At 43.9% G+C, this 115,343-nt stretch carries 103 protein-coding genes and 1 pseudogene (1 of these 104 only partly in view); 73 read left to right on the top strand and 31 right to left on the bottom strand.

Annotated features, from left to right (window positions below; all coding sequences use genetic code 11):
• The first annotated feature begins 158 nt into the window (after positions 1 to 158).
• The 9 genes from BMX05_RS00720 (at position 159) to sthA (ending at position 8,905) form a co-directional block, all read left to right on the top strand.
• Entirely contained in the window at positions 159 to 1,511 is a 1,353-nt protein-coding gene (locus tag BMX05_RS00720; RefSeq protein WP_093307862.1) for a Na(+)-translocating NADH-quinone reductase subunit A, read from the top strand.
• A 3-nt stretch (positions 1,512 to 1,514) separates the two neighbouring features.
• On the top strand, positions 1,515 to 2,717 hold the full coding sequence (locus BMX05_RS00715; protein ID WP_093307860.1) for an NADH:ubiquinone reductase (Na(+)-transporting) subunit B: 1,203 nt from the start codon (positions 1,515 to 1,517) through the stop codon (positions 2,715 to 2,717).
• The gene (locus tag BMX05_RS00710) at positions 2,710 to 3,489 is read left to right on the top strand and encodes a Na(+)-translocating NADH-quinone reductase subunit C (RefSeq protein ID WP_093307858.1); all 780 of its coding nucleotides are present in this window, start codon (positions 2,710 to 2,712) and stop codon (positions 3,487 to 3,489) included. Before BMX05_RS00715 ends, BMX05_RS00710 begins: the two co-directional genes overlap by 8 nt.
• Positions 3,490 to 3,491: 2 nt before the next feature.
• Positions 3,492 to 4,160 carry an NADH:ubiquinone reductase (Na(+)-transporting) subunit D gene (locus BMX05_RS00705; RefSeq protein ID WP_093307856.1) on the top strand — a complete coding sequence of 223 codons (669 nt, stop codon included), beginning with the start codon at positions 3,492 to 3,494 and terminating at the stop codon, positions 4,158 to 4,160.
• Positions 4,161 to 4,163: 3 nt separating this feature from the next.
• Positions 4,164 to 4,784 (top strand): NADH:ubiquinone reductase (Na(+)-transporting) subunit E, encoded by a 621-nt coding sequence (gene nqrE, locus BMX05_RS00700; RefSeq protein WP_093307854.1) that lies wholly within the window; start codon positions 4,164 to 4,166, stop codon positions 4,782 to 4,784.
• Between the two features lie 27 nt (positions 4,785 to 4,811).
• Positions 4,812 to 6,038, top strand: coding sequence for an NADH:ubiquinone reductase (Na(+)-transporting) subunit F (nqrF, locus tag BMX05_RS00695; RefSeq protein WP_093307852.1), 1,227 nt, complete (start codon positions 4,812 to 4,814; stop codon positions 6,036 to 6,038).
• 19 nt (positions 6,039 to 6,057) lie between these two features.
• Positions 6,058 to 7,134 (top strand): FAD:protein FMN transferase, encoded by a 1,077-nt coding sequence (locus BMX05_RS00690; protein ID WP_093307850.1) that lies wholly within the window; start codon positions 6,058 to 6,060, stop codon positions 7,132 to 7,134.
• Positions 7,135 to 7,146: 12 nt separating this feature from the next.
• Complete coding sequence (gene nqrM / locus BMX05_RS00685; RefSeq protein WP_093307848.1) at positions 7,147 to 7,380, top strand: (Na+)-NQR maturation NqrM; 234 nt, start codon at positions 7,147 to 7,149, stop codon at positions 7,378 to 7,380.
• A gap of 130 nt (positions 7,381 to 7,510) precedes the next feature.
• The gene (gene sthA / locus BMX05_RS00680) at positions 7,511 to 8,905 is read left to right on the top strand and encodes a Si-specific NAD(P)(+) transhydrogenase (RefSeq protein ID WP_093307846.1); all 1,395 of its coding nucleotides are present in this window, start codon (positions 7,511 to 7,513) and stop codon (positions 8,903 to 8,905) included.
• Positions 8,906 to 8,977: 72 nt separating this feature from the next.
• On the opposite strand, the gene apbC is transcribed toward sthA, so the two are convergent.
• Positions 8,978 to 9,787, bottom strand: coding sequence for an iron-sulfur cluster carrier protein ApbC (apbC, locus tag BMX05_RS00675; RefSeq protein ID WP_093307844.1), 810 nt, complete (start codon positions 9,785 to 9,787; stop codon positions 8,978 to 8,980).
• Between the two features lie 167 nt (positions 9,788 to 9,954).
• On the opposite strand from apbC, the gene metG reads away from it, so the two are divergent.
• From metG to BMX05_RS00625, 10 genes are all read left to right on the top strand, one after another.
• Positions 9,955 to 12,000: a methionine--tRNA ligase gene (metG, locus tag BMX05_RS00670; RefSeq protein WP_093307842.1), complete on the top strand. Its 2,046-nt coding sequence runs from the start codon at positions 9,955 to 9,957 to the stop codon at positions 11,998 to 12,000.
• A gap of 289 nt (positions 12,001 to 12,289) precedes the next feature.
• Positions 12,290 to 12,871 (top strand): electron transport complex subunit RsxA, encoded by a 582-nt coding sequence (gene rsxA, locus BMX05_RS00665; protein ID WP_093307840.1) that lies wholly within the window; start codon positions 12,290 to 12,292, stop codon positions 12,869 to 12,871.
• Between the two features lie 23 nt (positions 12,872 to 12,894).
• Positions 12,895 to 13,503 (top strand): electron transport complex subunit RsxB, encoded by a 609-nt coding sequence (gene rsxB / locus BMX05_RS00660; protein WP_093307838.1) that lies wholly within the window; start codon positions 12,895 to 12,897, stop codon positions 13,501 to 13,503.
• Positions 13,503 to 16,115 (top strand): electron transport complex subunit RsxC, encoded by a 2,613-nt coding sequence (gene rsxC, locus BMX05_RS00655; RefSeq protein ID WP_093307836.1) that lies wholly within the window; start codon positions 13,503 to 13,505, stop codon positions 16,113 to 16,115. Before rsxB ends, rsxC begins: the two co-directional genes overlap by 1 nt.
• A complete protein-coding gene (locus tag BMX05_RS00650; protein WP_093307833.1) occupies positions 16,115 to 17,146 on the top strand; it encodes an RnfABCDGE type electron transport complex subunit D in 1,032 nt (343 codons plus the stop codon). Before rsxC ends, BMX05_RS00650 begins: the two co-directional genes overlap by 1 nt.
• A gap of 14 nt (positions 17,147 to 17,160) precedes the next feature.
• The gene (gene rsxG, locus BMX05_RS00645) at positions 17,161 to 17,826 is read left to right on the top strand and encodes an electron transport complex subunit RsxG (protein WP_093307831.1); all 666 of its coding nucleotides are present in this window, start codon (positions 17,161 to 17,163) and stop codon (positions 17,824 to 17,826) included.
• Positions 17,823 to 18,512 carry an electron transport complex subunit E gene (locus tag BMX05_RS00640; RefSeq protein ID WP_093307829.1) on the top strand — a complete coding sequence of 230 codons (690 nt, stop codon included), beginning with the start codon at positions 17,823 to 17,825 and terminating at the stop codon, positions 18,510 to 18,512. The genes rsxG and BMX05_RS00640 overlap by 4 nt, the downstream gene beginning before the upstream one ends.
• Before the next feature lie 101 nt (positions 18,513 to 18,613).
• Positions 18,614 to 19,267, top strand: a complete 654-nt coding sequence (gene nth / locus BMX05_RS00635) for an endonuclease III (protein WP_093307827.1) — start codon at positions 18,614 to 18,616, stop codon at positions 19,265 to 19,267.
• 9 nt (positions 19,268 to 19,276) lie between these two features.
• Complete coding sequence (gene rluA, locus BMX05_RS00630; protein WP_093307825.1) at positions 19,277 to 20,011, top strand: bifunctional tRNA pseudouridine(32) synthase/23S rRNA pseudouridine(746) synthase RluA; 735 nt, start codon at positions 19,277 to 19,279, stop codon at positions 20,009 to 20,011.
• Positions 20,008 to 21,939 carry a diguanylate cyclase domain-containing protein gene (locus BMX05_RS00625; RefSeq protein ID WP_177166729.1) on the top strand — a complete coding sequence of 644 codons (1,932 nt, stop codon included), beginning with the start codon at positions 20,008 to 20,010 and terminating at the stop codon, positions 21,937 to 21,939. Before rluA ends, BMX05_RS00625 begins: the two co-directional genes overlap by 4 nt.
• On the opposite strand, the gene BMX05_RS00620 is transcribed toward BMX05_RS00625, so the two are convergent.
• Together BMX05_RS00620 and acnB are read right to left on the bottom strand one after the other, a co-directional pair.
• Positions 21,936 to 22,547 (bottom strand): TetR/AcrR family transcriptional regulator, encoded by a 612-nt coding sequence (locus BMX05_RS00620; protein ID WP_093307821.1) that lies wholly within the window; start codon positions 22,545 to 22,547, stop codon positions 21,936 to 21,938. The genes BMX05_RS00625 and BMX05_RS00620 overlap by 4 nt on opposite strands.
• 210 nt (positions 22,548 to 22,757) lie before the next feature.
• Positions 22,758 to 25,355, bottom strand: a complete 2,598-nt coding sequence (gene acnB / locus BMX05_RS00615; protein WP_093307819.1) for a bifunctional aconitate hydratase 2/2-methylisocitrate dehydratase — start codon at positions 25,353 to 25,355, stop codon at positions 22,758 to 22,760.
• 251 nt (positions 25,356 to 25,606) lie between these two features.
• Between acnB and BMX05_RS00610 the strand changes: the two genes are divergently transcribed.
• The 5 genes from BMX05_RS00610 to dnaQ all read left to right on the top strand — a co-directional run bounded on the left by BMX05_RS00610 (position 25,607) and on the right by dnaQ (position 29,626).
• Complete coding sequence (locus tag BMX05_RS00610; RefSeq protein WP_093307817.1) at positions 25,607 to 26,080, top strand: DUF1289 domain-containing protein; 474 nt, start codon at positions 25,607 to 25,609, stop codon at positions 26,078 to 26,080.
• 334 nt (positions 26,081 to 26,414) lie between these two features.
• Positions 26,415 to 27,308 carry a MerR family DNA-binding transcriptional regulator gene (locus BMX05_RS00605; protein ID WP_093307815.1) on the top strand — a complete coding sequence of 298 codons (894 nt, stop codon included), beginning with the start codon at positions 26,415 to 26,417 and terminating at the stop codon, positions 27,306 to 27,308.
• 295 nt (positions 27,309 to 27,603) lie between these two features.
• Positions 27,604 to 28,422, top strand: a complete 819-nt coding sequence (locus tag BMX05_RS00600; protein WP_093307813.1) for an alpha/beta fold hydrolase — start codon at positions 27,604 to 27,606, stop codon at positions 28,420 to 28,422.
• Positions 28,409 to 28,864 carry a ribonuclease HI gene (gene rnhA, locus BMX05_RS00595; protein WP_093307811.1) on the top strand — a complete coding sequence of 152 codons (456 nt, stop codon included), beginning with the start codon at positions 28,409 to 28,411 and terminating at the stop codon, positions 28,862 to 28,864. The genes BMX05_RS00600 and rnhA overlap by 14 nt, the downstream gene beginning before the upstream one ends.
• 3 nt (positions 28,865 to 28,867) lie before the next feature.
• Positions 28,868 to 29,626: a DNA polymerase III subunit epsilon gene (gene dnaQ / locus BMX05_RS00590; RefSeq protein ID WP_093307809.1), complete on the top strand. Its 759-nt coding sequence runs from the start codon at positions 28,868 to 28,870 to the stop codon at positions 29,624 to 29,626.
• Here dnaQ and BMX05_RS00585 read toward each other — a convergent pair.
• Both BMX05_RS00585 and BMX05_RS00580 read right to left on the bottom strand, forming a co-directional pair.
• On the bottom strand, positions 29,623 to 31,395 hold the full coding sequence (locus BMX05_RS00585) for an SLC13 family permease (protein ID WP_093307807.1): 1,773 nt from the start codon (positions 31,393 to 31,395) through the stop codon (positions 29,623 to 29,625). The genes dnaQ and BMX05_RS00585 overlap by 4 nt on opposite strands.
• A gap of 158 nt (positions 31,396 to 31,553) precedes the next feature.
• Complete coding sequence (locus BMX05_RS00580) at positions 31,554 to 32,183, bottom strand: metallophosphoesterase family protein (protein WP_093307805.1); 630 nt, start codon at positions 32,181 to 32,183, stop codon at positions 31,554 to 31,556.
• 494 nt (positions 32,184 to 32,677) lie between these two features.
• Between BMX05_RS00580 and hda the strand changes: the two genes are divergently transcribed.
• The 3 genes from hda to BMX05_RS00565 all read left to right on the top strand — a co-directional run bounded on the left by hda (position 32,678) and on the right by BMX05_RS00565 (position 35,641).
• On the top strand, positions 32,678 to 33,400 hold the full coding sequence (gene hda / locus BMX05_RS00575; RefSeq protein ID WP_093308343.1) for a DnaA regulatory inactivator Hda: 723 nt from the start codon (positions 32,678 to 32,680) through the stop codon (positions 33,398 to 33,400).
• Between the two features lie 165 nt (positions 33,401 to 33,565).
• Positions 33,566 to 34,474: a sensor domain-containing diguanylate cyclase gene (locus BMX05_RS00570; protein WP_177166728.1), complete on the top strand. Its 909-nt coding sequence runs from the start codon at positions 33,566 to 33,568 to the stop codon at positions 34,472 to 34,474.
• A 96-nt stretch (positions 34,475 to 34,570) separates the two neighbouring features.
• Positions 34,571 to 35,641 (top strand): ABC transporter ATP-binding protein, encoded by a 1,071-nt coding sequence (locus tag BMX05_RS00565; RefSeq protein WP_093307800.1) that lies wholly within the window; start codon positions 34,571 to 34,573, stop codon positions 35,639 to 35,641.
• Positions 35,642 to 35,681: 40 nt separating this feature from the next.
• Here BMX05_RS00565 and rnt read toward each other — a convergent pair whose 3' ends face one another.
• Positions 35,682 to 36,338, bottom strand: a complete 657-nt coding sequence (gene rnt, locus BMX05_RS00560; RefSeq protein WP_093307797.1) for a ribonuclease T — start codon at positions 36,336 to 36,338, stop codon at positions 35,682 to 35,684.
• Between the two features lie 224 nt (positions 36,339 to 36,562).
• Between rnt and BMX05_RS00555 the strand changes: the two genes are divergently transcribed.
• The 13 genes from BMX05_RS00555 to BMX05_RS00495 all read left to right on the top strand — a co-directional run bounded on the left by BMX05_RS00555 (position 36,563) and on the right by BMX05_RS00495 (position 48,172).
• The gene (locus tag BMX05_RS00555; protein ID WP_245710355.1) at positions 36,563 to 37,237 is read left to right on the top strand and encodes a trimeric intracellular cation channel family protein; all 675 of its coding nucleotides are present in this window, start codon (positions 36,563 to 36,565) and stop codon (positions 37,235 to 37,237) included.
• Positions 37,234 to 37,836, top strand: coding sequence for a Holliday junction branch migration protein RuvA (gene ruvA / locus BMX05_RS00550; protein WP_093307795.1), 603 nt, complete (start codon positions 37,234 to 37,236; stop codon positions 37,834 to 37,836). The genes BMX05_RS00555 and ruvA overlap by 4 nt, the downstream gene beginning before the upstream one ends.
• Before the next feature lie 31 nt (positions 37,837 to 37,867).
• Positions 37,868 to 38,887 (top strand): Holliday junction branch migration DNA helicase RuvB, encoded by a 1,020-nt coding sequence (gene ruvB, locus BMX05_RS00545; protein ID WP_093307793.1) that lies wholly within the window; start codon positions 37,868 to 37,870, stop codon positions 38,885 to 38,887.
• 11 nt (positions 38,888 to 38,898) lie between these two features.
• On the top strand, positions 38,899 to 39,405 hold the full coding sequence (locus BMX05_RS00540; RefSeq protein WP_093307790.1) for a YbgC/FadM family acyl-CoA thioesterase: 507 nt from the start codon (positions 38,899 to 38,901) through the stop codon (positions 39,403 to 39,405).
• A complete protein-coding gene (gene tolQ / locus BMX05_RS00535; protein ID WP_218138954.1) occupies positions 39,398 to 40,069 on the top strand; it encodes a protein TolQ in 672 nt (223 codons plus the stop codon). The genes BMX05_RS00540 and tolQ overlap by 8 nt, the downstream gene beginning before the upstream one ends.
• Before the next feature lie 27 nt (positions 40,070 to 40,096).
• On the top strand, positions 40,097 to 40,537 hold the full coding sequence (gene tolR / locus BMX05_RS00530; RefSeq protein WP_093307786.1) for a protein TolR: 441 nt from the start codon (positions 40,097 to 40,099) through the stop codon (positions 40,535 to 40,537).
• 11 nt (positions 40,538 to 40,548) lie between these two features.
• On the top strand, positions 40,549 to 41,532 hold the full coding sequence (tolA, locus tag BMX05_RS00525) for a cell envelope integrity protein TolA (protein WP_093307784.1): 984 nt from the start codon (positions 40,549 to 40,551) through the stop codon (positions 41,530 to 41,532).
• Positions 41,533 to 41,534: 2 nt separating this feature from the next.
• Positions 41,535 to 42,833 (top strand): Tol-Pal system beta propeller repeat protein TolB, encoded by a 1,299-nt coding sequence (tolB, locus tag BMX05_RS00520; protein ID WP_093308341.1) that lies wholly within the window; start codon positions 41,535 to 41,537, stop codon positions 42,831 to 42,833.
• 29 nt (positions 42,834 to 42,862) lie between these two features.
• The gene (pal, locus tag BMX05_RS00515) at positions 42,863 to 43,474 is read left to right on the top strand and encodes a peptidoglycan-associated lipoprotein Pal (protein WP_093308340.1); all 612 of its coding nucleotides are present in this window, start codon (positions 42,863 to 42,865) and stop codon (positions 43,472 to 43,474) included.
• 59 nt (positions 43,475 to 43,533) lie between these two features.
• Positions 43,534 to 44,400 carry a tol-pal system protein YbgF gene (gene ybgF / locus BMX05_RS00510; RefSeq protein WP_177166727.1) on the top strand — a complete coding sequence of 289 codons (867 nt, stop codon included), beginning with the start codon at positions 43,534 to 43,536 and terminating at the stop codon, positions 44,398 to 44,400.
• A 31-nt stretch (positions 44,401 to 44,431) separates the two neighbouring features.
• Positions 44,432 to 45,184, top strand: coding sequence for a YciK family oxidoreductase (locus tag BMX05_RS00505; protein ID WP_093307780.1), 753 nt, complete (start codon positions 44,432 to 44,434; stop codon positions 45,182 to 45,184).
• 408 nt (positions 45,185 to 45,592) lie between these two features.
• Positions 45,593 to 47,206 carry a methyl-accepting chemotaxis protein gene (locus BMX05_RS00500; protein ID WP_177166726.1) on the top strand — a complete coding sequence of 538 codons (1,614 nt, stop codon included), beginning with the start codon at positions 45,593 to 45,595 and terminating at the stop codon, positions 47,204 to 47,206.
• Positions 47,207 to 47,218: 12 nt separating this feature from the next.
• Positions 47,219 to 48,172, top strand: coding sequence for an ATP-binding protein (locus BMX05_RS00495; RefSeq protein ID WP_093307775.1), 954 nt, complete (start codon positions 47,219 to 47,221; stop codon positions 48,170 to 48,172).
• Here the strand turns inward: BMX05_RS00495 and bioA are convergent.
• Positions 48,169 to 49,431: an adenosylmethionine--8-amino-7-oxononanoate transaminase gene (gene bioA / locus BMX05_RS00490; protein ID WP_093307773.1), complete on the bottom strand. Its 1,263-nt coding sequence runs from the start codon at positions 49,429 to 49,431 to the stop codon at positions 48,169 to 48,171. The genes BMX05_RS00495 and bioA overlap by 4 nt on opposite strands.
• Before the next feature lie 171 nt (positions 49,432 to 49,602).
• Between bioA and fadB the strand changes: the two genes are divergently transcribed.
• From fadB to BMX05_RS12335, 3 genes are all read left to right on the top strand, one after another.
• Complete coding sequence (fadB, locus tag BMX05_RS00485; RefSeq protein WP_093307771.1) at positions 49,603 to 51,750, top strand: fatty acid oxidation complex subunit alpha FadB; 2,148 nt, start codon at positions 49,603 to 49,605, stop codon at positions 51,748 to 51,750.
• A gap of 26 nt (positions 51,751 to 51,776) precedes the next feature.
• The gene (fadA, locus tag BMX05_RS00480; RefSeq protein ID WP_093307769.1) at positions 51,777 to 52,952 is read left to right on the top strand and encodes an acetyl-CoA C-acyltransferase FadA; all 1,176 of its coding nucleotides are present in this window, start codon (positions 51,777 to 51,779) and stop codon (positions 52,950 to 52,952) included.
• A 152-nt stretch (positions 52,953 to 53,104) separates the two neighbouring features.
• Complete coding sequence (locus BMX05_RS12335) at positions 53,105 to 53,590, top strand: hypothetical protein (RefSeq protein ID WP_143051920.1); 486 nt, start codon at positions 53,105 to 53,107, stop codon at positions 53,588 to 53,590.
• Here BMX05_RS12335 and dinG read toward each other — a convergent pair.
• The 3 genes and pseudogenes from dinG to BMX05_RS00465 form a co-directional block, all read right to left on the bottom strand.
• Complete coding sequence (gene dinG, locus BMX05_RS00475) at positions 53,561 to 55,672, bottom strand: ATP-dependent DNA helicase DinG (RefSeq protein ID WP_093307767.1); 2,112 nt, start codon at positions 55,670 to 55,672, stop codon at positions 53,561 to 53,563. The two genes, BMX05_RS12335 and dinG, sit on opposite strands and share 30 nt — an antisense overlap.
• 597 nt (positions 55,673 to 56,269) lie before the next feature.
• Positions 56,270 to 57,592, bottom strand: a pseudogene (locus BMX05_RS00470) (DEAD/DEAH box helicase); the annotation flags it as partial.
• 58 nt (positions 57,593 to 57,650) lie between these two features.
• A complete protein-coding gene (locus BMX05_RS00465; RefSeq protein WP_177166724.1) occupies positions 57,651 to 59,165 on the bottom strand; it encodes an FMN-binding glutamate synthase family protein in 1,515 nt (504 codons plus the stop codon).
• Between the two features lie 170 nt (positions 59,166 to 59,335).
• On the opposite strand from BMX05_RS00465, the gene mfd reads away from it, so the two are divergent.
• Together mfd and BMX05_RS00455 are read left to right on the top strand one after the other, a co-directional pair.
• Positions 59,336 to 62,857, top strand: a complete 3,522-nt coding sequence (mfd, locus tag BMX05_RS00460) for a transcription-repair coupling factor (RefSeq protein WP_245710353.1) — start codon at positions 59,336 to 59,338, stop codon at positions 62,855 to 62,857.
• Between the two features lie 53 nt (positions 62,858 to 62,910).
• A complete protein-coding gene (locus BMX05_RS00455; protein ID WP_093307765.1) occupies positions 62,911 to 63,597 on the top strand; it encodes a CsiV family protein in 687 nt (228 codons plus the stop codon).
• 9 nt (positions 63,598 to 63,606) lie between these two features.
• Here the strand turns inward: BMX05_RS00455 and BMX05_RS00450 are convergent, their stop codons facing one another.
• Positions 63,607 to 64,332 carry a UDP-2,3-diacylglucosamine diphosphatase gene (locus BMX05_RS00450; RefSeq protein WP_218138953.1) on the bottom strand — a complete coding sequence of 242 codons (726 nt, stop codon included), beginning with the start codon at positions 64,330 to 64,332 and terminating at the stop codon, positions 63,607 to 63,609.
• Positions 64,333 to 64,394: 62 nt separating this feature from the next.
• Positions 64,395 to 64,898 (bottom strand): peptidylprolyl isomerase, encoded by a 504-nt coding sequence (locus BMX05_RS00445; protein ID WP_093308336.1) that lies wholly within the window; start codon positions 64,896 to 64,898, stop codon positions 64,395 to 64,397.
• Positions 64,899 to 65,163: 265 nt separating this feature from the next.
• Here BMX05_RS00445 and BMX05_RS00440 point away from each other — a divergent pair, with 265 nt between their 5' ends.
• The 10 genes from BMX05_RS00440 to ygfZ all read left to right on the top strand — a co-directional run bounded on the left by BMX05_RS00440 (position 65,164) and on the right by ygfZ (position 76,555).
• Positions 65,164 to 66,846: a glutamine--tRNA ligase/YqeY domain fusion protein gene (locus tag BMX05_RS00440; protein ID WP_093308335.1), complete on the top strand. Its 1,683-nt coding sequence runs from the start codon at positions 65,164 to 65,166 to the stop codon at positions 66,844 to 66,846.
• Positions 66,847 to 66,861: 15 nt separating this feature from the next.
• On the top strand, positions 66,862 to 68,250 hold the full coding sequence (cysS, locus tag BMX05_RS00435) for a cysteine--tRNA ligase (RefSeq protein ID WP_177166749.1): 1,389 nt from the start codon (positions 66,862 to 66,864) through the stop codon (positions 68,248 to 68,250).
• 212 nt (positions 68,251 to 68,462) lie between these two features.
• Positions 68,463 to 70,265 carry a translation elongation factor 4 gene (gene lepA / locus BMX05_RS00430; protein WP_093307761.1) on the top strand — a complete coding sequence of 601 codons (1,803 nt, stop codon included), beginning with the start codon at positions 68,463 to 68,465 and terminating at the stop codon, positions 70,263 to 70,265.
• A gap of 174 nt (positions 70,266 to 70,439) precedes the next feature.
• Complete coding sequence (gene lepB, locus BMX05_RS00425; RefSeq protein ID WP_093307758.1) at positions 70,440 to 71,321, top strand: signal peptidase I; 882 nt, start codon at positions 70,440 to 70,442, stop codon at positions 71,319 to 71,321.
• A gap of 67 nt (positions 71,322 to 71,388) precedes the next feature.
• The gene (rnc, locus tag BMX05_RS00420) at positions 71,389 to 72,066 is read left to right on the top strand and encodes a ribonuclease III (RefSeq protein ID WP_093307756.1); all 678 of its coding nucleotides are present in this window, start codon (positions 71,389 to 71,391) and stop codon (positions 72,064 to 72,066) included.
• A gap of 20 nt (positions 72,067 to 72,086) precedes the next feature.
• A complete protein-coding gene (gene era / locus BMX05_RS00415; RefSeq protein ID WP_093307754.1) occupies positions 72,087 to 72,989 on the top strand; it encodes a GTPase Era in 903 nt (300 codons plus the stop codon).
• Positions 72,989 to 73,684, top strand: coding sequence for a DNA repair protein RecO (gene recO / locus BMX05_RS00410; RefSeq protein WP_093307752.1), 696 nt, complete (start codon positions 72,989 to 72,991; stop codon positions 73,682 to 73,684). The genes era and recO overlap by 1 nt, the downstream gene beginning before the upstream one ends.
• 20 nt (positions 73,685 to 73,704) lie before the next feature.
• Positions 73,705 to 74,445 carry a pyridoxine 5'-phosphate synthase gene (gene pdxJ, locus BMX05_RS00405; RefSeq protein ID WP_093307749.1) on the top strand — a complete coding sequence of 247 codons (741 nt, stop codon included), beginning with the start codon at positions 73,705 to 73,707 and terminating at the stop codon, positions 74,443 to 74,445.
• A 9-nt stretch (positions 74,446 to 74,454) separates the two neighbouring features.
• Complete coding sequence (locus tag BMX05_RS00400; RefSeq protein WP_093307747.1) at positions 74,455 to 75,696, top strand: AmpG family muropeptide MFS transporter; 1,242 nt, start codon at positions 74,455 to 74,457, stop codon at positions 75,694 to 75,696.
• Positions 75,686 to 76,555: a CAF17-like 4Fe-4S cluster assembly/insertion protein YgfZ gene (gene ygfZ, locus BMX05_RS00395; RefSeq protein ID WP_093307744.1), complete on the top strand. Its 870-nt coding sequence runs from the start codon at positions 75,686 to 75,688 to the stop codon at positions 76,553 to 76,555. Before BMX05_RS00400 ends, ygfZ begins: the two co-directional genes overlap by 11 nt.
• Before the next feature lie 7 nt (positions 76,556 to 76,562).
• Here the strand turns inward: ygfZ and BMX05_RS00390 are convergent, their stop codons facing one another.
• The 10 genes from BMX05_RS00390 to gph all read right to left on the bottom strand — a co-directional run bounded on the left by BMX05_RS00390 (position 76,563) and on the right by gph (position 85,104).
• Positions 76,563 to 78,152, bottom strand: a complete 1,590-nt coding sequence (locus BMX05_RS00390) for a methyl-accepting chemotaxis protein (RefSeq protein ID WP_093307742.1) — start codon at positions 78,150 to 78,152, stop codon at positions 76,563 to 76,565.
• Between the two features lie 264 nt (positions 78,153 to 78,416).
• On the bottom strand, positions 78,417 to 79,490 hold the full coding sequence (locus BMX05_RS00385; RefSeq protein ID WP_093307740.1) for a 3-deoxy-7-phosphoheptulonate synthase: 1,074 nt from the start codon (positions 79,488 to 79,490) through the stop codon (positions 78,417 to 78,419).
• Between the two features lie 110 nt (positions 79,491 to 79,600).
• Positions 79,601 to 79,963 (bottom strand): TusE/DsrC/DsvC family sulfur relay protein, encoded by a 363-nt coding sequence (locus BMX05_RS00380; protein WP_093307738.1) that lies wholly within the window; start codon positions 79,961 to 79,963, stop codon positions 79,601 to 79,603.
• A gap of 4 nt (positions 79,964 to 79,967) precedes the next feature.
• The gene (tusB, locus tag BMX05_RS00375) at positions 79,968 to 80,270 is read right to left on the bottom strand and encodes a sulfurtransferase complex subunit TusB (RefSeq protein WP_093307736.1); all 303 of its coding nucleotides are present in this window, start codon (positions 80,268 to 80,270) and stop codon (positions 79,968 to 79,970) included.
• Between the two features lie 22 nt (positions 80,271 to 80,292).
• Positions 80,293 to 80,649, bottom strand: a complete 357-nt coding sequence (locus BMX05_RS00370; RefSeq protein WP_093307734.1) for a DsrE family protein — start codon at positions 80,647 to 80,649, stop codon at positions 80,293 to 80,295.
• A 6-nt stretch (positions 80,650 to 80,655) separates the two neighbouring features.
• A complete protein-coding gene (gene tusD, locus BMX05_RS00365; protein WP_093308334.1) occupies positions 80,656 to 81,066 on the bottom strand; it encodes a sulfurtransferase complex subunit TusD in 411 nt (136 codons plus the stop codon).
• 71 nt (positions 81,067 to 81,137) lie between these two features.
• Complete coding sequence (locus BMX05_RS00360; RefSeq protein WP_093307732.1) at positions 81,138 to 81,839, bottom strand: Bax inhibitor-1/YccA family protein; 702 nt, start codon at positions 81,837 to 81,839, stop codon at positions 81,138 to 81,140.
• A 75-nt stretch (positions 81,840 to 81,914) separates the two neighbouring features.
• Positions 81,915 to 82,691, bottom strand: a complete 777-nt coding sequence (locus BMX05_RS00355; RefSeq protein ID WP_093307730.1) for a sulfite exporter TauE/SafE family protein — start codon at positions 82,689 to 82,691, stop codon at positions 81,915 to 81,917.
• Positions 82,692 to 82,755: 64 nt separating this feature from the next.
• Positions 82,756 to 84,282, bottom strand: a complete 1,527-nt coding sequence (gene trpE, locus BMX05_RS00350) for an anthranilate synthase component I (RefSeq protein WP_093307728.1) — start codon at positions 84,280 to 84,282, stop codon at positions 82,756 to 82,758.
• A gap of 60 nt (positions 84,283 to 84,342) precedes the next feature.
• A complete protein-coding gene (gene gph / locus BMX05_RS00345; RefSeq protein ID WP_093307726.1) occupies positions 84,343 to 85,104 on the bottom strand; it encodes a phosphoglycolate phosphatase in 762 nt (253 codons plus the stop codon).
• A 126-nt stretch (positions 85,105 to 85,230) separates the two neighbouring features.
• Between gph and BMX05_RS00340 the strand changes: the two genes are divergently transcribed.
• Complete coding sequence (locus BMX05_RS00340; RefSeq protein WP_093307723.1) at positions 85,231 to 87,144, top strand: hypothetical protein; 1,914 nt, start codon at positions 85,231 to 85,233, stop codon at positions 87,142 to 87,144.
• Here the strand turns inward: BMX05_RS00340 and BMX05_RS00335 are convergent.
• The 3 genes from BMX05_RS00335 to BMX05_RS00325 are packed head-to-tail and all read right to left on the bottom strand — an operon-like array spanning position 87,141 to position 89,657.
• On the bottom strand, positions 87,141 to 87,947 hold the full coding sequence (locus tag BMX05_RS00335; protein WP_093307721.1) for a TIM barrel protein: 807 nt from the start codon (positions 87,945 to 87,947) through the stop codon (positions 87,141 to 87,143). The genes BMX05_RS00340 and BMX05_RS00335 overlap by 4 nt on opposite strands.
• A gap of 17 nt (positions 87,948 to 87,964) precedes the next feature.
• Positions 87,965 to 88,888, bottom strand: coding sequence for an NAD(P)-dependent oxidoreductase (locus BMX05_RS00330; protein WP_281246208.1), 924 nt, complete (start codon positions 88,886 to 88,888; stop codon positions 87,965 to 87,967).
• Positions 88,866 to 89,657, bottom strand: a complete 792-nt coding sequence (locus BMX05_RS00325) for an RMD1 family protein (protein ID WP_093307717.1) — start codon at positions 89,655 to 89,657, stop codon at positions 88,866 to 88,868. Before BMX05_RS00325 ends, BMX05_RS00330 begins: the two co-directional genes overlap by 23 nt.
• 348 nt (positions 89,658 to 90,005) lie before the next feature.
• Here BMX05_RS00325 and potA point away from each other — a divergent pair, with 348 nt between their 5' ends.
• From potA to BMX05_RS00280, 9 genes are all read left to right on the top strand, one after another.
• Positions 90,006 to 91,163, top strand: a complete 1,158-nt coding sequence (potA, locus tag BMX05_RS00320) for a spermidine/putrescine ABC transporter ATP-binding protein PotA (protein ID WP_093307715.1) — start codon at positions 90,006 to 90,008, stop codon at positions 91,161 to 91,163.
• A complete protein-coding gene (gene potB / locus BMX05_RS00315; protein ID WP_093307713.1) occupies positions 91,164 to 92,033 on the top strand; it encodes a spermidine/putrescine ABC transporter permease PotB in 870 nt (289 codons plus the stop codon).
• Positions 92,033 to 92,803, top strand: coding sequence for a spermidine/putrescine ABC transporter permease PotC (gene potC / locus BMX05_RS00310; protein ID WP_093307710.1), 771 nt, complete (start codon positions 92,033 to 92,035; stop codon positions 92,801 to 92,803). Before potB ends, potC begins: the two co-directional genes overlap by 1 nt.
• Positions 92,803 to 93,849 (top strand): extracellular solute-binding protein, encoded by a 1,047-nt coding sequence (locus tag BMX05_RS00305; RefSeq protein ID WP_093307708.1) that lies wholly within the window; start codon positions 92,803 to 92,805, stop codon positions 93,847 to 93,849. Before potC ends, BMX05_RS00305 begins: the two co-directional genes overlap by 1 nt.
• 65 nt (positions 93,850 to 93,914) lie before the next feature.
• Positions 93,915 to 94,538, top strand: a complete 624-nt coding sequence (gene smrA, locus BMX05_RS00300; RefSeq protein ID WP_177166723.1) for a DNA endonuclease SmrA — start codon at positions 93,915 to 93,917, stop codon at positions 94,536 to 94,538.
• Positions 94,539 to 94,586: 48 nt separating this feature from the next.
• On the top strand, positions 94,587 to 94,958 hold the full coding sequence (locus BMX05_RS00295; protein ID WP_143051918.1) for a hypothetical protein: 372 nt from the start codon (positions 94,587 to 94,589) through the stop codon (positions 94,956 to 94,958).
• Positions 94,959 to 95,121: 163 nt separating this feature from the next.
• On the top strand, positions 95,122 to 97,998 hold the full coding sequence (locus BMX05_RS00290) for a putative bifunctional diguanylate cyclase/phosphodiesterase (protein ID WP_177166722.1): 2,877 nt from the start codon (positions 95,122 to 95,124) through the stop codon (positions 97,996 to 97,998).
• Between the two features lie 57 nt (positions 97,999 to 98,055).
• On the top strand, positions 98,056 to 99,246 hold the full coding sequence (locus tag BMX05_RS00285) for an HD-GYP domain-containing protein (RefSeq protein ID WP_093307698.1): 1,191 nt from the start codon (positions 98,056 to 98,058) through the stop codon (positions 99,244 to 99,246).
• A 22-nt stretch (positions 99,247 to 99,268) separates the two neighbouring features.
• Positions 99,269 to 99,757, top strand: a complete 489-nt coding sequence (locus tag BMX05_RS00280) for a cytochrome c (protein ID WP_093307696.1) — start codon at positions 99,269 to 99,271, stop codon at positions 99,755 to 99,757.
• Between the two features lie 2 nt (positions 99,758 to 99,759).
• Here the strand turns inward: BMX05_RS00280 and BMX05_RS00275 are convergent, their stop codons facing one another.
• Both BMX05_RS00275 and BMX05_RS00270 read right to left on the bottom strand, forming a co-directional pair.
• Positions 99,760 to 100,923 (bottom strand): cation diffusion facilitator family transporter, encoded by a 1,164-nt coding sequence (locus BMX05_RS00275; protein ID WP_093307694.1) that lies wholly within the window; start codon positions 100,921 to 100,923, stop codon positions 99,760 to 99,762.
• 62 nt (positions 100,924 to 100,985) lie between these two features.
• Positions 100,986 to 101,294, bottom strand: coding sequence for a hypothetical protein (locus tag BMX05_RS00270; protein ID WP_093307692.1), 309 nt, complete (start codon positions 101,292 to 101,294; stop codon positions 100,986 to 100,988).
• 200 nt (positions 101,295 to 101,494) lie between these two features.
• Between BMX05_RS00270 and BMX05_RS00265 the strand changes: the two genes are divergently transcribed.
• Positions 101,495 to 102,127 carry a 7-cyano-7-deazaguanine/7-aminomethyl-7-deazaguanine transporter gene (locus tag BMX05_RS00265; RefSeq protein ID WP_143051927.1) on the top strand — a complete coding sequence of 211 codons (633 nt, stop codon included), beginning with the start codon at positions 101,495 to 101,497 and terminating at the stop codon, positions 102,125 to 102,127.
• Between the two features lie 211 nt (positions 102,128 to 102,338).
• Positions 102,339 to 104,387 carry a methyl-accepting chemotaxis protein gene (locus BMX05_RS00260; protein ID WP_093307687.1) on the top strand — a complete coding sequence of 683 codons (2,049 nt, stop codon included), beginning with the start codon at positions 102,339 to 102,341 and terminating at the stop codon, positions 104,385 to 104,387.
• Between the two features lie 48 nt (positions 104,388 to 104,435).
• On the opposite strand, the gene BMX05_RS00255 is transcribed toward BMX05_RS00260, so the two are convergent.
• Positions 104,436 to 105,653, bottom strand: coding sequence for an argininosuccinate synthase (locus BMX05_RS00255; protein WP_093307683.1), 1,218 nt, complete (start codon positions 105,651 to 105,653; stop codon positions 104,436 to 104,438).
• Between the two features lie 137 nt (positions 105,654 to 105,790).
• Between BMX05_RS00255 and BMX05_RS00250 the strand changes: the two genes are divergently transcribed.
• The 3 genes from BMX05_RS00250 (at position 105,791) to BMX05_RS12825 (ending at position 109,037) form a co-directional block, all read left to right on the top strand.
• Entirely contained in the window at positions 105,791 to 106,552 is a 762-nt protein-coding gene (locus BMX05_RS00250; RefSeq protein WP_093307680.1) for a DUF599 domain-containing protein, read from the top strand.
• 404 nt (positions 106,553 to 106,956) lie between these two features.
• Complete coding sequence (locus tag BMX05_RS00245) at positions 106,957 to 107,484, top strand: PAS domain-containing protein (protein WP_245710351.1); 528 nt, start codon at positions 106,957 to 106,959, stop codon at positions 107,482 to 107,484.
• Positions 107,485 to 107,594: 110 nt separating this feature from the next.
• Positions 107,595 to 109,037 (top strand): methyl-accepting chemotaxis protein, encoded by a 1,443-nt coding sequence (locus BMX05_RS12825; RefSeq protein ID WP_093307677.1) that lies wholly within the window; start codon positions 107,595 to 107,597, stop codon positions 109,035 to 109,037.
• Between the two features lie 18 nt (positions 109,038 to 109,055).
• Here BMX05_RS12825 and BMX05_RS00235 read toward each other — a convergent pair whose 3' ends face one another.
• The gene (locus BMX05_RS00235) at positions 109,056 to 111,824 is read right to left on the bottom strand and encodes a diguanylate cyclase (RefSeq protein WP_177166721.1); all 2,769 of its coding nucleotides are present in this window, start codon (positions 111,822 to 111,824) and stop codon (positions 109,056 to 109,058) included.
• 387 nt (positions 111,825 to 112,211) lie between these two features.
• On the opposite strand from BMX05_RS00235, the gene BMX05_RS00230 reads away from it, so the two are divergent.
• Entirely contained in the window at positions 112,212 to 112,955 is a 744-nt protein-coding gene (locus tag BMX05_RS00230) for a sporulation protein (protein ID WP_093307671.1), read from the top strand.
• 18 nt (positions 112,956 to 112,973) lie between these two features.
• Here the strand turns inward: BMX05_RS00230 and BMX05_RS00225 are convergent, their stop codons facing one another.
• Positions 112,974 to 113,213, bottom strand: a complete 240-nt coding sequence (locus BMX05_RS00225; protein ID WP_093307668.1) for a hypothetical protein — start codon at positions 113,211 to 113,213, stop codon at positions 112,974 to 112,976.
• A gap of 91 nt (positions 113,214 to 113,304) precedes the next feature.
• Here BMX05_RS00225 and BMX05_RS00220 point away from each other — a divergent pair, with 91 nt between their 5' ends.
• Positions 113,305 to 113,949: an MBL fold metallo-hydrolase gene (locus tag BMX05_RS00220; RefSeq protein WP_093308332.1), complete on the top strand. Its 645-nt coding sequence runs from the start codon at positions 113,305 to 113,307 to the stop codon at positions 113,947 to 113,949.
• A gap of 43 nt (positions 113,950 to 113,992) precedes the next feature.
• Positions 113,993 to 114,703: an orotidine-5'-phosphate decarboxylase gene (gene pyrF / locus BMX05_RS00215; protein WP_245710349.1), complete on the top strand. Its 711-nt coding sequence runs from the start codon at positions 113,993 to 113,995 to the stop codon at positions 114,701 to 114,703.
• 63 nt (positions 114,704 to 114,766) lie between these two features.
• On the opposite strand, the gene BMX05_RS00210 is transcribed toward pyrF, so the two are convergent.
• Positions 114,767 to 115,343: the 3' portion of a chemotaxis protein CheV gene (locus tag BMX05_RS00210; RefSeq protein ID WP_093307663.1), read on the bottom strand. The gene runs 371 nt beyond the window's last position; only the last 577 of its 948 coding nucleotides appear in the window; the start codon falls outside the window, past its right edge; its stop codon occupies positions 114,767 to 114,769.

Raw genomic sequence — 115,343 nt, 5'->3', positions numbered from 1 at the left:
AGCCTGTATATTCATTCAGCTTTAACACTTATTTTGGCTTAATGTCTGAGTTTGGTTGATTAGTTAAGACTAATTTAATCTGAGCTTCGCTTAAGGTCAAACTAAGTTTACTTTGTAACTTAAACTTTAATAATAACCTTGGTGATTGGGCGAGACGTATGATAAGCATCAAACGAGGTCTCGACCTACCCATCACAGGTGCGCCTGAGCAGAGCATTGATGATGCACCTCGGGCAAGCCATGTCGCCATTGTCGGCCCTGACTATGTAGGGATGAAACCTACAATGGAAGTGCAAGTTGGCGACAAAGTGAAATTGGGTCAGGTCATCTTTACCGATAAAAAAACCCCAGGGGTCAAATATACCGCACCTGCTTCAGGTGAGGTGGTGGCCATTAATCGGGGAGCACGCCGCGTATTACAATCTGTGGTCATTCGTGTAGATGAGCAGGAAGAAGCTATCAGCTTTACCGCTTATGAAGCACACCAGATTGTTGAACTGACAGACGCGCAAGTACGAGAAAACTTGATCGAATCTGGTTTATGGACTGCTTTACGCACACGTCCTTTCAGCCGTGTCCCAGCGCCTGATGCTAAACCACATTCTATCTTTGTCACTGCAATGGATACGCATCCGCTTGCCGCTGATCCAGCTGTGATCATTGCTGAAAATGCAGGCGATTTTGAAGCCGGCGTCCAAGTACTTAAGCACTTGACGCAAGGTAAGGTATTCGTTTGTAAAAAAGCGGGGGCTGATATTCCTTCTTGGAATTCTGGCCAGCTAGTGACAGAAGAATTTGAAGGACCGCACCCTGCAGGCCTAGCCGGCACACATATCCACTTTCTTGATCCTGTCAGCCTTGAGAAGCAAGTGTGGACGATAGGATATCAAGATGTGATCGCGGTGGGTCAGTTATTCCTGACAGGACAACTGAATACCCAACGCATTGTTGCCTTGGGTGGTCCCCTAGTGACTAAACCTCGCCTTTTGCGTACTCGCTTAGGTGCTTGCCTACAAGAGTTAACCTCAGGTGAGTTACAAGAAGGTGTCAAAGCGCGCATTATTTCCGGTTCCGTCTTTGGTGGCACACACGCACATGATGCTTTAGCTTATCTTGGTCGTTATCACCAGCAAGTGAGCGTATTGGAAGAAGGTGATAAGCGTGAATTTATTGGTTGGTTGTCGCTTGGTAAAGAGCGCCACTCTGTGATGGGAATTTATGTTTCCAGTTGGCAGGGATTACCAGAAAAATATGCGCCTAACACCTCAACAAATGGCTCCGAGCGTGCCATGGTACCGGTAGGTAATTACGAAAAAATCATGCCATTGGATATTTTGCCAACGCAATTGCTGCGTTCTTTAATTGTTGGTGATATCGAAATGGCGATGAAACTAGGTTGTCTAGAACTGGACGAAGAAGATCTTGCCCTATGTACTTATGTTTGCCCTGGCAAATATGAGTATGGCCCTATTCTTCGCGACAATCTGACGCTGATCGAGAAAGAGGGTTAATCGATGGAAGGTATCAGAAAGTTTCTAGACGGTTTAGAGCCTCATTTTCATAAAGGGGGTAAATATGAGAAATGGTATGCTTTGTATGAAGCGGTAGACACCATTTTTTATTCGCCACCAAGTGTGACTAAAACCACTGCGCATATTCGTGATGGCGTTGATTTAAAACGTATCATGATCACAGTGTGGTTGTGTACCTTCCCTGCCATGTTCTTTGGTATGTGGAATGCGGGTTATCAAGCCAACATGGCGATTGCCAATGGTTATGGTGCTCTGGATGCATGGCAAACAGGTTTTGCTAGTGTATTTGCTAGCAATGATCCTAGTAGTTTATGGGATAACTTGGTTTTAGGTGCGGCTTATTTCTTACCGATTTATCTGACAACTTTCATTGTAGGTGGCTTCTGGGAAGTCCTATTTGCAATGAAGCGTGGTCATGAAGTAAATGAAGGTTTCTTCGTCACTTCCATTCTGTTTGCTTTGACTTTGCCACCTACGATTCCGCTTTGGCAGGTTGCTTTAGGTATTACCTTTGGTGTCGTCATCGGTAAAGAAGTTTTCGGTGGAACCGGCAAAAACTTCCTTAACCCTGCATTGACTGGCCGTGCCTTCTTATATTTTGCATACCCAGCAGAAATTTCTGGTGATGCCGTTTGGGTTGCTGCCGACGGCTTTACTGGTGCAACGGCTTTATCTGTTGCTGCGCAAAATGGGATGGATGTTGTCCGTGAGCAATTTAGCTGGTGGGATGCCTTTATTGGCGCGGTTCCTGGTTCTGTTGGTGAAGTTTCTACCTTTGCCATCCTTTTAGGCGGGGCAGGTTTATTAGCCACACGAGTTGCTTCCTGGCGTATTGTCAGTGGTGTCTTTTTGGGTATGGTGGCAACGTCTATGTTGTTTAACATCATAGGCTCCGACACCAACCCCATGTTTGCTATGCCTTGGTATTGGCACTTAGTGATCGGTGGTTTTGCTTTCGGTATGGTCTTTATGGCAACAGATCCTGTCTCTGCTTCCATGACCAATCAAGGCAAATGGGTATTTGGTATTCTGATCGGTTTTATGACTGTGATGATCCGTGTGGTTAACCCTGCTTTCCCTGAAGGGATTATGCTGGCGATCCTGTTTGCCAACTTGTTCGCGCCTATGATTGATCACTTTGTGGTGCAGGCCAACATCAAACGGAGAATGCTGCGTAATGTCTAGCCAAAACGATTCCGTCAAGCAGACGATTAAAGTCGCGCTGCTACTGTGTGTTATCTGTTCTGTCGTGGTCTCAGGTGCTGCGGTCATTTTTAAACCGATGCAGCTAGCGAATAAAGACCTTGACCGTAAATCCAACATTCTTGCTGCTGCAGGTTTACTAGAAGAAGGTAAAAGCGTTGAGGAGCTATTTAAGCAAATCACCGTGAAAGCCATTGATCTAGAGACTGGTGAATATACAGACGCAGTCAACGTAGAAACTTACGATCCTAGTAAGGCTGCACGTGATCCTCAAATGTCTAGTGTGCTAGACGGTGCTGAGGATATTGCAAGTATTAAGCGTCGTGAGCGTTATGCACTCGTTTATCTTGTAGAAAAACAAGGTGAAGTTGAGAAAATTATCCTGCCTGTTCGTGGTTATGGTCTTTGGTCGACCTTGTATGGTTTCCTTGCTTTGGAAGCAGATGCCAATACGATTGCAGGTTTAGGTTTTTATCAGCATGCAGAAACGCCAGGGTTAGGGGGTGAAGTAGACAACCCGAATTGGAAAGCCTTGTGGCCTGGTAAGAAGGTCTATCAGGGTGAATCCGAAGCCCCAGCCATCGAGCTTGTGAAAGGTAATGTTACCGAGAGCACGCCAAATGCCGAATATAAGGTAGATTCTCTCTCGGGTGCTACTTTGACAAGCCGTGGTGTGACTAACCTATTGCAGTACTGGTTAGGTCAAGAAGGTTTTGGTCCTTTCTTGGCTAAATTCCGGTCTCAAGGAGCTTAATCATGGCAACAGAAACACCTAAAAGTGTGATGATCGCGCCAATTTTTGCAAACAACCCTATTGCGCTACAAATCTTGGGGATCTGTTCTGCATTGGCAGTGACCACCAACCTTAACACCGCTTTGGTGATGGGGATTGCGGTAATCTTTGTAACTGCTTTTTCGAACTTATTTGTATCCCTAATTCGCCACCATATTCCATCTAGCATACGTATCATCGTACAGATGACAATTATTGCTTCCTTGGTTATTGTGGTTGATCAGGTACTTAAAGCCTTTGCTTATGAAACCAGCAAACAGCTTTCTGTATTTGTGGGTTTGATCATTACTAACTGTATCGTTATGGGTCGTGCAGAAGCTTATGCCATGCAAAATGATCCAAAAATGAGCTTTATCGACGGGATTGGTAACGGTTTAGGTTACACCGTTGTATTGTTGGCCGTTGGTGCCATCCGTGAGCTCTTTGGTACAGGTAGCCTCTTTGGAATCACGATTTTAGAACCTATTAAAGACGGCGGCTGGTATGCAACCAACGGTATGATGCTGTTACCACCTTCGGCCTTCTTTATTATTGGTTTGTTGATTTGGGCACTACGTGAGTGGAAGCCAGATCAGAAAGAAGCACCAGAATTTAAAATCACTGCCAACACTAAAGCAAAGGAGGCAATGTAAGCCATGTTTGAGCATTTCCTCTCTTTATTTGTCAAAGCTGTGTTTGTAGAAAACATGGCCTTGGCCTTCTTCCTTGGGATGTGTACCTTTTTGGCCGTCTCGAAGAAGATGGAAGCGGCTTTAGGTTTGGGGATTGCGGTTGTTGTGGTGCAGGTTGTGACTGTGCCTGTCAATAACCTAATTTTTAACCTCTTATTACGTGAAGGCGCCTTAAGCTGGACTGGGATTGATGGTGCAGAAAACATCGACCTGTCTTTCTTAGGCTACCTCAGTTATATCGGTGTTATTGCAGCCTTGGTACAAATTATGGAGATGTTCCTCGATAAATACGTACCTGCACTTTACAACGCTCTAGGCGTGTTCCTTCCTCTCATTACCGTAAACTGTGCCATTTTAGGGGCTTCCCTTTTTATGGTAGAGCGTGATTACACCTTTGGTGAATCCGTAGTTTATGGTGCAGGTGCAGGGGTTGGTTGGGCGCTAGCGATTATGGCGCTTGCTGGGATTCGTGAAAAACTCAAGTACAGCGATGTACCTGCAGGTTTACAGGGTCTTGGTATCACCTTTATTACTGTAGGTTTGATGTCACTCGGCTTTATGTCCTTCTCAGGCGTACAGCTGTAATTCAGCCATTAACTCAAGGTTAAGAACATGACACAAGTGATTATCCTCGGTGTGCTCATGTTCACCGTAGTGGTGATATCTCTCGTTTTGGTGATCTTGGCAGCGCGTAAGCGTTTGGTAAGCACCGGCGATGTCACCATAGAAATTAACGGTGATCCAGAGCATACAATTACAACAGCGGCAGGTGGGAAACTACTGCAAACTTTGGCAGCGAATGGCATCTTCTTGTCGTCTGCCTGTGGTGGTGGTGGTTCTTGCGCGCAATGTAAATGTAAAGTGATTGATGGCGGTGGCTCCATTTTGCCCACAGAAGCGTCTCATTTTACTATGCGCGAGCAAAAAGAAGGCTGGCGTCTATCTTGTCAGGTGCCTGTTAAACAGGATATGAAAGTCGAAGTAGACGAAGAAGTCTTCGGGGTGAAAAAATGGGAATGTACTGTTGAGTCCAATCCTAACGTAGCCACCTTTATTAAAGAGTTGACTTTGCGTTTACCTGAAGGCGAAAACGTTGACTTCCGTGCAGGCGGCTATGTGCAGCTAGAAGCACCTGCACACGAAGTGCATTACAAAGACTTTGATATCGATAAAGAGTATCACGGCGACTGGGATAAATTTAATCTGTGGCAGTATGTTTCTAAGGTTGAAGAACCCGTAATCCGTGCGTATTCAATGGCAAACTACCCAGAAGAGCGTGGTTTGGTGAAGTTCAACATTCGTGTTGCCTCACCACCACCAGGTACGGATTTGCCACCTGGGCAAATGTCTTCTTATGTCTTTAGCTTGAAACCTGGCGATACCATCACTGTGTACGGTCCTTTTGGTGAGTTCTTTGCTAAAGAAACCGAAGCAGAAATGGTCTTTGTTGGTGGCGGTGCAGGTATGGCACCTATGCGCTCGCACATCTTTGATCAACTTAAGCGTTTGAAATCTAAGCGTAAGATCTCTTTCTGGTACGGGGCACGTTCTTTACGTGAAGCCTTCTATGTAGAAGAGTTTGATCAACTGCAAGCAGAGAATGAAAACTTTAAGTGGCATCTGGCATTGTCTGATCCTTTACCTGAGGACAATTGGCAGGGCCCTACAGGGTTTATTCATAATGTCTTGTATGAAGATTACCTCAAAGATCACCCAGCGCCTGAAGATTGTGAGTTCTACATGTGTGGGCCTCCCATGATGAATGCGGCTGTGATTAAAATGCTGACCGATCTAGGGGTAGAGCCAGAAAACATTCTGCTCGATGATTTCGGCGGCTGATTGATACAAGGAAATAAAAATGTTCAGCGTTCTTGCTATAAGGCGCTGGCAAAAGCTGGGGCTGATCCTGTTAGGGTCAGCCTTCTTTGTTATTGCTAGCAGCCTTTTGTCTGGGTGTAGTTCGGCACCTGAACCTCAAACCTATCAAATCAAAGGGCCTATTATGGGGACTGAATATCATGTCACCCTCGTATTGGCCCCAGAACAAGCCGCTTTAGTGGATAAACTAGCGCAAGGGGTTTTAACCCGCTTACAAGAAGTTGACCGCCTGATGTCAACTTATAAGGAAGACTCTGAGCTTTCACGCTTTAATCGTACTGCTATTAATGTTGAAATGCCATTGAGTGCACCGACACAGGAAGTCATGCAGCTTGCACAAGTGGTACATCAGCAAAGTGCAGGTGCTTTTGATCCCAGTATTGCACCCTTGGTTGATCTTTGGGGGTTTGGTCCGCAAACGCCTTTAGACCAAGTGCCACCACAACCTGAAATTGATCAGGCTTTGGCACAAGTTGGTTTAAATGCGGTGATTTTAAATGCACAAAAGTCTAGTTTACGTAAAACAGCACCAAGGCATTTGGATTTTTCTGCCATTGCTAAAGGTTATGCGGTTGATCGGGTGGCAGACTACCTTAAGGCGCAAGGTGTCAGCAATTTTTTGGCTGAAGTTGGGGGAGAAGTGGTTGCTGCTGGACGTAAAGCAGATGCTTCTTTGTGGCGTATTGCAATTGAAAAGCCGCAACTTGCAGGTCGCAGCGTGCAAAAAGTGTTAATGTTGGCAAATCTCGCAGTGGCGACTTCAGGCGATTATCGTAATTATTTTGAAGTTGATGGGCAGCGTTATTCACATACACTCGACCCGAGAACTGGGTATCCTATTCGACATAATCTAGCTTCAGTCACTGTTGTGCACCCCAGTTGTGCCTTAGCAGATGCGTATGCCACTGCCTTGATGGTGATGGGAGAGCAAGCGGGGATGGCATTAGCGGAAAAACTCAACTTAAGTGTCTATATGCTGGTCAAAACTCCAGAGGGTTTCCAAGCATATCAATCGCCTGCATTTGTGCAGGTTTTTGGCGAATCAGCTTTACAATAACAAGGGGGCTGTATGCAATTGATGTTATTGACCTTAGTCGTTTTATTGGCAATCGTACTGATGATGTCTGTAGGTGTTCTGATGGGGCGTAAACCCATTGCAGGCTCCTGCGGAGGGATGAGTGCGATAGGATTAGAGACAGAATGTGATATTTGCGGGGGCAATAAAGAAATTTGTGAAACTGAGCAGCAAAAGCGGCAAACGGTTTCTACCGATTTAGGCTATGATGCGAGTTCACAACGCTGAAACTAAAGCGGTATTGTTCTCTGAGGTTAGGGGGGCTAGAGTGAAAACCTCAAAGACCCTCTAATCTCAAATCATACTTGAGCCATTTATTTGGGTCATAATAATAAGCTGATGGGAGCATGATGGCACTATGGCTGTGTATAACTATGACGTAGTAGTGATAGGTACGGGTCCTGCAGGTGAAGGCGCAGCGATGAATGCAATCAAACACGGCAAGCGCGTTGCGGTCGTGGAAAGCGAAGCTGCAGTAGGTGGCAATTGTACACATAAAGGAACGATCCCCTCAAAAGCCTTGCGTCATGCAGTAAAGCAAATTATCCAATTTAATACCAACCGCATGTTCCGTGATATTGGCGAGCCGCGTTGGTTTTCTTTTCCTAAAGTATTAGAACGTTCTAAGCGTGTGATTGAGCGCCAAGTGCAGTTGCGTACCAATTTTTATGCGCGTAATCGTGCCGATGTCTTCTTTGGCAAAGCACGTTTTCTTGATCCTCATACCTTAAGTGTGCGTGATCAGCATGATGGTGTCGAAGAATTAAGAGCGCAAAAAATTGTGATTGCGACGGGCTCAAGTCCTTACTTGCCTGCTGATATTAATTTTCGCCATCCGCGGATCTACAATAGTGATTCCATTTTAAAACTTGGTCATACCCCTCGTACTTTAGTGATTTATGGTGCGGGTGTGATTGGGTGTGAATATGCCTCTATTTTTAGCGGCCTTGGGGTAAAAGTCGATCTAATTGATACCCGTGAGCGCTTGCTGTCCTTCCTTGATGATGAGATTAGCGATGCTCTGTCTTATCACTTGCGTAACAATGGCGTACTCATTCGTCATGATGAAGAATATGAGTGTGTAGAAGGTGGTGATCAGTGCGTTATCTTACATCTGAAATCAGGTAAGAAAATTCGCGCAGATGCTTTCCTCTGGTGTAATGGGCGCACAGGCAACACAGAAGGTCTTGGGCTGGAAAAGATTGGTTTAGAAGCCAACTCACGTGGACAGCTGAAAGTTGACGACCATTACCGCACGCAGGTGCCTCATATTTACGCGGTAGGTGATGTGATCGGTTGGCCAAGTTTAGCCTCGGCGGCTTATGATCAAGGCCGTGCGGCGGCTGCGGATTTGCTAGATGATGCAGATTTCCACTTTGTCAATGAAGTACCTACAGGTATTTATACGATTCCAGAGATTAGCTCTGTTGGTAAAACAGAACGTGAGCTGACGGAGGCAAAAATCCCTTATGAAGTCGGGCAGGCCTTCTTTAAGCATACCGCACGTGCGCAAATCACAGGTGAGACTGTGGGCATGTTAAAGCTCTTATTCCATCGTGAAAATTTACAGTTGTTGGGGATTCACTGTTTTGGTGACCAAGCGTCAGAAATTGTGCATATCGGCCAAGCAGTGATGGCTCAAAGTGGTGAAGCAAATACCATTAAGTATTTTGTGAATAATACCTTTAATTACCCAACCATGGCAGAAGCGTATCGGGTGGCAGCAATGAATGGTTTAAATCGTTTATTCTAAGATAGAGTATGCAAATGGATAAGGTTCCCACGTAATCGAGCACGTGGGAATTTTTTTGCCTTGCTCAAGCTTCTAATCGTCGCTAAATTGAATTTGAACCTTAGTTGCCGCTTGCGTTTTCTGTGTAAGCTCTGCAACGATTTGAGCTGCCATATGGTGAAAAGTATCTGCAGCCAAACCCTCAGGTTCTGCTAATACACTTGGACAGCCTTGATCTGCTTGTAAACGAATTGACATTGCTAAAGGTAACTGGCCAAGTAAAGGTGCTTGATAAGTCTCAGCAACCTGCTCGCCGCCCCCACTACCAAAAATGGCTTCGGTATGGCCACATTGCGAACAAGTATGCAAACTCATGTTTTCGATAATCCCTAGTACAGGGACTTTAACTTTACGAAACATTTCAATGCCTTTGCGTGCATCTAATAAAGCAAGATCCTGTGGTGTGGTGACAATCACAGCGCCACTCACAGGGACGCGCTGTGCCAGCGTGAGTTGAATATCCCCTGTGCCTGGTGGCATATCAATCAGCAAATAATCCAAATCTTGCCATGCCGTTTGGGTCAAAAGTTGTTGAAAAGCACCACTGACCATAGGGCCACGCCAGACCATAGGTGTGTGTTCATCGACTAAAAAAGCCATCGACATCAGTTGAATGCCTAAAGCTTCGATGGGTTGGAAATGTTTCTGGTCTGGGCTTTGTACCCGCGCATCACCTACACCAAAAAGCAAAGCTTGGCTGGGACCATAAATGTCCGCATCTAATACACCCACTTTAGCGCCGCTTGCGGCTAAAGCGAGTGCGAGATTGGCTGTTACTGTGGATTTACCAACACCACCTTTACCGGAAGCAACGGCAATAATATGTTTTACACCCTTGATCATACAGTGCTCCTTAATCGTCAAGGAATCTATTTCTTAGTATTTTACTTGGTTTTTGTCAGTGGGCAAGCGCGAAAAGTTTTGGCTTAGCTACCAAGGATGCAAAGCTGTATCGAAATCGCTATAGTTGTGCACCAGTTAATCAGTCTGTATTCGCTTGATAAGATGGAATAAATTTTATGTCAACACGACAAATTTTAGTCACTAGCGCCCTGCCCTATGCCAATGGTCCCATTCACTTAGGGCATTTACTAGAATATATCCAAACAGATATTTGGGTGCGCTTTCAAAAAAGCCGTGGCCATACTTGTACTTATGTGTGTGCAGATGATGCGCATGGCACTGCGATTATGTTGCGTGCAGAGCAAGAAGGCATTAGTCCACAAGCCTTGATTGATCGAGTGCGAGCAGAACACCATAGTGATTTTAAGGATTTTAACATTCACTTTGACAATTATTACTCCACGCATTCAGAGGAAAACCGCCACTTTTCCGAATTAATTTATACGCGTTTACGTGATGCTGGGCATATTGCCACCCGAGATATTGAGCAAATGTTTGATCCAGAAAAACAGCTATTTCTGGCCGATCGTTTTATTAAAGGGACATGTCCCAAATGTGGTGCAGAAGATCAATATGGCGATAACTGTGAAAAGTGCTCCGCAACTTATACACCAGCAGAATTAATTGATCCTAAATCAGCCATCTCTGGCGCAACACCCGTTTTAAAAACCTCAACGCATTATTTTTTCAAACTGCCTAATTTCAGCCAAATGTTGCAAGAGTGGACGCAATCTGGGCGCGTGCAGGAACAAATTGCCAACAAGCTTAACGAATGGTTTGCGGCAGGCTTGCAAGAATGGGATATTTCTCGCGATGCACCTTATTTTGGTTTCGAAATTCCTGATGCACCAGGGAAATATTTTTATGTTTGGTTGGATGCGCCTATTGGCTATTTGGCGAGTTTTAAGAACCTGTGTACACAACGTCCTGAGTTAGACTTTGATGCTTATTGGCAGCCTGATTCGCAAGCGGAGGTGTATCACTTTATCGGTAAAGATATTGTCTATTTCCATGCGCTTTTTTGGCCCGCCATGCTACAAGGTGCAGGTTTTCGTACGCCAACCAGTATTAACTGTCACGGTTTTGTGACCGTCAATGGCGGCAAAATGTCTAAGTCTCGTGGCACTTTTATTAAAGCACGCACGTATTTAGAGCATTTAAATCCTGAGTATCTCAGATATTATTTTGCCGCAAAATTGACACCAAGTATTGATGACCTTGACCTCAATCTGGACGATTTTAGTCAACGGGTAAATTCAGACTTGGTAGGTAAAGTCGTCAATATTGCTAGTCGATGTGCCGGCTTTATTAAAAAACAAGGCGGACACCTGAGCACACAAGTACAGGATGCACAACAAGTCGCACGTTTTGTGCAGGCAGGCGAGGAAATTGCTGCACATTATGAAGCACGTGAATTTGGGCGTGCGATGCGTAAAATTATGGAATTAGCTGACGAAGCCAATACTTGGATTAATGATGCGGCACCTTGGGTATTAGCAAAACAAGCGGATCAGCAAGCCCAAGTACAAGCCGTTTGTACCCAGGGGATTCAACTATTCCGTATTCTTATGGTGTATTTAGCGCCTGTTTTACCGCAGACAGCTGAACAAGCACGCGAGTTTTTGAATCTGCCTTCCTTAGCTTGGGACACGCGTGATCAAGGATTAGAGGGTACTTGTATTAATACCTTTAAGCCGTTAATGCAACGCGTAGAGAAGATCCAAATTGATGCTATGTTAGCAGCAAGTGCAGAAGATGCAGCGGCAGAGCAGGCTTTAAAAGAAGGGAGCCCACAAAAATCTAGCGTATTGGATGCAGATCCGATTGCGCCACAAATTAGTTTTGATGACTTTATTAAAGTTGATTTGCGAGTGGCTAGGATTGTTAAAGCAGAAGCTGTCAAAGGTGCCGCTAAATTATTGCAATTGACTTTGGATTTAGGTGGAGAAACCCGTACGGTTTTTTCAGGGATTAAAAGTGCCTACCAGCCGGAAGCCTTAGAAGGGCGTCTGACGGTGATGGTGGCTAATTTAGCTCCTCGCAAAATGCGTTTTGGTGTTTCTGAAGGGATGGTGCTGGCTGCGGGTGATGATGATGGCATTTATTTGCTGGATGTCGATTCGGGTGCGCAACCAGGCCAACGTATTACCTAAATGAGTTTGATGCTAAAAAGCAAGACTGCGACACTGCGACTGAATGTCGCAGTCTTAAAGATTTATCAGGCTTTACTGATGTAATAAAATGGATGAATTGAACCAAAAATTTCGGGCTTTACCCGCTTCCTAAGAATAAAAAGCTATAAAAGAATAGCATTCTCTTTCTTGTCAGGAATATGGCCGATCTTCTAAGATGCCTAACTCCTAAAAATGCACCATCTTGGTCAAGTTTTCTGCTCCCTTGTGAGCAGGTGTCTACTAGTCTGTACTCCGGATCGCAGAACCCATGAGCGAATATATTTTAATTCTGGTGAGTACCATCTTAGTGAACAATTTTGTTCTCGTGCAGTTTCTTGGTTTATGCCCGTTTATGGGGGTATCAAACAAATTGGAATCTGCGATGGGCATGTCTTTAGCAACCACATTTGTGCTCACACTCTCGTCCATGTGTAGCTATTTGACCTATGAATGGATCTTGCAGCCTTTAGGTTTGGAATATCTAAAGACGCTCACCTTTATTATGGTGATTGCCGTTGTAGTGCAATTTACCGAAATGGTCGTGCACAAAACCAGCCCCTTGTTATATCGAGTATTGGGTATCTTTTTACCCCTGATTACTACCAATTGTGCTGTGCTTGGGGTCGCACTTTTATCTTTGAATAAAAACTCTAGTTTTATGCAAGCGAGCCTGTATGGTTTTGGTGCGGCATTAGGATTTTCTTTAGTATTGATATTATTTGCAGCACTAAGAGAGCGTATTAAGGTTGCGGACGTGCCTGTGCCTTTCCAAGGTGCGGCGATAGCGATGGTCACTGCTAGTTTAATGTCACTTGCATTTTTAGGGTTTAGCGGCTTAGTGCAGCTTTAATCGGCTTAATAGGTGAATTGATCATGCTAGCCTTTGTGAGCGAGTATCCCTTACTAACAGCAGTAGGGGCTTTATTAATGTTAGCCCTAGTCTTTGGTGCCTTGCTTGGCTATGCAGAGGTGCGTTTCAAAGTCGAAGGGGACCCAATTGTTGAGCAAATCGATGCTTTATTGCCACAAACACAATGTGGTCAGTGTGGTTTTCCAGGATGTCGCCCCTATGCACAAGCGATTGCCGATGGTGAAGCCATTAATCGTTGCCCTCCTGGTGGTGCTGCAACAGTACAAGCCTTGGCAGATTTACTAGGCCGCGAAGCTTTACCTTTGGAAGGTGGCGAAGCTGAACCCGTCAAGAAAGTCGCTTATATTCGCGAACAAGAATGCATTGGTTGCACAAAATGTATCCAAGCCTGCCCTGTAGATGCCATCTTGGGAGCCGCTAGGCAAATGCATACAGTGATTGCTGACGAGTGTACTGGTTGTGATTTGTGTGTCGCGCCCTGTCCTGTGGATTGCATTGATATGCTCCCTGTACAACCTCAGCTTAAAAGCTGGCATTGGCCTAAACCTTCTGGTCCCAATGCAGCTTTTGCAGATCGTATTATTGCTACAGATGCACAAAAGGTAGCCTAATGGCCAAGATTTGGGATTTTCATGGCGGTATTCATCCCGCTGAGCATAAAGACTTATCTTTACAAGTACCCTTGCGCCAGGCTCCTTTGCCTGCGTATGTGGTTTTGCCTTTGCAACAGCATATCGGCGCTCCTGCACGGCCTTTAGTTCGGGTGGGTGATAAGGTGCGTACAGGACAAAAAATTGCTGACCGGCAAGCTGGAATCAGTGCCTGTGTGCATGCATCTATTTCTGGAACTGTGGTTGCGATAGAGGAACGTCCCATTGCGCATCCATCACAAATGCAAGACATGTGTATTGTGATTGAAAGTGATGGTCAAGATACTTGGGTTGAACGTGCCCCTTTAATAAACTGGCAAAGTGCGAATGCGGAAACCCTGCTGGCACATATCAAAGGCAATGGTATTGTTGGTTTGGGCGGTGCTGGTTTTCCAACCCTGAGCAAAATTCAAAGTGGACGCGCCCATCAACTCGATACCCTGATTATCAATGCAGCAGAATGTGAGCCTTATATTACTGCAGATGATACAGGTATACGTCACTACCCACAGGAATTAGTGACGGGTATTCGTATTTTGCAACGTATTTTGCAGCCACAGCAAACCCTGATTGGTATCGAAGATAACAAACCAGATGCAATAGAACGCCTGCGCGAAGCAACCATTGGTACCAATATTGAAATACGTGTTGTGCCAACCAAGTACCCCTCAGGAGGTGAAAAACAACTGACTTATCTGTTAACTGGGCGTGAGGTACCGAGTGGTGGATTACCTGCAGATGTGGGGGTTTTGTGCCAGAACGTGGGTACTTTAATTGCGGTTGCACGTGCATTAGTGCAAGGTGAGCCTTTAGTACGGCGCATTGTGACTTTAACTGGACATGCGCTTGCCGCGCCTGCCAATCTTGAAGTGCGTTTGGGGACCCCTATTGATGCTCTGTTGCGTGTGGCACAGCTCGATCCACAAAAATTAGCCCGTCTTATTTTGGGTGGCCCTATGATGGGCTTTAGTCTGCCAAATGCCCAAGTACCTATCACCAAAACGAGTAATTGCGTGATTGCAGGGACATTACAAGAATTTCCTAGTGCTGCGCCAGAAATGCCCTGTATTCGTTGTGGTATGTGTGAACAGGCGTGTCCTGCTTCCTTGTTGCCACAACAGCTGTATTGGTTTAGTAAAGCGAAAGAATTTGATAAGGCACGTCTTTACAATCTATTCGATTGTATTGAATGTGGTGCTTGTGCTTATGTATGCCCAAGTCAAATTCCCTTAGTACAATATTATCGTTTTGCTAAAGGAGAGATTCGCAAAGAAGAAAGCGAAGCCTTGAAGGCAGAGCGTGCACGTCAACGTTTTGAATTTAAACAAGAACGTCAAGCACGTGAGCAGGCAGAAAAAGCAGCACGTCGCCAAGGCAAAACGGCGTCTGCTGTGCAAATGGAACCTAGTGTTCAAAAGGCTGCTGCACCAGCATCAACAGAAACTCTTGATCTTAAGAAGCTTAAAATTCAACTCGCTGCAAAAAGTGTTGCGGCTAAAAAAGCACAACAGGCTTTGACGCAAGCACAGGAAGCGGGCGCTTCTGCAGAGGAGCTTGCTGAATTAACAAAAACGTTCCAAAACGCGCAACAAGAACAAGCCCAGGCGCAATCTGCGATAGCGCAAGCAACCGAGACACCTACTGCGACACAGAGCCCATCACCAGATGTTGCAGAGCTGAAAAAATTGAAAATTCAACTCGCTGCAAAAAGTGTTGCGGCTAAAAAAGCACAACAAGCTTTGACGCAAGCACAGGAAGCAGGTGCTTCTGCAGAGGAGCTTGCTGAATTAACAAAAACATTCCAAAACGCGCAACAAGAACAAGCCCAGGCGCAATCTGCGATAGCGCAAGCAACCGAGACACCTACTTCGACACAGAGCCAATCACCAGATGTTGCAGAGCTGAAAAAGTTGAAAATTCAACTCGCTGCAAAAAGTGTTGCGGCTAAAAAAGCACAACAAGCTTTGACGCAAGCACAGGAAGCAGGTGCTTCCGCAGAGGAGCTCGCTGAGTTAACGCAAGTATTGCAAGAAGCACAGCAAGCGCAAAGCCAAGCACAAGCAGCACTAGAGCAACAGCAAGTACCAAAAACACAGCACATCCAAGCACCACCAAAAGCAGCAGATGCACACTTGAAGCAGCTGAGTGTGCAAATTGCCGTAAAAAAAGTGGCTTTTAGAAAAGCTGAACAAGCTTGGCAGCAAGCACACAGTTCGCAACAAGGTGATTTGGATGTGTTAGAAGCGCATATGCTTAATGCGCAAGAAGCTTTGCACAAAGCACAGGCTGAACTAGCTACATATCAAGCACAGCAATCAAGTGCAAGTAATAAGCAAGTCACGCAAGATGGTGACCAACATTTATTAAAAAAGCGAAAAATCGCTGTGTCAGTTGCTCAAGCTGCGGTCCGAAGTGCACAAAAGCGTTTAGATAATCTTAGTGAAATTAAAGATACCCCAAGTGAGCAGTTAGCAGCTCAGCAAGCGCGTCTTGCCAGTGCACAAGCACAATTAGCACAAGCACAAGATGCTTTAGCACAAGCAGCAAGCACTCGTACACAGGAGATCTCCTAATGTCTTTACTGGCGCCTTCTTCTCCACATGCACATCGCCCCTTATCCACATCGCATGTGATGGCACAGGTGAGTCTGGCAACCTTGCCTGCCTTAGGTGTACTGACTTGGTTATTTGGTTGGGGAAGTTTAATTAACGTCATGCTTGCTGTGACCACCGCTATTTTTGCAGAAGCTTTAATCCTAAAGTTACGCAAGCGTCCTTGGCGCATATTGATGGATAATAGTGCATTACTTACAGGACTTTTGCTGGGGTTATCTATTACGCCTTTAGCACCTTGGTGGTTGCCTGTGTTAGGTGCAGCGGTTGCTGTGGTTGTAGCTAAGCAAGTCTATGGGGGGCTTGGACAAAATCCTTTTAATCCAGCAATGGTAGCTTATGCCCTCTTGCTGGTGTCCTTCCCTTTGCCTATGAGCTTATGGCCACAGCCGCTCAGTTTGCAAGCTGAGCCTTGGACCTTTTGGGAGCATCTGACACATACTTTTACTGGTTCTTTACATGCTATTGATGGCTATACAGGGGCGACCTTGCTGGATGCTTTCAAGCATAAAGGGGCTTTGACTGCAGAAGAGTTTTGGCTGCAAACTCCTGTTGCACAAGCAGTACTTAACGCGACGACAGGTGTTAGCTTGGCTTATTTGTTAGGCGGCGTGTATTTATTATGGCGTGGTATTATCAGTTGGCATACACCGGTTGCGGTCTTAGCAAGCTTATTAATTTTGGCCGCTTTTTTTTATGGTGCAGATCCGAGTCAATATGCTAGCCCAAGTATGCATTTATTGGTTGGTGCAGGGATTTTTTCAGCCTTCTTTATTGCAACAGATCCTGTGACTTCGGCAACGAGCCACAAAGGTAAACTGGTCTATGGTGCAGGAATCGGCATCTTAGTGTATGTAATTCGTACTTGGGGTAATTATCCGGATGCTTTTGCCTTTGCCGTTTTGTTGATGAACTTTGCAGTACCTTTTATTGATTATTACACGCGCCCGCGTACCTATGGGCATGCACGCGCGCAACGCGGCATTAAGTAATTTAAGGGGGTCGCATGTCATCTACTGAAACACCAAACGCACAAACCCTAAAGGAATATATTGGCAAAAATGCACTGGGTTTAGGTATTTTTGCTGCCATAACTGTTGGTTTAATTGCGATGACTTACTTAGGTACAGGTGAACGCATAGCAGCAAATCAAGCGCAAGCCCAAGCGCAAGCTTTGTATCAGTTAGCGCCAGAAACAAGTTATCATATTCAGTTAGAAGCACGCTTGGCGCTGATTCCTGCCGCTTTGCAAGGTGTCATCTTAGAAAACCCTTGGTTTGCACGTGCACGGGATAAGCAACATCAGGATCTGCTTTTGTTGCCCATGATTAGCAAGGAAGGCTATAGCGGTGATATTCGCCTTTTAATGGCTGTGGATCGCCAAGGCGTGATTCAAGGTGTGCGTGTTTTGGGCCACAAGGAAACTCCAGGACTTGGGGATAAAATTGAACTGAAAAAATCTTCTTGGCTGCTGGATTTTGTTGGGCGTAGCTTGTTAGCAACTCCAATTTGGGCAGTGCGTAAAGATGGTGGCGAATTTGATCAGTTTACAGGTGCTACGATTACGCCGCGCGCGGTTGTTAAGGCCTTGTATCAAAGTTTGGATTATTTACAAAAGCACCCGCAAATTTGGCCACCGATAAATGCTATCCCTGAGGAGGCTAACCAGTGAAAAGTTTACAGGAAATTAGTCTTGATGGTGTATGGCACAATAACCCAGCGTTAGTACAGCTTTTGGGACTATGTCCCTTGCTGGCAGTGACTTCAAGTGTTGTTAATGCACTTGGCTTGGGGTTGGCGACTTTGCTCGTGCTGGTTGGCTCCAACTGTGCGGTCTCTTTACTAAGAGACTATGTACCTGCAGCTGTGCGCTTGCCTACCTTCGTGATTATTATTGCCTCCTTTGTGACTTGTGCTGAATTATTAATGCAGGCATTCACTTATGAGCTATACACTATTTTAGGGATTTTTATCCCACTGATTGTGACCAATTGTTCCATTCTGGGGCGTGCAGATGCTTTTGCAAGTAAACACCCTTTGCTGCCCTCTTTTGTGGATGGTTTTATGATGGGGTTAGGGTTTTTGCTCGTATTGTTGATTTTAGGGGCAATGCGCGAACTGTTAGGCCAAGGTACCTTATTTGATAATATGCAACTATTATTTGGTGCAGAGGCTGCAAGTTGGAAATGGGTCCTTATTGAGGATTACAGCTTTTTGTTTATGATTTTGCCACCAGGTGCTTTTTTTGGTATGGGAATTTTGATTGCATTAAAGAACCTTGTTGACGCAGAAATAAAACGTCGCCAAATACCCGTGCAAGCACCGATTGCTGATCGACGTGTGCGCGTAACGGGCTAGCACCAAGTCTTTGATCTTTGTGCACATTAGTTTTCGCCAAAACCTTCAGACTGTGATTAAATATTTAATCACAGTCTTTTTCATATTAAATAGCGAAGATGATGAATCCTGTTAAATGTCAGCAAATATTTACGCGCTTGCGTGAACACACACCTCAGCCAACGACGGAACTCGTGTGGCAATCTCCGTTTGAGCTCCTTATCGCTGTGATCTTATCAGCGCAGGCGACTGATGTCAGCGTGAATAAAGCCACGCAAAAATTATTTAGACATGCAAATACCCCCCAAGCCTTGCTTGACTTAGGAGAAGAAAATCTAAAAACCTATATACGTACGATAGGACTTTATAATACTAAGGCGAAAAATATTATAAAAACCTGTGGCATCCTTAAAGACCAGTATGCAAGCCAAGTACCACAAACACGTGCTGAACTAGAAGCCTTACCTGGTGTGGGTCGTAAGACAGCTAATGTGATTTTAAATACCGCCTTTGGACAGCCAACGATTGCCGTTGATACTCATATTTTTAGAGTCTCTAATCGCACTGGATTAGCGCCTGGTAAAACCGTCTTGGCTGTAGAAAAAGCTTTACTTGCGGTGGTGCCTGATGAATTTAAAATAGATGCACATCATTGGTTAATTCTGCACGGACGTTACACTTGTATTGCGCGTAAACCTAAATGTGCACATTGTTGCCTTCATGACCTTTGTGAATGGCCGCAAAAAAATAATTTGATGTTAGGCTCACCAAAATAGAAGAAATTTATGTTATCAGCACCGCCACCTTTAACTGATTATTTTCCTGCTCAAGACCCTTGGTTAGAACTCCTTTATCAAGACAAAGATATTCTGGTTGTTAATAAACCCAGTGGTCTACTTTCGGTTCCGGGGCGGGATCCTGCACATGCAGATAGTATTTTAAATCGAGTAAGACGTAATCATCCCTTAGTACAAAGTGTACACAGGTTAGATCGATTGACTTCTGGTGTGATGATCCTAGCTTTAAGGCGAAAAGCAGAACGTCATTTAAAACAACAGTTTGCTACACGGCAAACACAAAAAATTTATGTTGCACGTGTTTGGGGGCAGGTTAAAGAAACACAAGGATGTATTGATTTGCCGCTTATTTGTGATTGGCCTCGTCGACCCTTGCAGAAGGTGTGTCAGCAAACGGGAAAATCAGCACAGACTTATTATCAAGTATTAGCACAAGATGAAAATACTTCTTGGGTGCTATTAAAACCGATTACGGGGCGTTCACATCAATTAAGAGTCCACATGCTTGCTCTAGGACATCCCATTTTAGGCGATGTTTTCTATGCACCGGAAAAAGTACAAAAGGCTGCACCACGCTTACTCTTACATGCCTATCATCTACAAATACAACATCCATATTCACAGCAAATATGCCAGTTTCAAGCACCTTGCGATTTTTTAGCCGATGATGCGTTGGTAAATCTTTCAGAAAACTCATGGGCAAGCTTGGTGGAGGCTGGATGAAAATATCAAGGCGCTGGCTTGTTCAAATAGCCTATCTAAGCTTGTTTCTAATACTTAGTATTAGCCTATTGTACTGGAATACTCGGTCTCATATTCAGGCACAAGAACAAAAGCTGCGCCATAACTTAATGATGCAAGCAAGCCAACTCATTTATGATGAAGTCGCTCTTTATATACAGGATTTTGCTAGTCTAGCCATAGGCCTTAATCAAATAGTTGGTTTTGAATCTAGTGTGGAAAATAAGCCAGCAATCCAAAATCTATTTCAGCAAGAGATGACACTAGATCATTTAGCATATGATCAAATACGTTGGTTGAATATGCAAGGACATGAGGTTGTCAGGATGAATGCACATCCTGAATATCCACAAGGTGAACTTGTTAAAGATAAAAATTTACAAGACAAATCCAAGCGTTATTATTTTATGTTAACAGCACGTTTGCCAGCGCATCAACTGCTTGTTTCTGAGGTGGATTTAAATATTGAACATGGGAAGGTAGAAATTCCTTATAAGCCTGTTATCAGAATTTCGAAGGTAATTGAAACAAGCAGCAAAAAAAAATTAGGCGTCCTGATTGTCAATTATCGTGCTGAAAAGTTGCTGAAAAAACTGGCATCGCTTGATGCACTATACAAAAATATTCAATTAGAATGGTTAAACCAAGGTTACTTTTGGGTTTATCATTCAAATCCTGAATATCAGTGGGGCGATACTTTACAAGAGCATCATTTTAAACGTCTAAGCCTGATTTCTCCACAAATAAAAGCTCAGCTTCCTGATATACAAGAACCACGACGTTTTTTACAAGCTCCAGAACCTATAGATATTTGGTACCTCAGCTTAAAGATGCCAGTGCAAGGATATCAAGTTTTAGCACCTGAATGGTATTTATTAGCGCGTTCTCTGCACCCTTTAACTGATCAAATATTCCAAAGCATGAAGATGTCTCTTAGTATTTTACTACTTGGCTACTTAGCTTTCATTGGTTTGGCAGGTTATCAGCAAATATACACTAGGCGTTATAAAAGTAAGAAAGTCCTTCCTTTAAGTAAAAATTTGCCTGTATTAAATGAGATTTTTCAACAAGCCAGCTATGGGGTCTGGTTAGAGGTTGAGCGTGCAACCAAGGAGTTGACTGTTTTAGGTGCGCGTGAGCTGGTCATTTCTGTGAATAAATTAGCTAATCAACATCCTAGTATGGAGGATTTAGTCCCTGAGTTGACAACTTATTTAGCATCTTGTTTGCAAGCTGAGCTGAATCTTGCTCAAGCACAGACCCAGTATCTGGGTATTGATACCCATTGGCTGCTGATAAAAACCTATGGTGATGCTGATTATGTATATATGTTTTTACAGGAACAAGTACAGCCAGATGAAAATAGCTTACCTTGGGCACAGGCTTTAGGATTACAAGATGATTTAACAAAATGTATGAATAGCCAAGCTTTATTTGTACAAGGGATGCGTATTTTAGCTGAGGCTGAGCATCAAGCAGGTGCTGTCTATTTGGCACATATAGAGATAGACGAACTTAATCTAACGATGCCTGAGGAGCACAGACGCCAAAATATACAGTGTTTTGCATACCACCTGCAACAGATGGGTCAGCGCCTACCTTGCAAATATTTATTAGTGCGCTATCAAGGTGCCAGTTTTGGATTGCTGATGCTAGCAAATCGGCAAACAGAACTAGCCGCTTGGCTTGAGGATGTTCGTACTAGTTGGCGTGAAAAAGCCTTTACCTATTTAAATGCGCATCCTATACAAACAACTTGTAGTTTAGGTGTTGCGCATCGCTATATTAAACATGCACAGATCTATGAAATTAGTTTACTGCTCAAAACTGCAGAATCAGCACTTGCAGAAGCTAAAATGCAAGGGGGAGATGCTTGGTGTATTCATGAGGTGATTACGGATCCAAATTAAATTGCATAACCTTTGAGAAATAAATCAACACAAGTGTTCAAATAAGCTTCGTGTTGCTGTGGGCTTAATAATGGATGGATGTGTAAGGCAGCACGGTACCTTTGTTCACCATGACATAGCATGAGAAATTGAGTTGCTGCATAGCGTGTGTTGGGAATATGTAATAAGCCGCGTTGGTGAAATTCATCTAAACAACGCGCAAGCCTTTCAATCATAGCATTAGGGCCGAGTTCAAAAAAACGTTGTGCTATTTGTGGGTAAGTATCAACTTGAGCAAGACAAGTACGGTAAACCGCCAAAGCTTCTGGACTTGTAATCAGTGCACTAAACGCTTGTGCTATTCTCAATAAAGTTGTACGTGGTGCTTCATCTTCAACGAAAAACTCTGCACTTAAGGCATGTTGGTCACACTTTTGATGCAAGGCCGCACCAAAAAGTACATCTTTGGAGCCAAAGTGGCTATAGATGGTTTGTTTGGAGACTTTCGCTTCTTGGGCGATTTGTTCCATGCTGGTTGCTTCAAAACCCTGTTCAGTAAAAAGACGCATAGCAGCTTGTAAAATTTGTCGATGTTTTTCTTCGCTACGGTGTTTGCTTAATGGTTGCATTGCGTATCTCAAACCTTGCTGAATTAAGAAGAGGGTAAAATAGACTCTAGAGTCTAACCTTAAACGCCAAGATAGCAAGCTTTATATCTACTCAGGTCTATACAGGCTCAATCTTGGTAGAGAGTATTAAAAGAAGTACGAAAAAAAGCCCCCGCATGAAAAACGGGGGCTATTTCTTAGGCTAGTTGCCTAGCCGTTTGGAATCAGTGCTTAGGCTTCAACAGTTGGAATTACTGTAGAGGCTTTTTTCACGTAGACATCCATTTGATCAAAGTTGAGGTAGCGATAAATTTCGCCAGCCATACTATCGATCTTTTCAGCGTAACCTAGATACTCTTCTACCGTAGGCAGTTTGCCTTCCAAAGCAGCAACAGATGCCAGTTCAGCAGAGGCGAGGTAAACATTCGCACCTGTACCTAAACGGTTCGGGAAGTTACGTGTAGAAGTAGATACAACCGTTGACTTATCAGCAACGCGTGCTTGGTTACCCATACAGAGCGAACAACCCGGCATTTCCATGCGAGCACCGGCACGACCAAAGACGTTATAGAAACCTTCTTCAGTCAGTTGGGCTGCGTCCATTTTGGTCGGTGGTGCAATCCACATACGTGTAGGAATAGCCTTGCCAGAAGCTTCTAGCAATTTGCCTGCAGCACGGAAGTGGCCGATGTTGGTCATACAAGAACCAATGAAGACTTCATCAATCTTGTCGCCAGCTACTTCAGAAAGTAAGCGTGCATCATCTGGGTCGTTAGGCGCACACAAGATAGGCTCTTTGATCTCAGAAAGATCAATTTCGATCACTGTATGGTATTCTGCGTCAGCATCTGCACGCATCAGGCTTGGGTTGGCCAACCACTCTTCCATCGCTTTGATACGGCGTTCGATGGTGCGTACATCACCATAACCTTCAGCAATCATCCACTTAAGCATGACGATGTTGGAACGCAGGTACTCAGCAACTGAATCTTCTGACAGGGTGATGGTACAACCAGCTGCGGAACGCTCTGCAGACGCATCAGAAAGTTCGAATGCTTGCTCAACAGTGAGCTCATCCAGACCTTCGATCTCTAAAATACGGCCAGAGAAAACGTTTTTCTTACCAGCTTTAGCAACGGTCAGGTGACCTTGCTTGATTGCGTAGTAAGGGATCGCATGTACGAGATCACGTAAAGTAATCCCTGGGTTGCGCTTACCTTTGAAACGTACAAGTACGGACTCAGGCATATCCAAAGGCATGACGCCGGTCGCAGCTGCGAAAGCAACCAAACCTGAGCCAGCAGGGAAAGAGATACCTAGCGGGAAGCGGGTGTGCGAGTCACCACCTGTACCTACGGTATCAGGTAACAACATGCGGTTCAGCCAAGAGTGGATAACACCATCGCCAGGACGCAAAGAAACACCACCACGATTCATAATGAAATCTGGAAGCGTATGGTGTGTGTTCACATCAACAGGCTTAGGATAAGCAGCTGTGTGACAGAAAGACTGCATGGTTAAGTCAGCAGAGAAGCCCAAGCAGGCTAAGTCTTTTAACTCATCACGGGTCATCGGACCTGTAGTGTCTTGTGAACCTACAGTCGTCATTTTAGGTTCGCAGTAAGTACCAGGGCGAATACCGGCAGCACCACAAGCTTTACCTACCATTTTCTGAGCTAGGGTATAACCTTTGCCCGTATCAACAGGTTGCTCAGGCTTACGGAATAGATCAGAAGGACCCATTCCAAGGGCTTCACGTGCCTTTTCAGTCAAGCCACGACCGATAATCAGAGGAATACGGCCACCAGCACGGACTTCATCTAGCAATACTTGGGTTTTTAATTCAAAGGTACTGATGACCTCGTCAGTCCCTTGCTTGCATACTTTCCCTTGATATGGATAAACGTCGATGACGTCACCCATTTCAAGTTGTTCAACGTCCATTTCGATAGGCAAAGCACCTGCATCTTCCATTGTGTTGTAGAAGATAGGCGCAATTTTACCACCGAAACAAAAACCGCCAGCGCGTTTGTTAGGTACGTTAGGGATGTCATCACCAAAGAACCACAACACAGAGTTAGTTGCAGACTTACGTGAAGAGCCTGTACCTACAACGTCGCCAACATAAGCAACAGGGAAGCCTTTAGCTTTAACTGCTTCAATTTGTGCTAAAGGGCCTTTGACACCAGGCACTTCTGGCTGTATGCCTTCACGCTCCATTTTGAGCATAGCATTGGCATGTAAAGGAATATCAGGGCGCGACCAGGCATCAGGTGCAGGTGACAGGTCGTCTGTATTGGTTTCGCCGGGAACTTTGAAAACAGTAAGTGTGATTTTTTCAGCGACTTCAGGCTTAGAGGTAAACCATTCGCCATTAGCCCAAGATTGCATGACCGCTTTAGCTGCTTCGTTGCCTTCTTTAGACTTGTCAGCAACGTCATGGAAAGCATCAAACATTAGCAAGGTGTGCTTGAGTTCTTCTGCAGCCAAATCCGTTAGGCTGTCATCGTCAAGAAGCTCAACCAAGGTAGCGATATTGTAACCACCTTGCATGGTACCTAATAGCTTAACAGCCTTTTGCTTATCGATCAGTGGTGAGCTGCTTTCACCTTTGGCGATGGCAGACAAAAAGCCTGCTTTGACATAAGCAGCTTCGTCAACACCGGGGGGAACACGGTTGGTTAAAAGGTCAACCAGAAATTCTTCTTCACCTGCCGGTGGATTTTTTAGCAGTTCAACCAAGGCTGCAGTTTGTTCGGCATCCAGAGGTTTGGGAGGTACGCCTTCGGCAGCGCGTTCTTCTACATGTTTACGATATGCTTCAAGCACGGTTAAACCCTCATCAGTTGTCGCCCTAAAGTACGCGATAAAGCGCCTTTAGCGTTGAAATAGGCGTTGTGATTCTAATGTAAAAGGCTAGTAAAGTTAAGCAAGTCACTTGCCTAAGCATGTTAAACTTTGGTCGTGACTACATAAAAGCTTGCATAATCAAGTGGATATAAAAAGGTGAATGCCTGTATTTGTGATAAAACTTGATGTGTGTATGAAGGTTAAAAACGAATCTAAGAAGGTATCTTGTTATGCAGATCATACAAAAATCCGAGGTAGGCCAGCACAAAGCACCTACGCCTTGTGTCGGTTTATGTTCCACTGTCTATGGTGATGTCATTTGCCTAGGGTGTAAGCGCACTGCTGCAGAGGTGGTTCATTGGAATGAATTGGCACCGCAAAAACAATGGGAGATTTTAACGCGCCTACAACGCCAGTTAGACACTGCGGTCGATAGATATATCTACTTATTAGATCAACAAGCTTTGGAAGCCCAAGTGCGTAAGCATAATATCCGTTTGCGTGCGTATGTCTCATGGCAAGCACAGGTATGGTTTTTGTTGGAGGCAGGGGCGCCCTATATTAAAAATTGGCAAGCTTATGGTGTGGCGCTACAAGCGGATTATTGTGAGGATACGGGGGAGACCATACGTGCGCGGATTCAAGCAGACTGGTTGGCTCACGCGGTGCAAGAGGCCAATATTTGTGTAACAAAGTCGCACTAGGCTGACAAAAGTACAAAAATATCTAACATTTTCTGACAAAATGCACATATAAGGCTGCATTTGATAGCAGAAGCTTGGCATACTCACCTATACTCTGAAGCCACTGAAAAGATATATCAAATTTATTGTTATGAGCGAAAGATTTAAGATATATTCGATAAGAATTTTTTCTATGGACTAAATTCAACTTGACAGTAACCCATGTGAACCTAGCAAGTAGTAATTAATGTATACGTTGACGTTTGCTTGACAGGATGCAGGCTAGATGGGTGCTTGTGTCTGCGGATGTAAATCCTTGTGAATATAAAAATGAGCTTAACCCAAGGAGAGTGTTATGACCTGCTCAAATAAATATCATCCCCCCTTTATTAGTTATACCGAAGATGTATTGACTTGTGACACTCAAGCCATGAACGCCCATGTGCCCCCTGCCGCTGTATCTACAGGAGTTAAAACAAAAAGCCCTATGAATAAATTGGTTAGTATTCACGAGGCAGCGCGCCTTTTAGGCGTTAGTGACGCCACTTTGCGACGTTGGGATAAATCTGGGCGCTTAACACCTGATTATATTACACGCGGTGGTCATCGACGTTATAATCTGGATAAGCTGTTATCCATGCAAGTGAGCCAGTACCCACAAGAGCAACAAGCACTGGTCAAACAGACTTATCATTTGCAACAAGATATGGCTTATGCAAGTACAGGGCAAGCAGAACTAACGTATCTTTATCTGCGTGTTGCTCATCCACATCAGAAAGCCCAATGGCAAAAACAACTTAATTTAGCCTTAGAATTTTGTCAGCAACACTATGGCCAAGTACAAAGTATTATGGATATTGGCCGTGGTACGGATATGCAAAGGTCAGGACTAAAAAATTTACTACAAAATATTTTAAAAGGGCGTATTAAGCGTTTAATCTTATTAGATCGTTATCAGTTATTACCTGTGGGCTATGAAGTTATAGAACGTTTATGTTATTTACAAAATATAGAAATTATTTATTTGGCACATTTACACCCGAGTTTATATCGCCAATGCATGCAAGTGCATTTGCAAGAAGAGGAAACCCTGGATACCTTAATTGAGATGTGTACGCGCATGAGTTTAAGCCTGCCTATGGACTCAGAAGTGCAGACCTTGATTCAAAATATACGCCAACGTCTTGTGCATTGGATGGATCAGCAAGGACAAACTTTATTAGAACCGAGTGCTGAGTTTGAACACTGATATTAACTAACTACACTTATAAGCTGTTGTATTTGAGAAAAGGATAAGTGTTTATCAGTATGGAAAAGATGGAGATAAGGGCATCAACTGAATAGAGCCTATATATAAAAGTGCCTTAAGCCTATCTATCCTAGGTCTTTCAGTCAAGGTGCCATCAAAGTACATGGTGTACTTGCTGGGTTGGACACTCATTATGATCAAAGAATATGTCGACTCGAGCCTTTCCCTACTTAAGTGAGTACAAGCACAATGTGTTATCCTAATGACCTCTTGGCTCATTTGAGGATCCCTTGTGATGTTGCATTATAAAGTCTATACACCTGATACAGATGCACCCACCCAGAGTCATCCCCCACCTCTACCCTTATTGGTAGTTCATGGCTTATTCGGTCATGCAGATAATTGGCGTTCTCAGGCACGTCAGTGGGCGCAAACACGTCCTGTCTGTTGTGTTGATGTACGTAATCACGGCAAATCACCACAGATGTCGGCGATGGATTATCCTGCAATGGCGCAAGATCTCATTGAAGTCTGTCATCATCTTGGGTGGCAACAAAGCCATCTCTTAGGGCATTCGATGGGCGGCAAAATTGCAATGCAAGCGGCCGTTGACGCACCTGAGCTCTTTGCAAGTGTGGTCCTCGTAGATGTTGCGCCCGTTGCTTATCCAGCCTCACATACCCAAGTATTTGCAGGATTACTTGCTTTGCAAGCTGCACAGCCGCTAGCATCACGCCAACAAGCAGATGTGATCCTGCGTGATTTTGTGCAAGAAGTACCTGTGCGTCAGTTCTTGTTAACGAATCTCACTCGGACACAAGAAGGCTTAATTTTACAACTAGGACTTGATACCTTGTATGCAGCTTATGCAGAAATTCTGGCAGCCCCCCAGCTAGCTGCCCAGTATAGTAAACCAGCCTGCTTAATTTGGGGGACAGATTCTGATTACATTAAAGCCACGCATCCTGAGCAAGATTTTCAGCCATATTTTCCACAGTTGACGCATATTCCTATGCCGACAGGGCACTGGCCACACGCGCAAGAAGCGGCACGTTTTACACAAATTGTAAGTGATTTTCTGACACAGGTTGAAAGTACAGATGCCAGCAAATAAATCCCTTGTGATCTATACCGATGGCGCTTGTAAAGGGAATCCAGGTGTTGGTGGTTGGGGCGCTTGGTTGCAATATGGTGAGCATGAAAAAATGCTCAAAGGTGCACAAGCACATACCACAAATAACCGTATGGAGCTCATGGCCGCAATTGAGGCATTGAAAGCACTCAAGCGTCCTTGTACCTTGACTCTCATAACAGACTCTATTTATTTGCGTGATGGTGTAAATCAGTGGTTGGCAAACTGGAAAGCTCGTCATTGGCAAACGGCATCGAAAAAACCAGTAAAAAATCAAGATTTATGGCAAGCACTAGACCATGAGATTCAACGTCATCAAATCCAGTGGCAATGGGTGAAAGGTCACAGTGGTGATCCAGGTAATGAAAAAGCTGATGAGCTTGCGAATCAGGCAATTAGTGAATTTTTAGCGCAAGGTAAATAAGCGATGAGCCGGCAAATTGTATTAGATACAGAGACCACGGGGTTAGAACCAGAAAAAGGCCACCGGATTATTGAAATCGGTTGTATAGAACTAGAAAGGCGCAGACCGACAGGGCGACAGTTGCACTATTATTTGAATCCAGATCGTGCAATTGATGCAGAAGCGATTGCAGTTCATGGGATTACCAATGAGTATTTAGCAGATAAACCACGATTTGCAGACATTGCAGTTGAGTTGATGAGCTTTCTTTCTGGTGCAGAGCTTGTGATTCACAATGCAAGCTTTGATGTGAATTTCTTAGATCACGAGCTAATGTGGCTACACGAACGCTCACAGCCGCAGGGCTTACCATTAAAGATACAAGATACTTGCCGTATTCTTGATACCCTGATATTAGCGCGCACAAAACACCCGAATCAACGTAATAATCTGGATGCTTTATGTAAGCGCTATCAAGTCGACAATAGTGGTCGTGAGCTTCATGGCGCTTTGTTAGACGCACAAATTCTAGCAGAAGTCTATTTGGCAATGACCAATGGACAAACCAGCCTGAGTCTTGATGTGCAAACTCATCAAAGCCATACCGAAGAGCTCAAGCAGCAAGTGGCAACCGATCAAATTCAGCAATTACGTACCCAATACGGTGCTTTGCCTATGGTGTATGCGAGTGCTGAAGAAGTGGATGCTCATCAAGCCTATTTGGCGGCGATTGTTAAGGCAAGTGGCCAGTGTTTATGGCCACAAGCAACCGGAAATCCCTAGGGTGTCAGAGGCCATAAGAGGGGCAACAAAGTTAAGGTGACAAGTGCGCATAGTAAGTTCATCAGTAAACCTGCACGCAAGAAATCGCTGAAGCGATAGCCGCCTGGGCCATAGACCATTAAATTGGTTTGATAACCTAACGGTGTAGCAAAACTGGCGGAGGCCGCTAGCATAATAGCAAGTACAAAAGGCTCGGCATTTAAACCTAAATGAGAGGTCATGCTTAAAGTAATCGGTAGCATCAAAACGGCAGCAGCGTTATTGGTGACCATTTCTGTGAGCAAAGAAACGCTAATATAAGTTAATGCCAATAATAACCAAGGATGCTCACCAGCCAATAAAAGAATATGCTCACCAATAAAAGCGGCTGCTCCCGTTTTTTGTAGTGCAGAGCCTAAAGCAAAGCTAGCGCCTATTGTGACTAATACAGTTAAGTCTAAACTCCGCCGTGCCTCTCCTAAGGTGCAGCACTGGGTAATAATCATTAATCCAGCACCAACTAATGCAGCATTTAGCATAGAAATTAAACCAGTAGCTGCGGTTAAAATCATGCTAATTAAAATACCCCAAGCCAATTTGGCACGCGCATGATTGGGGCGTTCTGCTTGTAAATCATTCACTAATAAAAAATCACGTTGTACCCTTTGGCGAGTAATAAACGCAGGTCGTGCTTCTAAAAGTAATAAGTCGCCATGTTGTAGGGTAATTGAGCCTAAATTGCCTGAAATTGCCTCCCCATTGCGGGCAACGGCAAGCACGACCGCGCCATAACGATCACGAAAACGGCTATTACGTACAGTACAACCGACACTATCACAATGAGGGGAAACCACAGCTTCAACCAAGCGGCGCTCAGGTGCATCTTTTTCAATCACAGGTGTTGCGCTGTCAGAAGCAACTAAACCATGAATACGTAAAATGTCCATGATGGCTTCCCCTTGGCCAACAAAGACTAAGCGATCTCCAGCTTGCAAACGTTCTTCCGAAGGGACAGCAGTGACGATACTACCTTGGCGCTCGATTTCAACTAAATAAATATGGTCATGATGTCTTAAACCAGCTTCCGCGACACTTTTACCTACTAAAGGACCATCTGCAGCAACAGCCGCTTCGAAAGTAAATTCTTTCGGATTTGCAAATAAGGTATGCTCATTTTTACGGTGAGGGAGAAATCTTGGCAAAAAAATAATAATAAAAAAAGCACCAAGCAAAGCAACAGGTAAGCTAATTAAGGTAATATCGAAAAGTGCAAATCCATTGGCACCAGTTAAGCTTTGGTATTGTGCATTGACAACTAAATTTGTACTTGTACCTATTAAAGTAAGGGTTCCTCCTAAGATAGAAGCATAACTTAATGGAATCATTAAGTGAGAAGGCGCTATTTTAATTTGTTTGCACCAACGCGTGACAGCAGGAATCATGGTGGCAACAACTGGGGTATTATTCATAAAGCCGCTTAGACTTAGTACAGGAAGGACTAAGCGGCTCAAAGCAGAACGTGCACTTTTGGGGCGTCCTAACAAATGATTCACAATTAAATCAACACCACCAGATGCGCGAATACCTGCAGCAATGACAAACATGAGAGCAACGGTAATCAGCCCTGTATTGGCAAAACCAGCAAAAGCTTCTTGGGCAGATAAAATACCGCTAATGCTTAAAAGGGTCAGCGCTGCCATAAGCACTAAATCAGGGGTTAAGCGAGTCACAATAAGTGTGACCAAGGTCGCTGCCACCACACCCAAGGTAAACCAACCTTGCCATTCCATTTAAGGATCTCCGCACCGAGTTGCACTAAATACCCCAAAGGGACTATGAATGCACGGCATCATACCTAGGTTGGGTTATTTCTAAAAAGAATAAATTTTTATCTTTTTATTCTTTTTGTTGTTAGTAAGATGTGCTTACCTCTGTCTGGGGTGGTATTTTATAAATAAGATGGATAAGGCGTTTGCTGGTATTGTGAAATATTCTGTACTTGTACAGGAGCTAAAGATTCTTGTGCAAGATAGGTCAGTGTAGAATGGTGCGTACCTTGCCATAAACCTGCAATGGGACGTTGGGATTCATTCCAAAAAATATAACGAATTTTATCGCGAAAACGCGCTAGAAGATCAGCTAATCTGTGTCTTTCAGCAATGCCTTGTAAGTGCAAATGGCGCAAAGTCAAAGTAAAAGGCGCGTGTTGTAAGAAGATATAAACAGGCGTTGAAGCTGCAAGGAGCTCTTGTTTTAACCAGACGCGCCTTTGTTGGCAGTATTGCCCTGAAGGAAAAGCATCTGAGACAAGCTCCCTGTTAATGTCTAATGTAGGGTAATAAGCACGCGTATCAAGAAAGAGACAGGTTGCCTGCTCGCTACGCCATACACTCTGCTCCCAGTTTGCAGGAGATAACATTTCCCCTTGAGGTAAGCGATAGGCAGGTAAACCACGTGGAGAATTCAAAGTGGTATTATGTGTTAACAGTGTAAACTGTGCTTCAGTATTCGTGGGATTGAGATGACAAGGCAGACGGCAAGCACGAATACTAACCGCATCTGCAAGAAGAAAGTACATGGACGCATTACCCCAGTGAGTACGAGATGGTAGGACAAAATCCACTTGAAGTCGTCATAATGAAATCTCAGCCAAAGTAGGCTTTTGACTGAGGTACTCGGCTAAGTCGTGGTTTTGTCTTCTTATTGACTAGGCTACTTTAAGTGCCAATCTTGACCACACTATGACAGTGATGACTACTTCAGAAAGCTTACAGAGAAAATGCGCATATCTTGGGCTTTAGTACACCTTGTGCTAAAGTGCGCCTGCGTTGGCTTGTATTGCCATCTGGTAAAGCTTGTCGTTAAGAAGTGAAGTTTCCGGATTGTAAAAGAGATTAGCGATTGATCAAAAAGGTGCAAATTTTTCATTCACTTTTATCATGTTTTTGAAAGCTAGACTGAGCTGATGGAGGCTCTCTTACTTTACAAGATAAAGATTGAGAGAAGACATCAACACTGTTGAGCAGGATAAAGCGGCCCACTTTTTCGGCACTGCCAAGTATTATGATGAAAATGGGTAAACAAAAATATACAGGTGAGATTGTGCCCGCACAGTTATCTTTAAGTGTAGGCTTGCGGGACGATGCCACCTTGGCCAATTTTTTAGCTGGAGACAATCAAGTTTTAGTTGCGCATCTACAGCAGCAGCTTCTAACTTGTGATCCCCAATATTTATATATTTGGGGAAAAAAAGACTCAGGGCGTAGCCACTTACTGCAAGCTGCGTGTCATGCATCAGGCCATCAGGATTTACGTAGCCTGTACTTACCGCTAAGAGATCTCGCCTCCTTGGGTATTGAGCTATTAGAAGGTTTAGATGAACTAGATCTTATCTGCATTGATGATGTGGAAGCTGTACTCGGGCAGGCGATATGGGAAGAGGCCTTATTTCATTTATTTAATCGCATGCGTAACAAACAGCATCGCTTATTGATCAGTGGTAACGCGCCCCCGCAACAACTACCAACACGCTTACCTGATCTGGCGTCACGGCTAGCATGGGGACTCATTTATCAGGTTCAGCCTTTGGATGATATACAGAAGCTGGCGGCTTTACAGTTACGCGCACGTCAACGTGGTTTAGAGCTAAATGATGAAGTAGCACGTTATATTCTACATCGCAGCCCGCGTGCTATGCGGGAGTTGTTTCGGGCCTTAGAAAAACTAGATAGGGCGTCATTATCTGCACAGCGAAAATTAACGATCCCCTTTGTGAAAGAAGCCATGCGTTGGTGAAAAAATTCTAGATATCAAAAAGTTAGCTAGGTAATGTCAAAGAATGGATTTGGATATACGTAAAATATACAAAGTTAAGCTAGCCAAAGATAAGGCTTTGCCTATACCTTAAAACTGATTTTGCATCGAATAAGTTGGTTGCGTTAAACAATAAGGATGCCTGCATTGACTGACATAAACCCAGAAATCATGCTGCAAGTGATTGAGCAATCAGAAGATTTACTATTATTGCTTTCCTTGCCAGATGGAAACATTGAATATATTAATGCTGCTGCCTGTTTAACGCTTGGTTACACGCCGCAGGCGTTAAAAGGGCAAGCTTTTAACACATTTCTTCCTGAGTTAAGTGCACCTGAATTAGAAAGTATTCTCTCCGGATTGGCTAGCGATACGCTAAGCTCCACCTTGGTGGTAACGCCTGTACGTGATGGTCTTGGTACAGATAGAGACACAGAGTTTCGCTTACAATGCGTCATGTTAAATGGTGAACGTCAGCCCTTGGTTGCTGTGCAAGGACGTGATGTCAGTGAGCGTGTTGCTATCACAGATGAAGTTCATTCCTTGTTAGCAGATGCGCAAATTGAAACCCAGCTAGACCCAATCAGCCGCCTATTCCAATTAAAATATTTGCTTGAAGTCATTCAGGCACAAGGTGGTGCGCCTTTACCTGTACTTATTTTAGATATCAAAAACTTACCGCAAATTAATACAGATTATGGTCATGATATTGGTGATCGTATTTTGTTACACGCAGGCCAAATACTAAAACGTTGCGCGCCTTTAGAAACAGATATTTGTTCGCGCTACAGTGGCCGCCGTCTGGTGGTATTGATGCCGACTAGCCCGATCCATAGAGTGAAAGATGTGGCAGAACGCTTAAGCCGTGGTTTGGCGCGTCTTACATATGAACAATACCCAGAACTAAGAATTATGGCCGCACTTGGGGTCAGTGTGGTACGTCAGGTAGCTGAATTTCATCAGGTGGCTCAGGAATTACGTGCTTTATCAACAGATGCACACTATGAAATCCACTTGATTAAGCCCAAAGCAGATCATCAAACGACATCTGTATAAGCTCAATACAATAGAGGCGACACCTTGGATGAAATCCTTTAGAATGATTATAAATGCAATCCATTATCATTAAGATGAGCTAAAGGTGAAGTCGCTATGGGCAATGAGGCCTTATTGCAATTAGAAGGTGTTGAGTGTCGGTATGCAGATCAGGTGATTACTACAGAGATTCATTTTGTGTTGCGCGAAGGTGAAATTGCCTGTTTGTTAGGACCAAGCGGCTGTGGTAAAACAACCTTGCTACGTACTTTGGCAGGATTTGCGCCCGTATCCCAAGGGCGCATTCAGTTAGGAAAAAGTGTCATCGCTGCTCCTGATTATCAATGTCCACCGGAAAAGCGCCGTATTGGCATGGTGTTTCAAGATTATGCACTTTTCCCACACCTTGATGTACGCACCAATATCGCCTTTGGTTTGCAAAAAAGCACACTGAACCAGGTACAAATACAAGCACGTGTTGACGAATTATTGGCTGTTACAGGCCTACAAGCTTTAGCTCAGCGCTACCCTCATGAACTTTCAGGAGGGCAACAGCAAAGAGTTGCCCTCGCACGCGCCTTAGCCCCTCAACCACAGCTTATTTTGTTGGATGAGCCTTTTTCTAACTTGGATGTTGAGTTACGCCGACATTTAGGGCAAGAGGTCAGAAGCATTTTAAAACAGCTGAATATGAGTGCTATTTTAGTGACTCATGATCAGCAAGAAGCCTTTGCTATGGCAGACCAAGTCGGTGTTCTCTATCAACAAAAGCTGCAGCAATGGGATACGCCTTTTAACCTATACCATGAACCAGCAAATCGTTTTGTAGCAACTTTTATTGGTCAAGGTAGCTTTATTGCAGGGACACTTCTTTCACATGAAAGTGTGGAAACAGAGTTAGGTGTTATTGTCGGTAACCGTGCCTATCCTTGGCAAGCAGGCACTTGTGTTGATGTCTTATTACGTCCTGACGATTTCGTGCTAGCGCCTGAAAATGGCGTACCTGCAGTGATTAAATATAAGCAATTTGCGGGTTCTTCTACCCTTTATGGGCTGCGTTTAGCCTCGGGAACTTGTCTAGAAGCGTTATTTAATAGCCATGCTGAATATGAATGTGGTCAATCGATAGGAATTCAGGTGAGAGCAGAGCATCTTATCTTATTTGCACAAGAAGCTAAATGTGAGTAAAACACCGCCCCGCTACACCAGCGGGGCCTTTGTACGGGTTTTAATGGGTATCGTCTGTCGTTTGTAGGGTTAAATCCCAACCTCCTAATTCTTTCCAGCGGTTGACAATACAGCAAAATAATTCGGCGGTACGCTCAGTATCATAGCGTGCTGAATGGGCTTCGCGTCCGTCAAAATCGATGCCTGCTACTTTACAAGCACGTGCTAATACGGTTTGTCCAAAAGCTAATCCTGAAAGTGTTGCCGTATCAAAACTAGAAAAAGGGTGGAAAGGATTACGCTTAATACCACAACGTTCAACCGCAGCGTTTAAAAAAGCTTGATCAAAAGCCGCATTGTGACCAACCAAAATGGCGCGAGTGCAATCATGGGCTTTGATCGCTTTGCGGATCGGTTTAAAAATTTCTCCAAGCGCTTGGCTTTCCTGTTTCGCCATGCTTTTACGTAGTGGATTATTCAAGTCAATCCGAGTGAACTCTAACGCAGCGGTTTCAATATTTGCCCCTTCAAATGGCTCAATATGACAGCTGTAAGTTGCATCAGGCAAAAGCATGCCATTTTCATCCATGGTGAGCGTGACTGCGGCAAGTTCAAGCAAGGCATCTGTATGCGGGTTAAATCCTGCAGTTTCTACGTCAACGACTACAGGCAAATAACTGCGAAATCGATAGGACATAGGGTGTCGACTGATAGACATGGGTCTTCTCCGGCTAACGACTGATTCCTACTTCAGTGCCGCCATTAGGGGTTGCAAAAACGTCGCAAGCTTATCACAGATCAACCAGGCCTGCTGGTATCTACTCGATAAAATCTAGTGTGCTCTCCTGCATAGATAAAAATTTTTGTTAAAATGCGCCTTTGATTTTGGTCGTGACATCAAAACGACCTGCACGCTTTGCCTAACCCTAGGATGATTAACTTATGATGGCCAACTTGTCCCTGATTTATGTGCTTGATATTTTCGGCACTATCGTATTTGCGATTACAGGGGTATTAGCAGCAGCAGAAAAGCGTTTAGACCTTTTTGGCGTGATTGTGGTAGGAACTGTAACCGCTATAGGTGGCGGTACTCTAAGGGATCTGATTTTAGGGCGCACGCCTGTTTTCTGGGTCGAGCAAACCTCTTATATCTGGATCACTATGTTAACCTCAGTGTGTACTTTTATTTTGGCGCGTCGTCATCATTTTCCGCATCGTGCCTTATTAATTTCAGATGCACTAGGCTTGGCTGTATTTACTGTGATAGGTTCGCAAATCGCTTTAGACTTAGGGCACCCACCGATTATTGCTGTGATGATGGGGGTGATGACTGGCGTATTTGGCGGGGTTGTGCGCGATGTGCTAACGGCAGAAACCCCTCTAATTTTTCGCCAAGAGATCTACGCGACTGCGGCTATGTTAGGTGCTGTTGTGTTTGTCAATTTAAGCTGGTTTTTACCTGAAGCTTGGCGTGCTTGGAACAACCTGATTGCGATGGGGGTCGTTTTTTGTATGCGTTTGGCCGCTATTCGCTGGCATTTGCACCTGCCTGTGTTTTTAATGATCCCACAGGCAACACTTGACCAACCGACTTCAGATGATAAGAAGCACTTATGATCGCTTATATTCAAGGCCGTTTGATTTATCAAAATGCACCTAAGATCATTATCGATGTGCAAGGTTTAGGCTATGAGGTGGAGCTACCTGCCTCTGCTTTTTACCACCTGCCTTCCCTGGGTGAGACCTTACAAGTATGGACCAGTTATTTGGTTAAAGAAGAACAAGCCCATTTGTATGGTTTTTTACACTTACAGCAAAAGGCGCTGTTTAGCCAATTAATTAGAGTGTCTGGGGTAGGTCCTAAATTGGCTTTAGCCATCCTAGCGCAGATGCAAGTGACTGAGTTTATTGACGCTGTGATACAAGAAAATATTCAGGCATTAGTCAGCTTGCCTGGTATAGGAAAAAAAACAGCACAACGTCTCGTGTTAGACTTACGTGAGAAATTACAGCGAGACTCACTTGCTGAGTATGCAGATCAATCTCAGCCACAAGGAGCCGTCAATCAGCAAAAATATGCAGATGCAGAAGCGGCTTTAATTGCTTTGGGTTATAGTCCAACAAAAGCTAGCTATGCATTACAACAGTTGGATATACAGGGTAAAACGATTCAAGAAATATTGCGTCTTGCCTTACAAGTGTTAAGCCCGAGCTAACCCTACAGATGAACTGCACAGAAGACGCATTATGTTAGAAGAAGAATCTATTTTCACCCAGCAAGCCTCTTTGCAAGAGCAAGTGCAGGAATCAAGCATACGCCCACACTCACTGGCTGAATATATAGGTCAGCCGCAAGTGCGTGAACAGATGCAAATTTTTATTCAAGCCGCGCGCCAGCGTCAAGAAGCCTTGGATCACACTTTAGTGTTTGGACCACCAGGGTTGGGTAAAACCACGCTGGCACATATTCTAGCGCATGAAATGGGAAGCCAGCTTAAAAGTACCTCAGGCCCTGTATTAGAAAAAGCAGGTGATCTTGCTGCGTTACTGACCAACTTACATGCAGGGGATGTATTATTTATTGATGAAATTCATCGCCTTCATCCTGCTGTGGAAGAAGTTTTGTACCCTGCTATGGAAGATTACCAGTTAGATATTATGATTGGTGAAGGGCCGGCAGCGCGTTCAGTTAAATTAGACTTGCCGCCTTTTACTCTTGTTGGCGCAACTACGCGAGCAGGTTTGTTAACGAGTCCATTACGCGATAGATTCGGTATTATGCAGCGTTTAGACTTCTACTCAGTACCGGATCTTGCAGCAATAGTAACCCGTTCAGCAAAATTAATGCACCTGGAAATTACCTTAGAAGGTGCAACGGAAATTGCGCGCCGCGCACGTGGTACACCCCGTATTGCTAACCGCTTGTTGCGTCGAGTGCGTGACTTTGCCCAAGTAAAGGCGCAAGGTCAAGTCGATGCCGATTTAGCAGATCAAGCCTTGAATATGTTGCATGTAGATACTTGTGGTTTAGACATGCTAGATCGTCGTTTCTTGTTGGCCTTGATTGAAAAGTTTGCTGGACGTCCGGTGGGGATAGATACGCTTGCAGCGGCTTTAGGAGAAGAACGCGACACCCTAGAAGATATGGTTGAACCTTATTTGATGCAGCAAGGCTTTATTTTACGTACCCCAAGAGGCCGTTGTGTTAGTGCACATGCCTATCAACACTTCCAGTTACCTGTGCCGGCGCACTTGATCCAGTCTTAGGATGATTTTTAATGCAATCGATACAAGCTCCTCAATTGGTATCTACGCACATCTGGCCTGTACGTGTGTATATTGAAGATACAGATGCAGGCGGTATTGTGTATTATGTCAATTACTTAAAATATATGGAGCGCGCCCGTACTGAATATTTACGTACTTTGGGTTGGGATCATCAGAATTTAATGCACAGCTTTCAAAGCCACTTTGTTGTCCACCAAGTACAAATTCAATACCAAAAACCTGTGGGAATGGACCAGCAACTTTGGGTATTGACCCAAGTGCAATCAGCGTCAAAAGTGAGAATTCATTTTCAACAAAGGATTTACTTAGGTGGTCCCACTTGGGATGCGCACCTAGTACAAGCAAGCTCAGAAAGTGAGCTAGCTGCTTATCGTGTGTGTCAAGCAAGAATCGACGTGGCTTATGTCAACGCCACCAAGCGAAAACCAACCGCCATGCCGGCCCCCTTGGTGAAGGCACTTGGTGAATGCATACAAAAAGGAGACGAGGGTGAGTGAGCCGCTGTCAATGTGGGGATTAATCCTCAATGCAAGCTGGGTCGTGAAAGGCGTCATGCTAATGCTAATGCTAGCGTCTTTAGTATCTTGGGTTTTGGTTTTTCAGCGGATGCAGGTGCTAAAACGAGCACGCCGAGCTTTGCTTGCTTTTGAACAAGAATTTTGGTCAGGGATTGATCTGAATGATCTGTACCGACGCTTAGAAAGTGAAGGTGATACCCTAGGTGCTGAAAATATTTTCCGTGCTGGTTTCCGTGAGTTTTCTCGGTTACGCCAAAAAGAATATGCGCCCGATGCCATTATGGAAGGGGTACAAAGAGCCATGCGCGTGGCCTTAGTACGTGAAGAGGAACACTTAAATACCAGCTTGCCATTTTTAGCCAGTGTTGGTTCGACTAGCCCCTATGTTGGCTTATTTGGGACAGTCTGGGGCATTATGGAATCTTTCCGTGGTCTTGCAAATGTGCAGCAGGCCACTTTAGCTGCGGTAGCCCCTGGAATTTCTGAAGCCTTGATTGCCACTGCCATGGGTTTATTTGCAGCAATTCCTGCGGTATTAGCTTACAACCGATTTGCCACCCGTGCTGAAACCTTAGTGGTACAGTATGAAACCTTTGCCGATGAGTTTTCCAGTATCTTACACCGTAATGTGTACGTGCATTAGTTTGTGGCTTTAGAGGGAAATTAAATTATGGCATCTTCCACTTGGCGGCGACGGCCAAAACGTAAGGTGATGGCGGAAATCAACGTGGTCCCTTACATTGATGTTATGTTGGTTCTTTTAATTATTTTTATGGTGACAGCACCTATTCTCACCCAAGGGGTAGAAGTGGAACTGCCACAGGCGACGGCAGAAGCTTTGTCACAAGAAGAACAGCAAGAACCCTTAGTGGTCGCCATTGATCAACAAGGAAGCTACTACTTGGAAATGGGGTTAGATGCACGTCAAGCTGTGACCTTAGAACAGATCAGTGAGCAAGTTGCGCGTGTTCTAGCTGCTAATCCTAGTTTACAAGTGCTCGTGCGTGGAGATCGGCGAGTAGCTTATGGCCAAGTGGTTGAGTTAATGGCGCACTTGCAAGCTGCAGGTGCTGCCCAAGTGGGGCTGATTTCTCAGCCACCCGAGCAATAAAAGGTATAGGTATGCGGGTGCCTCAACCCAAAAATTCAGGAAATTGGCTGCTCTCGATCACGCTAGCTCTCTGTGTACATCTTGTCGCCGTGCTACCTATGGTCTGGCATTGGCAAAGTGCGAATGCCCAAAAGCCACCTGAACCTGAACAACCAAAAATTATTCAGGCAACCATGGTGGCTGAAGATCCAATTCAGGTTCTAAAGGAACGTGCAGCAGCGGAAAAAGCGGCTGCAGAAGCGGCCAAGCGTCGTGCACAAGAGGAACAAGCGCGTCAAGAAGCACAAGCACGTCGCGAACAGGCCGAACGTGAAGCTGCACAAAAAGCCGCTGCAGAACAAGCGGCCCGCGAGGCAGCAGAGCAGGCAGCACGTGAAGCTGCACAAAAAGCACAAGAAGAAGCCCGCCGTCGAGCACAAGAAGAGCAAGCCCGTAAGGAGCAAGCCGCCCGAGAGGCTGCGCAGAAAGCTGCTGCCGAAAAAGCGGCCCGTGAAGCAGCAGAACAGGCAGCCCGTGAAGCGGCAGAGCAAGCCCGTCGTCAAGCACAAGAACAAGCCCGTCGAGCTGCTGAAAAAGCCGCTGCTGAGAAAGCTGCTCGTGAGGCCGCAGAACAAGCGGCCTTAATTCAAGAGCTTAGAGAAAAAATGGCACGTGAATTGGCCGATGAGCAGGCACGTCAATCTGCAGCGGCTTCACAAAATGCTGCCGTGCGTGCCATGCAGGCTATCATAGAAGATTTGGTTAAACAGCAATGGTCCAGACCCCCAGGGATCGCTGCTAATTTGGAAGTTGAATTAGAAGTACGCTTGCTACCTTCTGGTGAACTCGTTGGGGTACGTGTGTTACGTTCTAGTGGGCATTTGGGCTTTGATCGTTCCGCAGAGCAGGCGGTGCGCTTGGCCGCGCCTTTCCGCGAATTGCAACAGTTAGATGCCCCATTACGTAGCATCTTTCGTCAATTCAAAATGGTATTTCGTCCGGAGGATTTACGCTAGTGCTGAAACGATTAAGTCATGGGTGGCTGTTGTTGCTGTGCTTGTTCAGTACGCCCCTATATGCTGATTTAACGATAGAAATTACTCGAGGAAATGACCAAGCTACACCGATTGCTGTGGTGCCTTTCCGTTGGGAAGGCCAGGGTGCGATTAGTGAGGATGTTGCAGAAGTGGTCTCTGCTGACTTACAGCGTTCGGCGATTTTTGCACCCTTAGCGCGTTCTGGTTTAGTCAGCACCCCAAGCCAAGCAAGTGAAGTTGTGTTTCGCGATTGGCGCTTGCTAAAAATGCAATATGTGTTAGTAGGTAAAATCACGCCTCAAGCACAAGGGTACCGTATTCAATACGAGCTTTTTGATGTTTTAAAAGAAGAACGTTTACTTGGTGAGGTGATTACCTCAACGGATGCGGAGCTAAGATCGCGCGCACACTATATTAGTGATCGTGTGTATCAGAAGGTGACAGGACAACAAGGAATTTTTTCTACCAAAATTGCCTATATTACTGCGCAGCGTCTAGGAGAAGGTCAATATCAATATAGGCTGCAAATTGCAGATGCTGACGGTCGCAGGGCGCGCGTTGTTTTATCGTCTAAAGAGCCTATTTTATCACCAGACTGGTCGCCAGATGGACGTTGGTTAGCTTATGTTTCTTTTGAGACGGGTCGTCCTGCGATTTTTGCACAAGAGCTAGCAACAGGTCGGCGTACTCAATTAACTGCATTTCGTGGTTTAAATGGCTCGCCCAGTTGGTCTCCAGATGGTAGGCGTCTTGCCATGGTGCTTTCTAAAGATGGGAATCCAGAACTTTATTTGTTAGATATTGCCAGCAAGCGTCTAACACGCTTAACCAATCATTTCTCTATTGATACTGAGCCGAGCTGGGCACCTGATGGGCAGTCTCTCGTCTTTACCTCTAATCGTAGCGGCTCGCCACAAATTTATCGTTTATATTTGGCAGATAATCGCGTGGAGCGTATTACCTTTGAAGGTAACTATAATGCGCGTCCACGTTTTAGTGCGAATGGACGAGAAATTATTTTTGTACATCGGGCGTCTGGGTTGCATGAGTTTCATATTGCTGCGCAAGATGTGACTAGTAAGCGTTTGCGTAAACTAACATCGACGACTTTGGATGAATCGCCCAGTATTGCACCAAATGGCAGTATGTTAATTTATGCTATGCAGCAGGGTGAGCAAGGAGTTCTGGGGGTCGTTTCTATTGAACGCCAACTTGAATACCGGTTGCCTGCTGCTTTACAGGATGTCCGTGAGCCGGCATGGTCACCCTTCCTAAATTAGAGGCGCGTGCCTATAAAGGGGAATCAAGAATGCAAAAAAATCGTATCATTGCAAACTCATCTGCTTGGATGAAGCCACTAGCTGCAGGTCTTTTGCTTGCTGTGATGGCAGGTTGTGCGAGTCAGCCGCAGTCAGGCATGCAGCCTGTGATTACCGATGACCAGAGTACAGCGACAACAGGCACAGGAGATGGAAGTGCACAGTCTCAGGGTTTAGGCACTTATGGCTCTGGTGGCGCGCAAGGTCTGAACTCAGGGCAAAATGCAGGTGTATCAGGGATGCCAGGTGCTAATCCTGCAGATGCAGACTTGCTTGCAAAAAAGCGTATTTTCTTTGATTTTGATAAGTCAGAAATTCGCAAAGAGTATTTGAGTGTTCTTAATGCACATGCAGCCTATTTGGTTGCAAATCCGAATGTGAAGCTTGTCCTTGAAGGTCACTGTGATCAGAGGGGAACCCGAGAGTATAATATGGCATTAGGTGAGCGTCGTGGAGATTCAGTACAACGCTATTTAACCGTGCAGGGTGTCTCACCACAGCAACTAGAGGTGGTTTCTTATGGCGAGGAGCGTCCCTTAATGGCAGGCCATAGCCTGGATGCTTATGCAAAAAACCGCCGTGTGGAACTTAGTTACCGTTAAGCCTGATACAGCTGGTATGCTGATGTGAGATGCCAGCTGTTCTTATAGGTGTGATCACAATGCAAATACCCCAATTAAACCGCCGCTTTAGCCTGCTGAGTGCTTTTTTATTCGTGAGTGTGTCTTCTTCGTACGCGCAAACGCCTAATTATTATTACCCGCCCAGTGTCAGCACACCAGAAAGTCGAGCGCAGGCCAATTCAAATACGCAATTATTAATGCAACTAGAGCAGTTGCAATCTGAGCTCCAATCGTTACGGGATGTTGTCGAACGCCAGACGTATGAGTTAAACCAGCTAAAACGTGATCAAAGAGAAAGGTATTTAGATGTTGATCAACGTTTAACCCATGTTGGACAAGAAGTAAGCGAAGCCCGTCAGCAAGCGCTGCAAGCTTTAGATATTGCACAAACGCTAAGCAAGATTGCCACTCGTTTAGGCGCTGATACGCAAATAAGCGTCCCTAAAATAGAAGAGACTGCGCCAACAGGGATTCCACGCTTATCATCGCCTTCACTGGAAGCAAGCCAGGAAACGGCAGGTGAGCTACCCAGTAGTGCACGCAGTGCTTATGAATCGGCCTATGCCAAAGTAAATGCTCGTCAATTTGATCAGGCAATAGAAGCATTTCGCGCTTTTATCCGTGATTATCCAGATTCCAAGCTAGTGGCGAATGCTTACTACTGGATGGGCGAAATTTTTATGGCGCAAAACCGCACACAAGATGCAGAACGCATGTTTGATACTGTGGTGAAAAATTATACTCGTAGTTATAAGGTGGCAGACTCGCTTTATAAATTAGGATTAGTATATGCACGTTATGGTCAACAAGATAAAGCCCAGCTAACAATGCAGGAATTAATTGATAAATATCCAAAAAGTGCTGCGGCAAAGCTCGCCGAAAATTATTTAACAAATAAATCTTAACGAAGATGTTCTCAATAGGAGACAATACAAGATGCCTTGTATGATCGATTATAAAGCAGCTGATCATTTGCTTAAAGATAAGGTGATCTTGGTTACAGGTGCAGGTGATGGTATTGGCCGTGTAGCAGCAAAAACTTTTGCTGCTTATGGTGCGACGCTTGTTTTATTAGGGCGTACCATCAGTAAGTTGGAAGCTGTGTATGATGAAATAGAAGTCGCAGGTGGTGCCCAACCTGCGATATATCCGTTAAATCTGGAAGGTGCTACCCATAAGGATTATGTCGAACTTGGCGAACGTCTTGGAGAGACTTTCGGCCGTTTAGATGGTTTACTACATAATGCCTCTTTATTGGGAAAAATCACTCCTTTAGAAGCTTATCATCCTGAGTTATGGCAACAAGTCATGCAAGTCAATTGCAATGCGCCTTTTATGTTAACCCAAGGTGTCCTTGGTGCATTAAAAGCTTCTGAGGATGCTTCGGTGATTTTTACCTCTTCTTCTGTTGGACGGCGTGCACGTGCCTTCTGGGGAGCTTACGCAGTTTCTAAATTTGCTACGGAAGGTTTAATGCAAGTATTAGCTGACGAACTGGAACATACGGGGACAATCCGTGTGAACTCAATTAACCCAGGAGCCACCCGCACGCAAATGCGCCGTAAAGCTTATCCAGGGGAAGATCCACAAAGCCTATTGACGCCAGAAGAGATTATGCCGACCTATTTATACTTGATGGGGGCAGATAGTCGCGGTGTGACAGGACAAGCTTTTGATGCACAAAGCTGAAGTTTAATCTATAGATTGAGATGTTAACGAGCCAAGCATGTCTTGGCTTTTTATTGTCTCCATGAAATTTATATACTTTCACTGACAAAAACTTACTTTTACCTATCTTTTCGGTCGTTGGCTTTCCCTATAAGCTAATGTTATCTAACATCCGCATAAAAAGTAAGGCTAATACTTATAAAGTACACTTTGGTTAACTTTGTGTGTTTTTTATTACAACCTAAGGATAGGTGAATAACCAAGTATTTTTCTTTGTTACTCTTATGTGTCTTTGTTATCATGTATGTAACTTGAATCAAAAGACCTTAAAATAAATGTGGTTAATTAATGAGCAACCGGCATAATTTAAGGTAAAAGCTTGCATAACAACAAATAGAATAGACGTTGGAGTCTACAAGAGAGGATACCGTGAGTGATGGGGTTAATAAATTTTCGCAACAAGCAACAAAGAATAAGAAGCAACACTATACCAGCGCTAAAGAAATTTTAGTTGACTCAGAACACTCTATTATCTCTACCACGGATACCCAAGGGCGAATTCAAAGTTTTAATCAGTATTTTCAGCAAATTAGTGGCTATAGCGCCGATGAGCTTTTAGGTGCCAAACATAATCTAGTACGTCATCCAGATATACCTAGCCAAGTTTTTAGTGATATGTGGCAAAGTTTGCGTCAGGGGCGTTCTTGGATGGGGATAGTAAAAAATCGTTGTAAAAATGGTGATCATTATTGGGTAAAGGCTTTTGTTTCTCCCTTAATGGATGCGCAAGGCAACATCCAAGGGTATCAATCTGTGCGTCATCAAGCCTCGCGTGAGGAAATTGCCCGTGCACAGGCTGTATATCAACGTATAAATAATGGTTATATGCCTAAAGCACGCCCCCCCTATCTAAAAGCTTATTTAGCAACTTTATTAATTTATATTAGTGCTTTTTTAGTAACTTTTATTTGGTGGTCATTAAATACAGAATTTTTGCTTGCCTTAGTTGCGCTATTGTTATCTAACCTGGCCATCATACATTGGATTGTGTCTCCACTGCAGGCAATACAAGCACAAGCTGCACAAATTTATCATAATGATTTAACGACTTATATTTTATATGGACGTTTAGATTTGGGCGCACGTGTGGGCACGAGTCTCGCGTTTTTACAGTTAGGGGTGAAAACGATTTTAGACCGTTTGGCACAAGTCGGTCGTCATGTCGATCAACACGCAGATAAACTGTCGGCTAGCATTGTGCATTCTGATCAAGAGTTACAACAAGTGCAGGCCGGTTTAGATGAGTTTGCCTCGGCAATTCAACAAGTACGCCAAGCCACAGCAAGTATCCGCGAACAGTGTCAGCAAGCAGCGAATACCAGCCAACAAACGGATCAAATTAGCCATCAAGGGCGTGATTTGATGCATAAAACCAAGCAAACGTTCCAAGTTCTGGCACAGGAAATGCGCGCAAGTTTAACGAGCTTGCAAGAGTTGGAGCAGCAAAGCCAAAGCATTGACGGTTTTTTAGAGACCATTAACGGAATTGCTGAGCAGACGAATTTATTAGCTTTAAACGCCGCGATTGAATCGGCACGTGCAGGTGAAGCTGGACGCGGATTTGCCGTGGTCGCGGATGAGGTCCGCAGTCTAGCGGTACGTTCTCAAGAAGTCACAGCCTCTATTTATCAGTTAATGGAGACCTTTAGCGATTTGGTGTCTACGCTAAGAAGACGTATGCAAAGCACTCAAGGCGTGTTGTTAAACTCACAACAAGGGATTGAGAATTTAGATGATCAATTAGATCAATTAAAACAAGTCATTGGTACTCTAGATGGTTTAAATGAAAGGATTGCTGAACATGCACATCAGCAAGTGAAAAGTTCGGAATCTTTAGCCATCACCCTTACGCCTATTTTGGATAATATGCAGGTACTTGGACAACAAAGCGAACAAAATCGTACGCTGGCTAGCTTGCTAGATCAAGAATCTGACAGTATGCGTGCCATTATTCAACGATTTAAGGTTGCGCTAAAAGTGTAAATAGGTGGCGCTATGATCCGTAGTAAACTTTTATTGGTGAAATTTGATAACAGCTTGAACGATTATTTAATTGCGATTTTGCGTATGGGAGATTTTTCTTTTCTGATTGCAAAAGATGCGGATGCGGTAGAGCAAAACCTGCAAAGTTATGCCGATATTGGGGTTTTAGTCTTGTATTTAGATACCTTGCCTTTATGGGATATAGACCGTATTCACGCCCAATATCAGGATCAAGATGTTGCTATGTTGGTTCTTGTAGAAGATCAAAACCGCTGCCGTGACAAGCTGGAATATGTGATGAATTTAGGGATGGATGCCTGCTTACTGCTACGGGAAGTTAAATACAGTGTCATTGTGGCTTGTATTAAACATTTAGTCAGTAAGGAGGTTGCCCTCAGCCGTTTACAGACCAACTATCAACATCATCAAAAGGCATTTAGTATGTTAAATCAAGCTGAATTCCACATTCGCACCCTAGATGAAGCTTATGCACTGGCTGCGACCCTATCGAGTATGTTACCCGCACCAGAGCGCTATGAAGCAGGTTTGATAGAGTTGCTTGTCAATGCGGTTGAGCATGGTAATTTGGGAATCGATTTCGCTCTGAAGGCAGAATTATTAAGCCAAGGTTGGGAAGCTTGGGAAGGAGAGATTCAAGCACGCCTTACCCAGAATGATTTTAAAGATAAACGTGTACATGTGGTGTGGCAACGTACGGAAAAAGGTGTCCGTATTAGTATTGAAGATGAGGGCAAAGGCTTTGATTGGCAAGGATTTGCACAAAAAGAAATCTCTCCTTTTAGCTTAAATGGCCGTGGGATTGCGCTGGCTAAACAGGTGAGTTTTGATAGCCTAGAGTATTCTAAGCAAGGACGTAAAGTCAGTGTGGATGTTTATTTGCCTAGTTATTCGCCATTTTTAAATTCGGCACGTGCTTATCAAAACTCAACTTTATGTGCCTCTTAACGTTCTTCGGTAAACCATGCACGCATCACTTGGATAATATGACGCATCTGCTCGGGTGTGAGAATATAAGCAGGCATAGTATATAAATACCGACCAAAAGAACGTAACCAGACGCCCTCTTGTAAAGCGTAAGCTTGCACCCCTGCTAAAGCTTGCGCATCCTTGACCTCAATCACCCCAGTAGCGCCAAAGGCACGGATGTCAACAACTTGTTCATGTGCTAGTGGAGCACATAGCTCTTGCTGTAATTGCTGTTGTAAATTTTGAATACGTTGTAAATAGTGATCTTGTTGGAACACCTGCAAGCTACGCAAGGCCACGGCAGTCGCTAGTGGATTACCCATAAACGTTGGTCCATGCATAAAAGCACGTTCGTTATCTTGGCTTAAGAAAGCGTCATAAACATGCGTTTGTGCTAGGGTTGCTGCATGTCCCAAATAACCACCAGTTAATCCCTTGCCCAATACCAAAATATCAGGGCAAATTTGTGCTTGATCCATGGCAAAGCAAGTACCTGTGCGCCCAAAACCTGTGGCAACCTCATCAAGAATTAATAAAACTTCGAATTCATCACATAACTCACGTAAAGCTTGTAAATAGAGGGGGGAATACATATTAAAGCCACCGGCCGCTTGTAATAAGGGTTCAATAATCACGGCAGCCGTTTCATGAGCATGTTGCTGTAAAAGCACACGCACAGGTTGAATATCTTCTTGTACTTGTTGCCAACTCGCATCCAGCCCAACACTGGGAGCGGGAGCAAAAATTTGCTGTGGTAACAAGTGGTTAAACAAGTGATGCATCCCTTCGGCGGGATCACATACGGCCATACATCCACTTGTATCTCCATGATATGACTTATAAAACGCCAAGATACGCTGTTTATTGGTTTGGCCGCGATTGTGCCAGTATTGCACAGCCATTTTCAACGCAACTTCGACACCGACAGAGCCACTATCGCTAAAAAAAACATGGTTAAGAGGCTCTGGAGTGATGTCAACCAAGGCTTTTGCTAAAGCTTGTGCGGGTTCGTGCGTCAGCCCACCTAACATGACATGAGCAAAACGGCTGGCTTGGTCTTGTAATGCCTGATCAAGTTCAGGATGTTTATAACCATGAATCAAGCACCACCAAGAAGACGTTGCATCCAGTACGCGCCGACCATCAGCAAACTCTAAATAAGGCCCTTGTGCGTTGACAACACAAGGCATTTTAGGGGCATTAAGCATTTGTGTGTACGGGTACCAAAGCTGAGACATCTTACGCTCCTTTCTTTAGTTAACTTTTTATTTTTTATAGGTTAACTAAATGCGTATAGAAAATACAGACTTTTCACTTGACAAGTCCGGATAATTTGGCGAATCTGAGATAGTTCAAACGCTTGTATGAATTTGAGCCGATATAATAAAAATGACGACGGAGACAAAGGCATGATTTATCAAGGTCAGGCAATACAGGTGCATGAAACCCCAGAAGCTTATGCAAGATGGGTGTTTGATCTCTCTGGTGAGCGTATTAACAAACTGAATCGTGCAACGATTGCAGAAATGCAAGCGGCACTTGCAGCACTTAAGCAACGGACGAACATTCGCGGGTTAATTTTACAAAGTGCTAAAGAAGCTTTTATCGTAGGCGCAGATATTACAGAGTTTCATGAGGTTTTTGCAGCTTCTGAGCAGACTTTGATTGAAATGAATCAGAGTGTCCACGAACTTTTTAATCAGATTGAAGATTTACCTTACCCCAGTGTTACATTAATTAATGGGTTAGCTTTGGGGGGTGGTTTTGAAATTTGCCTGACCACAGATTATCGCTTGGCAGCACCCCAAGCAAAAATTGGTTTACCTGAGACAAAATTAGGAATTATTCCCGGCTGGGGGGGATGCGTACGCCTACCCCGGCTGATCGGTTGTGATAATGCATTGGAATGGATCTGTGGGGGTAACGAATATTCAGCAGAAGCCGCTTTAAAAGTGGGTGCTGTCGATGGTGTGGTAGCGCAAGAAAGTTTGTTGGATGCGGCCTATCATATTTTGGCGCAAGCGCATACAGGTACTTTAAACTGGCAAGCGAAGCGTCGGCAGAAACTTGCAGCACTTAAATTAAATCCGATTGAAAGCATGATGGCTTTTGAAAGCGCCAAAGGTGTGGTGGCAGCCAAAGCAGGCAAACATTACCCCGCGCCTATGCAGGCCATTAAAGCAGTACAAGAAGGTGCTGCTTATGCACGTGAGAAAGCACAACAGGTAGAGGCCAAACACTTTGCTAAAATGGCTAAAACACCTGTATGTCATCAACTAGTTGGCTTGTTTCTAAGTGACCAGCAAGTTAAAAAAACAGCACAAAAGCAAAGTCAGCAAGCACGCCCTGTGAAAAAAGCGGCGGTTTTAGGTGCGGGTATTATGGGTGGGGGAATTGCTTATCAAAGTGCTTATAAGAAAATTCCGATTATCATGAAAGATGTACACGAAGAGGCCTTAAATCTCGGTTTGCAAGAAGCGAGCCAGTTGTTAAGTAAGCAAGTAGCACGCAAAAAACTGACCTTGGAAGACATGGCAACTCGCTTAAGTCATATTCGTGCCACCTTAAGTTATGGAGACTTTGCTGATGTTGATCTTGTGGTGGAAGCGGTTGTAGAAAATCAGCAAGTCAAAGGTCGGGTGTTAGCTGAGGTAGAAAGTCTTTTATCGGCACAAGCGGTATTAACCTCTAACACTTCGACCATCTCGATAGACGCGCTAGCACAGCATCTTTCCCGTCCAGAAAATTTTTGTGGTATGCACTTTTTCAACCCAGTGCATAAGATGCCATTGGTTGAAGTCATTCGTGGGCAGGCCACTTCTGATGCTGCAGTCGCTCAGGTAGTTGCCTATGCACAGCGTTTAGGTAAAACGCCAATTGTTGTCAAAGATTGTCCAGGGTTTTTAGTCAACCGTATTCTTTTCCCTTATTTTGCTGGTTTTATGCAGTTGCTAGCAGAAGGGGTTGATTTTCAGCGTATCGACAAAGTGATGGAAAAATTTGGTTGGCCTATGGGGCCTGCATATTTACTTGATGTTGTCGGCTTAGATACGGCTTTACATGCACATCAAGTGATGGCAGCGGGTTTCCCAGATCGCATGGCGATAGAAGGTACCAGTGCGTTGGATATCATGCAGCAAGCACAAAGGCGTGGGCAAAAAAATCAACAAGGTTTTTATCGTTATCAGGCAGATAAAAAGGGCCGTTGGCAGAAAATACCCGATGCGAGCGTGTATGAGGTATTAGCCCCTTTGGTGCAATCACAAAATGAGGTGAGTGACGAGCAAATTGTGCAACGTTTAATGATTCCTCTGTGTTTAGAAAGTGTGCGCTGTTTGCAAGAGGGAATTGTAGCCTCGGCAGCGGAAGCAGATATGGCACTTGTGTACGGTATAGGTTTTCCTCCGTTTCTCGGCGGGGCCTTCCGCTACATCGATAGCCTAGGGCTGGAAACCTTTGTTGCGCAAGCAGATAGCTACGCGCAATACGGCCCCTTGTACCAGGTAACCGATGAAGTACGTGCGCAGGCTGCGCATCAGCAAGCATTTTATGCCTAACTTTCAGCTTTATGAGGATCTTTACTATGTCACTTAATCCACGTGATGTTGTTCTTGTTGATGCCGTGCGTACACCTATGGCAAAAGCGAAGCAAGGCGCATTCCGCCATGTACGGGCAGAAGCTTTATCTGCTGAGGTGATGCAAGCGATTTTGACACGGGTACCTGAGCTCAACCCAGCAGAAATTGACGATATTTTATGGGGTTGTGTGAATCAAACGCTGGAACAAGGATATAACATTGGCCGTAATGCCGCTTTGTTAACTGACATTCCCGCAAGTGTGCCGGCACAAACGGTGAACCGTTTATGTGGCTCTTCTATGACAGCCCTACATACAGGGGTGGCTCATATTCGTGCTGGTTTAGGCGATGTCTACTTAATTGGTGGCGTTGAGCATATGGATCATGTGCCCATGATGCATGGCGTTGATGTGAATCCACAGGCAAGCTTACACTTGGCAAAAGGTGCCATGATGATGGGGTTAACTGCGGAGATGCTCGGCAAAATGCATGGTATCAGCCGTCAGCAACAAGATGAATTTGCCTTGCGCTCACACCAAAGGGCGCATTCTGCGACAATAGAAGGCCGTTTTAAACGGGAAATCATTGCCATCCAAGGCCATGATAGTGCAGGTGGTATTGATATGATTACCCAAGATGAAGTCATTCGTGCGCAAACGACTTTGGAAGACTTAGCTGCTTTGCCACCTGTTTTCGATCCTAAACAAGGAACCGTAACTGCAGGTCAATCTTCTGCGTTATCTGTAGGGGCATCGGCGATTCTATTGATGAGTGCAGAACGGGCGCAATCTTTAGGGTTAACGCCTTTAGCGCGTGTGCTAAGTCTTGGGGTGTCTGGGTGTGATCCATCCATTATGGGATACGGGCCTGTGCCTGCCTCTAAAAAAGCGCTGGCGGCGGCGAATATAAGCATTCAAGATATTGATATTTTTGAAATTAACGAAGCTTTTGCTGCTCAGTCTTTGCCTGTGATTAAAGACTTGGGGCTTTTAGATACCTTAGATACACGTGTGAACCTCAATGGTGGTGCAATTGCTTTAGGACATCCATTAGGGTGCTCAGGTGCACGTATTTGCACAACCCTAGTACATATGATGCAACAAAAGCAGGTCAGTTTAGGTTTGGCTAGTATGTGTATTGGTATGGGTCAAGGCGTCGCGACTTTATTTGAGCGTTTATAAGGAATTGGTGAATTTAAGTAAAGTTAACGACTCTCCTGTTATCTTGTAGGGGAGTTGTTTATATTGGTTCACAAAAATAATATTTTGTTGCTAGTCAGCCTTGCAAACATCCTTTAAGCTTAAAGAGCATAAGCATTCAGGATGATAGGCATATGTTTACTATATTAAGCACACTCACTTTTATCTTTGTAGTTTGCTTAGCTTTTTTAAGCTGGAGCATTAGTCAGTGGCCTAAAATAAGCTACTTAAATTATCGATTTAGTGGCTTTCTAAGTTTAATAGGGATGGGAGGGCTAGGTTTTATTATTTCGCCTATATACCAAACACAAAGTTTTGAGTTGCAACATCCCCACTGGTTGATTCTATTTCTTGGTATAACAAGCCTGTATCTGTTTATTTGGTTAGCAAAAGTCAACCTTTTGTGCTGGCTTTATAAAAGCCAGTTATCTTGGTTGTATTTTATTAGTTTTCCCTTGCTGGTAATGAGCGTAATTTTTTTCCCTCTAGGTTTGTTAAGCTATGTTTTTCATGAAAGATTTATTATCCGGCGTGTACATTTAGACCCTCTTGGTTATCAACAACTGAGAAACACGCCAAGTGCTATGGCATCAGGAAAATTCACGTCTAAATTTGGGTAAGGCTTCTAATAAGGCGCGTCCGTAAGTTTTACTTAGTAAACGTCGGTCTAAAATACTGACGATCCCCTGATCCTTTTCAGTGCGAATTAAACGTCCACATGCTTGTACTAAACGTATACTAGCTTCAGGTAAATTGACGTACTGAAAAGGATTCTTGCCTTGCGCTTGTAGCCATTCTGCCAAGGTTGCTTCAATTGGGTGATCAGGCACGCTAAAAGGTAAACGTGTGATAATCACATGCGTAAGATATTTGCCTGGCAAATCAATACCCTCTGCAAAACTTGCGAGCCCAAAGATGATGCTAGTTTTATTTTGATCAATACAAGATCTGTGTTTTTCTAATAAGACTTGTCGGCTTAAACTGTCTTGTATCCATAAAGTATCAATTTCAACGGCTAGATTTTTTTCGACTTGTTGCATTTGTTTACGCGAACTAAATAAAACCAAAACACCTTCTGCACAAGCTTTTTGGTAAACCTCTTGAATGTAATGAGTGATAGCTTGAGTATGCTTTTCTATATCCTGACTAGGATCAACAGCAAAAGAGGGTATTTTCAATACACCAGAATCAGCATAATTAAAAGGGCTGGGCAAACTTTGATAAAAATAATCAATTTCTAACCCACAAGCCTCCTGTAAACGACGAAAACTTAAAGTCTTAGTGTGCGGATCTAAGGCAGTTAAAGTGGCTGATGTTAAAATAGCTGCATAACATCTTTGCCATAAATTTATTTTTAAATGTTGATCTGCTCGTATAGGACTAGTGAATAGGTGCGTGTCCCAACCTTGATGATGACTTAAAGTTTGCAGCCAGTAAGCTTGAGGTAAATTCAAATCACTCTGTGAGTGAGCGTACATGCGCCACAAGGCAGCGGCTTGAGTAAAAGTTTCTATCTTAATATTGACTTGAGCGCTGAGGTTGAGTAACTGCTGGCTTGCTTCCCCCTCATGATTGATAATTTCTTGAATTTTTTCTTTTATTTTATTAAGTTGGCTTAGTAGATGATCAAGTTGATGGGCAAGATTTAAGCTGTAAACACTGAGTTGTTCGGGTACTTGACTGTCAGCAAAGCGATAGGTATAAGCTTCTTCTTTAGGAATATGGCAGTTTTCTGCAAGTAAAGGTAATACATGCTCTGTAATTTCTGCATGTATTTTTTGTGCTCCTGTTGTTAAAGCAGAAAAATCTATATCTAAATCTTTTATAGATTTTAATGTACTGTTAAATATCTCCTGCAAACCTTGTAAATGTTCTAAAAAGCTGTTTGCTTGGAACTCATAAGTGAAATGCGCAAGTGCTTTATCAGCGAGTTGATGTGCTTCATCAAAAATATAAATGCTATTTTCTGGTGAAGGCAAAATAACACCCCCACCCAAAGATAAATCTGCAAGTACTAAATCGTGATTTGCAATAATTAAATCAGCTTCTTCTATTTTTTCTCTTGCTTGGTAAAAAGGGCATTCTTTTATATAAGCGCAGTGCCGTTTAATACAAGTGTGCTGATTGCTGGTAATTTTATTCCAAAAACCGAAGGGCAAAGGCTCTGGCCAAGTATCTTTCTCACCATTCCATCGATGTTCTTTAAAGTCCGCCATTAACTGATCGGCTAGGTATAGATGATTTTTTGTGGATACGCCCTTGCTTAACAAGTCCTGCTGCGCATGCTCATCTTGATAGGTTTTTAAATGCTTTGGGCACAAATAACGAGAGCGCCCCTTTGCTAATACGAAATGAAATTTTAAATCAGTATGTTTGAGGATATCTGGTAAGTCTTTATATAAAAGCTGCTCTTGTAAGCTAACCGTTGCCGTGGAAATAATAAGGCGTTTATTAGCAACTTTTGCTAAAGGTAAAGCTGCTAATAAATAAGCAAGTGTTTTGCCTGTGCCTGTACCTGCTTCAAGAATACTAATATGTTGATGATTTTGGCGGATGCCGTGTTGATCAACCTGAATATTTCCTAGAGTACGTGCAATACTTGCAATCATCTGCTTTTGCCCAAAACGTGGCTTAAGCTGCTTTTTTTGTAAATATTGACGATAATGTGATTGGATATTTTGTTTTAATTCATGGGTTAGCATAAGAATTTATTGTGTATATCTTTATCAATAAAATGAACGCCACCTAAGTAAGATGGCGCCTTGAGTTAGCCTTCCTTAAATTTTTGCTTGCGCTGACACTGTAGAATTCATTGAATTTTCTGTTTCTGTTTCTGTTTCTGTTTCTGTTTCTGTTTCTGTTTCTGTTTCTGTTTCTGTTTCTGTTTCTGTTTCTGTTTCTGTTTCTGTTTCTGTTTCTGTTTCTGTTTCTGTTTCTGTTTCTACTGTCTTGCTATCAGCATAAACGTGTGGCAATTTTTCGGCTTCGGCTTCGGCTTCGGCTTCGGCTTCGGCTTCGGCTTCGGCTTCGGCTTCGGCTTCGGCTTCGGCTTCGGCTTTAAAACTTGCAGTTGTATCTATTAAGGTTTCTACTGCTTGTTCAGCCGTTTCAGCCGTTTCAGCCGTTTCAGCCGTTTCAGCCGTTTCAGCCGTTTCAGCCGTTTCAGCCGTTTCAGCCGTTTCAGCCGTTTCAGCCGTTTCAGCCGTTTCAGCCGTTTCAGCCGTTTCAGCGATAACAGCCGCGGCACACAAAGTGTTTACAAATGATGTTTCTTCTGTGTTGGTTTGTGGCGGACGTTCTAATACGTCTTCAGGTGGATAAACACAAGGTAAACGAGCACCAATATAAGCTTCAATCGCAGGTAGACAAAAAGCATCTTCCTCACCAACAAAACTAATAGATGTACCTAAAGAGCTTGCACGTCCAGTGCGTCCGATACGATGGACATAGTCTTCTGGATCTTCGGGTAGTGTGTAATTTACCACATGGCTAATATCGTCAATATGTAAGCCACGTCCTGCAACATCTGTCGCCACTAGAATATCAATATCGCCATCACGAAAACGCTCTAAAGTTGCGACACGCTTTTTCTGCTCAACTTCTCCTGAAAGCATGGCTGCATTAACGCCGGCAGCTTTCAGTTGTTCAAAGACTTGGCGAGTAATGTCACGACGATTGGTAAACACCATGACCTTGTGCAAATCCCAGCCTTTAATAATATTGACGAGCAGTTTCAGCTTCTCATGGTCACTGACAAGAAAAGCATGTTGCTCAATATTTGCACTAGTTTTTAATTCAGTGGCAATTTCAACGCGCTTAGGCTGCCAAGTCCACTGTTCAGAAAGATTTAAAATATCTTGGGTAAAAGTGGCTGAGTAAAGTAACGTTTGCCGATCTTCTTTACGTGGTGTTGCGCGAATAATACGTTTAACGTCTGGGATAAATCCCATATCTAGCATGCGGTCTGCTTCGTCGAGGACCAGAACTTCCACCTCACGCAAATCGAGATCCCGCTTATTGTGGAAGTCTAATAATCGACCTGGAGTGGCAACCAAAATATCGACTTTGCCACGTCCAAGTTGTTGTCTTTGCTTTTGGTAGTCCATGCCACCAACAATAGGGACAACATTGAGCTGGGTATAACGGGCAAGCGCCATCGCATCCTTAGCAATTTGCAGTACGAGTTCGCGGGTAGGTGCAATAATCAGGGCGCGAGGTGCAGCGTTTTTCTGTCCGTCTGGCGCTTCTTCTTCCAAAAAATAAGCGAGGATGCTAATGAGAAAAGCCGCCGTTTTACCTGTGCCAGTTTGTGCTTTACCGATTAGGTCCAAGCCGTGCAAGGTGTACTTTAATGACTGGGCTTGAATCGGGGTGCAGTAGGTAAAGCCTTGTTCACAAATAGCACGCATTAAAGATAAGGGCAGATCAAAATCATGAAAGCGTAATTTTCCTGCAACTTCAGGAACTTGAAACTCTTCCAAGCGCCAAGTCTTTGGATTGTGTTGATTATTTTGAGTCGCCCCTTTGTGCGCCTGAGTTTGGCGAGGGCGCCGACGATACTTTTTATGACGGCGACCGGGTTTTTGACTGCTTGAAGGTGTTGATGAAGTAGTCTGACTCAAGATGATACCTCTATATTAATCTGTATACTAAAACGATAAAAATAACTTGCTAATAGCATTAAGCTTGTGGGCCTTGGTACTGGTTTGCATATAAGTGGGCGGCATTGACAGAACGGCCATCTGCTTGTACCAGATGCACTTGATTGCGAGTGAGACCTCTGGGTTCGACGACACCACAAGAATGCGCGATCATCCCCACTTCATGCAACAAATGACGGTGATATTGGGCAACACGCTCAGCTTTATCTGAGGCAACAAGCCCTTGCTGTAACTCTGGATCATGGGTGGTAATCCCTGTCGGACACGTGTTTTTATTGCATTGAAAGGCTTGGATACAACCGAGTGAAAACATAAAGCCACGTGCTGTGACACAAAAATCAGCGCCCATGGCTAAAGCCCAAGCAACATGGGTAGGATTCACAAGTTTGCCAGAAGCAATGACGCGGATGCGCTCACGTAGACCATGGGCGATTAGCATATCAACTAGCAAGGGAAGACTTTCTTTCAGTGTCAGCCCCACCGCATCAATCAGTGGCATAGGGGCGGCGCCTGTACCACCATCTGCGCTATCTAGAGTGATAAAATCTGGCGCGCTTTCTAGGCCGCGGGTAGTGATCTCATGAAAAAGATCTTCTAACCATTGGTGATCACCCATAACAAACTTAATACCACAGGGTTTGCCTGTAACTTCTCTTATAAAAGCAATACGGTCTAGCAAATCGGCGCTGGTTTGAATATCTGGATGTCGGTTTGGACTAAAAGAATCTTCTCCAACAGGAATGGCACGAATCAAGGCGATTTCTTCAGACACTTTAGAACCGGGTAACATACCACCTTTACCAGGCTTGGCGCCTTGTGACAGCTTGAGTTCAAACATCTTAACTTGTGGGTGTGCCGCCATGGCAGTCAACTTCTCTGCATCTAAATGGCCTTCGTGATTGCGTACGCCATATTTTGCTGTACCGATTTGAAATACAATATCACAGCCACCTTCAAGGTGATATGGGGATAAACCACCCTCGCCCGTGTTCATCCAGCAACCTGCCAAAGCCGCACCGCGCGATAAAGCTTGTACTGCAGGCTTAGATAAAGCGCCATAACTCATGCCGGAAATATTGAAAATCGAAGGCGCATCATAAGGATGACGAGTATAGGGGCCGATTTGTCGTGCTGGAGAGACTTGGGCTTCCTGTTCTAGGATAGGATAAGCTGAGTTTAAAAATAAAATAGTGCCAGGCACCCGCAAATCTCGCGTAGAGCCAAATGCCACCGTGTTATCCAAATTTTTAGCTGCGCGGTAAATCCAACTACGTTGGGCGCGGTTAAAAGGCATTTCTTCACGGTCCATAGCAAAAAAATACTGGCGGAAAAATTCGCCTAGATATTCGAAGAAATAACGAAAACGCCCTAACAGCGGAAAATTACGCCGAATTGCATGTTTAGTTTGGTTTTTATCGACCCAATACATCACCACCAACACAACGGCGGCAACAATGAGCCCAGTAAAAAAAACGAGCTGGGTAAAGCCAAGAACATTGAGTGCGAGCTCGCTTAATACAGTATGGGGTTGCATCACATCTTCTCTCCATAGCATAGAGGGCATCGGCGAAATCAGGTAAGGATGGAGTCGGAGGATTATACCCGCTATTAATGACAGATGCGCGTTTTGTCGCTTTTTGTGCTTCTTAGCCACAGCAAGGTATGATAGCCACCAAGCTATATGGACCCAAAAGGTGAATTTCTATGTCTATTGCCCCTTTAAATATGCAACGTGCGCCTGTGTTTGATCCTCCCTTACCGACGACAGCTGGACAAAAATGGGTATGGCAGCAAGTCCATGGGGTAAGTGACGCCCTTGCATTGGTACAGGCGAGTCAAAAAGCGAGCGGTCCTTTGCTGGTGGTAACTCAGGATATGAGTCAATGTCAGCACTTGGTTGCTGGACTTAAATTTTTTGCGCCGCAAAACTGGCCTGTGATCAGCTTACCAGATTGGGAAACCTTGCCTTATGATACTTTCTCGCCTCATGCAGATATTATCTCAGAGCGCTTGTATACCTTGGCTAGTTTACCAAGCCTTGCTCAAGGCATTTTGGTGGTACCTGCTTCTACTTTGGTACAAAAACTCGCCCCGCCCGAACATGTTATGGCGTCCACGTTAACAATCTCTGCTGGGCAAACCTTAGATTTCACGCAGCTAACACAGACTTTGGTCAGTTTGGGGTATCGACGGGTAGACACTGTGTATGAACATGGTGAGTTTGCATTGCGTGGCAGCCTACTTGATATTTTTCCCATGGGGCAGGTGACTGGGGTACGTATCGAGTGTTTTGATACACAAATTGAAAGCCTGCGTACTTTTGATGTGGATACACAACGTACACAAGATCAATTACAGCAACTTTCTTTATTACCTGCACGAGAAATTCCCTTACATACACAAGCTTTGGCACACTTTAGGGAAGCATTCCAGACTGAATTTGAAGTCGATGTGCATGCCTGTCCTTTGTACAAAGAAGTGATGCAAGGACATGCCGCTTCTGGAGTGGAATACTACTTACCTTTATTTTTTAAACAAACGGCTAGCTTATTTGATTATTTACCTGCAAATACCTTGATGGTGGAAATCGGCGATATCAACACAGCGATTCAAGAGTTTTGGGCAGAAGTACAGCGCCGTTATCAAAGTTTACGTCACGATACGCAGCGCCCTTGTTTACCGCCTCAACATTTGTACTTGCGTTTTGAGCAAGTCCGTCAAGCAGTGAAAACCTATGCACAAGTTTGGATTGCACCCCCTAGGCTGGTAAACCAAGTTAAACCAAGCCATGCCCATGATTTGGCAACCCAAATAGCTGCAGATGTCAGTGTGCAACCAAAAGCAGCTCAGCCTTTAGCTAAGCTCATTCAGATACGGCAAAAGCACCCTAAATACAAGGTAATTTTAGCCGCTGAATCTGCGGGGCGTCGTCAGGCGCTACTGGATTTATTGGCACAACATCAGATGTATCCGCATCCAGTGGAAGATTGGGCACAGGCATTAGCAAGCCAAGAAAATTTCTTAATCACTTTGGCTCCTTTAGATCAAGGTTTGTGGTTGGATGACCCTGGGCTAATTTTAATTACTGAAAATCAGTTGTTTGGACAGCCTGTTTTGCAACGTCGGCGGCGTGCTGGGCAAAAAAATCAAGATTCAGAATTTGAAATTGCAATTCGCAGTTTGTCGGAGCTGACATTAGGTGCTCCTGTGGTACATAACGAGTATGGCATAGGACGCTACCAAGGCTTACAAACCTTACAAATTGATGGTCAGGCACATGAATTTTTAACGCTTGTATATGCAGATGAAGCGAAAGTATATGTGCCTGTGGCAAATTTAGATTTGATCTCACGCTATACAGGTGCCTCAGCTGCAGAAGCGCCCTTGCATAAATTGGGCTCAGATCAATGGGAGAAAGCGAAGCGCAAAGCGATTGAGAAAATTCGTGATACGGCTGCTGAGTTATTGGATGTTTATGCACAGCGTGCGCTAAGACAAGGTGTTGCCTGTCAAGCACCAGATCAAGAATATACGGCTTTTGCCGCTGGTTTTCCTTTTGAGGAAACGCCAGATCAAGAAAATGCAATTGCAGCTGTCATTCAAGATATGTGTGCGCCCCAGCCTATGGATAGGGTGATCTGTGGGGATGTAGGTTTTGGAAAAACAGAAGTGGCGATGCGTGCTGCTTTTTTAGCAGTACAAGGCGGTATGCAGGTTGCCGTTTTGGTGCCGACTACCCTACTAGCGCAACAACATTATGATAATTTCTGTGATCGTTTTGCAGACTGGCCAGTAAAAATTGGTGTTATTTCACGCTTTGGTGGTAAAAAAAGCCAAGACCAACAGCTTAAAGCCTTAGAAGAAGGTCAGCTAGATATTATTATTGGCACACACAAATTATTACAACCTGATGTGAACTTTAAAAATTTAGGTTTGGTGATTATTGACGAAGAACATCGTTTTGGCGTACAGCAAAAAGAACGCTTTAAAGCCCTACGTGCTCAAGTTGATATTCTGACGATGACAGCCACCCCGATTCCTCGCACCCTGAATTTAGCCATGTCTGGCCTTAGGGATATGTCCATTATTGCCACCCCACCGGCGCGGCGTTTGTCTGTGAAGACCTTTGTGCGCCCGCGTGATCCTGCCTTAATTAAAGAGGCCATTTTGCGGGAAGTGTTACGCGGTGGCCAAGTCTATTATCTGCATAATGAAGTCAAAACGATTGAAAATTGTGCACAAGACCTAACGGAATTGCTGCCTGAACTTAGTATAGGGGTTGCGCATGGACAAATGCCGGAACGTCAGCTAGAGCGGGTGATGAGTGCTTTCTATCATCAGAATTTTAACGTGCTGGTTTGTAGCACCATTATTGAAACTGGGATTGATGTTCCTAATGCCAATACCATCATTATTGAGCGTGCGGATAAATTCGGCTTGGCCCAATTGCATCAGTTGCGTGGGCGTGTCGGGCGTTCGCACCATCAAGCCTATGCTTACTTACTCACACCGGCCGGTAAGAAACTAACGCGTGAGGCGGAGCAGCGTTTGCAAGCCATTGCTAACACAACGGATTTAGGCGCAGGCTTTACATTGGCAACCCATGATTTAGAAATTCGTGGTGCAGGTGAGTTACTCGGTGCGGAACAAAGTGGGCAAATGGCCGCGATAGGTTTTAGTTTATATACGGATTTGCTTGAGCAAGCGATTCAAAGTCTACGCGAAGGCCGTCAAGATATAGAAACGCAAGTGCTGATGCGTCCTTCGATTGAAGTGAACTTGCATTTGCCGGCGTTAATTCCGGAAACCTATCTTGCTGATGTGCATACGCGTTTGATGATGTACAAACGCATTGCCAGTGCGAAAACAGAGCAAGCACTCGTTGACTTGCAGGTAGAAATGATAGATCGCTTTGGTTTATTACCTGAGGCGCTGCAGCGTTTATTTAGCTTAACACGCTTGAAATTGAGGTTGGCGCCTTTAGGTGCTAAACGTCTTGATCTTGGGGAAACACAAGGCTTTATTGAATTTAATGAGCATCCGCAAATTAATACCCCAGCTTTGGTAAGCTTGATGCAAGCCGAACCCAAGACTTATCGGTTTGATGGTGCGAATCAGCGTTTAAAATGGGTATTTACGAAGGCGGAAACGGAACAAGCACGTATTCAATGGGTACATCACCTATTAACTGAGCTAGCTTGGCCCGAATCATCAGTACAGGCTTAGCTGGTGAAGCAAACAGACAGTCTTTATGCTTTTTAGTCGTCAAAGGAATTACTATGCAGCTCTCTTTAAAATCCAGATGTTACGCAGGTTGGCAAAGTATCAGTTCTTATCTGAAAGCTGTCATACGGCTACCAGCTTGTGTACGTGTGCAAATACTTACTTTTCTAGGGTTGGCGCTTTTAGCTTCTGCACCTTTATGGGCCAGTAATGCAGGTTATTATCAGGTAGAAATGTTGATTTTTACTCAACCTCAATCACTGAATCCTTCTGCTGAAGGCACGCGTGATGTGATAACTTGGTCTTTACCCAGTGAACGTGCCTATCAAGTGGATACAGTATCTTTTTGGCAGCAGCAAATAGATTCGCAACAAATCAGCCCGCTGACGCAAGTGACGCGCCATCTCACTGGAATCAGCCAGAAACTGCAAGAACGTTCAGGCACACGCATTTTGTGGCATCAAGCTTGGGGAATGCATATAGGAAGTCGTACACAGGCACGCCCTATATTAATCGAAGGCGGGCGTGCCTTGCAAAATGTCGCCGAATTACAAGGCTATGTGAACTTAAGTGTCGGTCGCTATTTGCATGTGCATACCAATTTAGGATTGCACCAGTTTGAACAAAGAGGTCTAGTCCCTTATTCAGCCGCTTACATGCAACAAAAACGCCGTATGCGCAGCAATGAGATCCATTATCTAGATAATCCTTATTTTGGGGTGCTGATACAAATACGACGTTAATCTCGGGTTTTAAGCTGTCAAAGGACGATTAATTAGGGCCATATCTTGTGCGCAGGTTGCACGAATAAACCAGAGGTGTGTGTCCCAATCACCGAGTACCCAGCGTTGGCCTTGTGTACCTAAATCGTGCATTTGTGGTCTGTGGGTATGGCCGTGAATGAGGATATTCACCCCATTTGCCTGCATCAGCTTGGGCACTTCCTCTGGTGTGACATCCATAATTGCTTCGGTTTTCATTTGGGTGTCAGCTTGGCTTTGCATGCGTAACTTTTGTGCTAAGGCAAGACGTTCTTGAACTGGGAGTGCGAGGATTTGGGCTTGCCATGCGGGATGGCGTACTTGCGCACGAAATGCTTGGTAAGCTTGATCTTGGGTGCACAAACTATCGCCGTGGGCAAGTAAAACGGGTGTGCCATTAAGGTCAATGACATAAGGATCTGGGATTTTATGCATGCCTGCTTGCTGTGCGGCTTGCTCACCAAATAGAAAATCACGATTCCCTGCCATGAAATAGATTTTGGTCCCTGTTGCAGCCACTTGTGCAAATGCGTCTAGGCAGGCTTGCACTTCCTTAGGGATATAATCATCCCCAATCCAATATTCGAAAATATCTCCTAAAAGATACAAGTGTTGCGCATGCCGAGCTTCCTGCTGTAAAAAACTCACTAAGGCATGCGCAATCTCTGGACGTTCAGGGCGCAAGTGTAAATCAGAGATAAACAAATGAATGCTCACGATGCGTATTTCCTTTGATGAGTACAATACGCGCACCCTAGCACACTTGCTTTATTTCTTCCTTAATCTTGTGCTTCGATGACTTCGGCACTGGTGATCACAATGGCTTCTGTCGGTACATCCTGGTGTCCGTGTGCATTACCTGTGGTGACGCCTTTAATTTGGTTAACAACTTCCATACCCGCCACGACACGACCAAAGACGCAATAACCCCAACCCTGCATGGTTTTACTAGTGTGATCAAGAAAAGTGTTATCGGCAATATTAATAAAAAATTGTGCGCTGGCCGAATGAGGGTCCATGGTACGTGCCATGGCGATGGTCCCTGTTTTGTTGGATAAGCCGTTGTTAGCTTCGTTTTCGATCGGCGCTTGGGTTGGTTTTTGTTGCATCTCTGCCGTAAAACCGCCGCCTTGAATCATAAAGTTATCAATGACACGGTGGAAGATGGTACCGTCATAGTGACCAGCACGCACATAAGCTTCAAAGTTAGCTGCAGTTTTAGGCGCTTTCTCAAAATCAAGTTCTAACTGAATATCGCCTTTAGTAGTATGTAAAATAATCATCAGGATTGCCTTTTCATCAGAGGTCAAAGTAAGTGCAGAAGCTGCACCGCAATAGCTAAGCATTAGCCAAATTTGAAGAAGTGTTAGAATAGCATTTTTATGCGGTTTTGGGGGTAGCAATCCCCAAGACATTTTTTTAATCGCTAACGCCATGATATTTTATGCCCTCTTGGGTAAAACAAGGTGCTTGCAGTATACTGGCAACTTATTATTCCGTGCGGCGGTTCTGCCGCCTTTCGATCACTTAATTAAAGAAGCGATAGCGATGAGTAAGGCCGAAACCACTGCTGCTCCTAATTTTATTCGAAATCTGATTACTGACGAACGTGCACAAGGGCAGACGACTAAGGTGGTCACCCGTTTTCCTCCAGAACCCAACGGCTATTTGCATATAGGTCATGCGAAAAGTATTTGCCTCAACTTTGGGCTGGCGGAGCAATTCGGCGGTGATTGTCACTTGCGCTTTGACGATACAAACCCTGCGAAAGAAGAACAGGAATATATTGATTCTATTCAGGAAGATGTTCGCTGGTTAGGTTTTCAATGGGCAGGCGAAGTACGCTATGCTTCAAACTATTTTGACCAGTTGTATCAGTGGGCTTTACATTTAATTCGTGAAGGTAAAGCCTATGTTTGTGAGCTCACGCCTGAGCAAATGCGTGAATATCGAGGGACTTTAACTGAACCTGGTCGCCCAAGCCCTTTCCGTGACCGCACGCCTGCAGAAAATCTTGCCGAATTTGAACGTATGCGTGCTGGTGAATATCCAGACGGTGCCAAGGTGTTGCGTGCAAAAATTGATATGGCAGCCGCTAATATCAATTTGCGTGATCCTATTTTGTACCGTATTCGTCATGCACATCACCATCAGACGGGAGATCTGTGGTGCATTTATCCCAGCTATGATTTTACTCATGGCCAATCGGATGCGATTGAAGGGGTAACTCATTCGATTTGTACTTTAGAGTTTGAAGATCACCGCCCTTTGTATGAGTGGTTTCTAGCTAATTTACCTGTGCCCCATCAGCCAAAACAAACTGAATTTGCGCGTTTAAATTTAAACTATACAGTCACATCAAAACGCAAGCTTAAGCTCTTGGTTGATCAGGGTATTGTTGAAGGGTGGGATGACCCACGTATGCCAACCATTGCGGGCTTGCGTCGCCGCGGTTATACCCCAGCCGCACTACGCCATTTTTGTGATTTGATTGGTGTGACCCGTTCGAATGGGGTAGTAGATATTAATATGCTATACCACAGCATCCGTACTGACTTGGAAGAAAATGCACAGCGTGCTATGTGTGTGCTTAATCCAATTAAAGTGGTGATTACCAATATGGATGCAGATGTTGCAACACAAATCAAAGCGCCTGTGCATCCGGCTCGCCCAGAACTAGGTGAGCGTGTGTTACCCTTTTCAGCGGAGCTTTACATCGATGCGGAGGATTTTATGGAAGATCCGCCCAAGAAATATTTCCGTTTAGCACCGGGGCAGGAAGTCCGTTTGCGTAATGCTTATGTGATTCGTTGTGATCAAGTGATCAAAGACGAACAAGGCCATATCCTTGAGCTGCAATGCAGTTTAGATAAAGAGACTTTAGGAAAAAATCCTGAAGGGCGTAAAGTGAAAGGTGTGATTCACTGGGTGAGTGCGGCGCATGCTGTGCCTGCAGAGGTGCGCTTATACGATAATTTATTTACCGTAGAAGCACCTGATGCTGACAAAGAAGTGGATTTTCTGGCACACCTCAACCCAGACTCTTTAGTGAGTGTACAAGCCTATTGTGAGCCTAGTCTTGCACAAGCACAGCCCGAAACCCATTATCAGTTTGAGCGCGTGGGTTATTTCTGTGCGGATCGGCATTTATGCCAAGAAGGACGCCTCGTGTTTAACCGTACGGTCGGTTTGAAAGATTCTTGGGCTAAAATTCAGAAAAAAGGGGCATAAAGGTCGCAGACTATGCTGAAAATTTATAATACCTTGACGCGCCAAAAAGAGGTTTTTCAACCGCTGACAGACAAGCAAGTTAAAATGTATGTCTGTGGGGTGACCGTCTACGACTTTTGTCATATTGGTCATGCACGCGTGATGGTCGTTTTTGATATGATTACGCGCTATCTGCGTGCGCGTGATTATCAAGTGACCTATGTACGTAATATTACCGATATTGACGATAAAATTCTCAAGCGGGCTGCTGAAAATGGGGAAAGCATCCAAGCACTAACAGAGCGTATGATTCGTGCGATGCATGAAGACGAGCGTGCTTTAGGTGTTTTACCACCAGATCAAGAGCCGAGAGCGACAGCCTATATTGATGAAATTATTGCCATGGTACGCACCTTAGAAGACAAAGGCTATGCGTATGCTGCCCCTAATGGGGATGTGTATTACCGTGTACGTAAATTTGCATCCTATGGCCGTCTAAGTCAACGCCAACTGGATGAGTTACAAGCGGGTGCGCGCGTGGAAGTGGCGGAAGCTAAGCAGGACCCGCTAGATTTTGTACTCTGGAAAGCCGCTAAAGCGGGTGAGGTGAGTTGGCCTTCTCCTTGGGGAGATGGGCGTCCTGGGTGGCATATTGAATGTTCGGCAATGTCAACATGCTGTTTGGGGAATACCTTTGATATTCATGGTGGCGGTCCAGATTTGCCTTTCCCACATCATGAAAATGAAATTGCGCAAAGTGAAGCTGCGACTGGGCAAACTTATGTGAATACTTGGATGCATGCAGGTGCTGTGCGTGTCAATCAGGAAAAAATGTCGAAATCTCTGGGGAATTTTTTCACGATTCGTGATGTTTTAGCGGAACATCAACCCGAAGTAGTACGTTTCCTATTGTTAGCAAGTCACTATCGTTCGGCCATTAATTATTCTGTTGATGCTTTGCTTGATGCACGCAAGTCCTTGTTGCGTTTTTATAATGCGCTAGATGCAGTAGAAGTTATCCAAGGTGAGATCTCTAAGCAGTGGCGTGTTGCCTTTATGGCAGCTATGGATGACGATTTTAATACGCCGGAAGCGCTAGCCGTGCTTTATGATTTGGCTCGTACCTTGAATACGGCTAAAAAAGAAAATCCAGCACAAGCACCTGCTTTAGCTGCGGAACTTAGAGAATTAGCGGGTATCCTAGGCTTGCTGCAGCAAGATCCACAGGCATTTTTGCAAACAGCTAGGACTGAAACCGAAGCTACGCTTAGCGCGCCAGAAATTGAAAGTTGGATCCAAAAGCGTCAGCAAGCGCGTGCAGATAAAGATTTTGCTGAATCGGATCGCATTCGTGACTGGTTAGCACAACAAGGGATTATCTTGCGTGATAGCCGTGAAGGGACCCGTTGGACACGCGAAAGCTAATTAGCCTCTTGATTTGAGATGATGAATCAAAACAACGAATCGGGTAGACTGCCTGCCAAAGTAGGCAGTTTCCTTGTGTGTCCTGCAAGCATTCGAGCCAAGGCGAACACAGCAAGTGGTTAAGGAAAATTCGGTGTGTTTAAGACAAACCAATTTGCTTATCTTGTGATGTACGCCCTCCACTCATTAACTCTTATTGGTGTATTGAATTCGTGAGTACTCTGGAACATATTCGTAACTTCTCGATTATCGCGCACATTGATCATGGTAAATCCACGTTGGCAGATCGTTTTATTCAAGTCTGTGGAGGTCTTTCTGAACGTGAAATGGCTGCACAAGTGCTTGATTCTATGGACTTAGAGCGCGAGCGTGGTATCACGATCAAGGCCCAAAGTGTTACCTTGAATTATCAGGCACAAGATGGAAGCGTTTACCAACTGAACTTTATCGATACCCCAGGTCATGTGGATTTTTCCTATGAGGTGTCGCGCTCACTCGCCGCCTGTGAGGGTGCCTTGCTCGTGGTTGATGCGGCTCAAGGTGTGGAGGCGCAATCTGTAGCTAATTGTTACACAGCGATTGAGCAAGGCTTGGAGGTTTTACCGGTTCTCAATAAAATGGATTTGCCACAGGCTGATCCTGAACGTGTTGCACAAGAGATTGAAGAAATCATCGGTATTGATGCGCAAGATGCGGTTCAAGTCTCTGCTAAAAGTGGTTTGGGGATACAAGATGCACTTGAAGCTTTGGTTAAGGCGATTCCAGCTCCAGAGGGTGATTTAGACGCACCTTTGCAAGCTTTGATTATTGATTCTTGGTTTGATAACTACCTTGGTGTGGTTTCCTTAGTGCGTATTAAAAATGGTGTGCTGCGCAAAGGGGAAAAAATTGTTATTAAATCGACAGGTAAACAATGGGATGTCACGTCAATTGGTATTTTTACACCCAAGCGTACAGAAACCAATGTACTTAAAGCTGGAGAAGTGGGATTTGTTGTTGCAGGGATTAAAGAAATCCATGGTGCCCCTGTAGGTGACACCTTAGTACATGCTAAAGGTGGTGAGAATATTGCTTCCTTGCCTGGATTCCAGAAAGTTAAACCTCAGGTGTATGCAGGGCTTTTCCCTGTAAGCTCAGATGATTACGAAGATTTTCGCGAGGCACTAGAGCGTTTATCCTTAAATGATTCTTCCTTATTTTATGAACCAGAAGTCTCAGAGGCCCTTGGGTTTGGTTTCCGTTGTGGCTTTTTGGGTATGTTGCACATGGAGATCATTCAAGAGCGTTTAGAACGCGAATATGATCTGGATTTGTTGACGACAGCCCCGACAGTAGTGTACGAAATCGAGATGAAAACGGGAGATATCTTATATGTAGATAATCCCACTAAATTGCCTGATCCTGCAGGTATTTTAGAAATGCGTGAACCGATTGCGCGCTGTTCTATTTTGGTTCCGCAAGATATGGTTGGCCCAGTCATTAGCTTATGTGTTGATAAACGTGGTGTGCAAAAGGATATGCAATTCTTGGGCAACCAAGTGTCCATTGTTTATGATATCCCGATGGCAGAAGTGGTCTTGGACTTTTTTGATCGTTTGAAATCTGTATCTCGTGGATTTGCCTCCTTAGATTATAATTTTGATCGCTTTGAAGCAGCACGCTTGGCGCGTTTAGATATTTTAATCAATGGTGATAAAGTCGATGCACTCGCCTTGATTGTACATAAAGACACAGCACCTTATCGGGGCCGTGCATTAGTGGAAAAAATGAAAGAGTTAATTCCACGGCAAATGTTTGATGTCGCTATTCAGGCTGCTTTAGGCGGGCAGATTATTGCTCGCTCAACTGTGAAAGCGATGCGCAAAAACGTATTGGCAAAATGTTACGGTGGTGATGTCAGCCGTAAGAAAAAACTGTTGGAAAAACAAAAGGCAGGTAAACGCCGTATGAAACAACTTGGTAAGGTAGAAATTCCACAAGATGCCTTCCTTGCTGTATTGAAGGTAGATAGTTAAAACCTCAGTGGCCTTGGGGACACCACCTAAGGCCTTCATGCAGACACCTATTAAATAAGTTACTTGTTAATCTATTCAATAGGGGTAATCTGTAACCAAAAAGATGTTCTTATTAGATTAGGAACTGAACTAGACTTATGTCTAGCAAGTATATAAATAAGGCAGATGCCTATTATGGATATAGATTTAACACAAATTTTATTTTTCGGTACCCTGATTTCAGGCTTATTAGTACTTATCGATGTGTTGTGGTTAAAACCTGCACGCCAACGTCGTGCTTTAGGTTTACAACAAGCGGAAACAGAAGTTTCACCTGAATGGTTTAAAGAGCAAATACGCGAGCCTGTGGTGATTGAATATGCACGTTCTTTTTTCCCTGTTATGGCAGTGGTTTTAGTTTTGCGTGCTTTTCTTGCAGAGCCTTTTCAAATTCCTTCAGGCTCTATGTTGCCCACACTAAAAATAGGAGATTTTATTTTAGTTAATAAATATGAATATGGTTTGAGGCTGCCTATTTTAAATATGAAGATTGTGGATATCAATACACCTCAAGCGGGAGATGTCTTGGTTTTTAAATATCCATTAAACCCTAAGCTAAATTATATCAAGCGTGTTATTGGTGTGCCCGGAGATAAACTAAAATACCATAATAAGATTCTTTATCTTAATGGCCGAGCACTAGAGAAAAAACTTATTACGCGCAATGCAGAAGAAATGCCTGGAGAATGGCAATTCGTGGAAAATTTAGGGGAAGCTCAGTATCAGATTTTTAATCGTCCTGAAGCAGCGGTGAATATTCCTGAATTTACTATTCCGGAAGGTTATTACTTTGTGATGGGAGATAATCGAGATCATAGTAATGATAGCCGTTATTGGTGCCAAGGTGACCTACAAGCACCTGCCTGTATGGCAGCGAAGTTAGAGGGCACACCTTTAAGTGTTGCGATAGGCTTAGTACCTGAAGAAAACATTGTAGGTAAAGCAGTCGCTGTGTGGATGTATTGGCCTGAAGGTGATTTGTTACCTTCCTTCAGTAGTACGCGCCTGATTCACTAAGTAATATACAGACGTGATAGCACGAGCCTGCTGTCTAATATTGGTCCTAATAAGATTGTCATAAGCTGTGAATAAATCGACTAAATCCTTAAGCCGTGCTTTAGGTTACACTTTTCAACAAGATGCTTTACTAGAGTTGGCACTAACACATAGAAGTTATGGTGGCCACAATAATGAACGCTTGGAGTTTCTAGGCGATTCCATTATTAACTTTATTATTGCAGATGATCTGTATAAGCGCTTTCCCAAGGCGCGTGAAGGTCAACTCTCGCGCTTGCGGGCGCGCTTAGTGAAAGGGGTCACTTTGGCTGAGTTAGCACGCGAATTCAATTTGGGAGACTATCTGCGTTTAGGTTCAGGTGAGCTTAAAAGCGGAGGTTATCGGCGTGAATCCATTCTTGCAGATGCGATGGAAGCTATTATTGGTGCTATTTACCTTGATGCAGGGATGGAAACCTGTCGTGAGCGTGTACTGGCTTGGTTTAAGACGCGTTTACAGAACTTGTCTTTAAATGATACCCAGAAGGATCCTAAAACACGTCTGCAAGAGTTTTTACAAGCGCGGCAACAAGCATTACCTAGATATGAAGTAGTTGATGTGCAGGGGGAATCTCATGCACAAATTTTTAGTGTGGAATGCTATGTCGAGCTTTTGCCTCAACCAACACGTGGATCAGGCTCTAGCCGACGCGTTGCTGAACAAGATGCAGCACAAGCAGCACTTAAGCTACTGACTCAAGACTAAAACATTTGAAGGTACATTTTATGCGTAGCCGTTGTGGATATGTTGCGATTGTAGGGCGTCCTAATGTCGGTAAATCGACGCTTTTAAATTATTTACTAGGGCAAAAGCTCAGTATTACCTCACGTAAACCACAAACAACGCGGCATCAAATTTTAGGCATCAAAACTCAAGGCGAGACACAAGTATTATATGTAGACACGCCTGGAATGCATAAAATGGGTAAAGAAACAGACAAAGCATTAAATCGTTATATGAATAAAGCGGCCAGTAGTGCGCTTGATGATGTTGATTTAGTGTTATTTCTGATTGATCGCACGCGTTGGACAGAGGAAGATGAGTTAGTTCTTCAGCAAATTAAACGCACTTCAACACCGGTGATTTTATTAGTCAATAAAATCGATCGTTTAGAAGATAAAGGTACTTTATTACCTTGGCTCGGTGAAATAGAAAAAAAAGCAGATTTTGCGCACATTATGCCTATTTCTGCCCAGCACGGACATAATATTGAGCCTCTAGAAAAACTCGTACAAGAGGCTATGCCGGAAAGTGTGCATTATTTCCCAGAAGATCAAATCACAGATCGTAGTGAACGCTTTTTAGCCGCCGAGCTAGTCCGTGAAAAAATTATGCGGCAATTAGGGGAAGAGTTACCTTACCAAATCACGGTAGAGATTGAGCGTTTCCGTGTGGAAGATAAGGGTATTTTACATATTCATGCATTGATTCTTGTTGAGCGTGCTGGGCAGAAAAAAATCATTATTGGAGATAAAGGTAGTAAAATTAAACAAATTGGTCGCGATGCGCGCTTAGATATGGAAAAAGCTTTCGCTAGAAAAGTGATGCTGAATTTATGGGTGAAAGTAAAAACAGGATGGTCTGACGATGAACGTGCGTTACAAAGTTTAGGTTATAGTGATCTCTAATGCACAGCACACCAGCTTATTTATTGCATCAACAAGCCTATCGAGAAAATAAGCGTTTAGTGTGGTTGCTGACACCACAAGGGCGCTTAGACGGTGTAGTGTATAAGCGTTTGTATCGGCCTGCACTTGTACCTTTACAGTGTGAATATCAAGGACGGCGCTCACTAAAGCAAATACGCACTTTAGAAGCACAAGCATTAGGAGTGAATTTAGTTTATAAGGCGCAAGTATGCGCTTTATATGCAAATGAGCTGTTGTTTCGCTTGTTACCCTCTGAACTTGAGTGTCATGCTTTATTTTTAGCCTACGTCAATTTGTTAAATGCCTTGCAAGAGGCACAACATCATGTCCTGCTGTGTGCACAAGCTTTACGTACTTTTGAAAGTGAGCTGCTACGCCATTTAGATCAGGAAGTCACCTTATGGCAGCTAGATGGTCAGCTGATACAGTCGCATCTTTGGTATACCCAAGTAGAATATGATGGGCAAGTTGCTTGGCGTGTGCTTCCAGAATCACAGCCAACAGTAGATGCTTATTTAGGGGAATGGATTCAAGCTGTGGTGGCTGGAGATTGGTCTCAGCCTAAGTATAGGCACACAGCAAAATCTTTATTTCGTCAACGTTTTGCGCGTCTTCTAGGTCACCGTCCTCTACTGACATATCAACTCCTGTCCGTTTTTCAACAAGCAAGCTAGCCTACTAGGAGATTTTTTATATGGCTTTCCCTCTGTTATTGGGTGTCAATATTGATCATATTGCGACTTTGCGCCAAGCAAGAGGTACTTTATATCCAGATCCTGTGCAGGCTGCTTTTATTGCAGAGCAAGCGGGTGCAGATGGTATCACGGTACATCTGCGAGAAGATAAACGCCATATTCAGCCTAGAGATGTACTTTTATTAAAACAGACGTTAACCACGCGTATGAATCTGGAAATGGCAGTGACGGAGGAAATGCTTACCTTTGCTTGTCAAATACAACCTGAACATATTTGCCTCGTACCAGAAAAACGTGAAGAACTCACGACCGAAGGCGGCTTGGATGCGGTACAAGGTTTTAAAGCCTTAGTAGAAGCGAACCACCGGCTACTAGGTGCAGGTTGTGAGGAAGTCTCTTTATTTATTGATGCGGATAAAGCACAAATTCAAGCGGCAGCAGACATAGGTGTGGCAGCGATAGAGTTACATACAGGTGCCTACGCGGATGCACAAACATCAGATCAACAGATGCAGGAGTTAGAGCGTTTACAGCTTGGGGTGAAATACGCTCTTAGTCTTGGGCTTAAGGTCAATGCTGGTCACGGTTTGCATTATCATAATGTACAAGCAATAGCAGGTATTGCGGGCTTGCATGAGTTAAATATTGGCCATGCGATTATTGCCCGTGCCGTGTTAACTGGGTTGCATGAAGCTGTGGCAACGATGAAAGCCTTACTCATACAACATCAAGCGCGCTAGGGTTTTAGGATGTTTGCCTGCCCGCCTATGTGGACGCGGATGTTGATCACTTTTAGTATGGGGTTTAGCTCAGGCTTACCTTTATTACTGACAGGTAGCGTATTGCAGCTATGGATGCGTCAAGGTGGTGTTTCCTTACAAGATTTAGGCTTGCTCACTTTGGTAGGCTTGCCTTATACGCTTAAATTTTTTTGGGCCCCTCTATTAGATCGTTTTCAATTGACGACTTGGGGGCGTCGGCGAAGCTGGCTGCTACTAAGTCAAATCACCCTAACACTCGCTTTAGTGGCTTTAAGTCAAGGTGATCCACATCTTGATGCGCAAAATATGGCCTTATGGGCTTTATTAATTGCTTTTTTTAGTGCCACGCAAGATATAGGGGTGGATGCTTATCGACGGGAGCACTTACCTGAAAGTGAGCTTGGCTTAGGTTCCAGTGTCTATGTGTATGGATATCGTACAGGGATGTTGCTTGCTTCGGGGGGTGGGTTGATTTTAGCTGGGTACTGGTCATGGGAAATGGCTTATTTATTAATGGCGGCTGCTATGATACTCGGTATGCTGACAACTTGGCTTGCACCGGAACCCTATGCACATGTCGATGCGCCTAAAACATTGAAGCAAGCGATTGTTCAGCCCTTTGTGAGCTTTTGGCAACTTAAATATGCTGGGCATCTTTTGCTGTTTGTCCTTCTATACAAAATTGGTGATGCCATTGCTGCAGCCATGACAGCCCCTCTTTATGTTGATTTGGGTTTTTCAGAAGTTGAAATTGGTACCACAGTCAAACTGTTTGGCTTCTGGGCAACTTTAGCCGGTGGTTTAATCGGTGGGTTGCTCATGGTACGTATTGGTATTTACCGCGGTTTGCTGATCTTTGGTATTTTGCAAATGCTCTCAACTGCGGGTTTTGTTTATCTTGTGTACCAAGGTCATCATTTACCTAGCTTAGCGGCTGTTGTTGCTTTAGAAAATCTTGCTTCAGGGATGGGAACAGCGGCCTATATCGCTTTTATGGCTGCGTTAACTGATATTCGTTTTACCGCGACGCAATACGCACTTTTGTCTAGTTTGGCAGGGGTACCGCGTGTACTTTTATCTGCTCCTAGTGGATATTTGGCAGTTGCTTTTGGTTGGGAAGGTTTCTTTATCTGCTGTACGCTGATTGCCATACCTGGGTTATTATTATTGCCTTATATTAAACAACATTTTTTAGTCCATCAAACGAGTGAGGCCACACATGTCAGCTAAACAACTTGGGATTTTACGTGTCCAGGGTGAGAAAGCGGCAACTTTTTTGCAAGGGCAAGTGAGTTGCGATATGAGGCAGGTCACCTCAACACAAGCTGCTTTGGGATGTACTTGTGATCTCAAAGGGCGCGTTTTGAGTCAGTTTATTGTATGGTCGCCCGAAGCTGGCATGTATTGGCTTATTTTAGAAGCTTCTTTAATTGCTGAGCTGATGCAAGATTGGCAGAAATATTTGCCTTTTTATGCTGTCACTTTAACACCAGAAACGCATTGGCAAGCAGGCATCGTGCGCGCAGAATTTCCTAATAATGCGCACTATTATGAAGTGACCACTCAGAATTCACAAAGCCTGATGATCAATCTCGGGCCTCAGCCTTACCAAGTGTTGCTTTCTCTTGAGGTATCTCAGCACAACTTGGTGCCCTTAGAGATACAAGAAACGCAAGCTTGGTTGTGGTTCACTAGTGAACATAGAGGACGTTTTTTGCCACAAATGCTCAATCTACAAGCTTGGGGTGGTTTGAACTTTAAAAAAGGATGCTATACAGGACAAGAAGTTGTGGCGCGTGCACAACACAGAGGACAAGTGAAAAAGCGCTTATACCTCATGGCCCTTGCTGAACCTGCCCAGCAAATGTATTTGGATGTAGAAGCGCAGCAAGTCGCTAATATAGAGGTACTGGGCTGTACACAGCAAACGACTGACCAAAAATACTTAGCGCTCGTGGTGGCACCCAGTAAACTTGCCCAAGCGCAAACACCTATTTATGGTGGCGGACACGAGGCATCTTGGTTACCTATGCCTTACGATGTGGAACAACGTATTGATTTACCAGCAAAAATACCATTAACAGCCTGATGATGGGTTATTTTTTTTGTTGATTTAAGCTACTGATAAAATGTGCTGCTAATAAGTGCAGATCTTCTACCTCTTCTGTAACGGCATCGGCTTGCTGACGTCCTTGATGTAAGCTTTGGACGGAATAACTTGCTAGTTCAGAAAGATTTTCGATCTGCTGACGTGTTTGTTCTGTGAGGCTTAGTTGGGCATCTGCAGCCTCCGCAACTCCCTGAGCTACTTGGTGAATTTGTGCAACATCTGCCAGTATTTGATCTAAACTGGTGCTTGTGCTTTGCACCAGTTCAACCGTTGTGCTGGACTCAGCAACACCCGCCTGAATAGCTTGTACACAAGCTTGCATATCTTCTTGCAAACCAGCAACAATGGTGCTGATCTTCTGGGTTGACTCATGGGTACGCTGTGCTAAGGAGCGGACTTCATCGGCAACCACCGCAAAACCACGCCCAGCTTCTCCTGCGCGTGCCGCTTCAATGGCGGCATTGAGGGCGAGCAAATTGGTTTGTTCTGCGACTGAGGTGATCACTTCCACAACCGTACCAATTTGCTCACTACGAGCGGCTAAGCCGGTGATTTGTTGTTCTGCCTTGGCCAATTGGTGTGCTTGATTTTGAATTGCGCTTAACATGTGTTGCAAATGTTGATGGCCTTGACTGGCGCTAGTTTGTGCTTGCTGACTCACTTGCGCGGTTTGCTGCGTGCTGTGGGATACAGCACCAACACGCTCTAGCATATGCGTCATAGCGCTACGAATTTCACTGACATCTTGTTCCTGCTGCTGAATATGCTGGATAGAATCCTGCAAGGAGAGATCACTTTCTTGTTTGCTGTGGCGCAAGTTTGCTGTGTTGTGAAACAAACGTGCAGAGACAGCACGTAATTCAGAAGTGCGCACGCGTAAGGCGTAATGAATTGCGCCAATTTCATCACTAGCCCCTGTATAAATGTAGCGCATTATGGCGTTATCACTGATGCGTAAAGCGGAAAGATGCGTACGCATGAGGCTACGTGTTAACCCATGTACACTAAAAAGACCAACACAAGCTAGCAGTAGACATAAACCAATAAAGACGGGATGATTAATATATAAAGCAGACAAAGCGGCACAAAAAATTCCAGGTAAACTAGCAGCTAACTTTAAACGCCAACTGAGTTTAATGGGTTGTGCTAATAAATGACGTGGTAATTTACCTTTTACCCATAAAGGATAGATTTTTTGAGCCCGTTCTAGACTCTTTGTATCTGGTGCAATACGCACTGATTGATACTCGACAATTTTGCCATCTTGCTTAATAGGCGTCACAAAAGCATCGACCCAATAATGGTCACCATTTTTACAGCGATTTTTAACAATACCTTTCCAAGAATGGCCATTTTTGATGTTAGACCACATATCGGCAAAAGCCCCTGTTGGCATATCTGGGTGGCGAATAATGTTATGTGGTTGGCCAATTAATTCTGCACGCGTATAACCAGAAACTTTGACGAAATCATCGTTCACAAAAGTGATGATCCCACGTAAATCTGTGGTGGTAATCAGTTGAACTTGATCAGAAAAAGTAACATTTCGTTGGGTAACAGGCTGATTGTTACGCATGGTAGGCTTGGACTCCCTTGTCGAGTAATTTTTACATTCTATTGTAAGTTTTTATTTCTTATGGTCAATTTAATTATCAAAATATCGAGAATGAAATTTATGGGGCATCCTGATAAAAGATGCAGCAAATATAGAGAAAATACCATGCGTTTTATGTACCCGTTTTGTTTCTGGAAAAAACGGTGTAAAAACCCAATAGGTTAAACAAAAAAAGCCCTAAGTGGGATCACTTAGGGCAAAAAATAATGAAAGGATAAAAGAGGTTTAGGCTGAACGTTTTGCCAAAACAGGTGCGAGTTTTTCTGCCATTTCTAGCAAGGATTTTTCAGTGGTAGGCCAGTCAATGCAGGCATCTGTGACTGAAACACCATACTCTAATTGAGATAAGTCAGAGTTAAGCGCTTGACTACCCCAACCAATATTAGATTCGATCATTAAACCGAGGATAGATTGATTCCCTTCGATAATTTGGTTGGTGACATTCTCCAATACTAAAGGTTGCAAACTGGGATCTTTATTAGAATTTGCGTGACTGCAGTCAATCATAATGTTTTTTGGCAGTTTGGCTTTTTCCAGATCCTGCTCACATAAAGCGACACTCACTGAATCATAGTTTGGTTTGCCGTTCCCACCACGCAATACAACATGGCCATAAGCATTACCTTTGGTACGAATAATGGCGACTTGGCCACCTTGATTGATGCCTAAGAAATTATGTGGGTGTGCCACAGATTTCAGTGCATTGATGGCAACATCTAGACTGCCATCTGTGCCGTTCTTAAAGCCAACAGGACAGGATAAGCCGCTAGCCATTTCGCGGTGTGTTTGTGATTCTGTGGTGCGTGCACCGATAGCAGACCAGCTGACGCAATCTTGTAGATATTGTGGTGAAATAGGATCCAGTGCTTCGGTTGCTAGAGGAAGACCCATTTCGGAAAGCTCCACGAGGAGTTTACGCCCTATATGCAAACCTTCTTCAATTTGAAAGGAATCATTTAAATGTGGATCATTGATTAAACCTTTCCAACCAACGGTTGTACGCGGTTTTTCAAAGTAAACCCGCATGACAATGTAAAGAGTGTCTTTGACCTGCTCAGCTAATTTGGCCAAACGTTGGCCGTAATCACGAGCTGCAGCAAGATCATGGATAGAGCAAGGGCCAACCACCACAAATAAACGTGGATCTTTACGATCTAAAATATTCTGGATGCTGGTGCGCCCTTCTAAAACAGCTGCACTTGCAGCTTCTGTTAGGGGGATTTCTTGTTTTAGTTGCTCAGGAGTGATAAGCAAATCTTGTGAAATAACATTTAAATTATCAAGACAAGTATGTGACATGGGTAATCCTTAAATAACAGGCGCAAACATCTTGGGTGTGCAAGAAAGTACAGGAAAATAACCTATAAAAGCAAATTTCAACGCATCTTGATGCACGCGTATGCATTAGGCTATAAGCAATTGGTCGGTTTAGGCAGACCAGCAAGACGGCAAACTCGTTTTGCTGGTGCTTCTCCTCCAAAAAGCTGCATCAGGTAAATACTGGCACTAACCTCTGGCGATAAGTGAATTTGTATATATTTGGCAAGAGGGCGTGTGGCCGGTGACACTTCATATGCTTGCTGAAATTTTCGTGCTAAGTGCAGTATTTGCATATGTTTTGATGTCAGTTGAATATTCTCCCTTTGGGCAAGTTGATGCGCAATCGCCTCGTTCCAAAGGCTAAGATCGAGTAGATAGCCTTCAGGATCAAGGTGGGGCTCAATAATAGACGAAAGTACAGGGGGCGAAGAGGTAGAGTCAGCCTTTGTCATAGCTTTAAAACCAAGAGACCACTTTGGAATATTCCAAGCATAAGCGTGTAAAACCTTCATAATCGACAAAGCGGAAATATTTAGGATTAATACGCTCTTCCATGCCACGTAAAAGAACATCTTCACGCAGTACATAAAGATTTAAGGTACGTGCGCGCGTGTGCCAGCGTGCAAAGCTACCAACGCTTGCGGCATAAATGCCTTCCTCAAGGAGTAACAAACCATCACCCGAGTGTGCAACTTGTAGGCAATGTTCTAGCACATCATGGGTGTCAAGATTTTGGTTAACAGTATGCAATGTGGCCATAATGAGATTCTTAGAAACCAGGCTAAAGAGTAATTACCCATGAAGTGTCGCGAACAAGCTGCCGAATCTGCTGAGGTTCGAGCAAGGTAACGGGTAAACTTAAGGCATCAGGGGCAAGCTGACGCGCATTAAGGGCTTCAGCATCCACATAAAAAGTGTCTATATCATATAAGGGCAAGGCTGTTAAGGTACTTTGTACCCCTTTAGGATAAAAGCCAGATAAAGTATCTAGTTTTTTGCTGGTGAGTAATTGATACACACCATCACCTAAAAACAACATTGCCGGCTGATGCTCAAAGGCAGCAGCAACTAGGGCAATGTCTAATAAGCTTTTTGCCTTCTGCCCTTGATATGGGGCATGGCGTTGAATCAGCAGCATAGACACTTAAGCGCCTCCAAAGACAATCAAACGATCTTGAGTATGTAAGGCATCCAAAAGTTGCCCTAAACCAACCAACTGAAACCCCTGAGCAAGATTGGCGTGTGCATCCTGATAACGCTGTGCTTCCTGGGTATCAAAGATACCGCGTTTTACTGCCGCAGCGACACAAACTAATAACTCGGCCTGAGTGCTTTGCGCGAGCTTTTGCCACGCTTGTGTTAGATGCACCTCATCTTGTGGTGGGTGCGTTTGTTGGTGTGCATGATACACAGCATCTTGATAAAAAAAGACTTGGGTCAACTGATGACCTTCACGCTGCAGCGCGTGCGCAAAATTAAGCGCGCTATAGGAGGCTTGTGAACTAAAGGGCGCACCGTACACAGCCAGCGCAAAGGTGTGCGAAGCAGTGGGCATGGGTAGGATCTCAAATTCAATAAAAAAGGCCCCTTGGCCTGACACCAAGGGGCAATACATCGGATTAAAGATTAATCATCAGCAGCTAAACCAAGGAGCTGAAGCAAGCTGATAAAGAGATTATAGATCGCCATATAAAGGCTAATCGTCGCTAAGATATAGTTATCCTGACCGCCATGAATGATGGCGCTAGTTTCATACAAAATAATGGCACTTGCAAAGAGTACAAAGCCTGCAGAAATCGCAAGTGCAAGGCCGCTAGCGCCAACAAACAAGTTCACTACAATCGCAGCGAGTAGCACTAAAGCACCCGCCATAATAAAACCATTTAAGAAGCTGAAGTCTTTACGGGTAATTAAAACCACAGCAGAGAGCCCTAAAAAGACAAAAGCTGTCATGGCAAATGCAGTGACGACCAAATCACCTGCACCTGCACCTATATACATGGATAAAATTGGGGCTAAGGCTAAGCCCATAAAACCGGTGAATGCAAAAGTGCTTACTAAACCCCAAGCACTATTGCTGAGTTTGTGTGTAAGAAACATCAAGCCATAAGCACCAATAAAGAAAACAAAAATGTTCATTTTGATGCCAGCGGCCATACCTGCAAAAGCGGTGACGGCACTAAAAGCGAGCGTCATCGCTAATAGCCAATAAGTATTACGTAGTACTTTTTGCGCTGAAGTACGGCTTGTATAACTCGTTTCTTGGGTAGGTGCATACTGAGTTTGTAAGCTTGCTGCATATAAGCCAGAAGGCTTGTCCTTATTCATCTTGATTTCCTCTTATGGATCAACAAGTCGGGGTTATTTTTACAGTATCTGACTCTATCACTTAGATCTAGGTTCCTAGAAAGAAGCGGATAAGCTGGTATATGCTTGCCACAATAAACGGACTGCCAGCATAGTCAAGGCTAGATTAAAAAAACGATGGAAATCACGGTTATCTAGTGTGTGAACAAGCTTGAGCCCCACATGTGTACCTAACATACCGCTGGCAATCATGATGGCAATGAGCCCGAGCCAATCCATAAAAGCAAAACCCAAACTAGCAAATACTAAAAGTTTGGGGGCATGTTGAATACACATGCTGGCGGCGAAAGTTGCTAGATTGATGTATTTGTCTTCATGCATTTGTTTAATAAAAGCGGCAACTAAAGGACCTGTGGCGCCAATAAACATACTCACAAAAGAGGTGATACCAGCTGCAAGGCCGATACCTAGAGGGCTAAAGCTGACATGAGGTAGTTTAGGGCCCCAGCACAAAAAAAGGATAAAGCAGGCAATACTGATTTGGATGAAAGTGCTTGGTAACTGTATTAGTAAAAAAGCACCTGCAAGCGCACCTAAAAGTGCGCTGGGGGCAAAAATTTTTAGAGTTGCAAGGTCAAGATGTTCACGCAAAATCAAGGCACGGTTCGCATTCGCACCTAACTGTACACAAGCATGAATAGGAATCACCGCAAGGGGTGGGACAAAACTGGCCAAAAGGCCAAGTAATAACACGCCACCACCAACGCCCATGAGAGTCGTTAGCAAGGCGGTAATCAAAGAAGCAAAAATGAGCAGCAAACTTGCATCTAGCGAAATTTGCGTTGGTAAAATAGTAAGAAGAAAATCGTACATGTGCCACCTGTGAGCTCGGATAAGAGCTCACTTTGTCATCCGCTAATATAAGAAAAAAGCCAAGTTAGCCCTGCTGAGTGAGGTTATCTAAACCTTGCTCGGCCATGGCGACGGCTTTAAAGATGGCACGTCCTTTGTTAAGGGTTTCTTCCCATTCAAGTTGGGGGACTGAGTCAGCGACGATACCTGCACCTGCTTGGATATGTAAAGTGCGATCTTTAATCACTGCAGTACGAATAGCAATTGCGGTATCCATATTGCCATTCCAGCTGAGATAACCCACAGCACCACCATAAACGCCTCGTTTTACCGGCTCAAGCTCGGCTAAAATTTCCATAGCACGGATTTTGGGAGCACCTGATAAAGTGCCTGCGGGGAAGGTGGCTCGCAGCACATCTAAGGGAGTTTTGTTTTTTTGTAAACGTCCGGTGACATTAGAAACAATGTGCATCACGTGTGAATATTTCTCAACCACCATTTGGTCGGTTACTTGGACACTTGCGGTTTCGGCAACGCGTCCTACGTCATTGCGGCCTAAGTCAATTAGCATGAGGTGCTCTGCAATTTCCTTAGGATCTGCAAGTAAATCTGCTTCTAATGCGGCATCTTCTTCTGGCGTTTGTCCGCGCTTGCGTGTTCCTGCAATTGGACGAACCGTGACTTCCCCCTCCTCAACCCGAGCGAGAATTTCTGGGGATGAACCCACAATGTAAAAATCTTCTAGATTGAAATAAAACATGTAGGGAGACGGATTGAGGCAGCGCAACGCACGATACAAGTCTAAAGGCTGTGCTTGATACGGGATTGACATACGCTGTGAAGGCACGCACTGCATAATATCACCGGCAAGGATATATTCTTTGATTTGCGCAACCGCATCTAAAAAACCGGCTTGCGTAAAGCCAGATTTAAATTCATTTTCTTCCACTTGGGTGCGTCCTGTGCCTGGGCTGATAGTATTTAAAGTGGCACTGCGCAATTGTAATTCTAAGCGTTCTAAGTGGATGTAACCAGCTTGTAAGGCTTGTTCGGCATCTTCATACAGGCTGGGATCTAGGTGAGTTAATAAAAAGAGCTTACCTGATAAATTATCGAAAACGACAACATCTGTGGAGACTAATAACAAAATATCAGGGACGGCTAAAGGATCTGCCGCTTGGCTTGGTATCTTCGCCAAGCGGGGTTCGATATAGCGGACAATATCATAACCAAAATAACCGACCAACCCGCCATTAAAACGCGGTAAGTTAGGTAGATCAGGCACTTTAAATTGTGCAAGAAATTTTTCCACCTCAGCAAGCGGGTCTTGTGCATGATGCTGAAACACTAACTCGGGTTGGCAGCCTTGATGATTCCAATAACTTATCTGGTGTTGGCGGACTTGCAAACGTCCTTGTGCTGGCAAACCGATAATGGAATAACGCCCCCACTTTTCGCCACCTTGTACAGATTCTAATAAATAGCTCCAAGGCGCATCTGCTAGCTTGAGATAGGTCGATAAAGGCGTATCCAAGTCAGCGAGTACCTCACGCATTAGAGGAATACGGTTATAACCGGCTTCAGTTAAGGCGGTGAAGTCTGCAGGGGTCATGATGAGTTCCTTTTAATAATCGAAAGAAGCCTGTGGCATACCAACATAGGCATGAGCAACTTATAATAGCTGAGTTAATGAATCAACCAGATAATCCGCACCCAAGGCACGCAAGTCTTGATTTTGATGATAGCCATAAGTAACAGCAACACAGGTGATACTAGCTGCACGTGCCGCTAAAATATCTTGGCGTGAATCACCAATCATCAAGCTTTTTTGCGGTTCAACCTGTAAGCGTTCACAAGCAGTCAACAAGGGTAAAGGATGAGGTTTGCCTTGTGCCAAAGTATCCCCACCAAGCACGCAAGTAAAATAAGTATCTATCTGGGCTTGCGCCAACAAAGAAGCAAGAAAACGTTCTGGCTTATTGGTGACAAGTGCAAGTTTGATATCGAGCTTGTATAGTTGTTGCAGTAAGGCTTGTGCTCCTGGATAAAGGCGCACATGTTTACCTTTAGTTTCTTGATAGGCTTGGATAAAGGCTTGATAACCCGTTTGAATCCGAGCATCGTCACGCGGGAGAAGATATTCCCCTTGTGCAAGCTTGTTGGTATCCCAAACTTGGGAATTTAAGAGGTTGTCTAGCTGATGCAAATAGAGATCTTGCAAAGCACGCTGTACTAAGATCCAAGCACCCTCACCTACCCAAAGACGTACTTGCGCAACCTCTACTGCAGGCAAATCAAAAGTGGCACGCATGTGATTGACAGCCGTTGCCAAATCAAGAGCAGAATCAATTAAGGTACCGTCTAAATCAAAAAGTACGCCAGAAGTTGAGGGATGAATTCCTTGCCAAGCAGGATGTTGTTGTTTAGTGCACATACCTACGAATACCTCAATTTGTAGATTGAAAATAAAAATAGGCTAAGGGATATCAACAAAAAATACTATACTGCCGAGTTTAATAAAGTGTGAATCACCATCAATCTGCGCAAAAGGAGAAGCAGTGTGGCTTGGTTTCAAAGTAAGTTACAGGTAACCCGCCGTGAACAAAGAGTCTCTTTAGAACGTGAAGGTAATGCTCATATTCAGCGGATTAGTGAAGCAGTCACGACCTTGCCTTGGAGCATTACTCTATTGCAATTATTATGGACTGCAGGCCCTGTCACTTTGCTAAGTGCTTATGGTGGTTACTTTTTAGGCCATGGCAAGCCACCGAGTAGCCAAACCCTCATTTATTTTGTTGGTTATACCGTTATTACTGGGGTGATAGGGATAGGCGCTAAGATTGTTTATAACATGACCCAAGGCCGGACACGTGAAAAAGCACAACAAGATGTTGCTCAAGTGATGAATGCTTTGCCTGACCTGATTCTAGCTGTGCGTGATATGATCGTGGCCACTTATGAAGAGGAGGAAGTGCGCAAACGTGAGGCAGCTTTACAACTTCTACGCAAAATTGATTTAAGCCCTGAAAGTTTAGAACTTGCGGTTTTTGAGTTAACTAGTGACCTCGAGTTGGCGCGCTTACTGACCCGTATTGATAGTTATCGGCGCGTAGGTCTTTTTTCGCGTATTAAAGATTTACATGCAGAATATCTAGATCAAGTAGAAAAAGTTTTAACCGAATTAAACGAAGCATCCCCAGAAGGTGCGGCTTTATTAAGAGAAAGATTTCAAGGGCGAGCGCCTAATTTAAAGAAGGGTGTTGTACGCGATGATGGTTTTATTGAACGTATTTTAGCAGCGAGTGAAGAAGATAATGAGCTGTTAATGACCTTGCCGGATGTAGAAGAAATGCTTATTCTCGCCTTAGAATTAATTAATGGGCGTAAAATTCCTATGCTCATTTTTAATTACCGTGGGCGTTGGAAATTAGCTCATGCGCTAGATGAGTTAGAAACTGCTCGAGCACATTATCGTATTGCCCGTGCCACTGGGTCTAGCCGTCTGAAAGTTTTAGCAACTTTTTTATTAGAAAACACCCAGTATTATCCAGACGAAAGTTTAAGCGGTTATCAATCTGAACGCTTACTAGAGGCTTCTATGCAAGCGATGGATCGTCTAGGGCAGCATATTCTAAATTTGTGTACTGCAGTGCGTATTGGGAAAACTGAAAAACTAGCTGAATTACGCCAAGAAGCAGATCAGTTAGGTACCGCGATTCGTTTATATAAAGCCTTGCGTCAAGCTTATCAAGAAATCGGTCGTGATCATGCGCGTTTATTAAAAGCGGCGCAGGAATGGGATGCGATTGCATCACGACATAAAGATGCAACAACACGGCTAAAATTAGGGCCTGGGCGCTTGGGTTTGCGCATTATTGAAAAACAAATTAATTTGGATGATCAGGAAAAGATTCAAGTATGCCAGGCTTTAGCACGCTGGTTAGAAGAGGCGGGATTAGAGTTAGAACAGCAAGAAAGACGCTTTTTTGTGCGTGAATCTGGTAAAAGACGTCACTTTAGCATTGAAATGGCGAAGCAATTAGCCGTGGATATTGCGTTAATTCTAGAGCCTTATATTCACTTAAGTCGTCCAGAAATCCAACGTGCTCTCAATACAGCGAATGCCGCTTACTTTGGTCACTTAGAGCCGGGGATGAGTGTGGCAACAAAGGCAGCTCTTGTGAATGCCATGGTAAAGGAAGTAGAACAAGACTTGAGTCGAGCCGCAGAGCGTTTAGCAGTGGCTTTGGTGAAACACTATCGGGTTGAACTGACTGAAAAAGCACAAAACTTTTTGCAGGAAACCTATGGTGCACGTCCTGCTACCTTGCAGTTATTGGCCAATTATGCAAAATCAAGTAGTCAACAATCCTTGGTTAGCTTCTTGTCATCACGCCCACCGGCGGCCGCCGCTGTGAAGCGTGATTGGTATCTTTCTTTATTGCGTGCACGCCAAGTTGCAGATCGTTTTTAGAGAGACTTACGAAAATATGGCAGCCAATCAAGTGAGTTTTGGGTTTGCTCTACACTTGGGTGGTATTCTGCCGCCAGCCAACCTAAATATCCTTGTTGTTTCAATTGAGCACAGCAAAGAGAAAAATCGAGGTGTTCAGCTTGTGGGTAAATGCTGGGTTGCTGACGGTTGGGTAAATCTGCAAACTGAATGTGCTTAATCCAAGTTTGTAAGTCTTTGAGATCTTGGCAAAGATGACGCTGCATACGTGCCATATGGTATAAATCGTATTGCAGGCCAACGTCCTGTTCACCCACTTGTGCCAGTGCTAATACATCGGCAACCTCTTCTGGGGTGTTGAGTAAGAAATCTGGCATGTCTAGGTTGTTGATCGGCTCCATATACAAGGGAATATCGAGCTGTGAGCTCACTTCTAGAGTGCGTAAAATGTTATCGGCTAAACAGGCATACGCTTGTTTTCTGTTTTCTGCTGGTGCACATCCAGCAAGTAGGTTAATCCCTTGGGGTTTGAGGGTGGTGGCGTAAGTTTTAAGTTCAATTAAAGCTTGGCGAAACTCGGGGCGTTTTTGTGGCACGCACGCTAAGCCTAAACCACCGGTTAGTAAATCTCCGGCAGGTACATTGATCAAAGCTAAAGGTAAAGGGCATGCATCAAGGGCATGCTGCCAAGTTTCTAAGGGGGAGGTATAAGGAAATTGCACTTCAAAACCATCAAACCCTGCAGCTTGGGCGGCGAAGATTCGTGCTGGGGCTTGCTGAATTTCTGTAAAAAGTAAACTGATATTGGCGGCGATATTAGACATAAAAGCGATGTAGACATTTAGAGTTGTTTATAGAGTTGAATTAAGGTCGCTGGATCCGTATCAGCAAAACCATTACCTGCATGTAAGCGCATCAATTGTGCAGCCAGACCGGTAATCGGGGCGGCACTTTGCTCATGGGTTGCAAGATCAACGGCATTATCCAAATCTTTTAATAAGGTACGTACGTGCCATTTAGCAGGTTCAAAGACTTCCTGCGCCATTTGTGGGGCAAGGATTTGCAAAGGTAAAGAGTCCGCAAAACCGCCTGCTAAGGCTTGGGGGATTTTATCAACTTCAACATGGCAGCTTTGTGCTAATGACATCATCTCAGCAATGACCAAGGCATTGGTGCAAACGAGCATTTGATTACAAATTTTAGTGATTTGTCCACAGCCTACAGCTCCCATATGTGTAATTTGGCGCGCAAAGCTTTGTAGATAAGTTTGTGCGCGGGCCACATCTTGTGCATCACCACCACACATAATCGCGAGGCGTTTTTGCTGCGCACCTTGAACGCCACCGGATACTGGTGCATCAACCCAGGTTGCACCCCGCGTTTGGACGTAAGCGCTTAGCTCACGGGTACTTTGTGGATCAATGGATGAGAGATCGATGAGTAAATGCCCTGACTTTAAATCCTTGGCCAAGCCCTTGGGTGCATAGATAACGTCTTTCACTGCTTGAGTGTCTGCGATGCATATCAAAATAGTGTCGCAACTTGCAGCAACTTGATCTAGGTGGGTGCAAGTGACAAAGCGAGGATGTTCAGTGAGAGAGGCTAATTTATCTAGCGTACGGTTCCAGCCATAAACTTGATGGCCAGCATCTAATAAAGCCTGCATCATAGGTATCCCCATGAGACCTGCACCAATAAAACCTACCTGAGACATACTCGCTTTCCTTATCGGTTTAAGTGGGTTAAAACCATTTGAAAATATCATGCGTGAAAAAGATGATAATTTCTATAGCAATCAACCAAATAATGATCCATTCCAGCAAAGAAGAATGTTGGTGTTTTTGTTCATCTGCTAGCATTTCTAATAGCTCATGAATTGTCTCTAATTTGCGGTTGAGTAGATCCACACGTGGTTTAAGTTCTAAATAACCTGCCGCCAACACATAGCTAGGTTCTAGCTCTGGATATTCCCAAAAAAACTCTGGTGCATCGAGTAGGTCATAACGCAGGATAATCTCACTTTTGGCAAGAAATAGTTTACCGCGCAATTGAGCTGTTTCCTTACGCTTGAGCCTGCTGGAGCCTGTTCGCGCAATGGTTTCGGGAATGTGTACTGTACTATTGATAGTTTGTAATGCGGCTTCTTCAAATTCTAATAGCTTGGCTGATTGTGCTAGCGCATGAGACAAAGCAAGCATTTCATGCGTATCACCTTGGATCAATTTTAAACGATCATTAGAAAAGCCCTGACGTTCAGCACCTATCTCATAAGGGTACTGCTCATGAAAAGCTTGGGGATGGGTTTGTGTACTGTGTTCGATAAGCTGAGCTTGCAAATACTGTAAATCTTCGTGATTTAGTCCCCAAGCGACCAAAACACCGAAGGGAAAGACAAAAGCTTTGCCTTGGGGGCGATCCAAATAAAGTGCATCTTTATATAAGGACCCTCTGTGGGCTTCGATAAATTGAACTTTGAGGGTTTCGAAGTCAAAATGTTTAGCCAAGTTAAGGCTAATAACCTGATTGAGCGTCATAAGTGGTCAGCATCCTGGATGCGTATTAATGAAAATATTGGCTCAATATAGCCTATTTTGTGCCTACATAAGGTGACAAAATAAAGAAGTACTTTGCTTGTGAGGTTTGTAAATGTCGGTGACATCTTATAGCTGCATTTTGAGCCAAGTCTTGTACAATAGCGCCCCCGCAGCCAAATACCTAGAAAAGTAGCTGGATTGGTAGCAAGAAAGACTAACAGATGCGGATCTGCAAGGGTTTTTGCTTCAACTCACAGGAAAAATCGCAGTGAAGCTGTCATGGGCTAGGGTATACACTCTGTGATGTGATTCACACCTCTTTGATCCATATAGGAGCCTAAATTAATTATGACGCACCCTCCTTCGGTCTTAGTTTCCTTAAAAGATGTTAGCAAAAGTTATGATGATAAAACTGTACTTGCGGCACTGGATCTAGATATTTATGACGGCGAATTTGTCACTTTATTAGGTCCTTCTGGTTGCGGTAAGACTACGATTTTACGTTTGATTGCAGGATTTGAGCGTCCTAATCATGGGCAAATTATTCTTGCAGGTGAGGAAATTACCCAGCAAGCGGCGCATTTGCGGCATGTGAATACGGTATTTCAAAGTTATGCCCTGTTTCCCCATATGAGCGTGTTTGATAACGTCGCTTTTGGGTTACGTATGGAAAAAGTTGCAGAACCTGAAGTGAAAGAAAGAGCCATACAAGCATTAGAAATGGTGCAATTAGCTAATCTTGCACACCGACGGCCACATCAGCTTTCAGGTGGTCAACAACAAAGGGTTGCAATTGCGCGTGCTGCTGTGAAACGTCCGCGCCTTTTATTACTCGATGAGCCCTTATCCGCGTTAGATTACAAGCTGCGTAAGCAAATGCAAAATGAACTCAAACGTTTACAACGTCAGCTTGGAATTACCTTTATTTTTGTCACACATGATCAGGAAGAAGCCTTATCGATGTCAGATCGTGTGATCGTGATGCGTGAAGGTCATATTGAACAAATAGGTACACCGCGCCAAGTCTATGAAAATCCCAAAACCTTATTTGTTGCTCGTTTTGTTGGAGAAACAAACTTATTTGATGCAGTCATCCAAACTAAAAATAATCACCACTGGACCTTGACACTTGCCCAGCAAAATGTGTGTATCAAAGCACGTACCCATTTAGCTCACCTTGCGGAAGGGCAAAAAGTCAAGGTCTTGTTGCGTCCAGAAGATATGCGGCTTTATGCGCCAGCAGATCGCCAAGCTTTGGCAGATCAACCTTGTCTCAGTGGTAAAGTCATTGAACGTAATTACAAAGGGATGACCTTGGATACTGTGATTGCTTTGGAGCAAGGTGGCCAAATATTAGTTAGTGAGTTTTTTGATGAAGAAGACCCAGATTTTGACTATCGTTTAGGCGAATCTGTTTTAGTTAGCTGGGTTGCCAACTGGGAAGTGATCCTTGTTGATGAACAAGTCTCTCCATCTGTGGCGGTTTCCGCAGTGGAGGAAGTGTAAATGTTACATTTTTTCCAACGTCCACGTAGCCCCTTTAAAACTGGGGTACTAGTGCTTATTTGGGGCTGGATGTTGACTTTTGTCCTATTACCCAATGTCATGATTATTTTCACCAGTGTCATGACCCGTGGAGACAGTCATTTTATTGAATGGCAGCTTACCCTAGACAATTACATTCGGGTATTTGATCCACTTTATTTGCAAGTTTTTATCAGCTCTTTATGGATGGCGGTGATAACCACCTTGATTTGCTTGATCATTGGTTATCCCTTTGCGTTTGCAATTAGTCGATTTCCCGCTCATGTAAAGCCTTTTTTAATGCTACTAGTGATTATTCCTTTTTGGACAAATTCTCTAGTACGCACGTATGCACTTAAGGTTTTATTAGCAACTAAGGGGCTGTTAAATCAAAGCCTATTATCTTTGGGTTTGATCGATACCCCTTTGCGTATGCTATACACTGAAGGTGCCGTCATCTTAGGCTTAGTTTATGTACTTTTGCCTTTTATGATTTTGCCTTTATATGCTGTGTTTGATCAGTTGAATTATAATTACATTGAAGCGGCACAAGACTTAGGCGCAAGCAAAATAAAAACATTTTGGCATTTAGTCATCCCCTTAACGATGCCAGGCATTATTGCTGGCTCCTTGTTAGTGCTCTTGCCAGCTATGGGCATGTTTTATATTGCCGACCTTCTTGGTGGTGCTAAGCATCTACTGATTGGTAATTTAATTAAAAATCAATTTTTAGATGCGCGTGATTGGCCTTTTGGTGCGACGGCAAGTATTTTCCTCACCAGTGCTATGGCGATTCTCTTATATGCTTATTGGCGCAGCATAAAACTGATGAAACAGCAGGTAAATGTTTGATGATAACTTGGCTAACACGTGGGTATATGACCCTAGTTTACTTGTTTTTGTATCTACCTATTTTGGTATTGATTGGCTATGCTTTTAACGATTCGCGTAGTTTATATACTTGGGGCGGTTTGAGTTTACGCTGGTTTGAGGCGGCGCTTAATAATACCTTGCTGATGCAGGCGACAGGACATTCTTTGTTGCTGGCAATTGTGGCGGCAACAGGGGCAACTATTGTTGGTACCTTAACTGCAATTGCCTTATATCGCTATCGTTTTCGGGGCAAAAAGTTACTCAATGGTCTTTTATTTACTGTTATGATGTCACCAGATATTGTGATGGCAATTTCATTACTAGCACTGTTTATTTTGTTAGGTATTCATCTTGGATTTATTTCTTTAGTATTATCACATATTACCTTTTGTATTCCTTTTATTGTCGTTACCGTGTATTCGCGTCTGAGTAACTTTAATCCTGCGATTTTAGAAGCAGCGAAGGATCTAGGGTGTAATGAGTGGCAAATGACACGCCATGTGTTAGTACCTATCATTTTACCAGCGATTGCTGCAGGTTGGTTGTTGGGTTTTACCTTGTCTTTGGATGATGTGGTTGTGAGTACCTTTGTAACAGGTCCCACTTATGAGATACTTCCCCTGCGTATTTACTCCATGGTGCGCGTTGGTCTTAAACCGGAAGTGAATGCCTTGGCAACCTTGATGTTGCTCATTTCTCTACTTGCCTTACTTGCGTCCCACCTTCTGATCAAAAAAGGATCCAGCTAATGCATAAAAAAAATCTGCTTGCCGCTGCTTTAACCGGCGTACTCGCTAGCACTTGTGTTTTTGCAGATGAAAACAAGGTTGTCTATTTCTACAACTGGTCTGAGTATATGCCTCAGCAAGTGTTGGAGCAATTTGAGGCAGAAACTGGCATTAAAGTGATTTACACCAGCTTTGATAGTAACGAAGCTATGTATGCCAAACTACGCGTACTTGATGAAGGGAGTGGCTATGATCTAGCCGTACCTTCTACCTATTATGTGAACAAAATGCGTAATGAGGGTTTGCTACAAGCTATTGATAAAACTAAACTTTCAAATTATGAAAACTTAGACTCTAGCTTGCTCAATAAACCTTTTGATCCTAATAACACCTATAGTGTGCCCTACCTCTGGGGAAGTACAGGGATTGCTGTAAATACCGCGAGTTTAAATCCAGCAGATTTCACTCGCTGGCAGGATTTGTGGAAGCCTGAACTGCGCGAGCGTGTCATGCTCACCAATGATATGCGTGAAGTGTTTGGTATGGCTTTGATGAGCCTAGGCTACTCAGGCAATGATACTCAGCCTGAACACATACGCCAAGCTTATGAAAAACTACGTGAACTTGTACCTAATGTGCGTACTTATAATTCTGATGCGCCAAGGATGCCTTACCTCGAAGGGGAAACAGATGTTGGCCTGATCTGGAATGGTGAAGCTTATATGGCGCAACAGGAAGACCCGAATATTCAATATATTTATCCTGAAGAAGGCGTCATTTTATGGATGGATAACTTAGTGATTCCTAAGCAGGCAAAACACGTAGAAGCCGCACACGCATTTATTAATTTCTTATTACGTCCTGAAATTGCTAAACTGATTTCTGAGGAAATTGGTTATGCAACACCTAACCAAAAAGCTTTAGCCATGATGGACGAAAATGTGCGCACAAATCCTGTGGTTTATCCAAATAAAGCAGTGGTAGAAAAAGGCGAGTTTCAGCAGGATATTGGTGAAGCCTTAAGTGTTTATGAAAAGTACTGGGAACTACTCAAAGCCAGTCACTAATCAAGGTGACCCCTTTGTCGTTGAGGCAAAGGGGGTCATGGTTTTTTGCTGAGAGGGTTTGAATGATGTCGACAGCTTATACAGGGGTAAAGACACATATTTCATTAGAAGAAGAACAAATATTCCGCCAAGAGATGCATAATGTCGTGCCTATACAAAGCACTTATGCCAATGTACAAACTAAGGTAAGTCAACAAAATCAGTTAGCGAAAAAGCTCAGACGCCAAGCGTTAGAATCTCAATTAGAAACAGAGAATAATCCGTTAAGTGATAATGAATATGTTGAACTACTACATCCTTATGATGAGTTAAGTTTTTACCGTCAGGGAGTGCAAGAAGGCGTATTGCGTAAATTACGTCTTGGGCATTATCACCTAGATGCAAAATTACATATTCAACATCTATCAGTTCAGCAAGCACGTCGTCAATTGTATACCTTTATTCAAGAGGGTTTACAGCTTGAACTCCGTACTTTATTAATTGTGCATGGGCGCGGCCAACATATCCAAGATAGACGTGCTTTATTAAAAAGTTATTTAGCAAAATGGTTGACTGAAATTCCCCAAGTATTGGCTTTTTATAGTGCACAGATGCATCATGGGGGGACAGGCGCCACTTATGTACTTTTGCGTAAAAGTCGGCGTCAAAGTGAAGCCAATCGACAAATATTTAATCGTGGGCGCTTATAGAAGCAGCGATTAGTTGCTTTTTTGCCATTGCTTACAGAGGAAACCTGAGTGAAGTCAAAGTTTAAGCTGAATATAGACACTGCGTATCGTACCGAGTTGAGATTGGCCTTAGGATGGCTAGTAGGCAGTATGTGTATTCTTTCTGGGCTATGGCTATCCATGTTTTATTTTGTAGCAGGAGTTGCTTTGGCATTGGCGGGCTTAGTTTTATGGCCCCCCAGCCGTGCTTGGATTTTTAGCAAGCTGCCTGTGACTCAGCTCATCAGTATCCAAGCTGCGGTATTGATTACTTTCTTAGTCATTGCTTTGTTTGGCTTTATTGGACGTTATCTGACCCAGCTAGAACAAGAAGCGCATGCACAAGGCTATGAGTCTGTGGAGGAATACCAGCGTGCACGCCAACATACAATCGAACACTAGATTTTTGTTATTTTATAAAGCTTGTTTGGTGAAGTTTGTAGAATATTTTGTCAGCTCACTAGCAAGGCAATCAAGAAAATGGCTTGTTGTGTGCATCTTTGCCTAGATATACTTGCATCCCGATACCAGCTTGCTTTGTTGATATGACCCAAGGATGAGATCTGTGCCAGTCGTTGCGCAACCCCTGCGTTTTTATTTGTTAGCCCCACTCTTGTTTGGGGTCATGCTCATCAGTTGTCTAGGTATCTGGATGTTTTATGCGATAGAACATGAACGCCTTGAGCAACCTTTACGTGATCAAGCCTTGTATACTGCGCAGGGTATTTTGCAAGATCTAGACAAGTTAGACACTCTGGCCGATTGGCAACACTATTTTAATGCAAGCTTATATCAAGAACGTACTAAACGCATGCTCGTTATTGAGCGGAGTACGCAGGATATTTTGGTACGTGCCCCCGAAAATGCACGCTTAACACCACAAGATTTCGATGATGTCAACGCGCTCATGCACCAAGCGCAACCAGAAGGCATTTATCGTGGCTTATCGCGTAGCTATTTATATGCTTATCCTTTCCATCTTCCCCAATGGATGCTGCCTGAGGAAACTGATTCTCGTTTACCAAGTGCTTTAGATGCATTGACTTACTCAAACCGCCCACACACAAACGCAGTTTTGCTGATCGAGCTAGCCAGTGATGCTCTTGTGTATACCTTGATGCAAAGGGTATTAGAGGTGAGTTTGGTTTTGGTCATGGTACTTGTTTTTGTAGGCTTGTTTGTGTGGTGGTTGTTGCAGCGACATGTCCTTAGGCCAACGGCACTTTTGCAAACACAATTGACACAAGGTGGGCGTTTGAATGCCTTACAAACTAAGCTAGGGGCACCGATGGAGCTTGTCGCCTTAGAACAGGTACTCGATCAGGCCTTGGTACAAACGCGTGAACAATCAAGTCGTTATTTCGCTTTGCTGGAAATGTTGCCACAGGCGCTATTAATTAGCGTGCAAGGGCAAATTGAATATGCTAATCCTGCAGCGCGGCGTTTATTAGCTCCTAAAGCGGGAGTTTATGCGGACTTACAAGCAACATCGATTCGAGATTTTTTATTACCAGAAGTATTGGCTTATCCCGAATTAGAGACTAAAGCAAACTCCAATGCTCATCACACCTTGCTTGATGCGCATGTACATACGATTCGTCGTGCAGATGGCCAAGTTTTCACCGCAGAAATCACCGCTTCTACCATAGTGTATAATGAGAGTTTGCATGTCATTATTTTGGTGCAAGATATTTCTGCACGTAAGCAACAAGAAGAAGCCCTGCGCCTTGCTGCGATTGCTTTTAACACGGATGAAGCTATCGTGGTGACAGATCACACCTCTTCGATTTTGCGGGTCAATGATGCTTTCACCCGTATCACTGGGTATAACCAAAGTGAAGTCAAAGGTAAAAATCCTAGTTTGTTAAAATCTGGATTTCATGATGAAAGCTTTTACCGGCAAATGTGGCAGGAATTGGCAGATAAAGACCGTTGGCAAGGTGAAATCTGGAATAAGCGTAAAAATGGTGAAATTTATCCAGAATGGAACCGTATTACTGCAGTTAAAAATGCGCATGGGCAAATTACACATTATATTGCGACCTTCCAAGATATTAGTGAGCGCAAGCGTACAGAACAAAGAGCCCAATATCTGGCAACCCATGATGCTCTCACTGGTTTACCAAATCGTGAACAGTTGGTTAGACGTTTAAGTTATCTTGCAGAATCACAAGAAACCCATTGGCAGTATGTGCTCTTAGTGCTAGGTGTGGATCGCTTCAAAACAATTAATGATTCTCTAGGCTATGGTATTGGCGATTTATTATTGCAGCAGGTCGCAGAGCGTTTAACAACGCAAATGCCACGACGGGAAAATTTAGCCCGTCTTACGGGGGATACTTTTGCACTTATCTTACGCATCAAAGATGCTCAAGATACAGAATCTGAATTACAGCCGCATATTCAAATGCTGCTGCAATTAGTCGGCCAAGCTTTTATGGTAGATGGGCATCGTTTGCATATCACCATCAGCTTGGGAGTCAGCCAAAGTCTGGGCCAAACGCCACCTTTGCAAATGGTAAAACAAGCAGAAGCTGCGATGTTTCGTGCGAAACAAGGCGGGCGTAACACAGCTTGTATTTATCGGCAAGAGATGGAACGAGATGCTTTACGGCGCTTGCGTCTGGAAAATGACTTGCGCCGTGCCTTAAAAGGTCATCAATTGCATCTTTATTATCAGCCTCAAGTGACTTCTGAGGGCTATATTTTAAGTGCCGAATGCTTATTGCGTTGGCGGCATCCAGATTTGGGGTTAGTTTCCCCAGCAGAGTTTATTCCCTTAGCAGAAGAAAGCGGGCTGATTATTCCTATCGGTTATTGGATTATTGGAGAGGCCTGCCGCCAATTAAAAGCCTGGCAAGCAGAATATGCCCATGCGCCGCATTATCTTGCCGTGAATGTCAGTGCGCGTCAGTTCCAGCAACCTGATTTTGTCGAACGCGTGCTAGAAATCCTGTATGCCCACCAAGTGGAAGGGACCAAGATAGAACTAGAACTTACAGAATCTTTACTGCTTAATAGTATTACCGATACGCGTGATAAAATGATAGCACTGCGTAACTATGGCATCCGTTTTGCCATTGATGATTTTGGTACAGGGTTTTCTTCTTTGGCTTACTTGCGTCAGTTGCCTGTCAATGTGCTCAAGATTGATCACTCCTTTGTACGTGATCTAGAACAAGATGCAAGTGCTATAGGGATAGTAGAAACCATTATTGATATGACTTCTCACCTCAAACTGGACGTTGTTGCAGAAGGGGTAGAAACCGAGCAGCAACTACATATCCTGCTGCAAGGAAGATCTGATTTACTCGCTCAAGGATACCTGTTCAGCCGTCCATTAACTGAAGATGATTTTAATGCGCTGTTACAGCAAGAGAAACAACCTGTGTTTCGACATATTATCGATAACATGACAAATGCACAGGAACAAACAGCATGAGATATGTAATTAGGCTGCAAATCTATGGATTTTTTTAGTTGAAAGGTGCCTTAATTCATGCTGATGGATGATGATTACGAGCTGCAGCCTTTGGAAGAAGGTGAGTTAAAGGTAGGAGATACCCTGCCTTGGAGTGTCTTTACCAGCTTAGGTAAAATCTTAATGAAAGAAGGCACGAAAATTGACTCACCACGCAAGCTCAGCATGTTAATGAATACGGGCTTTCGTCCAAAACCGAAACAAGTATCACCGGCAGAACAGCAAGCCTTAGATGAAGCATCTTTACCGCAACCTGTGGTCTATGAACGTCAGACGAACCCATTTACTGAGCTTGATGAGCTCTTACATGAGTTATCCGAGTTATTTAAGCTACTCAATGCAGACGAAGTAAAAGCGCAAGTTTTTATGAAACGTTGTTACTTGCTTGTCACGCAAATTCAGGGTTTATGTCGCTTAAATGATGATGCTTTATTGGGTGCGGTGCATCTAAATAGTGATCATGCTTACACGCTACAGCATCCGATGCATGTGGCAATTGTGTGTGCCTTAATCGCACGTAAACTTAAAATTCCACAAAAAATCCAACTATCTATGCTGGCGGCGGCGCTAACACAAAATGTGGCTATGAATCCATATCAGTTACAACTTAATCGCCAGCGTAAGCCGCTGAATGAAGCACAGCGTCAAGTGGTGAACAAGCATCCCGAACAAGGGGTGGCCTTGTTAAAGCAAGTCGGTGTGACCGATGAGTTATGGTTAGATATTGTTTTGCAGCATCATGAAAAACAAGATGGTACCGGTTATCCACAAGGGCTATCAGGCAAGCAAATCCGTCCTGAAGCTAAGATTATTGCGTTAGCCGATGTATATTCAGCCATGATTTCTTGCCGCCCTTATCGCCCAGGCTTAAGTGCGCAGCAAAGTCTGCGTTCTATCTTTTTAGAACGTGGTAGTCAGTTTGATGAAAAATTGACGATGGTCTTTTTGAATGAACTAGGAGTTTACCCGCCAGGTGCGTGTGTCAAATTGAAAAATGAAGAAATCGGGATTGTGATTAAACGCACACAAGACAGTCGAGCGCCGATTGTTTCTATTGTAAAAGACCCAGGTGGGGAACTTTATTTGCGTCCGCGTGAACGTGATACTTCTGAACCAGAGTTTGCAATTAGTGCAACCTTGAGCAAACAAAATGTACCTACACTTAACCCCACTCTTTTGTGGGGCATTAAATTAATGCGTATAGGTTAATGAGGATGATGGTGAAACTCGCATGAAATTAACCGCCCTAATGAGTCTACTAGGCTTGCTATTGTGGACACCTTGGCTGCAGGCACAACAAATGTCGAGTACGCAAGCCGAATCTGTAGATCCTGAAGCAATCATTAAATTCCGTATACAGCGCTTTGAAGAGGTCGAAAAAACCTTTAAAGCTTTACGTTTTGAGGTGGTTGTTAATCGCAGTCAAGATAGATACGCCAGTTATAAAATGGCCAATACACTTGCAGATCAAGTGCAGCCTTTGTTAGAAGCCTTTCGTTTGCGCACAGATCAACAACGTTTTGCAGGTAAAACGCGTGCGCGTTCTGAAATTTGGGTGCATAGAGACGAGTTTGAAGAACAAATGATAGATTTTATTGTGCGCACAGAACGTATCGCCGAGCTTTTGCGTGCAGGTAATATGTCAGAGGCAGCCAATTTAATTAATGTGACTGCCAAAGGTTGCAAGCGTTGCCATCGTATGTTCCGCTCGCGTTGGTGACTTTATACCTTGTTTGGGGAGGAGGCCAGCTCCTCAACAAGGTATTCTAGCGTTAAATCAGCAAACCATAATTTACCTTGCAATGCCTGCCGTAACTGTAACGGGTCAACCTTTGCTGCCTGTGCACGTAAACAAATATCTAAGTGAATTTTGTTATTTAAGTAATGCAATCTAAGCCTTGCTATGTCTTGCCAATGAAGTAGTTCAGCCCATGCAAGGGTTAGCTCCTGTATGATTTGGGTCCGTAAAGGTAATAAATTTGCGGTACTAGGGATTTCCTGATCATATTCGCTATCAATATGAAAAGTAATATCGCCAATATCTGTGAAATGATTTCGTAATTGCCGCGCTACGCAGACACCAATATGGTGTCCTTCTGAAACTGATATACATTGATCTACTTGTAAATGAATATCTAGCAAAATTGCAGCGCCCATTTTGCGAGTTCTCAAGCCATGAACATTTTTGACCTCTTGCACAGATAAAGCAAGCTTATGAATTTTCTGCACGTCTTGTTCAGGTAAAGCGGTATCAACTAATTCTTCAATGCTGTTCCAAGCCAAACTGGCACCAATATGGGCAACCATAAAAGCAACAACTAAAGCGGCCACTTGATCAAGCCAAGGCCAACCCATTAATGCGCCACCGATCCCGATAAATACAACAACAGAAGAAAGCGCATCTGAGCGACTATGCCAGGCGTTTGCTTTAAGCAAATCAGAGCGGATTGCCCGTGCAACACGCATGGTATAGTGGTAAATCCATTCTTTGCCAGCAATCGAAAGAGCTGCAATGATTAGGGTTTCTGAGGCAGGTAGTAAGGCATTAAAATCTGCGGTGACCAGTTCTTTGATGGCTTGATAAGCAAGTGCGCCGGCTACTGCGATGAGAAGACCACCGAGAATAAAGGTGGCGAGTGTTTCGAAACGTGCATGCCCATAAGGGTGTTTAGCATCTGCTTGCTGACGCCCGAAATGAGTTGCCACCAGCACTAGAACATCGCTCAAAAGATCGGAGAGCGAATGGATACCATCAGCGATTAAAGCACTGGAATTCCCCCAATAACCGACGAAAATTTTTAAGCCCCCCAAAGTAGCATCTAAGGCTGAACCTATGAGAGTGACTTTATGTGCCGCTTTGGCTTCGTCATTGGATACAGAAAACATCGACACCTGGCCTCGAGCAAAGGATGAGAAAAAACCGAGTCTAAGCGAGCTTTGCTTAAGGTTTAATTAACAAGCCAAGTTTGTATAATTAAGAGTAAGCTTAATAAGCTGGGTATCAACAGGCTCAGTAAACAGGTAGGAACCCACAACTTAGGTACAGAAGATTTCACGATACCTTGCACGAGTAACAAAAAACAAGAGTAAACTGCGTTAAGACCTAAACTAAAATGGACAACAGCACCAGTCCAAGGATCCGTACTGAGCGCAAGGCATAAACTGTATAAAAGCGTTTGTGCACTTAAAACAAACAAGCTGATGCATACACCTAAAGGTAGATGCAGAAGAAATTGCAAGTAAGCAGCTGCTGACATGAGTAGAAATCCTTTCTATCATTTATCATTCTTGTTATCCGAGCTAGATTAGCTTAGAATCCGCGCCTTACCAAGTCACTTATTGGCTGGTGTAACTTCGATTGTATCCTTATTTTTCCTTCATTTGCGGGTTCCCTCGCCCCCGCTTATCAAAAAGGTGCCTTATGTCTTCCTATCTTGACGTGTCAAACGATACACCAATGCATGTACAAGCGCCTTGGTACAATAAAGCCTTAATTATTTTAAGCGTATTTCATATTAGTATCATTGCGGCAAGTAATTATTTAGTGCAATTACCAATCAATATTTTCGGTATGCATACTACTTGGGGGGCTTTTTCCTTCCCCTTTATCTTTTTAGCAACAGATTTGAGTGTGCGTTTATTTGGCCGTGAACATGCGCGCCAAGTGATTTTTCGTGTGATGTTGCCTGCATTGATACTTTCGTATCTTTTATCAACCTTGTTTGCACAGGGTCAATACCAAGGTTTAGAAGCACTGCACAGTTTAAATATTTTTGTCGTGCGCATTGCATTGGCAAGCTTTATGGCATATGCCTTGGGTCAGCTTTTAGATATTTACGTATTCGCTAAGCTGCGTCAGCATCCTACATGGTGGGTTGCACCTAGTGTGTCCACTTTAGTTGGTAATTTGGTCGATACCTTGGTGTTTTTTAGCTTGGCTTTTTATGCCAGCTCAGACGTCTTTATGGCAGCGCATTGGCCAGAAATCGCTGCTTGGGATTATGGATTTAAGTTACTCATTAGCTTGCTCTTTTTTGTGCCCTTGTATGGTGTTTTATTAAGTTGGTTGCAAAAGCGCTTACAAAGTTAATTGCTTTTGGTGAGCAAGATGCAAGGCCCAAGCACTAGACTTGGGCTTTTTTTATGTAGGTATTTGTGTCGAAGCGTCATGTAAAGGTGAGAATATGCAGCAGTCTTGCTAATATGAGGTATCTAAAACTCTGATAAGAAAAATAAGCTAGGGTTTTTGGACTGTTCACGCTTTTTCCATTGTTGCGTTTTGGCTAATTAAGGGTAAGTCCATGCCGGCAAATCAGTCTGTTACTGCCGAGGGTACGGCTAAAAAAGAATCTGTCATGATCACAATGACCGATCGTGAAGGAAAAATTACTTACGCGAATCGTCGTTTTATGCAGGTGACAGGGTATTCCGAACAGGATTTAATCGGGCAGCCCCATAGCCTGATGCGTGATCGGCAGACACCGCGTACGATTTGGCATTTGCTTTGGCAGCATCTGCAAAAAGGTGAAGAATTTTTCGCGCTGATCTGTAACCAGGATGCCCAAGGCCAAAGGCTCTGGCTTTTTTCAGCTTTCTATCCAGATGTGAATCGTCAAGGACAAATTGTAGGCTTTCATGCAGTGCATCATTTACCTTCAAAAGCCATGCTTGCGAAGGTGCAGCCTTTATATCAACGTATCTTAGAAGCGGAAAGTCAACATAAAGAGGCTGGGTTAGCGGTTTTAGCACAAGCTTTTGCAGAATCCGGTGAGGAGGAATACTTACCGTGGATTTTGCACCTTTATAATGCACATAAACAAGATGCCCCCTTGGTACAAGAAACACCTGCACAAGTTGCTTCCACTTATGCCCGTCGGACGTCTGCTCGAAGTGCGGCGGTTCCCTTTTTACGCTCACAAATTACCCTAGTACAAAGTTTATATTTACTGAGCGCCTGTGTTTTTGTGCTCTTAGCCCAGTTAGGTTATGGGCAAAGTGGGTGGATGTGGCTTTATCCTGTCATTGTTGCGGGTTTAGTCTGGAGTATTCGCCGGAATATTTCCCGCGCGTTGGATGTGCTTCACAAAATTCACCATACCTTAAAGTTGAATAAGCGTGGTGAGATGCACCATAGAATTGTCAAGGTCACAGGTTTGGGGGAAGTTGGCCAAGTCGCTTGGGAACTCAATGGTTTTTTAGACCAGATGCATGCATATTTTATGGAATCTGAACGGGCTTTTGGCGATGCTGGATTGGGGTATCCACGTCGAGAAGCTTTAACACAAGGTTTAGTGGGTTTACCTCGTCTCGCTTTGGAGCGCTTTAACCAAGGGCTATCGGCGATGGAGGAAGTGCAAAATATGCGTTCGCATAATGAATTAATGTCTGGGTTAAGCCAAATTAACGTCAACCATCTTGTACCTAATTTAGCCACTTTACAAAAAGATCTTACGGAAGTTATTGAAGGGGTGCGCCATGCACTCGATACAGCACAAACTAATCGGAGTAATGCGCAGGAAAGCCAAGTGCAAATCGAAGCAATGACGCATCATTTGCAGAAAATTACTGGTGTAATCACGAGCATGCAAGCACTCGTAGCTGAGTTAGAGCAAGACGGAAAAAAAGTCGTCGATGCTTTGCAAATTATCACTGAAATCACTGAGCAAACGAATTTATTAGCACTAAATGCTTCGATTGAAGCCGCACGTGCGGGGGAGCATGGACGAGGCTTTGCTGTGGTTGCCGATGAGGTACGTCAGCTAGCAAGTCGCTCTAAAGAAGCGGCAGAAAATATTAGTAGTATTATCAGTACCTTTATTGAGCGTTCTGCGCAAATGAATCAAGCATCACAAACTGCGGGTGCGGAAGCGGATTATGTAGGCAATAAAATAGGTGGTTTTAAAACGACTTTTTCTGATTTAGCACAGACTTCCAAAGATACGCATGCACGTTTAGGTTTTGCCTGTGATAAGAGTTTTGCCACCTTGGCTAAAGTGGATCATATTGTTTACAAACAGCGGGCTTATTTAGCTTTGCAAGATTTGCAAACGCATCAAGATGCAGTGCAAGCCGTTTCGGTTGATCATCACCAATGCCGTTTGGGGCGCTGGTATGAAGAAGGTATCGGTTATCAGCAATTCCGCCAGTTGCATAGTTACCGTAATTTGCTTACCCCCCATGCGCATGTACACGAGCAAGCACATCAAGCCTTGATGCTTGCCGCACGCGACTGGCTGCATAATCCTGAATTAAAACAAGCAATTCTTACAGCGATGGAAGCGACTGAAACAGCCAGTGATGAGGTGATGCACAACTTAGATATTCTGGTGCAGGAGAAACATCATCAATAACCAAAATGCCTAGCGATTTGCTAGGCATGGGTTTTCTACTGTAAGTGATTACACGGAGCGGCCTTTGTTAGCGGCAATACGTAAGCGCAATGCATTGAGTTTAATAAAGCCGGCTGCATCTGCCTGATCATAAGCACCAGCATCATCTTCAAAAGTGGCAATGGCCTCATCGAACAAAGAATCATCAGAACGACGTCCTACTACAGTCACGTTACCTTTATAGAGCTTAACGCGAACTTCACCATTAACGACTTTTTGTGATTCGTCGATCATGGTTTGCATCATTTGGCGTTCAGGGCTCCACCAGTAACCGTTATAAATTAACTCAGCATATTTAGGCATGAGACTGTCTTTCAGGTGGGCAACCTCACGATCTAAGGTAATAGATTCAATCGCGCGGTGGGCACGTAAAATGATGGTACCGCCCGGTGTTTCGTAAGCGCCGCGTGATTTCATACCAACATAACGGTTCTCAACAATATCTAAGCGTCCAATACCGTTATCGCCGCCTAGTTGATTTAAGCGCGCTAAAACTTGGTGTGGCGCAAGTGCTTCGCCATCAATTGCGACAATATCACCTTGCTGGAAAGTCAGGTTAATATACGTTGGCTGGTCTGGGGCGTTTTCTGGACTGACACTCCAACGCCACATGGATTCTTCTGGTTCTGCCCATGGATCTTCTAGGATGCCGCCTTCATAGGAAATATGGAGTAGGTTGGCATCCATAGAATAAGGCGATTTCTTACCTGTTTTGGCAAAATCTACCGGAATGTTGTGCGTTTGTGCATATTGCATCAGTTTTTCACGGGAGAGCAAATCCCACTCACGCCAAGGTGCGATGACTTTGATACCCGGTTTAAGTGCATAAGCACCTAACTCAAAACGTACTTGATCATTGCCTTTGCCTGTCGCGCCGTGAGCGATGGCATCTGCGCCTGTTTCGTTAGCAATTTCGACTAAACGTTTGGCAATCAGCGGACGTGCAATCGAAGTCCCTAGTAAATATTCACCTTCATACAAGGTATTTGCACGAAACATAGGAAACACATAGTCACGCACAAAATCTTCACGCAGGTCTTCGATATAGATTTCCTTCACCCCCATCTGCTCGGCTTTAGCACGTGCAGGCTCTAACTCTTCACCTTGCCCTAAATCCGCAGTGAAAGTGACCACTTCACATTGATATTGGTCTTCTAACCAACGCAAAATAATAGAAGTATCTAAGCCGCCAGAATAAGCCAGCACGACTTTTTTTACATCGGACATTGTGTTCTCCCATTAGGTAAGAATAGATTACGGGCAGTCTAGGTGTTGGCGCACCCATCTGGTGGATCAAGTATAACGGATATCTAGGTAGGCTGGATATTCTCGACCTGAAAATCATGCAATTAGGATAAAAATCTATGTATCTATTTGGTATTTATGTGGATATTACCATAGCCGATGGCCTTGCTTTAGCTTGGTTTATTGGATGTTGGATGGGCTATCATGCGTTATGCCAACGTAGTTTGCGAATTAAAAAGTTATGTTTGGCACGAATTATGCATAATTATCGCCGTGATTGGATGCGACGTTTACTCGAACGCGAAGTGCGTATTCCAGATGCGACCTTTATTACACATTTGGAACGTAATGGCGCTTTCTTTGCCTCCAGCACCTTGCTGATAGTGGCGGCTTTGTTTGCTTTACTTGGTTCAACAGATAAGGCAATCAATATGGTATCTGAGTTACCTTTTGTAGCAACCGATACCCAACTTGAGTGGGAATTAAAAATTCTACTTTTAATTGGAATTTTTATTTATGCTTTTTTTACTTTTACTTGGTCAATGCGACAATATAATTTTTGCGCGATTGTGATAGGGAGTGCTCCTATGCCGAATGACTCGCAAGTGTCTATAGAGCAAAGGCGTGCATTGGCAGAACACACAGCGAACCTGATTGATCTAGCCGCTAATCAATTTAATTATGGACTAAGAGCTTATTATTTTGCACTGGCTGTACTTGGTTGGTTTTTACACCCCTTAGTATTTATGTTGACAACGTTAGGTGTCATAGGTGTTTTATATCGGCGTGAATTTCATTCCAAAACATTACAAGCGCTTGCTGCTGGGCAAAATCCAAGTGTTCAATTTCGAGGGATTATTCGTGATGATCCTCTAAATTAGATTTAATTTTATTAGTGAGCTTCTTTATGGAAGGTGGAAGCTATCAAAAAATGACAGTTTTTTGTTCTTCTTTGTGAAATTTTTGTAAAAATATGATTTTTATATAGGATTTAATCATCTATTTTGTAGATTTTTCGCAAGAAATCTTGATCTTGCTCAAAACATGCTATATTCGAGAAAGGCAGTATACGCAACACATAGGATCACCCTTAAAATACTGGGCAAGGGTGATGCTGCTGTCTTAACCAGTATTGTTTTTGGACTAGCAGAAAAAAGCTGCTATCTTCCTACTATATATAATTATTTTTATATATGGCGAGTAACAAGGGTGTTTTGGGAACTAAAAGATAAACATCAGTGAAGCTTATGAGGTTAGCAGTGTGATTCTAAGGGAGTAAATAAATATGAACATGGCCGTACGTTTGCATCGCCAGGAAAATGAGGTCTTGTTAAAAGATGATGAGCTCATCATTACTAAAACAGACTTGAAAGGGAAAATCACTTACGCAAATCGTGCCTTTATGCGTATTGCAGGCTATTATGAGAGCCAACTTATTGGCCAGCCCCATAATATTATCCGCCATCCAGATATGCCCAAAGCGGTATTTCGCCTCTTATGGAAAAGTATTCAATCGGAACAAGAGTTTTTTGGGATTGTAAAAAACTATGTTTCTAATGGTGATTATTATTGGGTACTTGCAAATATTACCCCAGATTATGATAGCCAAGGTAAGGTGAAGGGGTATTACTCCGTGCGTCGCCGTCCACATCCGCGTGCGGTGGAGCGTATGAAGCCCTTGTATAAGAAAATGCTAGAGATCGAAAGTCGCCAATCTGGGCATCCGGGAATTCAGGCTTCTTTAGATTATTTGCTTGAGCAAGTTCATGCAGAACGTAAAGATTATCAAAGTTTTGTATTAAGTTTAATCTAAGACTAGAATTAGGTGTTTAGTCTAGGGATCAATGGCTCTTTAGAGAGAAAAACTCTAGAGAGCTTTTTGGCATCTTAGGAGATGCTTGACTATGAGGAGTTTTCCTAACAATGGAAACAGAATACAATAATAAAGTTAGCCGCCATGCTCCTTTTCTTAATACACGATTAAAACTTGCCGCCCTTGTATTTAATATCCTAATGCTTTCAACCGTCTCCTTTGTTTGGTGGTGGCAGCAAAGCTTTGTAATTGAGCTAATAATATTTCCTCTACTCTCTATTATCTTTTCTGTGTTTGCATTAAGAGATTCTAAGCGACCTTTAAAAGTATTAAATTTAATGCAAGATGCATTAAGACGCGCCAACCACGGTGAATTACACCATAGAGTGACACGGACTCCTAAAATGGGTGAAGTTGGTATGGTAGCATGGGAATTAAATGATTTTTTTGATTGTATTGAAACTTATTTTAAAGAAGTCAATGCCTGCTTTAAGCAAGTTGATAATCATCAGTATGGACGTGGTGCGAAAGGTGCAGGATTGCCAGATGTCTTTCAACGCTCTTTAGAAGATATTAACAAAGGACTGCAAGCGATTGCGGAAAACCATCGTTTTGTAGAGCAAAATCAGCTGGCCGCAGCAATTCATGATTTAAATGGACAAAAATTGCAACAAGATTTACAGCAGAACCAACAAGCCTTAGTCGCCGTAGGTGAACGTATGCAAGGCGTGCGCTCGATTTCTGCACATAACGCCCAAGCAGCACAAGATAGCCAAGCATCAGTGACTGATATTAGCCGTGCATTACGTGAGGTTACAGCAAGTGTACAAAGCATGAATGAGTCTACGCATTTATTGCAGGCGCAAAGTGAAGAAGTAACCAATGCTTTGAAAATGGTAACTAATATTGCAGATCAGACAAATTTATTGGCTCTAAATGCTTCTGTAGAGGCTGCCCGCGCTGGGGAACATGGGCGTGGTTTTGCTGTGGTAGCGGATGAAGTGAAATCTTTATCAAATAAAACGAAAGAGGTTGTGACTTCTGTGCATAGCACTCTGAGTGCTTTTGTGTCCCAAGTGCAAGGAATGGTAGAGCGCACGCAAGCATGTGCTGAGCTGGTTGAAGGAATTAGTCAAACGACGGCTGATTTTGAAGGGCGTTTTCAAGCTTTTTCACATGCTGCCCAAGAAACAATTCAAGAAGTCAGCCATGTTTATATGGAAGCTATGGTTTCGCTATTGAAAATAGATCATATTATTTTTAAACAAGCTTGTTATGCGTGTCTTGTTGACCCCGAACATGCGAATAACCGTGCTGAAACATTTTTAGCGGCTGATACCTTAAACCCGGTGATTGTTGATGCTATGCAAGAAGAATTGGGTCTGCAAGCTTGGGCACATGAGGTGCAAAGCCTGCATAAAGATTTACAACAGAAAATACTCGTTTTTTTGCAAGAACACTCAGACAACAGCTATCAAGTAGACACCTGGGTTCGTCAGTTGCATGACTACGAAATGCGTAGCCAAAATCTTATTACGCGGGCTGCATTTTAAGTGGCCTTATGTGATTGCTTACAGGCAAATCACACGGTTACGCCCTTGGTTTTTGGCCGTATACAAGGCTTTGTCTGCGCGTGATAAACTTGTATCTATCCGTGGATCTTCAGGCATTAGTTGGGTGACACCCAGACTAATAGTAAAACTAAAGCTTTGTTTATCTTGATTTTCTGGGCAGCAAGCGACTTGCATTTCCTCAACATAAAGTCGCAACCTTTGCGCAAGTTGCTGTGCATCTTCAAGTTGGGTATCAGGCAAAAGCAAGCTGAATTCCTCGCCGCCTAGGCGTGCGGCAATATCCGTATCGCGTAAATTATACCTAAACGCGTCTGCTAACTGCTTCAATGCAATATCGCCACAGGCATGGCCAAAGGTGTCATTAATCCGTTTAAAATGATCAATATCGAGCATAATCAGGCAAGCGGGATGTTGATAGCGGCGTACGCGCGCTAGTTCCTGTTGGCCTAATTGCATAAAGTGCCGGCGGTTTGCTAATTCTGTTAGCCCATCTGTGAGTGCAAGATGTTCTAACTGGCTTTGAATGCGCAGGCGCTCACTAATATCACTAAATACAGTGACTGCACCTTGTACTTTATCCTTATCAATTAAGGGGGAGGTAGTGAGTTCTACTGGCAAAAGCTCGCCTTGTGCATGACGAAATTGGGTGATTTGATTATGTAAGGTGGTTCGTTGACGCATAGCAATACGCGTTGGGCATTCCTCTTCTGTAGTATTCGCGTGAAAGAGTTGGTGTGCGTCTTTCCCCAATACTTGTTCACGTTGATAGCCAAGCAAACGCAAAGCCGCAGCATTAATAAAAGTTGTCATCCCTTGCGCATCCACACCGTAGATCCCTTCGCCAGCAGCTTCAAGTAATAAAGTATTTTGGCGACTGATAGATTCTAGGCGGGATCTTAATTCAATTTCTTGGCTTACATCCAGTAAAGCACCAACAAGTTTTTCTGGGTGTCCTTGTGAATTTCTGATGAGAATAATCTGATCAGAAATCCAGAGATAATGACCATCTGCATGGCGCAGGCGATATAAACGAGTATGTTGATCATTAGACCAATGACGCCAATGGCTTTGCTGCCAAAGTTGGGGCTGTTCTTCTGGATGTAAATGCTCATACCACCACTTTGGAATATCACTTAGTACCTGTTCTGCATTATGCCCTGTTAAGCGTTTGACATTGACACTAATATAAGCTGTGGCCTGACTATCTTTCAGTGGCAGCTGGTACAAGACGGCAGGTGAGTTGGCTAGCAGTTGATCTTGTTGGCGCTTGGCCAGAATAAGGGCTTCTCGTAATTGATGAGATTCACTGATATCACGCAAGGAGCATAAAAAATGCTGTAAGCGTCCGTGGCGATCATTGATAGGGGCAAAGCTCATTGCTGCGTGATAGGTGTGTCCTTCTTTGTGGTGCAAGGTCATTTCACTATGCCAACGTAAACCTTGTAATAATGCTTGAGCAAGTTTTTGTGTTTGTCCTGCAATGTCACCGCCTAAAATCCGCGTAATCGGAACACCAATCACGTGGCGCCCTAAATGTCCAGTAATTTCAGTAAAACGCAAGTTCACGCGTTCAATCATACCTTGTGCATCTGTGACGATAATCGCATCTGGGCTTTGTTCAATCAGACGTTCAGCAAAACGGCTGGCTTCACTGAGCTCTTGGGCCTGTTGATGAATACGTTTTTTAAGATGGGAATCCAACCAATATAAACCACATCCCATTAACGCAAGACTCACAAGATAACCAATCCCTAATAATAACCAAAATTGACGTTGCAAGCCTTGCTGAATACTTAGGTATTGGCTCATATCTTGCCAAAAAACAAGATGGCCAATCACTTGTGGGCTTGTTTGATTTAAAATTTTACTATAGATAGGTAAATAGGAAACCAAATGTGGGGATTTTTTAATCCAGACAAGTTGCCAATGCCCTTCAGGGGAATGAAGTTTTTTATCTGTATGCTCACTAAGTAAAGATTTTAACTCAGAAACTGATGCGCCTCGTGAAATAGATTCCAAACGCTGTTGGTTATAAATAATTTTACCACTAGCTTGTAAATGGTGCTGCCAGACAAGCTTTAATAAAATATTATTATCTAATAGAACTGCTGCATGTAAGTTTAGTGTCTCTGCCAAGCCATTAATTAAACTTTCTAGAGAATCCCCTGTTTCTATACTTCCAAGTAAACGACTTTGACCATTCTGGTCTGCATCAAAAATAGGAACAATGCCGCGAATACCACCGAAAATGCGTCCTAGCTCAAAGCCGACTTGAGGTTGGCCGGTTTGCATTAACTCTGCTAACAAAGGACGAATATGAATGAGATCGTCACCAAAGCGTTCTGGTGCATGTACACGTACAAAACTTGTTGCATTGGGAGCTAAATGTAAATGTAATTGCCTGAGCCCATGGGCTTGTACCATGCTGCTCCAGCGTGGCCCTAAGTATTGAATCAAATGTTCGCGGATACGCCCCAAGCGTTCTTTTGCATCGGCAATTTCAGGCTGACTTTGTACAATTTGTTGCAAATAGTACGCTTGACGCAGACCTTGTACGATTTTTGGATCACTGGCTAATACACGCGCAAGTTCCAGCATATTGCTTTCACTCATTTTTAACACGGATTGAGCCCCTTTGGTGATCGCTTGATGACGACTTGCAAACTCACGTTGCCATTCTTGCTGGCGGCTATGATGGCTAATGCTACCTAAACCAATAAAAATCATCAGCAACAAGATAGATAAAGCAAGAAAAGAAGGCTTCACCAACCTAAGCTCCCTATAGATAAGGTGGATAGAAAAAAGGATGTCAACACAAGGAATTGTTTTAAGAAGGCGTTGATAAGTGCATATCCTTATTGTGAAGGTACCAAAATACAAGGCGTGTGGCTTGTGAATCAGCACCCTTTGCAGATGCGCACGTTGGCGATCCATGAGTAAATTTAGCAATAAAATAGTAACTTTAGATTATCAAGCTTTATACCCTAGTTTGACAAGGGTAAATAAATTGACTTCTATCAGACAAGTGCGCAAGCGCCTAGTAGAAAATAGGCTTATGTCGTTCTTGCTAAAGAAGTCTCCTTGCCTAGGATGCAATTTTTTTAGACTTGGGGTAAAGTCATCTGCTCAAGATAAAGCCGTGGGAGGCAGTCTATGTTTAAGAAAATCTTAGCAAAAATTGGGGTAGGTGGTGCGGAAGTCGATACAGTATTGCACAAAACTTGCTTAATGCCAGGAGAGTGGGTGCAAGGTGAAGTTATTATCCGTGGAGGGGATGTAGAACAAGAAATTGAAGGGCTTAAATTACGTTTAATGACGCAAGTGGAGGTAGAAGGAGAAGATCAAGAATTTCTGCAAAATTATTGCATTGAAAGTTGGGAGTTAAATGAACGCTTTAAGCTGGGTGAGCATGAAGAACGTATTTTTCCATTTGAAATCCGCATCCATCCAGAAACACCCATCACTTCATTAAATACTTATCATAACCGTACCAAAGTTTGGCTAGGTACGGATTTGGAAATTGATTATGCATTAGATGCTGAAGATAAAGATTACTTACATATTGAGCCTACGCCGGTAATGTGTAAATTATTGGAGGCAATGCAACATTTAGGTTTTAATTTAAAAAGTGCTGATGTGGAGAAGGGGTATTTACGGGGTCCAAACTTTGAAAGCGTGAGTGGCTGTTATCAGGAATTAGAATATTCGCCTTCTGCAAGTACGAGCTGGCGCTTACAAGAGGTCGAAGTTTCTATGATTCCAGAAGAAGAAAGAACTCATGTGCTGCTCGAATTAGACCGCAGATTCTCTGGGGATGGTTATCAAGCTTTGACATTAACGCATGATGATTTAGATCTAGAGGCTCTGAAACACAAGTTAGCAGCGTATTTATTCTAGTCTACGGCATCTAACAGGCTAAAAACCGCGTGCCATCAGACATGCGTGATAATCTAGCTGGCGGCGATCAAAATCGTCTTCGACACGGGCTAAATCGCCGCTCATAATGATCAATCCCTGTTCTTGTTGTCCTGTTTCCAAAGTACAGGCAAGTCTTGCTTGCTCATAAGGTGTGAGTTGATCTGGGTTGAGCGAGTAGCAAGCACTCAATGCACTACTGACAAATAAAATCCAGCTTAAAAATAGCAACCGCATCATCATGGTATCCTAATGGCTTAAGTAACTTTAAGTAAACACGCGCCATGCTAACAAAATACGGCATAAATGAGGAGATGCTTTCGTGAGCGAAATTCAGTATCGAGTGATTCCTGTGACCCCTTTTGCACAAAATGCGAGTCTGATTTGGTGCACCCAGACGAAAGAAGCTGCGATTATTGACCCAGGTGGTGATATTCAAAAGCTTTTGGCAGCAGTGGCCGAAGAGGGCGTGAATCTCACTAAGCTATTGATTACTCATGCACATATTGATCATGCAGGTGCAGCCGGTGAGTTGGCAGAACAATATGATCTTCCGATTGAAGGCCCACATCAAGAAGATGATTTTTGGATTCAAGGACTACCACAACAAAGCCAAATGTTTGGCTTCCCGCCAGCAAAACATTTTCAGCCAACACGTTGGTTAACTCAAGGTGATCAAGTGCAGCTTGGTCAAGCAACTTTAGATGTTTTACATTGCCCAGGACATACCCCAGGGCATGTTGTCTTTGTGCATCAGGGGAGACAAAGGGCATTTGTGGGTGACGTCTTGTTTGCTGGCTCGATTGGACGCACGGATTTCCCGCGTGGTGATCATCAAACGCTATTAAATTCGATTCGCGAGCAACTTTGGCCGTTAGGTAATCTGACTTTTATCCCAGGGCACGGTCCAGAATCTACCTTTGCACAAGAGCGGGCTACCAATCCTTTTGTTGCAGATGCCGTTTTAGGTCGTTAATTAGCGCATTATTTTCAAAGATTAGATGAGAAAGGACCAGACTTTGTTAGACGCAAATTCCCCAATTATTGTGGCTCTAGACTATGCCAATGCAAAAGATGCGCTTGCTTTAGCTGCCCAGTTAGATCCACGGCAGTGTCGTGTGAAAGTAGGTAAAGAGCTATTTACGCGTGCCGGCCCACAGATTTTAGAGGTGTTACATCAATTGGGATTTGAGATTTTTTTAGATCTCAAATTTCATGATATTCCCAATACCTGTGCGCAAGCTGTATTAGCGGCTGCGGAACAGGGAGTATGGATGGTGAATGTGCATGCAAGCGGTGGCTTGCGTATGATGCAAGCAGCAGCAGAAGCCTTACAAAAGGCTCACCTGAAAACCCATTTAATTGCGGTGACTGTGCTAACGAGTATGCAAGCGGAAGATTTGCAAGCTTTAGGTATTCAAGCAACCTTGGATGAACAAGTACAACGTCTGGCACATTTAACCGCACAAGCGGGTCTTGCTGGGGTTGTATGCTCAGCACAAGAAGCCAGTGTGCTTAAAGCGCAACAAGGGAAGGACTTTTTGTTGGTGACCCCAGGCATACGTCCTGCACATGCAGCCTTAGGTGATCAAAAACGTGTGTTAACCCCAGCGCAAGCCTTGGCTGCAGGAAGTGATTACTTGGTGATTGGTCGTCCTATTACGGCAGCGCCTGATCCCATGCAAGCTCTGGCAGAAATTCAAGCGGAAATCGCTTCTCTAGACCCATAAAAAAAAGGTCACAGTGTAAAAATAAGAACGCCCTCGCTCCTTAAAGTGAGGGCTTTTTGCTATTTAGTGTATAGCCGTATCTTCCTGTTTAATTTCCAAGCGACGTAATACCGCGTTGGCAAGCTCGTTCGCATCAAACTTCGCTAAAAAATCATTCGCGCCGACTTTTTGTACCATATTTTTATTGAAAACACCTGATAAAGAAGTGTGCAATAGCACATAGAAGCTTTTTAAATTCGCATCTTCTTTGACTTTCCGTGTGAGGGTGTAGCCATCCATTTCTGGCATTTCAATATCTGAAATCATCATCAAGTATTCATCTTGAGGGCGGCGGCCTTCGGCAACCATTTGTTGCAAATGTTGGTGAGCTTCAGCACCGTTTTTTAGCAAGGTGGTGGTAAAATTAACAGATTCCAAACATTTTTTGATTTGGTTGCGCGCGACCACAGAATCATCCACCACAAGCACATGGCGAGGGACTTCCATCGTACTTGTCGTTAAACTTTCCCCTAACTCACTGGTGAGCTCTTCATTAGCGGGGGAAATTTCGGCAATGATTTTTTCTACATCAATGATTTCTACAATCTCATTATTATGACGTGAAATCGCTGTTAAGTAATGATCTTTGCCGACGCCCTTG

Source organism: Allopseudospirillum japonicum (assembly GCF_900108915.1).
Classification (GTDB): domain Bacteria; phylum Pseudomonadota; class Gammaproteobacteria; order Pseudomonadales; family Halomonadaceae; genus Pseudospirillum; species Pseudospirillum japonicum.
The sequence above is the reverse complement of the archived record's forward strand: the minus strand, read 5'-3'. Positions and strand labels throughout refer to the sequence as shown.

Excerpts from the sequence above, each read along its gene's own strand:
- BMX05_RS00720 (WP_093307862.1), top strand. The coding sequence starts at position 159 with ATGATAAGCATCAAACGAGGTCTCGACCTACCCATCACAGGTGCGCCT.
- BMX05_RS00715 (WP_093307860.1), top strand. The coding sequence starts at position 1,515 with ATGGAAGGTATCAGAAAGTTTCTAGACGGTTTAGAGCCTCATTTTCAT.
- BMX05_RS00710 (WP_093307858.1), top strand. The coding sequence starts at position 2,710 with ATGTCTAGCCAAAACGATTCCGTCAAGCAGACGATTAAAGTCGCGCTG.
- BMX05_RS00705 (WP_093307856.1), top strand. The coding sequence starts at position 3,492 with ATGGCAACAGAAACACCTAAAAGTGTGATGATCGCGCCAATTTTTGCA.
- nqrE (WP_093307854.1), top strand. The coding sequence starts at position 4,164 with ATGTTTGAGCATTTCCTCTCTTTATTTGTCAAAGCTGTGTTTGTAGAA.
- nqrF (WP_093307852.1), top strand. The coding sequence starts at position 4,812 with ATGACACAAGTGATTATCCTCGGTGTGCTCATGTTCACCGTAGTGGTG.
- BMX05_RS00690 (WP_093307850.1), top strand. The coding sequence starts at position 6,058 with ATGTTCAGCGTTCTTGCTATAAGGCGCTGGCAAAAGCTGGGGCTGATC.
- nqrM (WP_093307848.1), top strand. The coding sequence starts at position 7,147 with ATGCAATTGATGTTATTGACCTTAGTCGTTTTATTGGCAATCGTACTG.
- sthA (WP_093307846.1), top strand. The coding sequence starts at position 7,511 with ATGGCTGTGTATAACTATGACGTAGTAGTGATAGGTACGGGTCCTGCA.
- apbC (WP_093307844.1), bottom strand. The coding sequence starts at position 9,787 with ATGATCAAGGGTGTAAAACATATTATTGCCGTTGCTTCCGGTAAAGGT.
- rsxA (WP_093307840.1), top strand. The coding sequence starts at position 12,290 with ATGAGCGAATATATTTTAATTCTGGTGAGTACCATCTTAGTGAACAAT.
- rsxB (WP_093307838.1), top strand. The coding sequence starts at position 12,895 with ATGCTAGCCTTTGTGAGCGAGTATCCCTTACTAACAGCAGTAGGGGCT.
- rsxC (WP_093307836.1), top strand. The coding sequence starts at position 13,503 with ATGGCCAAGATTTGGGATTTTCATGGCGGTATTCATCCCGCTGAGCAT.
- BMX05_RS00650 (WP_093307833.1), top strand. The coding sequence starts at position 16,115 with ATGTCTTTACTGGCGCCTTCTTCTCCACATGCACATCGCCCCTTATCC.
- rsxG (WP_093307831.1), top strand. The coding sequence starts at position 17,161 with ATGTCATCTACTGAAACACCAAACGCACAAACCCTAAAGGAATATATT.
- nth (WP_093307827.1), top strand. The coding sequence starts at position 18,614 with ATGAATCCTGTTAAATGTCAGCAAATATTTACGCGCTTGCGTGAACAC.
- rluA (WP_093307825.1), top strand. The coding sequence starts at position 19,277 with ATGTTATCAGCACCGCCACCTTTAACTGATTATTTTCCTGCTCAAGAC.
- BMX05_RS00625 (WP_177166729.1), top strand. The coding sequence starts at position 20,008 with ATGAAAATATCAAGGCGCTGGCTTGTTCAAATAGCCTATCTAAGCTTG.
- BMX05_RS00620 (WP_093307821.1), bottom strand. The coding sequence starts at position 22,547 with ATGCAACCATTAAGCAAACACCGTAGCGAAGAAAAACATCGACAAATT.
- BMX05_RS00610 (WP_093307817.1), top strand. The coding sequence starts at position 25,607 with ATGCAGATCATACAAAAATCCGAGGTAGGCCAGCACAAAGCACCTACG.
- BMX05_RS00605 (WP_093307815.1), top strand. The coding sequence starts at position 26,415 with ATGACCTGCTCAAATAAATATCATCCCCCCTTTATTAGTTATACCGAA.
- BMX05_RS00600 (WP_093307813.1), top strand. The coding sequence starts at position 27,604 with ATGTTGCATTATAAAGTCTATACACCTGATACAGATGCACCCACCCAG.
- rnhA (WP_093307811.1), top strand. The coding sequence starts at position 28,409 with ATGCCAGCAAATAAATCCCTTGTGATCTATACCGATGGCGCTTGTAAA.
- dnaQ (WP_093307809.1), top strand. The coding sequence starts at position 28,868 with ATGAGCCGGCAAATTGTATTAGATACAGAGACCACGGGGTTAGAACCA.
- BMX05_RS00585 (WP_093307807.1), bottom strand. The coding sequence starts at position 31,395 with ATGGAATGGCAAGGTTGGTTTACCTTGGGTGTGGTGGCAGCGACCTTG.
- BMX05_RS00580 (WP_093307805.1), bottom strand. The coding sequence starts at position 32,183 with ATGTACTTTCTTCTTGCAGATGCGGTTAGTATTCGTGCTTGCCGTCTG.
- hda (WP_093308343.1), top strand. The coding sequence starts at position 32,678 with ATGGGTAAACAAAAATATACAGGTGAGATTGTGCCCGCACAGTTATCT.
- BMX05_RS00565 (WP_093307800.1), top strand. The coding sequence starts at position 34,571 with ATGGGCAATGAGGCCTTATTGCAATTAGAAGGTGTTGAGTGTCGGTAT.
- rnt (WP_093307797.1), bottom strand. The coding sequence starts at position 36,338 with ATGTCTATCAGTCGACACCCTATGTCCTATCGATTTCGCAGTTATTTG.
- BMX05_RS00555 (WP_245710355.1), top strand. The coding sequence starts at position 36,563 with ATGATGGCCAACTTGTCCCTGATTTATGTGCTTGATATTTTCGGCACT.
- ruvA (WP_093307795.1), top strand. The coding sequence starts at position 37,234 with ATGATCGCTTATATTCAAGGCCGTTTGATTTATCAAAATGCACCTAAG.
- ruvB (WP_093307793.1), top strand. The coding sequence starts at position 37,868 with ATGTTAGAAGAAGAATCTATTTTCACCCAGCAAGCCTCTTTGCAAGAG.
- BMX05_RS00540 (WP_093307790.1), top strand. The coding sequence starts at position 38,899 with ATGCAATCGATACAAGCTCCTCAATTGGTATCTACGCACATCTGGCCT.
- tolR (WP_093307786.1), top strand. The coding sequence starts at position 40,097 with ATGGCATCTTCCACTTGGCGGCGACGGCCAAAACGTAAGGTGATGGCG.
- tolA (WP_093307784.1), top strand. The coding sequence starts at position 40,549 with ATGCGGGTGCCTCAACCCAAAAATTCAGGAAATTGGCTGCTCTCGATC.
- pal (WP_093308340.1), top strand. The coding sequence starts at position 42,863 with ATGCAAAAAAATCGTATCATTGCAAACTCATCTGCTTGGATGAAGCCA.
- ybgF (WP_177166727.1), top strand. The coding sequence starts at position 43,534 with ATGCAAATACCCCAATTAAACCGCCGCTTTAGCCTGCTGAGTGCTTTT.
- BMX05_RS00505 (WP_093307780.1), top strand. The coding sequence starts at position 44,432 with ATGCCTTGTATGATCGATTATAAAGCAGCTGATCATTTGCTTAAAGAT.
- BMX05_RS00495 (WP_093307775.1), top strand. The coding sequence starts at position 47,219 with ATGATCCGTAGTAAACTTTTATTGGTGAAATTTGATAACAGCTTGAAC.
- bioA (WP_093307773.1), bottom strand. The coding sequence starts at position 49,431 with ATGTCTCAGCTTTGGTACCCGTACACACAAATGCTTAATGCCCCTAAA.
- fadB (WP_093307771.1), top strand. The coding sequence starts at position 49,603 with ATGATTTATCAAGGTCAGGCAATACAGGTGCATGAAACCCCAGAAGCT.
- fadA (WP_093307769.1), top strand. The coding sequence starts at position 51,777 with ATGTCACTTAATCCACGTGATGTTGTTCTTGTTGATGCCGTGCGTACA.
- BMX05_RS12335 (WP_143051920.1), top strand. The coding sequence starts at position 53,105 with ATGTTTACTATATTAAGCACACTCACTTTTATCTTTGTAGTTTGCTTA.
- dinG (WP_093307767.1), bottom strand. The coding sequence starts at position 55,672 with ATGCTAACCCATGAATTAAAACAAAATATCCAATCACATTATCGTCAA.
- BMX05_RS00465 (WP_177166724.1), bottom strand. The coding sequence starts at position 59,165 with ATGCAACCCCATACTGTATTAAGCGAGCTCGCACTCAATGTTCTTGGC.
- mfd (WP_245710353.1), top strand. The coding sequence starts at position 59,336 with ATGTCTATTGCCCCTTTAAATATGCAACGTGCGCCTGTGTTTGATCCT.
- BMX05_RS00455 (WP_093307765.1), top strand. The coding sequence starts at position 62,911 with ATGCAGCTCTCTTTAAAATCCAGATGTTACGCAGGTTGGCAAAGTATC.
- BMX05_RS00445 (WP_093308336.1), bottom strand. The coding sequence starts at position 64,898 with ATGATTATTTTACATACTACTAAAGGCGATATTCAGTTAGAACTTGAT.
- BMX05_RS00440 (WP_093308335.1), top strand. The coding sequence starts at position 65,164 with ATGAGTAAGGCCGAAACCACTGCTGCTCCTAATTTTATTCGAAATCTG.
- lepB (WP_093307758.1), top strand. The coding sequence starts at position 70,440 with ATGGATATAGATTTAACACAAATTTTATTTTTCGGTACCCTGATTTCA.
- era (WP_093307754.1), top strand. The coding sequence starts at position 72,087 with ATGCGTAGCCGTTGTGGATATGTTGCGATTGTAGGGCGTCCTAATGTC.
- recO (WP_093307752.1), top strand. The coding sequence starts at position 72,989 with ATGCACAGCACACCAGCTTATTTATTGCATCAACAAGCCTATCGAGAA.
- pdxJ (WP_093307749.1), top strand. The coding sequence starts at position 73,705 with ATGGCTTTCCCTCTGTTATTGGGTGTCAATATTGATCATATTGCGACT.
- BMX05_RS00400 (WP_093307747.1), top strand. The coding sequence starts at position 74,455 with ATGTTTGCCTGCCCGCCTATGTGGACGCGGATGTTGATCACTTTTAGT.
- ygfZ (WP_093307744.1), top strand. The coding sequence starts at position 75,686 with ATGTCAGCTAAACAACTTGGGATTTTACGTGTCCAGGGTGAGAAAGCG.
- BMX05_RS00390 (WP_093307742.1), bottom strand. The coding sequence starts at position 78,152 with ATGCGTAACAATCAGCCTGTTACCCAACGAAATGTTACTTTTTCTGAT.
- BMX05_RS00385 (WP_093307740.1), bottom strand. The coding sequence starts at position 79,490 with ATGTCACATACTTGTCTTGATAATTTAAATGTTATTTCACAAGATTTG.
- BMX05_RS00380 (WP_093307738.1), bottom strand. The coding sequence starts at position 79,963 with ATGACAAAGGCTGACTCTACCTCTTCGCCCCCTGTACTTTCGTCTATT.
- tusB (WP_093307736.1), bottom strand. The coding sequence starts at position 80,270 with ATGGCCACATTGCATACTGTTAACCAAAATCTTGACACCCATGATGTG.
- BMX05_RS00370 (WP_093307734.1), bottom strand. The coding sequence starts at position 80,649 with ATGCTGCTGATTCAACGCCATGCCCCATATCAAGGGCAGAAGGCAAAA.
- tusD (WP_093308334.1), bottom strand. The coding sequence starts at position 81,066 with ATGCCCACTGCTTCGCACACCTTTGCGCTGGCTGTGTACGGTGCGCCC.
- BMX05_RS00360 (WP_093307732.1), bottom strand. The coding sequence starts at position 81,839 with ATGAATAAGGACAAGCCTTCTGGCTTATATGCAGCAAGCTTACAAACT.
- BMX05_RS00355 (WP_093307730.1), bottom strand. The coding sequence starts at position 82,691 with ATGTACGATTTTCTTCTTACTATTTTACCAACGCAAATTTCGCTAGAT.
- trpE (WP_093307728.1), bottom strand. The coding sequence starts at position 84,282 with ATGACCCCTGCAGACTTCACCGCCTTAACTGAAGCCGGTTATAACCGT.
- gph (WP_093307726.1), bottom strand. The coding sequence starts at position 85,104 with ATGTGCACTAAACAACAACATCCTGCTTGGCAAGGAATTCATCCCTCA.
- BMX05_RS00335 (WP_093307721.1), bottom strand. The coding sequence starts at position 87,947 with ATGTCTAATATCGCCGCCAATATCAGTTTACTTTTTACAGAAATTCAG.
- BMX05_RS00330 (WP_281246208.1), bottom strand. The coding sequence starts at position 88,888 with ATGATATTTTCAAATGGTTTTAACCCACTTAAACCGATAAGGAAAGCG.
- BMX05_RS00325 (WP_093307717.1), bottom strand. The coding sequence starts at position 89,657 with ATGACGCTCAATCAGGTTATTAGCCTTAACTTGGCTAAACATTTTGAC.
- potA (WP_093307715.1), top strand. The coding sequence starts at position 90,006 with ATGACGCACCCTCCTTCGGTCTTAGTTTCCTTAAAAGATGTTAGCAAA.
- potB (WP_093307713.1), top strand. The coding sequence starts at position 91,164 with ATGTTACATTTTTTCCAACGTCCACGTAGCCCCTTTAAAACTGGGGTA.
- potC (WP_093307710.1), top strand. The coding sequence starts at position 92,033 with ATGATAACTTGGCTAACACGTGGGTATATGACCCTAGTTTACTTGTTT.
- BMX05_RS00305 (WP_093307708.1), top strand. The coding sequence starts at position 92,803 with ATGCATAAAAAAAATCTGCTTGCCGCTGCTTTAACCGGCGTACTCGCT.
- smrA (WP_177166723.1), top strand. The coding sequence starts at position 93,915 with ATGTCGACAGCTTATACAGGGGTAAAGACACATATTTCATTAGAAGAA.
- BMX05_RS00285 (WP_093307698.1), top strand. The coding sequence starts at position 98,056 with ATGCTGATGGATGATGATTACGAGCTGCAGCCTTTGGAAGAAGGTGAG.
- BMX05_RS00280 (WP_093307696.1), top strand. The coding sequence starts at position 99,269 with ATGAAATTAACCGCCCTAATGAGTCTACTAGGCTTGCTATTGTGGACA.
- BMX05_RS00275 (WP_093307694.1), bottom strand. The coding sequence starts at position 100,923 with ATGTTTTCTGTATCCAATGACGAAGCCAAAGCGGCACATAAAGTCACT.
- BMX05_RS00270 (WP_093307692.1), bottom strand. The coding sequence starts at position 101,294 with ATGTCAGCAGCTGCTTACTTGCAATTTCTTCTGCATCTACCTTTAGGT.
- BMX05_RS00265 (WP_143051927.1), top strand. The coding sequence starts at position 101,495 with ATGCATGTACAAGCGCCTTGGTACAATAAAGCCTTAATTATTTTAAGC.
- BMX05_RS00260 (WP_093307687.1), top strand. The coding sequence starts at position 102,339 with ATGCCGGCAAATCAGTCTGTTACTGCCGAGGGTACGGCTAAAAAAGAA.
- BMX05_RS00255 (WP_093307683.1), bottom strand. The coding sequence starts at position 105,653 with ATGTCCGATGTAAAAAAAGTCGTGCTGGCTTATTCTGGCGGCTTAGAT.
- BMX05_RS00250 (WP_093307680.1), top strand. The coding sequence starts at position 105,791 with ATGTATCTATTTGGTATTTATGTGGATATTACCATAGCCGATGGCCTT.
- BMX05_RS00245 (WP_245710351.1), top strand. The coding sequence starts at position 106,957 with ATGAACATGGCCGTACGTTTGCATCGCCAGGAAAATGAGGTCTTGTTA.
- BMX05_RS12825 (WP_093307677.1), top strand. The coding sequence starts at position 107,595 with ATGGAAACAGAATACAATAATAAAGTTAGCCGCCATGCTCCTTTTCTT.
- BMX05_RS00230 (WP_093307671.1), top strand. The coding sequence starts at position 112,212 with ATGTTTAAGAAAATCTTAGCAAAAATTGGGGTAGGTGGTGCGGAAGTC.
- BMX05_RS00225 (WP_093307668.1), bottom strand. The coding sequence starts at position 113,213 with ATGATGCGGTTGCTATTTTTAAGCTGGATTTTATTTGTCAGTAGTGCA.